The organism is Streptomyces marokkonensis (genome assembly GCF_008312835.1).
Classification (GTDB): Bacteria; Actinomycetota; Actinomycetes; order Streptomycetales; family Streptomycetaceae; genus Streptomyces; species Streptomyces marokkonensis_A.
Map to the genome: position 1 here is coordinate 112,841 of NZ_VSKS01000016.1, position 89,221 is coordinate 202,061.

Genomic DNA, 89,221 nt, shown 5'->3' on the forward strand with positions numbered 1-89,221 from the left:
TCCACCATGAACCGCATCGACCTCCCCCACCTGGTGTGGGCCCTGGAGTCCCTCGCCGAGGGCAACCTGGTCAACCGCATCGAGGTGGACAAGGAGACGGAGGCGTTCGCGAAGCTGGCGCTGGAGCGGATGCTGGCGCTGCCGTAGGGCAGGCACGTGAAGGGGCGCCCCGTGCGTGCACGGGGCGCCCCTTCGTCGTACGGGAAGGTCGTACGGACGGACGTCAGACCTGGGCCGGCTCGGGCTCCTGCGACGGCTGCGCGGACCCGCCCTTCTTCGCGGCGCGCTTCTTCGCGCGGCGCTCCTTGCGCAGCTCCAGCATCGCGTAGAGCGTCGGCACCAGCAGCAGGGTCAGCAGCGTCGACGTGATCAGACCGCCGATCACCACCACGGCCAGCGGCTGGGCGATGAAGCCGCCCTCGCCGGTGACGCCGAGCGCCATCGGCAGCAGGGCGAAGATCGTCGCCAGGGCCGTCATCAGGATCGGCCGCAGACGGTGGCGGCCGCCCTCCAGCACCGCCTCGACGACGCCGTGGCCCCGCGCGCGGTACTGGTTGATCAGGTCGATCAGCACGATCGCATTGGTGACCACGATGCCGATGAGCATCAGCATGCCGATCATCGCCGGGACGCCCATCGGGGTGCCGGTGACCAGCAGCAGGCCGATGGCGCCGGTCGCCGCGAACGGGATGGACACCAGCAGGATCAGCGGCTGGACGAGCGACCGGAAGGTGCCGACCAGCAGCATGAAGACGATCGCGATCGCGGCCAGCATGGCCAGGCCCAGGTTGAGGAACGCCTCGTCCTGGTCCTCGGAGACACCGCCGATCTCCGCCGTCGCGCCCGCCGGGAGCGTCAGCGAGTCGATCTTCGACTGGAGGTCCGCGCTCACCGCGCCCGTGTTGTCCCCGGTCGGCTTCGCGGTGATGGTGGCCGCGCGCTGACCGTCGATCCGGGTCATGGAGACGGGACCGTCCACCACCTCGACCGTGGCGACGTCACTCAGCTTCACCGGGCCCAGGCGCAGGTTCTTCAGCTCGTCCACCGTGGTGGCCGGCTTCGCCGAGCGGATGACGACGTCGCGCTCGGTGTCGTCGAGGACCGCCTTGGCGGCCGGGGTGCCGCGCACCGCCTGGGCGACGGCCGCGCCGAGGGTCTGGTCGTCGAACCCGGCCGCGGCGGCCTTGTCGCCCGCCTTCACGGAGATGCGGGGCACGCTCTGCGCCAGGTCGCTGCTGACGTCCGTGACGTCGTCCAGGGAGGCGACCGCGTCGCGCACCTGGTCCGCCGCCTTGCGCAGCACCTGCGCGTCGGCCGCCTTGACGACCACGCTCAGGTCCTGGCTGCCGAAGCCGTCACCGGCCGCGATCGTGGTGGTGCCGATGCCGTCGAGCTCCCCGAGGCCCTTCTCGATGCGGTCCTGCACGTCCTGCGAGGACGCGGAGTCCTCCAGCATCACCTGGTACGTGGCCTGGTTGGTGTCCGTACCGCCGCCGAAGGCCGCCATGAAGCCGGACGAGCCGACCGTCACCTGGTAGTCCTCGACGCCCTCGGTGTCGCCGAGCAGCTTCTCGACCTTCTCCGCCTGGGCGTCGGTCGCCGCCAGGCTGGCGCCGGGCTTCAGCTCCTGCCGGACGGTGAGGACCTGCTGCTCGCCCGGGTCGAAGAAGTTGGTCTTGAGCAGCGGCGCCATGGCGAAGGTGCCGATCAGGACGACGACCGCGATGGCCACACTGGTCAGCCTGCGCCGGGTGGCGAAGCGCAGCACCGGGACGTAGAGGCGCTGGAGGCGGCTCCTGGCCTCCTTCTCCTCCGCGATCCTGCGCGCCTCCTCGGCGTCCTCCGGGGTGCCCTTCGGGGGGCGCAGGAACCAGTACGACAGCACCGGGACGACCGTCAGCGACACCAGCAGGGACGCCAGCAGCGCCGCCGTGACGGTGAGGCTGAACGAGCCGAACAGCTCGCCCACCATGCCGCCGACCAGGCCGATCGGCAGGAACACGGCAACGGTGGTGAGCGTCGAGGACGTCACCGCGCCCGCCACCTCGCGCACCGCGTTCATGATCGCCGAGTGGCGCTCCTCGCCGTAGCCGAGGTGACGCTTGATGTTCTCCAGGACGACGATGGAGTCGTCCACGACCCGGCCGATGGCGATGGTCAGGGCGCCCAGCGTCAGCATGTTCAGCGACAGGTCGCGCGTCCACAGCACGATCAGGGCCAGGACCACGGACAGCGGGATGGACACGGCCGTGACCAGGGTGGAGCGGACCGACGCCAGGAAGACCAGGATCACCAGGACGGCGAAGAGCAGGCCGAGCGCGCCCTCGGTGGTCAGGCCGTCGATGGCCTTGGCCACGGCCGGGCCCTGGTCGCTGACGACGGTCAGCGTGGCGCCGTCACCCAGGTCCTCGCGCAGCTCGGGAAGCTTGTCCTGGACGGCGTCGGAGATGGCGACCGCGCTGCCGTCGTGGTCCATGGTCGCCATCACGGCGAGGCTGGGCCTGCCGTTGGTGCGGGTGAGGGAGTCGGACCTGGACTCCTCCTCCTTCACGGTGGCGACGTCACCGAGGCGGACCGGCTTGCCCTTGCCCGGCTCGCCGGTGACCATCAGGTCCTCGATCTGCTTCAGCGAGGTGAAACCGCCGCCCACCTGGACGGTGCGGTTGGCGCCGCCCTCGTCGAAGGAGCCGGCCGGCACGGTCGCGCCGCCCGCCTGGAGGGCCCCCGACAGCGACTGCGCGGTGAGACCCGCCTTCGCCAGCTTCGCGGTGTCCGGGGTGACGGTGACCTGGAGGTCGCGTACGCCGTCCACCATCACCTGGCCGACGCCGTCGATGTTCTCCAGCGCGGGCACCACGGTCCGGTCCAGCTCGTCGGCGAGCGCCTGCTGGTCCTTGCCCGAGGTGACCGCGAGCACCACGGTCGGGATGTCGTCGGTGGAGCCGGCGACGACCTGCGGGTCGACATCGTCCGGGAGGCGGGCGCCGGCCCGGTTGACGGCCTGCTGGACGTCGGCGACGAGCTGCTGGGTGTTGTTGCCGTAGTCGAAGGACGCCATGATCACGGCGTTGCCCTCGCTCGCCGTCGAGGTGACGCCCGAGATGCCGTCGACGGCCTCCAGGCTGTCCTCGATGGGTCCGACGACCTGCGACTCGACCACGTCCGGGGACGCGCCCTGGTACGGGGCGATCACGGACACCATGGGCAGTTCGATGGTCGGCAGCAGCTGCTGCTTGAGCTGGGGTATCGCGATCGCCCCGAAGACGAGCGCGATGATCGACATCAGTCCGATCAGCGCTCGTTGCGCGAGGCTGAATCTGGACAGCCAGGACATGGTCAGGATCTCTTTTCCGTGGAGCGGCAGAAGTCCGGGAGCCGGGCGCGCGCGAGTGGGCGCCCGCTCTACACCCTGGGCCATCGATGAGGGCCGATCCGTAGACCCGAGGTCCAATTCCTTATACGGCGCATACTCCCGCCGCAGTACGCCCCGTGCGGCTCACTCCACCCTCGGACGGACCAGCCCCGACTCGTAGGCGACGACCACCAGCTGGGCCCGGTCACGGGCGCCCAGCTTGGCCATGGCGCGGTTGACGTGGGTCTTCACGGTCAGCGGGCTGACTTCGAGGCGTTCGGCGATCTCGTCGTTGGAGTGCCCGCCCGCCACCTGGACCAGGACCTCGCGCTCGCGCACCGTGAGCGACTCGAGCCGTTCGGCTCGGGCCGGGTCCCGGTCGGCGTCGCCGCCCGGTCCCTCCTGGGCGAGGAAGCGGGCGATCAGGCCCTTGGTGGCCACCGGGGACAGCAGGGCCTCCCCCTCGGCGGCAATCCGGATGGCGTTCAGCATCTCCTCGGGCTCGGAGCCCTTGCCGAGGAAGCCGGACGCGCCGGCCCGCAGGGACTGCACGACGTAGTCGTCGACCTCGAAGGTCGTCAGTATCACCACCCGGACCCCGGCGAGTTCGGGGTCCGCACCGATCATGCGGGTGGCGGCGAGACCGTCGGTGCCGGGCATCCGGATGTCCATGAGGACGACGTCGGCGCGCTGCTCCCGGGCCAGCCGGACCGCCTCCGCGCCGTCGGACGCCTCCCCCACCACCTCCATGTCCGGCTCGGAGTCGACGAGCACCCGGAAGGCGCTGCGCAGCAGTGCCTGGTCGTCGGCGAGCAGGACACGGATCGTCATACGGGCTCCAGCGGCGCGGTGGTCACGGGTGGCCGTCCTCGGCTGCGGACGTGCGGGTCTTGACGGGAAGGATCGCATGGACGCGGAAACCGCCGCCGTAGCGGGGACCGGTGGTGAGGGTGCCGCGCAGGGCGGTGACGCGCTCGCGCATGCCGAGCAGTCCGTGCCCGCCGCCGGGGGCCTCCTCCTCGTGGTCCTCGCCGCTGCCGTCGTCCAGGACGGTGATCTCGATGTGCGGTCCCACGCGTACGACGCTGACCTCGGCCCGCGCCTCGGTGCCTGCGTGCTTCTGCACGTTGGTCAGGGCCTCCTGGACGATGCGGTAGGCGGCCAGGTCGACGGCGGCGGGGAGCTCGGTGTCCTGGTCGGTGCGGGCGACCTCGACGCGCAGTCCGGCGCTGCGGAACGTCCCGGCGAGCTCGTCGAGACGTTCCAGGCCGGGCGCGGGCTCGGTGGGCGCCTCGGGGTCGCCGGACTGGCGCAGCAGCCCGACGGTTGCGCGCAGCTCGCCCAGCGCGGAGCGGCTGGCCTCGCGGACGTGGGCGAGGGCCTCCTTGGCCTGGTCGGGCCGCCTGTCCATGACGTGGGCTGCGACTCCGGCCTGGACGTTGACCAGGGCGATGTGGTGCGCGACCACGTCGTGCAGGTCGCGGGCGATGCGCAGGCGTTCCTCGGCGACCCGGCGGCGGGCCTCCTCCTCACGGGTGCGCTCGGCCCGTTCGGCGCGCTCCCGGATCGCCTGGACGAAGGCGCGGCGGCTGCGGACGGCGTCCCCGGCGGTGGCGCCGATACCGGTCCAGGCGAAGATCGCCAGGTTCTCCTGGGCGTACCAGGGCAGGGGGCCGACCGCCATCGCGGTGCCGGTGAGGACGGTCATGGTGAGCAGGCCGATCCGCCAGGTGGTGGGGCGGTCCGTGGTGGAGGCGACGGTGTAGAGCGCGACGACGGCGCACATGACGACGGGGGCGCGGGGGTCGCCGGTGACGGACTCGGCCACGGAGGCGCCGCCGGCCAGCGCGAGCACCGTACGGGGGGCGCGGCGGCGGAAGACGAGCGCGGCGGCGCCGAGGGTCATGAGGACCAGGCTGAGCGGGTCGGGGGTACGCAGTTCCCAGTCGACGCCCTCGGGGCCGTGCGGTTCGACGAAGGAGCCGGCGACCATGCACACGAGGACGCCCGCGGCCAGGGCCGCGTCCAGCGCGAAGGGGTGCGCCCGGAGCCGGCACCGGGCGCGTTGCAGGGTGCTCACGGGGGTTCACGGTAGCCGGGGCGCCGGCCACTCGGGGCTGTGCCCCCAGACCCCCCTTCGGCCCTGAACGGTCCTCGCCCTCACACTCCCCCGGAGGGGATCCCCCCGGACGGGCTGTTCGTCCGGCCGGCACCGGTCAACTGCCCGGGATGAGGCCGTCGTCGGTCAGCAGCTCCTTGACCTCCTCCAGGGTGGCGTCCGGAGACGGCAGGATCAGGTCGGAGGGCTCCAGGGACTCGTCCGGCAGCGGCTCGCCGAGTTCGTGGACCTTGGCCAGCAGCGCCTGCAAGGTCGTACGGAAGCCCGGCCCGTCGCCGTTCTCCATCTCGGCGAGCAGTTCCTCGTCCAGCTCGTTCAGTTCGGCGAGCCGGCTCTCGGCCAGCGTCACCTGCCCCTCCCCCATGATCCGTACGATCATGTCGCCCTCCTCGGCGTGGGCTACTGCTTGTCGAAGCGCGGGGTGTCCTGCGGCTGCTGCCGGGGCTGCTGCGACGCGTCGCCGCCCTCGATGGCCTGGCGGTCACCGGTGCCGCCGCCGGCCAGCTCGGCCTTCATCCGCTGCAGTTCCAGCTCTACATCCGTACCACCGGAGAGCCGGTCCAGCTCGGCCTGGATGTCGTCCTTGTGCATTCCGGACTGGTCGTCCAGGGCCCCGGAGGCGAGCAGTTCGTCGATCGCGCCGGCCCGCGCCTGGAGCTGGGCGGTCTTGTCCTCGGCCCGCTGGATCGCCAGTCCGACGTCGCCCATCTCCTCGGAGATGCCGGAGAAGGCCTCGCCGATCCGGGTCTGTGCCTGGGCGGCGGTGTAGGTGGCCTTGATGGTCTCCTTCTTGGTGCGGAAGGCGTCCACCTTGGCCTGGAGGCGCTGGGCCGCGAGGGTGAGCTTCTCCTCCTCGCCCTGGAGCGTGGCGTGCTGCGTCTCCAGGTCCGTCACCTGCTGCTGGAGCGCGGCGCGGCGGGAGAGCGCCTCGCGCGCCAGGTCCTCGCGGCCGAGCGCGAGCGCCTTGCGGCCCTGGTCCTCCAGCTTGCCCGACTGGGACTGGAGCTGGTTGAGCTGGAGCTCCAGCCGCTTGCGGGAAGTCGCCACGTCGGCGACGCCGCGGCGGACCTTCTGGAGCAGCTCCAGCTGCTTCTGGTACGAGTAATCGAGGGTCTCGCGCGGGTCCTCGGCCCGGTCAAGGGCCTTGTTCGCCTTCGCGCGGAAGATCATCCCCATACGCTTCATGACACCGCTCATGGGCTTCGCGCGCCCCCTTCTGACCGACTCCAGCTCCAGCACCTGCGACAGAACCCACAGTACGGGCCCTGCATCCATTACCGCACTGTTCGGGGACGGATGCGCTCATCCCCAAGGACGACTGAGTCCCCTTCCGATCCGGCGTAGGGAGTAGGTGGTCCCCGGGGCCGGCCGGCCGGCCCACCCGGAGACCCGCACAACGTCCCCTCTGTCCTTTTGGAGACGTCCGGTGTTGCCGGATCGTTCCCCAAGGGGCTGGGGTCCAACCCCGGGCACCCCGTACCCTTGGGTTTTGTGTTCCGAAGCCGTGCCAAGGAAGAGAAGGCACCGGTCGCCGACAAGGCGATGGTGACCGACTCCAAGCAGACCCGTCACCCGGAGGCCCCCAAGGGCCGCCCCACACCCAAGCGCAGCGTGGCCCAGTCGCAGCGCCGCAGCGTGGCCAACACGTCGATGACGCGCAAGGAGGCCGCCAAGCGGCAGCGTGAGGAGCGCCGTGCCGCGCTGGAGCGCCAGCGCCAGGCGCTGGCCAGCGGCGACGAGCGCTATCTGCCCGCCCGTGACAAGGGGCCGGTGCGCCGGTTCGCGCGCGACTTCGTGGACTCGCGGTTCAACATCGCGGAGTACTTCCTGCCGATGGCCGTGGTCATCCTGGTCCTGAGCATGGTCCAGGTGCCCCAGCTGCAGAACGTCGCGCTGCTGCTGTGGCTGGTGGTCATCGTGATGATCGTGCTCGACTCGTTCGTGACCGGGTTCCGGCTGAAGAAGCGGCTGGCCGAGCGCTTCCCCGACGACAGCCGGCGCGGAGCGGTGGCCTACGCCCTGATGCGCTCGCTCCAGATGCGCCGGCTGCGCCTGCCCAAGCCCCAGGTCAAGCGCGGGGAGCGGCCCTGAGCACCACGCCGTTCGCCGACGGCGCGGCTCCGGACCTGCTGAGCGGGCTCGGCGGTCTGCGCGACGCCGTCCGGCAGGAGCTGGTGGCCCGCCAGCTGGAGGAGCAGATAGTCGGGCGCTTCCCCGTCGGACGGCGGCTTCGGGTGCTCGACGTGGGCATGGGCCGGGGTGCGCAGGCGCTCCGGCTGGCCCGGGCCGGTCACCACGTGACCGGCGTCGAACAGGACGCGGCGATGATCGCCACCGCGCGGGAGGCGCTGGCCGGGCAACCGGAGGGCATCCGGGAGCGGATGCGGATCATCGAGGGCCAGGCCGGGGACACCGGCGTGCACTTCCTGCCGGGCAGCTTCGACGTGGTGCTGTGTCATGGCGTGCTCATGGACGTCGAGGAGCCGGACGCGCTGCTGGCGGGCGTGGCCAGGATGCTGGCGCACGGCGGGCTGCTGTCCCTGCTGGTGCGCAACGACGACGCGCCGGCGATGCGGCCGGGTCTGTCCGGCGACTGGGCCGGGGCGCTGGCGGGCTTCCGCACGGCGGCGTACGGGCTGAAGCGGCTGACGTCGACCCTCGCGGGGATCGGGGCGCCGCTGCACACCTGGTACGGCGTGCGGGTCTTCACCGACACGGCGGCGGACGACGCGCCGCTCCCGCACGACCTGGACGCCCTGCTGGCGGTCGAGGAGCGCGCCGGCCGCACGGACCCCTACCGGGGGGTGGCGGCCCTGCTGCACCTGTGCGGGGTGCGGGGCTGAGACCCCGGCTCCGGACGGCGGGACTTCTTCCCGCCCCCGCCGTCCCTTCCCGTCCCTGAGGGCTCCGCCCCCAGACCCCTTCAGCGCGGTTCCCCGCGCCCCTGGAGGGGCACGGGGAACCGCGCGGGTGACCCCGGAGGGCTCACACCTCTTCCGCGTGGAGGCTCATCGGGCCGTAGATCTCCGTGGTGTCCTCCAGCAGTCGTACCTGGTCGGCGCCGCCCTCCGCGAGGGCCTTCCAGTTCTCCCCGATCCAGGACTCGGCGTCCCCCTGTGTGGGGAACTCCTCCGGCGGCACCGCGGGCTCGACCTGCGTCCCGTCGGCCTTCTCGAACCGCCACGTCCATGCCGCCATGTACGCCTCCCATGGGTATGACCACACTGCACGACAGAAGCCGGATCTCGGTCCGGCTCCTGACCAAGAGCGTAGTCGGACGGGCAGCGCCTGTGGGGGCGGGTGAGAATCGGGGCGTGGAACTGACTCTGCTCGGCACCGGTGCCCCCGCGGGACTCCCCCGCCCCGACTGTCCCTGCGCCGCGTGCGCGTCCGCGCTCGGTGCGGACGCGCGGGCGGCCACCTCGCTGCTCGTGGACGGGGCGCTGCTGCTCGACCTCACGCCGGGCGCGGCGTTCGCGGCCGCCCGTGCGGGGCGTTCGCTGGGCGGCGTGCGCCAGGTGCTGCTGTCGCACCCGCACGACGGCCCCGCGGTCGAGGTGCCGGCCGGGCTGCCGCAGCCGGGACGGGTGCCGGACAGACGGGAGTTGGCGCTGCTGACGGGCCATCGGGTGCGGGCGGTGGCGCTGGACGCGCCCGGCACCGGGTACGCGGTGACCGGTCCGGACGGGCAGCGGCTGCTGTACCTCCCGCCGGGCGGGGCGCCTGCCGGGCTGGAACGGCCGGCCGAGCCGTACGCCATGGTGCTGCTGGACGTCGTGGGGCGCCCGGACGCGCTGGCGAGGCTGCGGGAGGTGGGCGCGGCCGGCCCGACCACGGATGTCGTCGCCGTCCACCTGGACCACGACGTGCCGCCGGGCGCGGAGTCGCGGCGCCGGCTCGCGGCGGCGGGGGCGCGTGCCGTGCCGGACGGGACCACGCTGGAGGTGGGCGCCTACGAGGACGTGCCCGACGTGCCGCGGCGGACGCTGGTGCTGGGCGGGGCCCGTTCGGGCAAGTCGGTGGAGGCCGAGCGGCGGCTGGAGTCGTTCCCGGAGGTGCTGTACGTGGCGACCGGCGGGTCGCGCAACGGGGACACCGAGTGGGCGGCGCGGGTGTCGGCGCATCAGGAGCGGCGGCCGGGGTCGTGGCGGACCGTCGAGACGTGCGATCTGGTGCCGCTGCTGAAGGACGTCGGGCCGCCGCTGCTGGTGGACTGCCTGTCGTTGTGGCTGACGGACGCGATGGACTCCGTGGGCGCGTGGGACGACGCGGAGTGGGCGGACGGCGGGGAGCGGGCGCTGCGGGAGCGGGCGCGGGCGCTGACGGACGCGGTGCGCGAGACCCGGCGGACGGTGGTCGCGGTGTCCAACGAGGTGGGTTCGGGCATCGTGCCCGCCACCGCGTCCGGCCGCCGGTACCGGGACGAACTGGGGCGGCTGAACGCGGCGTTCGCGCAGGAGTGCGAGCAGGTGCTGCTGGTGGTGGCCGGGCAGGCCGTCGTCCTGCGGGGGTGACCGCGGCCCGGTCACGGCTTGCGCGCGATGATCCGGTAGGCGTTGGCGAACGGGCTGTGGCGCACCACGGGCGCCAGGGCCAGGTCGGTCACCGCCGCTGCGACCACCAGCGGGGTGCCCGCGCGGAGCAGCACCGTGCGCAGGTGCCGCTGGAACGCGGCCGGCGGGACGGCACGCCAGGGGGTGTCCGGGGCGGGCAGGGCGTGGGAGAGGGCGAGGGCGGCCAGTCCGGCCAGGTCGTGCGGTACGTGGGCGGCCCGGTGCCCGGCCGTGACGAGCGCGCAGCCGCGTTCCTCGAGCTCGGCGCGGAGGTTGCGCTGGGGCATCAGGTGCAGCCGGCGGGGCTGGTCGTAGGGCAGCCACCAGCGGCCGAACAGGGTGGCGAACGCGCAGCGCGGGTCCGGGGTCTCGATGAGCAGATGGCCGCCGGGGCGCAGGGCGTCGAGGGCCGCGTGGAGTTCCGCGCGGGGGTCCGTGGTGTGTTCCAGGTGGTGCAGCAGGCTGACCACGTCGTAGCGGCCGGCCAGCCGGGCCTTGACCCGCGGGTCGGTCAGCGGCCCGATGTGCGCCTCGTCGACGCGGCCGAGCGCACGGGCCTTCTCGACGCGCGCGGTGAGGTCGGTGCCGTCGAAGGCGGTGTAGGGGAAGAACTCCCGCGCGGTCCGCGGGAAGCGGGCGAGTCCGGTGCCGACGTCCAGCCAGCTCTCCGGTTCGCCGAAGGGAAGCATCGCGCGGGCTGCCGCGCGGCGGCGGTGCCGTGCGGCGTGCAGGGCGAGCACGCGTTCGGTGGCGGGATCACGGGGGGCGCCACGCACGGCCCGCCGGTGGAAGGCCAGGCCCTCGGCGGTGAGGCGGGGGTTCTGGAAGGTGTGTCCGCAGTCCCGGCACTCGTCGACGGTGAACAGGCCGGGCCGGTGCCGGCGCAGGTCACCGGTTCTCAGCCGGTTGCGCAGCCGCGCGGAGCCGCACCAGGGGCAGTCCGCGCGACGCGGCTCGTGCACCCGGGCGGAGCCGTGGGGGGCGGGGATCGCGGTGGCTGGGGTGGGCGCGGACATGGGCGGCTCCCGGCGTGAGGGCGTTCGGCGCGGAGGTGGTGCGCGGGCGGGCGCGGGGCAGGGCGGACCGTCGGACGATGTCCGGCAATCAGAGCAAAACGTTACGTAGGGGATGGCCTTCCGGTGTGGATCGGCGCCGGGGCGGCGTGGTGGGGGTGAGACCGTGTGCGCGGGGCTGACCGGTGCCGCGTGGGGTTCGATCAGTGCCGGTACTGTTCGGCGAATGAGCTCGCTTGATATCGACGACTTCACCGATCTGATCGAGCGTCCGGACGGCGGGGTGCGCCGCGACGCGGAGGCGCACCGGGAGCGCCGGGTCGTGCCGCCCGGATCGCTGGGCCGTCTCGACGACCTGGGTGAGTGGCTGGCGGCGGCGCAGTCCGCGGTGCCGGTGCGGCCGATCGAGCGGCCGCGGGTGGTGCTCTTCGCGGGCGATCACGGGATCGCCGAACTGGGCGTCTCCGCGCGGCCCGCGGGCAGCGCCGTGGAACTGGTGCGGGAGGTGCTGGCGGGCGGCCGTCCGGTGTCCGTGCTGGCGCGGCGGCTCGGCGTGCCGGTGCGGGTGGTCGACATGGCCCTGGACTGCGACCCCGGGGAGCTGCCCGAGGACGTCGTGCGGCACCGGGTGCGGCGGGGCAGCGGGCGCATCGACATCGAGGACGCGCTGAGCCCGGAGGAGGCCGAGGCGGCGTTCCGCGCGGGGATGGCCGTGGCCGACGAGGAGGCCGACTCGGGTACGGATCTGGTGGTGCTCGGCGACGTGAGCGTGGGCGGGACCACCGCGGCGGGTGTGCTGGTGGCCGCGCTGTGCGGGACGGACGCGTCGGTGGTGACCGGGCGCGGGGGGCTGGCGATCGACGACCTGGCGTGGATGCGCAAGTGCGCGGCGATCCGTGACGCGCTGCGGCGGGCGCGGCCGGTGCTGGGCGACCAGTTGCGGCTGCTGGCGACGGTGGGCGGGGCCGACCTGACCGCGATGACGGGGTTCCTGCTGCAGGCCGCGGTGCGGAAGACGCCGGTCGTGCTGGACGGGGTCGTGACGGCGGCGTGCGCGCTGGTGGCGCAGCGGGTGGCGTTCCGGTCGCCGGACTGGTGGCTGGCGGCGCACGCGAGCGGGGAGCCGGGGCAGGCGAAGGCGCTGGACCGGATGGCGCTGGAGCCGCTGCTGTCCCAGGGGGTCACCGTGGGCGAGGGCACGGGGGCGCTCCTGGCCCTTCCGCTGGTGCAGTCGGCGGCGGCGCTGGCGGCGGAGCTGCCGGAACGTCCGGCGGAGCCGGTGAAGTCCGCGTGACCGAGGGGCGGGGGGTGTGGGGTGGTTCCGGGTTTTCCTCGCCCCCGCCGCCCCTTGCCGTCCCGTCCTCCAGGGGCGCTGCCCCTTCGACCCCGACGTGCGGGTGGGTGGGGGTTGTTCGCGCGGTTCCCCGCGCCCCTGAGGGGCGCTGTCCCTGACCCCCACGTGCGGGTGAGCGGGGGGTGCTCGCGCCGTTCCCCGCGCCCCTGAGGGGCTCTGGGGCGGTTGGTCATCCTCGCTCCAGGGCACGCGGCGGGTCGGGTTTGCCGCCGATCCAGTCCTGGAAGGCCCGGCGGGGCCCGGACCACCGCCGGTCGTGGTGGTAGGCCCGCAGGATGGCCCTGGCCCGCGCCCGGGGCCGCCGCCGGTAGAAGCGCTTGGCCCAGGGAGATCCCGGCCGGGCCAGCCGCAGCGAGCCGACCAGCGCCACGGCCGGGATGATCACCCCGAAGACGGCGATCCGCGCCTTGCCCTTGCTCAGCGCGATCAGCGAGAAGAGGAAGTTCACGCCGACGCTCCCGGCGACGCCCGCGCGGTTCTGGAGTTCGTCCTCTGACAGGTCGTTGACGCCGAACGGCGTGAAGCCGGCCAGCAGCAGTCCGACCAGCGCGGCGGTGAGGACCACCATCTCCACGCTCTTGCGCCCGGCCTCGGTCCAGTAGACGTCGTCCAGGTGCAGGACGAGCGCGAACTCGTCCAGGACCAGTCCCGCGCCGATACCGAAGATCACCGCGCTGACCGCCGAGCCGAAGCCGTGCCGGCCGGCCGCCACCGCGCCGAAGCCGCCGATCACGATGAGGATGACCCCGGGCACCACGTGGTGGATGTGCACCGCGCCGGCCGTGACGTTGCCGAAGGGCCCTTTGCCGGCCCGGATCAGACGGGTGATGACCCGGGTGACCACGAAGGTGAGGACGAAGGAGGCCAGCGCGAGGAGCAGCGGCAGCTTGCCCGGCTCGATGATGTTCCGGTCCAGCCAATGTCCCATATGGGCACTTTATCCACAGCTGTCGCGGGCGCCTCGGCGACCGCACGGTGAGCCGGGTAATCTGCGCCGGTGCCCGCGCCCTCCTCCCCCGAGCCCTCCGCGTCCCCCGCCGACGGCCTCCGCTTCGCCTTCGGCACGCTCACCGTGCTCCCGGTCCGGATCACCCGCTGGGACCGGCCGGCCGCACGGGCCGGGATGCTGTGCGCGCCCCTGGCCGGGCTGGCGGTCGGCACCGCGGCCGCGGTCATGGGACTCCTGCTGCTGCTCCTCGGCGCGGGCGCGCTGCTCGCCGCCGTCGCCACGGTCGCCGTACCGGCCGTCCTGACCCGGGGGCTGCATCTCGACGGGCTCGCCGACACCGCGGACGGGCTCGGCAGCGCCAAGCCCGCCGGGGACGCGCTGCGGATCATGAAGCAGTCGGACATCGGCCCGTTCGGTGTGCTCACCCTGGTCCTCGTCCTGCTGGCGCAGGTGGCCGCGCTGGCGCAGGCGTACGGCCACGACTGGGCGCGGGGCGCGTGCGCCGCCGTCGTGGCGGCGGTCGCGGCACGGCTCGCGCTCACCCTGGCCGCCCGTACCGGTGTACCGCCCGCCCGGCCGGAGGGACTGGGCGCGGCGGTCGCGGGGACGGTGCCGGTGGCGGGCGCGGTGGCCGCCGTGCTCGCGGTCGCCGGGTTCGCGGCGGCCGGGAGCGCGTTCCTGGGGGCGTACGACGTCCTGCGTGCCGTGCTCGCGGTGGTGCTGGCCGTCGCCGCGGCCGAACTGCTGCTGCGGCACTGCGTCCGCCGTTTCGGCGGGGTGACCGGCGATGTGTTCGGCGGCCTCGCGGAGACCGCGGCGACGACCGCGCTCGTCGTGTCCTGCCTGGGCTGAGGACCGGCTCGGCAGCCGGTGCGTCAGGACCGGCTGAGGACGGCGGCGATCGCCGTGCCGGCGCCGCTCGCCACCGCCAGGAGCGCCAGGGCGACACAGCGCGCCCGTAGCCGCCGGTAGCGGGTCTCGTACTCGACGCGCAGCTCGGCCGCCCGTTCGCAGATCCGCTCCAGTGCGGCGCGGGAGGCGGCGATCCGGTCGGCCCGGTACACGCGTTCCACCTCCTCGCGCTGCGCGGTCGTCAGCCAGGGCAGCTCCCCGGTGAACCGGTCGGCCCGGCGCCGGGCCTCCTCCACCTCGGCCGCCCACAGGAGGTGGCCCTCGAGCCGGTTCAGGCCGAGGGCGCTGTCCTGACGGGGGTTCACACGCACCTCACGCTCCCGGGCCGTGTCCTCATCGCTGTTTGTCACCGGGGGCCACCGTCACGGAAGCCTGGGGGTGGTTCTCGAGGTCGTCCAGCGCGGCGATGTCCGGGTGGTGCAGGTCGAACGCCGGGGACTCGCTGCGGATCCGCGGCAGGGTGACGAAGTTGTGCCGCGGGGGCGGGCAGGAGGTCGCCCACTCCAGGGAGCGGCCGTAGCCCCACGGGTCGTCGACGCCGACCGGCTCGTGGTACCTGGCGGTCTTCCAGATGTTGTAGAAGAACGGCAGGAGCGACAGGCCGAGCAGGAACGAGGCGATCGTCGACACGGTGTTCAGCGCGGTGAAGCCGTCGGCCGCGAGGTAGTCCGCGTACCGGCGCGGCATGCCCTCGGCACCCAGCCAGTGCTGGACGAGGAAGGTGCCGTGGAAGCCCACGAACAGCGTCCAGAAGGTGATCTTGCCGAGCCGCTCGTCGAGCATCTTGCCGGTGAACTTCGGCCACCAGTAGTGGAAGCCGGCGAACATCGCGAAGACCACGGTGCCGAAGACGACGTAGTGGAAGTGCGCCACCACGAAGTACGAGTCCGTGACGTGGAAGTCCAGCGGCGGCGAGGCCAGCAGGACGCCGGTCAGACCACCGAAGAGGAAGGTGACCAGGAAGCCCAGCGTCCAGAGCATGGGCGTCTCGAAGGACAGCGAACTCTTCCACATGGTGCCGATCCAGTTGAAGAACTTCACACCGGTCGGGACCGCGATCAGGAAGGACATGAACGAGAAGAACGGCAGCATGACCGCGCCGGTGGCGAACATGTGGTGCGCCCACACGGTCACCGACAGGCCCGTGATCGCGATGGTCGCGCCGACCAGGCCCATGTAGCCGAAGATCGGCTTGCGGGCGAAGACCGGGATGATCTCGGAGACGATGCCGAAGAAGGGCAGCGCGATGATGTACACCTCGGGATGGCCGAAGAACCAGAACAGGTGCTGCCACAGCACCGGCCCGCCGTTGGCCGCGTTGTAGATCTGCGCGCCGAACCTGCGGTCGGCCTCCAGCGCGAACAGCGCCGCCGCCAGCACCGGGAAGGCGAGCAGGATCAGCACACCGGTCAGCAGCACGTTCCAGGTGAAGATCGGCATGCGGAACATCGTCATGCCCGGAGCGCGCATGCAGATGATCGTGGTGATGAAGTTGACCGCACCCAGGATGGTTCCGAAGCCGGAGAACGCCAGGCCCATGATCCACAGGTCGCCGCCGAGACCCGGCGAGTAGGTGTCGGTCGACAGCGGGGTGTAGGCGAACCAGCCGAAGCCGGCCGCCCCGTTGGGGGTGAGGAAGCCGCTGACCGCGACCAGCGAGCCGAACAGGTAGAGCCAGTAGGCGAACATGTTCAGCCGCGGGAACGCCACGTCGGGCGCGCCGATCTGCAGCGGCATGATCCAGTTCGCGAAACCGGCGAACAGCGGCGTCGCGAACATCAGCAGCATGATCACGCCGTGCATCGTGAACGACTGGTTGTACTGCTCGTTCGACACGATCTGCAGACCCGGCCGGGCCAGCTCGGCGCGCATGACCAGCGCCAGGATCCCGCCCAGGACGAAGAACCCGAACGACGTCACCAGATACAGCGTGCCGATCGTCTTGTGGTCCGTGGTCGTCAGCCACTTCACCACGACGTTGCCCGGACGTCTGCGCCGTACGGGCAGCTCGTCCTCGTAGGTCTCCTCGTCGAGTGAGCCCACTGTGCTCTTGTCCGCCACGGTCCACGTCCTCCTACGGGCTCGGGGGGAGTTCCCAAGGCAGCATGACGGGACGACGAGCCGCTGTGGCCGAAGCCGGGCGCCGTGGCGCGCTTTGCCACTCGGCATTCGGGTGACGCTCAGCAGGCCCGGCGCCAGGCGTCCAGTGCGTACCGCTTGAGCAGCGAACTCAGCTCCAGGCGCCGGGAGTCGGCGCAGAATCGGCCGGTGGGCAACTCGTACTCGACGTGGAAGACGGCCTTGCCCGCGTCGACGAACGGCGTCAACTCGTCGCATTCACCGTACTGGGCGCACTGCTCGTTGACGGCGAAGTCGAAGTCGTCGACCAGCTCCGGGATCTGGTCCAGGTCGTTCTTCAGCCCGACGGCCAGTCCCCGCTCGTGGGCGAGCCGGGCGACGAGGCGGTTGTAGCGGAGCTGGTCGCCGGCGGTGAGGGGGAATCCGGTGCGGTTGCGGTAGCCGTCCATGTTGTCCGGCTCCACCGCGTCGAAGCCCTTGTCGCGGCACATGTCGAGGCGCTCCGCCATGATCGGCTCCAGTACGTCGACGCGGCGGATGTCGAGCCAGCGCTCGCCCTCCCAGCCGTTGCCGCGGCCGATCACGGCCCTCGGGAAGTCGTCGGCGTCCGGGCGGAAGTCCTCCCAGGCGCCGGTGGACAGGTAGCAGATGACCTTGCGGCCGTCGCGGTGCAGCCGAGCGACCGTCTCCCCGGAGTGGTCGAAGCCGTCGATGTCGTAGACCGGCACGTCGACGGAGGTGTCGAGCCGCCCGCTGAGCTGCCACTGCCAGTCGGTGCCCGGCCGGGGCCGCCAGCGGTCGCCGGGCGGTGCCTTCGCGTCCGGCTCGGGCGCGGTGGCGCAGGCCGCCGGCAGCAGGGCGGCCAGGGCGAGCAGTGTGACAAGCAGGGAGGGTCGTCTCACCGGGCGTTCTCCAGGAGGACAGGCCGGCGGCGTGGCCGGCGCGCAGGGACTTCAAGGATGATCGTGGCGGCCCGGCGGTGCGGCAACGGGGTCCCGGACATGGCCACCACGTCACCGGAAGGTGAACCCCCGCAGGAATGAGCGGACGCACGTACGCGCGTAGTCTCGTCCCGAGTGTTCGCCGCACCGGGGAAGGCCCCGGCGGGACCGCACCCGCACAGCGCCATTAGGGTCGGCTGCCGGGCCCGGTCGACCCACACCTTTCGGCCACAGCAACTTCACATCGGAAGCGAGATTTCACCACCGTGACTGCTCTCACTCTCAGCACCGCCGCGGTCCCCGGCCTGCGGGCCGACGCGATCGTGATCGGTGTCGCCAAGGGCTCTGCCGCCAAGCCCGCAGGCCCCATCGTCGCGCCGGGCGCCGAGGCCGTGGACCAGGCGTACGACGGCAAGCTGGCCGGCGTCCTGGAGACTCTCGGCGCGTCCGGTGCCGAGGGCGAGGTGACGAAGCTCCCCGCGCCGGCCGGTTTCAAGGCGCCGCTCGTGGTGGCGGTGGGCCTCGGCGCCCAGCCCGGGAAGGACTCCGGCTACGACACCGAGGCGCTGCGCAAGGCGGCCGGTGCGGCCGCCCGCGCCCTCGCCGGTGCCAAGAAGGCCGCGTTCGCCCTGCCCCTGACCGAGGCCGCCGACGCCGGCGCGGTCGCCGAGGGCGTCGTGCTCGGCGCGTACTCCTTCGACGCCTACAAGGACAACGGCGGCTCCGCCAAGAACGGCAGGAACGGCAAGGCCCCGCTCGCCGAGGCCGCGCTGCTCGGCGGCAAGCCCCGCGACAAGGCGTACAAGGCCGCCGTCGAGCGCGCCACCGCCGTCGCCGAGGAGCTCAACCGCGCCCGCGACCTGATCAACATGCCGCCGAACGACCTCAACCCGGAGGCGTTCGCGGCCATCGCCCAGGCCGCGGCCAAGGAGCACGGCCTCAAGGTGCAGGTGCTCGACGAGAAGGCCCTCGCCAAGGGCGGATACGGCGGCATCCTCGGGGTCGGCGCCGGATCGGCGTCCGGCCCGCGCCTGGTGAAGCTGTCGTACACGTCGTCCAAGGCCAGGAAGCACCTCGCCCTGGTCGGCAAGGGCATCACCTACGACTCGGGCGGCATCTCGCTGAAGCCGGCCGGCCACAACGAGACGATGAAGTGCGACATGAGCGGTGCCGCCGCCGTGTTCGCCGCGGTCGTGGCCGCCGCCCGACTGGGCCTGGAGGTCAACGTCACCGGCTGGCTGGCGCTGGCCGAGAACATGCCGTCGGGTTCGGCGACGCGCCCCGGTGACGTGCTGCGCATGTTCAGCGGCAAGACGGTCGAGGTGCTCAACACCGACGCCGAGGGCCGCCTGGTCCTCGCGGACGCGCTGTGGGCCGCCTCGCAGGAGAAGCCGGACGCGATCGTGGACGTCGCGACCCTGACCGGCGCGATGGTGCTCGCGCTGGGCAACCGCACGTTCGGGATCATGGCGAACGACGACGCGTTCCGCTCCGCGGTGCACGAGGCCGCCGAGGAGGCCGGCGAGCCGGCCTGGCAGATGCCGCTGCCGGAGCACCTGCGCAAGGGGATGGACTCGCCCACCGCCGACATCGCCAACATGGGAGAGCGGATGGGCGGCGGGCTGGTCGCCGGCCTGTTCCTGCGCGAGTTCGTCGGCGAGGGCATCACCTGGGCCCACCTCGACATCGCGGGTCCGGCCTTCAATGACGGCGGCCCGTTCGGGTACACGCCCAAGGGCGGTACGGGCTCGGGGGTGCGCACGCTGGTCCGCCTGGCGGAGCGGGCCGCCGCCGGCGACCTGAGCTGACGATTCCTTCCGCCGACGGGGCCTCGCACGCGGGTAGGGCGACGCCCCGTCAGCGGAAGTGGGACGTCTCACACCACGGCCCCGCGTCTCGTACGGTCCCGACAAGTGCGAGGATAGGGCTCGGCAGGACAGGGCCCCACCTAAGGGCCGAGAACAATGAGCGGCCGGACACCAGCCGCCGACCGGTCACTGGAGACCGGCGTGGCGCACATGCATGGAGGACGTGACGTGGCGAACGACGCCAGCACCGTTTTCGACCTAGTGATCCTCGGCGGTGGCAGCGGTGGGTACGCCGCGGCCCTGCGCGGGGCTCAGCTGGGCCTGGACGTCGCCCTGATCGAGAAGGGCAAGGTCGGCGGTACCTGCCTGCACAACGGCTGCATCCCCACGAAGGCCCTGCTGCACGCGGGCGAGATCGCCGACCAGGCCCGCGAGAGCGAGCAGTTCGGTGTGAAGGCCACCTTCGAGGGCATCGACATGGCGGCCGTCCACAAGTACAAGGACGACGTGATCGCGGGCCTGTACAAGGGCCTGCAGGGGCTGATCGCCTCCCGCAAGGTCACCTACATCGAGGGCGAGGGCCGGCTGTCCTCGCCCACTTCCGTCGACGTGAACGGTCAGCGGGTCCAGGGCCGCCACATCCTGCTGGCGACCGGCTCCGTGCCGAAGTCGCTGCCGGGCCTGGAGATCGACGGCGACCGCATCATCTCCTCCGACCACGCCCTGGTCCTGGACCGCGTGCCGAAGTCCGCGATCGTCCTGGGCGGCGGCGTCATCGGTGTCGAGTTCGCGTCCGCGTGGAAGTCCTTCGGTGCCGACGTCACCGTCATCGAGGGTCTGAAGCACCTCGTCCCGGTCGAGGACGAGAACAGCTCGAAGCTGCTCGAGCGCGCGTTCCGCAAGCGCGGCATCAAGTTCAACCTGGGCACCTTCTTCCAGAAGGCCGAGTACACCCAGGACGGTGTGAAGGTCACCCTGGCGGACGGCAAGGAGTTCGAGGCGGAGGTCCTGCTCGTCGCCGTCGGCCGCGGCCCGGTCTCCCAGGGCCTGGGCTACGAGGAGGCCGGGGTCGCCATGGACCGCGGCTACGTCCTGGTCGACGAGTACATGCGCACCAACGTCCCGACCGTCTCCGCCGTGGGTGACCTCGTCCCGACGCTCCAGCTCGCGCACGTCGGCTTCGCCGAGGGCATCCTGGTGGCGGAGCGCCTGGCGGGTCTGAAGACCGTTCCGATCGACTACGACGGTGTCCCGCGGGTGACGTACTGCCACCCGGAGGTCGCCTCCGTCGGCATCACCGAGGCCAAGGCCAAGGAGATCTACGGCGCGGACAAGGTCGTCGCTCTGAAGTACAACCTGGCGGGCAACGGTAAGAGCAAGATCCTGAAGACCGCGGGCGAGATCAAGCTCGTCCAGGTCAAGGACGGTGCGGTGGTCGGCGTCCACATGGTCGGCGACCGCATGGGCGAGCAGGTCGGCGAGGCCCAGCTGATCTACAACTGGGAGGCGCTGCCGGCCGAGGTGGCCCAGCTCGTCCATGCCCACCCGACGCAGAACGAGGCGATGGGCGAGGCGCACCTGGCGCTGGCCGGAAAGCCCCTCCACTCCCACGACTGACGCCTCGGTCACCGGGCGCGACGACACAGACTTCCGCACTTCTAAGGAGCAACCGAAACCATGGCGGTTTCCGTAACCCTTCCGGCGCTCGGCGAGAGCGTCACCGAGGGCACTGTCACCCGCTGGCTGAAGGCCGAGGGCGAGCGCGTCGAGGCCGACGAGCCGCTGCTCGAGGTCTCCACCGACAAGGTCGACACCGAGATCCCTTCGCCGGCCTCCGGCGTGCTGTCCTCCATCAAGGTCGCCGAGGACGAGACGGTCGAGGTCGGCGCCGAGCTGGCCCTGATCGACGACGGCTCCGGCGCCCCCGCGGCCGCCCCGGCACCCGCCGCCGAGCAGGCTCCGGCCGCCGAGCAGGCCGCACCGCCGGCTCCCGAGCCGCAGCCGCAGGCCGAGCCGTCCACCGAGCAGCCCGCCCCGGCTCCGGCGCCCAGCGCCGAGGCCGCGGCCGGCGGCGGCTCCGCGCAGGGCACGGACGTGGTCCTGCCCGCGCTCGGCGAGTCCGTCACCGAGGGCACCGTCACCCGCTGGCTGAAGTCGGTCGGTGACACCGTCGAGGCCGACGAGCCGCTGCTGGAGGTGTCGACGGACAAGGTCGACACCGAGATCCCGGCACCCGCGTCCGGCACGCTGCTGGAGATCGTCGTCGCCGAGGACGAGACGGCCGAGGTCGGCGCCAAGCTCGCCGTGATCGGCGAGGCCGGGGCCGCTCCGGCCGCCGCCCCCGCCCCGGCCGCTCCCGAGGCCCCGGCGCAGCCCGCGCCCGCCCCGGCCCCGGCCGCCCCGGCTCCCGCTCCGGCACCGGCTCCCGCCCCGGCCCCGACTCCCGCCCCGGCTCCGGCTCCGGCTCCGGCTCCGGCTCCGCAGCAGGCCGCTCCGGCTCCGGCCGCCCCGGCTCCTGCCCCGCAGGCGCCCGCGGCTCCGGCCGCCGCTCCGGCCGCCGCCCAGGCCACGGACGAGGGCGCCTACGTCACCCCGCTGGTGCGCAAGCTCGCCGCCGAGAACGGCGTCGACCTGTCCGCCGTCAAGGGCACCGGCGTCGGCGGCCGCATCCGCAAGCAGGACGTCATCGCCGCCGCCGAGGCCGCGAAGGCCGCGGCTCCGGCCGCCGCCGCTGCCGCCGCGCCCGCCGCGAAGAAGGCCCCCGCCCTGGAGGCCTCCCCGCTGCGCGGTCAGACCGTGAAGATGCCGCGGATCCGCAAGGTCATCGGCGACAACATGGTCAAGGCCCTGCACGAGCAGGCCCAGCTGTCCTCGGTGGTCGAGGTCGACGTCACCCGCCTGATGAAGCTGCGCGCCCGCGCCAAGGACGCGTTCGCGGCACGTGAGGGCGTCAAGCTCTCCCCGATGCCGTTCTTCGTCAAGGCCGCGGCCCAGGCGCTGAAGGCCCACGCGCCGGTCAACGCCAAGATCAACGAGGCCGAGGGGACCATCACCTACTTCGACACCGAGAACATCGGTATCGCGGTGGACTCCGAGAAGGGCCTGATGACCCCGGTCATCAAGAACGCCGGCGACCTCAACCTCGCCGGTATCGCCAAGGCCACGGCCGAGCTGGCGGGCAAGGTCCGCGGCAACAAGATCACCCCGGACGAGCTGTCCGGCGCGACCTTCACCATCAGCAACACCGGTTCGCGCGGCGCGCTGTTCGACACGATCATCGTGCCTCCGGGCCAGGTCGCGATCCTCGGCATCGGCGCCACGGTCAAGCGCCCGGCCGTCATCGAGACCGAGGAGGGCACGGTCATCGGCGTCCGCGACATGACCTACCTGACCCTCTCGTACGACCACCGCCTGGTGGACGGTGCCGACGCCGCCCGCTACCTGACGGCGGTCAAGGCGATCCTGGAGGCAGGCGAGTTCGAGGTCGAGCTCGGTCTGTGACCGGCGTGAGCCGCGGCTGAGCCGCGGTCGTCGACACGGTCGTACGGTGCCCCCGTCCGGAAGTCCATCGCGGCTCTCCGGGCGGGGGCACCGGCGTATGGAGCGTGTAAGTCTCGTCTCACCTGGGCGAAAGCGCCCCTGTGCGCCCTTCCGGCGCGGGCTGACGGCCGTATTGTCTAAGCGTCAAAGCCCCCCGGGGGCCCGCGGGCCCCGCTAAGGAGCCCCTCATGACCGCGCCCGTCGTCCACTCGCTGCGCGAACAGATCCGCGAGCACATCCTGGAAGGGATCATCAGCGGACGCTGGAAGCCGGGCGAGCGGATCGTGGAGCGCCGGATCGCGACGGAGCTGGAGGTCAGCCAGACGCCCGTGCGGGAGGCGCTGCGGGAGCTGGAGTCGCTGCGGCTGATCGAGTCCGCGCCGAACAAGGGCGTGCGGGTGCGGAACCTGACGGCCGCCGACCTCGAGGAGAGCTACCCCGTCCGGGCCGGTCTGGAGGCGATCGCGGCGGAGCTGGCCGCGGACCGGCTGGCGGAGGACTGCTCGGCACTGGAGCCGCACGTCGCCGCGCTGTACGAGGCGGACCGGCTGGCGGACGGGACCGGGCAGGTGCGGCACACGGTGGCGTTCCACCGGGAGCTGGTGCGGGCCGCGGGCAACTCCGTGCTGCTGCACACGTGGGAGGGGCTGGGGATCGAGGTGTTCACCGCGCTGTCGATACGGTGGCTGGGGACGGTCCAGCAGTCCTATGCGGAGGAGCACGAGGAGCTGGTGGCCGCGTTCCGGCGGCGGGATCCGCGGATCGCGGAGCTGGTGAAGGCGCATGTGCTGGGGTGCGCGCCGCGGGCGTGATCGCGGAAGTCCCTCTCGCCCCCGGACCCCCTTCCCTCCCCCACTCTCGGCTTCGCTCGAGCGGGAGGTACCCCCATCGTCCCCGGACGCTTCGCCCCCGGACCCCCTTCGCGCTCACGCGGCGGAGCGGCATGCCGACACAGCCCCGCGCCCCTGAAGGGGCGCGGGGGACTGCGCGATCAGCCACGACGGGCCCGCACTCGCCACACGGCCCGCTACCCCGAGCTCATCCGCGCCCACCCCACCTCACCTGGGCAAACAGCTCGCTTGGGCAGTCACCCGGTGCCACCGCCGGAGGCACCCCGTGCCGACTTTCTCGAGATCGAGAGATTTTGCCGTCCACCCTTTGATCGATCATCGATCAGGGGGTTATTGTCGCCTGCGGGCTTCCACCCGAGCCCTCCGCCCTGTCCTGCCAAAGACACAAGGGCACCCCCCTTCGACTGAGGAAGGCGGCGACATGACCGACCCCAACGCCATCCAGCCGAGCGAGCTCGACCAGCTCCCGGACCGCGACCCCGAGGAGACCGCCGAGTGGCAGGCCTCCCTGGACGCCGTCACCAAGGCGGCCGGGCCGCACCGTGCCGCGTACCTGATGCGCCGCACGCTGGAGCGCGCCGAGGGCGCCGGCATCGCGCTGCCGAAGCTCCTCGAGACCGACTACGTCAACACCATCCCCACCGCCGCCGAGCCCGCCGTGGACGGCGACGAGGCGCTGGAGCAGCGGATCACCGCCTGGAACCGCTGGAACGCGGCCGCCATGGTGACCCGCGGCAGCAAGTACGGCGTCGGCGGCCACATCGCCACCTTCGCCTCCGCGGCCTGGCTGTACGAGACCGGCTTCAACCACTTCTTCCGCGGCAAGGAGGGCGACGGCTCGGGCGACCAGCTCTACATCCAGGGCCACGCCTCCCCCGGCATCTACGCCCGCGCCTTCCTCGACGGCCGGATCGGCGAGGAGCAGCTCGACAACTTCCGCCGTGAGGCGGGCGGCAACGGCCTGCCGTCCTACCCGCACCCGCGCCGGCTGCCCTGGCTGTGGGAGTTCCCCACCGTGTCGATGGGCCTCGGGCCGATCTCCGCGATCTACCAGGCGCGGTTCAACCGCTATCTGACCAGCCGCGGCATCAAGGACGTCTCCGACTCCCACGTGTGGGCGTTCCTCGGCGACGGCGAGATGGACGAGCCCGAGTCGACGACCGCGCTCACCCTCGCCTCCCGCGAGCAGCTGGACAACCTGACCTTCGTCATCAACTGCAACCTGCAGCGCCTCGACGGGCCGGTCCGCGCCAACTTCAAGATCGTGCAGGAGCTGGAGGCCCAGTTCCGCGGCGCCGGCTGGAACGTCGTCAAGACCCTGTGGGGCACCGCGTGGGACGAGCTGTTCCAGCTCGACACCACCGGCGCGCTGGTACGCCGGCTGCGCGAGGTACCGGACGCGCAGGTGCAGACGTACCAGACGCGCGACGCCGCCTACATCCGCGAGGACTTCTTCGGCAAGGACCCGGCGCTCGCCGAGATGGCGAAGCTGCTGAGCGACGACAAGATCCTCGAGTGCTTCCACCTCTCGCGCGGCGGCCACGAGTCCCGCAAGGTCTACGCCGCGTACAAGGCCGCGCTCGCCCACAAGGGCGCGCCGACCGTGATCCTGGCCCAGACGGTCAAGGGCCACACCCTCGGTGAGGGCTTCGCCTCCAAGAACGCCAACCACCAGATGAAGAAGCTGACGGTGGACGAGTTCAAGGCGATGCGCGACCGGCTGGAACTTCCGGTCTCCGACGCGCAGTTCGTCGACGGCGTGGTGCCCTACGTGCACCCGGGCGCCGACTCCCCCGAGGTCCGTTACCTCCAGGAGCGCCGCGCCGCCCTCGGCGGTCCCGCCCCGGCCCGCCGCGTGCACCCGGTCGCGCCGCTGCCGCAGCCCGCCGACAAGGTGTTCGCCGCCTTCGACAAGGGCTCCGGCTCGCAGAACGTGGCCACCACCATGGCGTTCGTCCGCCTGGTCAAGGACCTGGTCCGCGACAAGGAGACCGGTAGGCGCTGGGTGCCGATCGTCCCCGACGAGGCGCGCACCTTCGGCATGGAGAGCCTCTTCCCGTCCCTCGGCATCTACTCGCCGATGGGCCAGACGTACGAGCCGGTCGACCGCGACCAGCTGATGTACTACAAGGAAGCCAAGAACGGCCAGATCTTCAACGAGGGCATCACCGAGGCCGGCGCCATGGCCGAGTTCGTCGCCGCCTCGACGTCGTACTCGACGCACGGCGAGACGATGATCCCGTTCTACATCTACTACTCGATGTTCGGCTGGCAGCGCACCGGCGACCAGATGTGGCAGCTCGGCGACCAGATGGGCCGCGGTTTCCTGGTCGGCGCCACCGCGGGCCGGACGACGCTGACGGGCGAGGGCCTCCAGCACGCCGACGGCCATTCCCCGGTCATCGCGGCGACCAACCCGGCGGCGCTGACGTACGACCCGGCGTTCGCGTACGAGATCGGTGTCATCGTCAAGGAGGGTCTGCGCCGGATGTTCGGCGAGGGCAAGCCGGACGAGGACCAGGACGTCTTCTACTACCTGACGGTCTACAACGAGCCGCTGCCGCAGCCCGCCAAGCCGTCGGGGGCCGGCATCGACGAGGGCATCGTCAAGGGGCTGTACCGGTTCAACACGGCGGAGGACGCGGGCCTGTCCCCGGCGGCGAACGCCCCGCGCATCCAGCTGCTCGGCTCCGGTACGGCCATCCACTGGGCGCTGAAGGCGCAGACGCTGCTCGCCGAGGAGTGGGGCGTGGCCGCCGACGTCTGGTCCGCCACCTCCTGGACCGAGCTGCGCCGCGACGCGATGGAGGCCGACGAGGCCCTGCTGCGCGGCGAGGACCGGGTGCCGTTCGTCCGGCAGGCGCTGCAGGGCGCCGAGGGGCCGGTGCTGGCGGTCTCCGACTACATGCGCCAGGTCCCGGACCAGATCGCGCAGTGGGTCGAGCAGGACTACTCGTCGCTGGGCGCCGACGGCTTCGGTCTGTCGGACACCCGTGACGCGGCCCGCCGCCACTTCGGTGTCGACGCCGAGTCCATCGTCGTCGCGGCCCTGGCCCAGCTCGCCCGGCGCGGTGAGGTCCGGGCGACGTCCGTGAAGGAAGCACGCGAGAAGTACGGCCTGTAAGGCGATCGCGGCAAGAGGCCCCCGCCCCACCCGGCGGGGGCCTCTTGCATGATGGGGCGCATGCGTGCTGCCCGGTTGATCAAGATGGTGCTGCTGCTCCAGTCCCGCCCCTCCATGACCGCCGCCGAGCTGGCCCGGGAGCTGGAGGTGTCGGAGCGCACGGTCACCCGGGACGCTCAGGCGCTGTCGGAGGCCGGGGTGCCGGTGTACGCGGACCGGGGGCGGATCGGCGGCTACCGGCTGGTCGGCGGCTACCGGACGCGGCTGACGGGGCTGGCCCGCGGCGAGGCGGAGGCGCTGTTCCTGTCCGGGGTGCCGGGGGCGCTGCGCGAGATGGGTCTGGAGGACGCCGCCTCGGCGGCCCGGCTGAAGGTGTCGGCGGCCCTGCTGCCCTCCCTCCGGGACGCCTCGCGCACGGCGGCGCAGCGCTTCCACCTGGACGCCCCGAACTGGTTCCGCGAGCCGGCGACGCCCGAGCTGCTGCCGGCGGTCGCGGACGCGGTGTGGGACGACCGGCGGATCACCGCCCGCTACCGGCGCCACGACACCGATGTGGAGCGGGAGCTGGAGCCGTACGGGCTCGTGCTCAAGGCGGGCGTCTGGTACCTGTGCGCGCGGGTGGCCGGGGGCGGGCCCTTCCGGGTGTACCGGATCGACCGGTTCACGGCGGTGGAGACGGGTGGGGAGCGCTTCGAACGGGCGGAGGAGTTCGATCTGCCGGCGTTCTGGGAGGAGCGGGCGGAGCAGTTCGCCCGCTCGCTCCTGCGGGCGGAGGTGGTGGTGCGGCTGTCGGCGCGGGGGGTGCGCCGGCTTCCGCACGCCGTGGATCCGCTGTCCGCGCGGGAGGCGCTGGCCCGGGCGGGCGAGCCCGACGGGAGCGGCTGGGTGACGGTGACCCTGCCGGTGGAGTCCGAGGAGGTCGCCCATGCGCAGCTCACGGCGCTGGGCGCGGAGGTGGAGGTGCTGGGGCCGGCGTCGCTGCGGGAGCGGTTCGCGGCGGAGGCCGTGCGGCTGGCGGAGCTGTACGGGCGGTGAAGGGGGGTGTCCCTGCCGGACCCTGGGCTGTTCGCCCCCGCCGCCCTTTCCCTTCCCGTCCCCGGGGGCTGCGCCTCCTGACCCCCGTTCGCGCCCGCGCGGCGGAGCCGCACACCGGTACGGCCCCGCGCCCCTAGGGTGCGTCCGCGGGGTGCAGGGTCGATGCTTGACCTCGTGATGGACGAGACGGAGTTCTGGGAGCTGGTGGACACCACCCGGGAGGACGCCGAGGGCGACCCCGAGGAGCAGGCCGACCTGCTGGTGGAGCGGCTGGTACGGCTGGACCCGGAGGCCGTGCTGGACTTCGCCCGTCACTTCGAGTCCCGCTACCACCGCGCCTACCGCTGGGACCTGTGGGGCGCGGCCTGGCTGCTGCTGGGCGGGGCGAGCGACGATGCCTTCGACTACTTCCGGTGCTGGCTGATCGGCCAGGGCCGGGAGGTGTTCGAGGGCGCCCTGCACGATCCCGACGCGCTCGCCGACCTGCTGGACGACTTCGACGAGGAGATCGACGGCGACGGCGAGGACCTCGGCTATGCGGCGGACGAGGCGTACGAGCAGCTCACCGGGACGGTGGCACCCGGCCTCGGGCTGCCCCCGGCCCCGGAGGAGCCGGAGGGCACGCCGCTCGACCTCGAGAACGAGGCGCTGCTCGCCGATCGCTATCCGCGGCTCTGGGAGCGGTTCGGGGACTGAGCCGCGGACGGCGCCGCGCACCACGGGTTCACAGACGCCGGTGGGGGCTCGGCGTGTGACGCAGCGGGGCGGCGTTGGCCTGCATGAGGGCGGAGGCGGTGTGGCACGCCGGGCCCAGGACGACGGCCGCGGCGGCGCACAGCGCCGTCCAGGGGCGGCGTACGGCGTCCGCCCAGGTGGTACTTCGCTCAGGGGTGTCGCTCATGGGATCTGCTCTTCGTTCTGTGTGACGTGTCGCTTCAGGGCGTTCTGTGTGTCCTCGCGCGTGTCCTTCCGGGTGGCCTGCTGTGCGGTGTCGCGGCCCTGGATGCGGGCCGCGAGGGTCCTGATGTCCGGGAGGCGGGCCTGCAGGGCGGCGCCCGGGCAGCTGGTCATGTAGCCGTCGCTGTGTCCGGCGATCGCGTGCAGGGTGGCGGTGGTGCCGGCCGCGTAGCGGCTGCCGCCGTTGCTGGAGACCAGCCGCACGTCGGCGCGCGGGTCGGTGCCGGACGTGCCGAGCTTCCAGGCGGACAGCTCGGCGATCGCGTGCAGCATCCTGGGCGGTACGTGGGCCCCCTCGGTGAAGGTGCCGAGGGCGGCGATGCCGGTGGTGCGGTGGTTGAAGCCCTGGGTGTGGGCGCCGGTGACGGGCTGGTCGGTGCCGCCGGCGCGGCCCTCGTAGATCGTGCCGCAGCGGTCGACGACGAAGTTGTAGCCGAGGTCGTCCCAGTCGCGGCCGAGGGTCTGGCCCTCGTACAGGGCCCTGATGATGCCGGGCGCGTCCGCGCAGTCGTAGCCGTTGGGCGAGTCGGTGTGGTGGACGAAGACGGCGACGACCTCGTCGTCGTAGCGCGGGGGCGGCTGCTCGCGGGCGCCGTCGCCCAGCCACACCGAGCGGGGCACGATCGGGGGCCGGGGTGCCTGGAAGGCGGGCGCGTCGCGCGCGGCGGAGGCGGGGCCGGCGGACTCGGCGGCCCGCTCGACGCCGTAGGCGCAGAGCACCAGGGCGACCGCGGCGGCCAGGCCCGGCAGACAGCCCAGCGCGATCGTGGCGGCTCTGGGCAGGCGCGGGGAGCCGGGCCGGCCGGGTATCCGGGGGGAGCGGCGCCCGCGCGCTCCGCGCTGTCGTCTCGGGACACGCATGGTCTCACTGTGAGTCCGACCGGCGGGGTCCGCGATATGTGCTGTGCCACCCGGTGGAACCATCGTCCTGGTCCGTGACGTTTTCCCCAGTGAACGCGCGTGCGGCCGCTTCCCGGCGGCCGCTCGGCGCGTGGCTGATCACCGGGCCCCTCCGCCCCGTATTGATGGGTCGGTGGTCACGAGAGAAAGGCGGCGTGCGTGGACCTGCTCGACATCCTGCTGTTGCTGGTCGTCCTCGCCTACGCGGCGTCCGGTTACCGGCGCGGTCTGCTGGCCGGCTGTGTCTCGCTGGCCGGTTTCGTGGGCGGCGCGGTCGTCGGCGTGTGGATCCTGCCCTGGATCATGGACCTGGTGACGCCGGGGACCACGCGGGCGACGGTGACGGCCGTGTTCACGGTGCTGCTGCCGGCGGTGGTGGGCCACGAGCTGGCGGGGCGGCTGGCGCTCCGGCTGCGCCGGGAGCTGGACCGGGGCCCGCTGAGGGTGGCGGACGGGGTCGGCGGCGCGGCGGCCAACTCGGTGGCGGTGCTGATCGTGGCGTGGGTGGTGGCGAGCGTGCTGGGCGCCTCCTCCTCCCCGCTGGTGACGTCGGCGATCCGGGACTCCCGGCTGCTCGGCGCGGTGCAGGACGCGATGCCGGACACCACCCCGGGCTGGTTCTCGCGGGCCACCTCGGCGCTGACCGAGGCGGGTTTCCCACAGGTCTTCAACCCGTTCGAGAACGAGTCGACCGCGGAGGTCGCCGCCCCCACCGGCGACAGCGTCACCGCGGCCGCCACCCGCGCGGCGCAGCGCAGCACGGTGAAGGTGGAGGGCGTCGCGGGCACCCAGGGCCGCGAGGGCAGCGGATTCGTGTACGCGCGGGAGCGCGTGATGACCAACGCCCACGTGGTGGCGGGCATCGACGAGCCGACCGTGCGCGTGGGCGGGGTCGGGCGGACGTACGAGGCGCGGGTGGTGCTCTTCGACCCGCAGAAGGACGTGGCCGTGCTGTACGTGCCGGATCTGCGGGCGCCGGTACTGGAGTTCGACTCCGACGCCGGGCGCGGCGACTCGGCGGTCGTCGCGGGCTACCCGCAGGACGGCGACCTGAACCTCCAGGCGGCGACGGTCGCCGGCCGGGTGCAGGCCCGGGGGCAGAACATCTACAACGACGCGACGGTCACCCGCGAGATCTACTCGATCCGCTCGACGGTCCGTCCCGGGAACTCCGGCGGCCCGCTGCTGACCACCGACGGCCAGGTGTACGGCGTGGTGTTCGCACGCTCCACCTCGGACGCCGAGACGGGGTACGTGCTGACGGCGGCCGAGGTGGCGGAGGACGCCGAGCGCGCGGCGGACGCGTCGGCGCCGGTGGACACGGGGTCCCTGGTGACCTCGTAGAAGGTGCGGGGCCGGTCAGATCAGCGACTGCCCCATCAGGACGTCGTCGACGTAGGCGCCCCCGACGAAGAACTCCCCCGGCTGCACGCCCTCCACGACGAAGCCCTCGGACTCGTACAGCGTGCGGGCGGCGGTGTTGTGGCCGAGCACGCGCAGGGTGATCCGGCGGGCGCCGCGCTCCCGGGCCTCCGCGACGGCGGCCCGCACCAGGGCCCGGCCCGCACCGAGGCCGCGTGCCTCCTCCGCGACGGCGAGGCCGCGGATCTGCCGGACGTGCGCGTTGGAGGCGAGCTCGGTGGGGAAGCCGAGGCGGACATAGCCCACGAGGCGCCCCTCGTACTCGGCGACCCGGTGGTCCCCCGGGCCGGAACGCTCGCTGAAGAAGGAGTCGTACGGCGGCTGCGGCGGCGGGGTCACGGCGTGCAGGTGGGACCAGGTCTCACGGTCGAGGCGGGCCAGTTCGCCCTCGTCGCCGGGACGGGCGATGCGTATGTACGGCTCGGGCATGAGGGCTACTGTACGACCGGAACGCCGGAGTCCTCCCGTGATTTACGAGCGGTGAGGGGCAGGATGGACGCCATGGAACATGCGCGAATCGCGGTGGCCGGGGCGTCGGGACTCATCGGGGGCGCCCTGGCGCGGTCCCTCGCGGCGGACGGGCACACGGTCGTCCGGCTGGTGCGGCGTGCGCCCTCGGCCGCCGACGAGGTGCGGTGGGACCCGGAGCGGGGCTCCGTGGACGCGGCGGGGCTCGCGGGGTGCGACGCCGTGGTGAATCTGGCGGGAGCCGGCGTCGGCAACCGGCGCTGGACGGACGAGTACAAGGCACGCATCCGGTCCAGCCGGGTGGGGGGCACGGCCACGCTGGCCGAGGCCGTCGCGGGGCTGCCCGAGGACGTGCGGCCCCGGGTCTTCGTCAACGGCAGCGCGATCGGCTACTACGGCGAGACCGGTGAGCGGGAGGTGGACGAGAGCGCGCCGCCCGGCGAGGGTTTCCTGCCGCGGGTGTGTGTGGAGTGGGAGGGCGCCGCCGCGCCGGCGCGGGAGGCGGGCGTGCGGACGGTGTTCGCGCGGACCGGACTGGTGGTGGCCCGCGAGGGCGGGGCGTGGGGCAGGCTGTTCCCGCTGTTCCGGGCCGGCCTGGGCGGGCGGATGGGCGACGGGCGCCAGTACTGGTCGTTCATCGCGCTGCACGACGAGGTCGCGGCGCTGCGCCATCTCCTCGACGCCGAGGGGCTGTCCGGGCCGTTCAACCTGACGGCCCCGCAGCCGCTGACCAACCGTGAGATCACCGAGGCCATGGGCCGCGTGCTGCACCGGCCGACGGTGTTCCCCGTGCCGGCGCCGGTGCTGCGGACGGTGCTCGGCGAGATGGCGGGCGACGTGCTGGGCAGCGCCCGGGTGCTTCCGGCGCGGCTGCTGGAGTCGGGCTTCCGGTTCGCCTTCCCCGGGATCGAGGGGGCGATCAGGGCGGCGCTGTGAGCGCGACCGTGCACATGCCCCCGACATGCACGGAAATGAGCGCTCCCGACTCCCTGTGACCACACCATGCCCATCCGGTGTGCGTATGCGACCGTCGTGCGCCCGTGCACTGTCCATGCGCGACTGACCCGGTGACCGATCACGGCCCTACCCTCAAGCCGAACTCGGGTATCCCTGGGGCCTGTTGAGGGCATGACGTCTCCAGCGCCCGCGCAACCTCGAGGAGGGGCACGTGCTTGAGCCCACGTACCAGGCGGACGTCGTCGTCGTGGGAGCCGGGATCGCCGGACTCTCCGCGGCACGACGACTGACCAGCGCAGGAGTCACCACCGTCGTCCTGGAGGCAGCCCATGAGGTGGGCGGTCGCATGGCGACCGAGAAGGTCGACGGCTTCCGGCTCGACAGGATCGGGCGGTTGCTGTCCACGGCGCATCCGGAACTACGGCTGACGCCGGGTCTCGAAGAACTCGCGCTCCTGCCCTTCGACCCCGGCGTCCTGCTGCACAGCGACGGACGGCACCATCGCGCGGGCGTATCGCCGGGAGCGCGGGGCGCACGAGGGGCGCGCAGCGCGCGGGGCGCACTCCATGCGGTGCGCGCCCTTGCGAGCGCCCCCCGGCCGGGGTCCGGACCCAGGCGGCCGGTGGCCGTGCCCGGACGGCAGGTGTCGGTGCCGCGCGCCCGCAGCGGCGCTCCGCTGGGCACGGCGGTCGACCAGGCCCGGCTGGGGGCCGCGCTGACCAGGCTCGCGGGCACGCCCCTGGAACAGCTGCTGGCCCGGCCCGAACTGCCCGCCGCCGAGGCGCTGGTGGCACGGGGCCTGCCCGCCCGTACGGTCGACGGGTTCCTGCGCCCGCTGCTCGCCGCCCTGCTGTGCGACCCGGACCTCACCACGTCCAGCCGGTGCGCGGACCTGGCGCTGCACGCGTTCGCCGGCGGGCGGCTGTGTCTGCCGGAGGGCGGCGCGGAGGCGCTGCCCCAGCAGCTGGCACGGGCGCTGCCGCCGGGCACGGTGCACACGGGGGTGCGGGTCACCTCCGTGTCCACGACGTCGGTGACCACGGAGCACGGGGAGTTCCGGTGCGGCGCGGTGCTGATCGCGACCGGTGCGCGAGCCGCCGCCGACCTGCTGCCGGGGCTGCGGGTGCCGGACTTCCACCCGGTGACGGTGGTGCACCACACCACCGACGAGGCCCCGGCGACCGGTGCGTCGCTGGTGCTGGACGCCGACCGGGGCGGGCCGGTCTCGCACACGGCGGTCGTCAGCCGGGTCGACCCGTCCCGTGCGCCGGCCGGCCGCACGCTGGTGACGTCGACGGTGCTGGGTGCGCCGGGGCCGGGCGTGGACGCTGCCGTGCGCACGCACCTGGCGCGGCTGTACGGGGTGCCGACCGCGCGCTGGGAGACGCTGGCCGTACGGCACACCGGGGACGCGGTGCCCGCGATGCGGCCGCCGCTCGATCTGCGGCGGCCGGTGCGGTTGCTGGCGGGGCTGTACGTGTGCGGGGACCACCGGGACAGCGGGACGGTCCCGGGTGCCCTCCGCTCGGCGGAGCGGGCCGCGGCCGCGCTGCTCACCGACCTGGGCATGAACCGCCCGCTCCACACGGCGGACCCGGTCCCGACGGCACGGGCGGCGTAGGCCGACCGGCCGGCTGGTGCGGGTCACCCGGCGCGGGGTGCCCGGCGTCGGCGCGGGGTGCCCGGCGTCGGTGCGGGGTGCCCGGCGTTGGTGCGGGCCGGGGGGTGTTCGCGCAGCCCGGCGCCGACGGGGTGCCGTCGCGCCCACCCGTGCCGCCCCAGCGGCACGACTGCCCGCGGAAGCGGTGCGGCGACCCGCGGGAACGACGGGCGCGGCACGACTGCCCGCGGGAGCGACCAGAGCCGGCAGGCGCGTACGGCGCGGAGGGGGTGGGGCGGGGGTGTGCGCCCGCAGCGGCTGGTGCGAGTCGGCGCCCCGCACCTCCACCGGGCAACCCGGTCGCGCCAGTCCGAGGACGGACACCCCCGCCCCGCCCCCGACCCACCCACCGGCCGTAGGCGCCACGCGCACCGACGGCCGGTAGCCGGTGGCCGGTGGCCGCGGGTGTCAGGCGTACGTCGCGGTCCGGTCGCGGTAGGTGCGCACGGGGGCCGCGTCCCGGTAGGGCTCCAGTCTGCGTTCGAAGTCACGGACGTACTCCACCGCCCGGACGGAGCGCATCTCCGCCGCCTGGGCGGCCGCCTCCGCGGCCAGCTGGCAGGCCTGGTCGAGTTCGCCGAGCCCGAGGCGGGCGGTGGCCAGCACCACCCGGCAGAACAGCCGGCTCCGCGCGTACCCGGGCGCCCGCAGCTGCAGCGAGCGCTCCGCGTGCTGCGCTGCGGCCCGGAACTGCTGGAGATCCCGGTGACAGTGCCCGAACTCGTCCGCGAGCTGCGCCTCGTCGAAGGAACGCGCCCAGTACGGCACCTCGTCACCGTGCCGCGCGCCCTCCAGCGCGCGTTCCGCGCGCACCAGCGCCGCCGTGCAGGCCCGCACCTCCCCGAGCACCCCGTGCCCGCGCGCCTCGGCGGCGTGCAGCAGCGCCTGCACGGCGGGCGGCGCGGAGCCCCCCGCCCCCTGCTGGGCGACGCGGGCGAGCTGCACGGCCTCCCGCCCGTGGCCGAGGTAGACGGCCTGCCGGCTCATGGTGACCAGGACGTACGCCCCGTAGGGCCGGTCCCCCGCCGCCTGCGCGAGCCGCAGCGCCTGCACGAAGTAGCGCTGCGCGAGCCCGTGCGCGGCGATGTCGTACGACGTCCACCCCGCCAGCCGGGTCAGATCCGCGGCGGCGGCGAACAGCCGGCGCCCGGTCTGCTCGCCGTACGTGCCCCGCAGCATCGGCTCGCACTCGTGCTCCAGATAGCGCACGAGCGCCTGCCGGGCGTGCCCGCCCCCGTACGCGTCGTCGAGGGTGCGGAACAGCTCACCCACCGAGCGCAGCGCGGCGATGTCGCCGCCGGTGACCCGGTACCCGGGCCCGCGTTCGGCCGCGCCGCGCCGGCGGGCCGCGAGTTCGGACGGCACGGCGGGCCGGGCCGGCGGACGGCCCTGGGCGGGCACCCGCACCGGCGGATCCGCGCGGGCCACCTTGTCGTCGGGCCGTCCGATCAGCCAGTCCCGGCTCGGCACGACCAGCCCCGCCGAGGTGAAGGCGATCTTGCGCAGCTCGGCGTGGCTGCCGGAGTCCTTGCGCCACAGCCCGCCGACGATGTCGACGGCCTCTTCCGGTGTGGCCGCGAACTCCAGACCCGCGTAGACCGGCGCACAGGCGTCCAGGCCCAGGTCCTGCGCGGTCAGGCGGCGCCCGAGGCGCCGGGTGAAGACCTCGGCGATCAGCGCCGGCGTCGTCCCTCTCGGCTGCTGACCGCGCAGCCAGCGCGTCACGGATGTCTTGTCGTATCTAAGGTCGAGCCCGTGTTCGAGACCGAGCTGGTCCACGCGACGGGCGAGTCCCGCGTTGGAGAACCCCGCTTCTGCGATGAGCGCGGCGAGCTGTCGGTTGGGGGTGCGCTGCGCGGGTCGTTCCGTCATCTGCGGTGCGGTCTCCTGCCTTCCGGCTACTGAGGTGCCCGGATTGCCTGTGAGCAGCCCTTATGCCTCATGGACGGCGCGAATGTAGCGGAGAGTGAGCAACCGATCGCAGACTTCCCCCGCCATTCATCCGATCGTGTGAGGATTGGCCGGGAAGCTGACGAGCGGGCGACGCGCGGCTGCCGTTCCGGACGCCGATCCGGCCGCCGATTCAGGCGCCGGTCGAACGGTCGTACAGTGGCGTGGGCGCGTTTCGCGCCTGACGACCTTCTAGGGAGGCGCTTGCCGTGAGTGAGTTGCGGTTCGTCCGGATGGGCTTCGGGGCCGATGCCGTGGACTATCGGCTGGCCTGGGACGAGCAGCGCCGGGTGCACGCGGCACGGTTCGCCGACGAGGTGCCCGACACCGTCATCCTCCTGGAGCATCCCCCGGTCTACACGGCCGGCCGGCGCACCGAGGCGAGCGAGCGCCCCCTCGACGGCACCCCGGTCATCGACGTGGACCGCGGCGGCAAGATCACCTGGCACGGCCCCGGCCAGCTGGTGGGCTACCCGATCCAGAAGCTGCCCCGCCCGGTGGACGTGGTCGCGCACGTCCGGCGCCTGGAGGAGGCCCTGATCCGCACCTGCGCGGAGTTCGGCCTGGAGACCACCCGGGTCGAGGGCCGCAGCGGCGTCTGGGTCCTCGGCGACCCGGTCGAGCAGCGCCCCGCGCTCGGCGGACTCTCCCTCGACTTCGACCCCCGCCTGCACGACGACGAGTTCGACCCCCGCCTCAACGGCCCGGAGTACGCGCCCTCCAACGCGGGCCAGCGCCGCGAGGACCGCAAGATCGCGGCGATCGGCATCCGCGTGGCCAAGGGCGTCACGATGCACGGGTTCGCGCTGAACGTGAACCCGGACAACAAGTGGTTCGACAGGATCATCCCGTGCGGGATCCGCGACGCGGGCGTCGCCTCCCTGGCGAACGAGCTGGGCCGTGACATCACGATCGACGAGGTGCTCCCCGTCGTGGAACGCCACCTCGGGGACATCCTGCGGAACGCGGAGCTGAAGCCGCGGGAGATCGAGAGAACACCGGCATAGAAGCCGCCCGCCCGGCGTTGAACGTCACGGCCGTCCAGGTCGCAGCGAGGACCGGGGGCGGCTGCCCTCAGCAGGGCCGCACCCTCGCCGGGCATTCAAATCGACGGGCGTACGCTTGAGGACGCCGAAGAATCAATCGCTAGGGAGCCGGTCGTGTCCGCAGTCGCACCCGACGGACGCAAGATGCTGCGCCTGGAGGTCCGCAACAGCCAGACCCCCATCGAGCGCAAGCCCGAGTGGATCAAGACCCGGGCGAAAATGGGCCCCGAGTACTCCAAGATGCAGAACCTCGTGAAGAGCGAGGGCCTGCACACGGTCTGCCAGGAAGCCGGCTGTCCGAACATCTACGAGTGCTGGGAGGACCGCGAGGCGACCTTCCTCATCGGCGGCGACCAGTGCACCCGGCGCTGCGACTTCTGCCAGATCGACACGGGCAAGCCCGAGGCGCTGGACCGTGACGAACCGCGCCGCGTCGGCGAGTCGGTCGTCACCATGGACCTGAACTACGCCACCATCACCGGCGTCGCCCGCGACGACCTGGAGGACGGCGGCGCCTGGCTGTACGCCGAGACCGTGCGCCAGATCCACGCGCAGACCGCGAACCGCGAGGCGGGACGCACCAAGGTCGAGCTGCTGGCCCCCGACTTCAACGCGGTCCCCGAGCAGCTCGCGGAGGTCTTCTCCTCCCGCCCCGAGGTCTTCGCGCACAACGTCGAGACGGTGCCCCGGATCTTCAAGCGGATCCGCCCCGGCTTCCGCTACGACCGCTCCCTGAAGGTCATCACCGACGCCCGCGACTACGGCCTGGTCACCAAGTCCAACCTGATCCTCGGCATGGGTGAGACCCGCGAGGAGGTCAGCGAGGCGCTGAAGCAGCTGCACGACGCCGGCTGCGAACTGGTCACCATCACCCAGTACCTGCGGCCCTCCGTGCGCCACCACCCCGTGGAGCGCTGGGTGAAGCCGCACGAGTTCGTGGAGCTGAAGGAGGAGGCCGAGCAGATCGGCTTCTCCGGTGTGATGTCCGGCCCGCTGGTCCGCTCCTCGTACCGCGCCGGCCGCCTCTACCGGATGGCGATCGAGTCGCGTCAATCAGCTGCTCCGCAGCGCGGGGGCGCGTACGTGGCCTCCCAGGCGGTCTGACCTCGTCCGGAGCCCTCCGGCGGCACACCGCCGACAGCGTGTGAATTCACGCACAAGGCCCTACCGGCCGGTAACGGCCGAGAGCCCGCGGTCCCGACCGTCCTCGCAGATGAGGACACAGGTCGGGACCGCGTCGGCGTTCCGGGGCCTCCCATCGAGGCTTCATGCCTGTTTGACCGCCCGGTCACGCCCTGGTAACACCAGTCAGTGAGCCTGGAATCACAGCACGCACACCCCTACCCGTCGGCACCGAGGGAGACCTCCACCATGCAGGCCGCGCCTGTCCGCGCCACCGCCATCCCGTCCTTCACCACCGCGCTGCGCGCCGTCGAGTCACTGCTGATGAGCGGGGGTCAGCGCACCGCCCGCCGCAACGCGTGGACCTCGGTGCTGGAGGACCGCCGTCGCGCCAAGGACCGGATCGAGACCCAGCGCGTCCTCGACCGGACCGTGACCATCCGCCCCTGACCCCTCCCACCCCCGGCACTGCCGTCGAAGGCGCTCCGGGGGGCACGTAGACTTCATGCCATGGCGAGGAAGGAAACCGCAGCGGACGCTGCGAACCCCGGGCGACTGAAGCAGATCGCCCTGACCTACAAGATGACCCGCAGGGCCGACAAGAAGATCGGTCTTGTACTCGCGGCTGTCGGAATCGTCACCTTCGGTGTCTTCCTCGCGATCGGTTTCTTGATCGGGTACCCCATCTATCTCGGCATCCTGGGCCTTCTGCTCGCCTTCCTCGCGACGGCGATCGTGTTCGGGCGCCGGGCCGAGCGAGCGGCCTTCGGGCAGATGGAGGGACAGCCCGGCGCCGCCGCGGCCGTGCTCGACAACATCGGCCGGGGCTGGACGACGACCCCCGCGGTCGCGATGAACCGCAACCAGGACGTGGTGCACCGCGCGGTCGGCAAGGCCGGCATCGTCCTGATCGCCGAGGGCAACCCGAACCGGGTGAAGAACCTGCTGGCCGCCGAGAAGAAGCGGATGAACCGCATCGTCGCGGACGTCCCGGTGCACGACCTGATCGTGGGCACCGGCGAGGGCCAGGTCGAGCTGAAGAAGCTGCGCACGACCATGCTCAAGCTCCCTCGCGTGCTCACCGGCCCGCAGGTCACCGCGACCAACGACCGGCTGCGCGCCCTGGGCGACCTGATGAGCAACATGCCGCTCCCCAAGGGCCCGATGCCCAAGGGCATGAAGCTGCCGAAGGGCGGCGGACCGCGGGGCCGCTGAGCCCCACCCCTCCTCAACACGACGACGGGGCGCCGGAAGGGATTCCGGCGCCCCGTCGTCGTCTCCCGGCGGGAGCGGAGGTCAGGAGGGAAGGTCGGGAGCGGCGGTCAGATCCGCACCTCGACCGTGCGGGCGAGCCGGTCGTGCAGGCCGCGGCCGTCGCGGTCCCAGACGAGGGCGGGAACGGCGAGGCACAGCAGGGCCGAGCGCACCAGACCGCGCAGCGGCTGCACCCGGCCGGTGCCGAGGGCGACGACCCGCAGCCCGAACAGGCGCTTGCCCGGGGTGAAGCCGACGGTGCCGACGGTGAGGACGCTCAGCACGAAGAACACCAGCAGCGCCCAGTTACCGGTCGCCTGCCCGTCGTAGCCGTCGGTGACCAGACCGTATGCGATCAGCATGCACAGGCCCCAGTCCACGGCGAGGGCGCCGAGCCTGCGGCCGGGGCGCGCGATCGAGCCCGGTCCGCTCTCCGGCAGCCCCAGCTGCTCGCCGCGGTAACCGAACTCGGCACCGGCTTCCTCCAGGGCCGCGCGCGGCCCGGACAGCCATGATCCGATTGCTTGCCTGTTGTCCACCCGTCCACGGTACTGCGACCGGAAATGACCACAGGACGGCGGGGTGCATCGGGGCTACCGTGGGAGAGGGGGCGGTTAACTTGTGCGAAACAAATGGGTCACGCACGAGAAATGACCCGTCCCTAGGGTCGAGTGCAGCGTGTGCCACCCGCACTGGCCGCACGAACGATCTACCACCCCGGCGGGACGGTCGGGAGTAGGAGGAGCTGGATGTTCCAGAACGCCGACGAGGCCAAGAAGTTCATCGCGGACGAGGACGTCAAGTTCATCGACGTCCGGTTCTGCGACCTCCCGGGTGTGATGCAGCACGTCACCGTGCCGGCGGAGGCGTTCGACCCGGACGAGGAGCTGGCCTTCGACGGATCCTCGATCCGTGGTTTCCAGGCCATCCACGAGTCCGACATGTCGCTGCGCGCGGACCTGTCGACCGCCCGGGTCGACCCGTTCCGCCGCGACAAGACGCTGAACATCAACTTCTTCATCCACGACCCGATCACGGGTGAGCAGTACTCCCGTGACCCGCGCAACGTGGCCAAGAAGGCGGAGGCCTACCTCGCGTCGACCGGCATCGCGGACACCGCGTACTTCGGTCCCGAGGCCGAGTTCTACGTCTTCGACAGCGTGCGCTTCAAGACCTCCGAGAACGAGTCCTTCTACCACATCGACTCCGAGGCGGGCGCCTGGAACACCGGTGCGCTGGAGGACAACCGCGGTTACAAGGTCCGCTACAAGGGCGGCTACTTCCCGGTCCCGCCGGTCGACCACTTCGCCGACCTGCGCGCCGAGATCTCCCTGGAGCTGGCCAAGGCCGGCCTGAAGGTCGAGCGTCAGCACCACGAGGTGGGCACCGCCGGCCAGGCCGAGATCAACTACAAGTTCAACACCCTGCTCGCCGCCGCCGACGACCTGCAGCTCTTCAAGTACATCGTGAAGAACGTCGCCTGGCGCAACGGCAAGACCGCGACCTTCATGCCGAAGCCGATCTTCGGTGACAACGGTTCGGGCATGCACGTCCACCAGTCGCTGTGGGCGGGCGGCGAGCCGCTCTTCTACGACGAGCAGGGCTACGCCGGTCTGTCCGACACCGCCCGCTACTACATCGGCGGCATCCTCAAGCACGCCCCGTCGCTGCTGGCCTTCACCAACCCGACGGTGAACTCCTACCACCGCCTGGTGCCGGGCTTCGAGGCTCCGGTGAACCTCGTGTACTCGCAGCGCAACCGTTCCGCCGCGATGCGCATCCCGATCACCGGCTCCAACCCGAAGGCCAAGCGCGTGGAGTTCCGCGCCCCGGACGCCTCCGGCAACCCGTACCTGGCCTTCTCGGCGCTGCTGCTGGCCGGCCTGGACGGCATCAAGAACAAGATCGAGCCAGCCGAGCCGATCGACAAGGACCTCTACGAGCTGGCTCCCGAGGAGCACGCGGGCGTGGCCCAGGTCCCGACCTCCCTCGGCGCCGTCCTCGACCGCCTCGAGGCCGACCACGAGTTCCTCCTCCAGGGCGACGTCTTCACGCCGGACCTGATCGAGACGTGGATCGACTTCAAGCGCCAGAACGAGATCGCCCCGCTCCAGCTCCGTCCGCACCCGCACGAGTTCGAGCTCTACTTCGACGTGTGATCCCGCTGATGCGTATGTGACGCGTGAGCCCGTCCGTACGGCGCCCCCGTCCCGGTCCCCGGGGCGGGGGCGCCGACGTGTGCGGGCTGTCCGGAATCCTTCCCTCTCGGCGCCCCGCGAGGGATCCTTGTACTGACACTGCTGTTCGAGAGAAGGTCACGGGGATGTCCGAAAGGGACGACGAGGAGCGGGAGTTCGACATCAAGTGGGCGGACGGGGCCGAGCACAAGGAGCCGTCGGCCCGGGCCCGGATGCTCGCCGCCCGCTGGAAGGACAACCCGCCCGGACCGGTCCCGTTCCGCCCCGATCCGGCGCACAGGGGGTCGTCCGGCCGCTCGTCCTGGGTGTCGACGGCCGTCGTGCTCGGGTGTGTCGTCGCCGTGATCGTGCTGCTCGGGTACATCGACTTCCGGCCGTACTGACACACCCGGTGCCGGGCGCCGCACCGCTGGAGGGCGCCCGGCACGGTGCCGGTCTAGCGGTTGTAACGCATGAACGCGCGCACCATGTGGCACGTGATGTCCGACGGCGGGTGCACGCCGATCAGCTCCGCCGTGGTGCGGATCCTGTCGTTGCGGGCCTGGCCGGGCAGGTAGACGCCGGAGTCGAGCAGGGCGATGGCGAGCCGCATCGCCTTGAGCCGGCGGTTGTGCGTGACGTACCACTCGCGCGGACGGCCCGGCGGCAGCGGTCGCTTCTCCACCGGGGCGCAGGGCATGTCGAGCGGCACGGGACGCTTCGCGGTGGACTGGGTGGGCAGGGGCTTCGGCTTCAGTGCGGCAGCGGGCACAGGCATCCTCCTGTCGCGGTCAGGGCGGCCCGCCGAGGTCCACGACGACCTCGGCGACTCCCTCGAACACTGCTTACAGTCTACTGCCCGGCACTGACATTCAGCAGACCCGTACAGGCCAGCAAATGCGCTGGTGGACACGGCTTTTGTCGCTACGTCACAGCACTCCCGCCAGGCACGCGCGAGGCGCGTTGAATTCGAACACCGGGCGGCGGCGTACCGTGTGCGGCATGGAGATCTGGATCAATCCCGCCTGTTCCAAGTGCCGCAGCGCCATCAGCCTGCTCGACGCCGAGGGGGCGGAGTACACCGTCCGCCGGTACCTGGAGGAGGTGCCGGGCGAGGACGAGATCCGGGAGGTGCTGGAGCGGCTCGGGCTGGAGCCGTGGGACATCACCCGGACCCAGGAGGCCGTCGCGGCGGAACTGGGACTCGAGGAGTGGGAGCGGGACGCCGGCACGCGGGAGCGCTGGATCGCGGCCCTCGCCGCGCATCCCCGGCTGATCCAGCGGCCGATCATCACGGCGGACGACGGGACCGCGGTCGTGGCCCGCACGGAGGACGCCGTACGGGACGCCCTCTCCCGCTGACGGCGCTGTGACGCAGGCCACTGCGGCGACTTGGTCCGGCCGCTGAGCAACTCCGTTCGGTATCTCGTACATAGCGGCGTACGCCCCCCTACCTCTTCGAGGAGGCGCGCATGTCGCGCAGGAGAACTCTCGGTCCGAAGAAGAAGCTCGCGCTGCTGCTGAGCGCCGCCACGGTGGCGGGAGGCGGCGCCTTCGTCATGGCGGCCACGTCGAACGCCGGCCCGCCGCCGGCCACCACCAGGTCGGCGGCGGACTCCACCGTCTGCCAGGGGCTCGCCACCGCGCTCGGCAACAACGAGAAGTTCATCGAGGGCCAGCGCGCCGCCCCGGACGCGCAGTCCGAGGCGCGGATCGCCAACCGCGAGGCGGTCATCGCCCAGATCCAGCGTCAGCAGGAGGCGTCCGGGTGCACGGTTGGGGAGTCGGCTCAGGACTCCCAGACCGCGCAGCCGGAGCAGCCCGCACCCTCGCAGCCCGCAGCCTCGCAGCCCGCCGGGAACGACCAGGGCGAGCAGGCCGGCGGTGACGGTGCCGCGGCCTCCGGTGAGCAGGTGTGCAACGGGTCCACCGTCACCCTCTCCGGTGAGGGCGGCGCCCCGGCGGCGTCCAGCAACCAGTTCCCGGCCGGTACGAAGCTGAAGGTCACCAACCTGGACAACAACAAGTCCACGACGGTGGAGGTCACCTCGGTGTCCGGCAGCTGCGTGCTGCTCAACAACGCCGCCTTCGAGCAGGTCCGCGAGGCCGGCAAGTTCCTGATCCGCCGCGCGGTGATCGAGAAGGTGGGGTGAGGTCCGGATTCCCACGAGGGGCCCGCTGCTTCCGGCCGGGAGCGGCGGGCCTCTCGGCGTTCCATCGCATACACCGCGCCCGCCTCCCCCCGCGCGCTCACAGAGCGGGGCGGGGCGCACAGGGGTCCGGTAACACGGGGTTCACATGCGGGCAATGGCCGGGAAATCGCCTGTTGACAGGCTGCGTGGCATCGACGGCGTCGCCCCAGTGCCGCAGCGCCGCAGCACCCGCACCAGCGCCCAGCCCCACCCCGAAGGATGTGGACCGTGAGCTTCAAGGCCGAGTACATCTGGATCGACGGCACCGAGCCGACCGCCAAGCTGCGTTCCAAGACCAAGATCCTGGGCGACGACGCCAAGGGCGCGGACCTGCCGATCTGGGGCTTCGACGGGTCCTCCACCAACCAGGCCAAGGGGCACGCCTCCGACTGCGTCCTCAGCCCGGTCTTCGTCTGCCCGGACCCCATCCGCGGCGGTGAGGACGTCCTGGTCCTGTGCGAGGTGCTGAACACGGACATGACGCCGCACGAGTCCAACACGCGTGCCGCGCTGGCCGAGGTGGCCGGGAAGTTCGCCGCCCAGGAGCCGATCTTCGGCATCGAGCAGGAGTACACCTTCTTCCAGGACGGCCACCCCCTCGGCTTCCCCAAGGGCGGTTTCCCGGCCCCGCAGGGCGGCTACTACTGCGGTGTCGGCTCCGACGAGATCTTCGGCCGTGACGTCGTCGAGGCGCACCTGGACAACTGCCTGGAGGCGGGCCTGGGCATCTCCGGCATCAACGCCGAGGTCATGCCCGGCCAGTGGGAGTTCCAGGTCGGTCCGCTGGCCCCGCTGGAGGTCGCCGACCAGCTGTGGGTGGCCCGCTGGCTGCTCTACCGCACCGCCGAGGACTTCGGCGTCGCCGCCACCCTCGACCCGAAGCCGGTCAAGGGCGACTGGAACGGCGCGGGCGCGCACACCAACTTCTCCACCAAGGCCATGCGCGAGGGCTACGACGCGATCATCACCGCGTGCGAGTCGCTCGGTGAGGGCTCCAAGCCGCTCGACCACGTCAAGAACTACGGCGCCGGCATCGACGACCGCCTCACCGGTCTGCACGAGACCGCCCCGTGGAACGAGTACTCCTACGGCGTCTCCGACCGCGGCGCCTCGGTGCGCATCCCGTGGCAGGTCGAGAAGGACGGCAAGGGCTACATCGAGGACCGCCGTCCCAACGCCAACGTCGACCCGTACGTGGTGACCCGTCTGCTGGTCGACACGTGCTGCACCGCGCTGGAGAAGGCCGGCCAGGCCTGATCCGTACCTCAGTCGTCGCGAGGGGCGTCCACCGCCGGGGGTGGGCGCCCCTCGCGTTCCCACCTGCGTGCCGTTCACCGGGACGAGGTGGTGACCGTCGCGGATCTGCTGCCGCCCGGTGCCACCTGGCTGCCCGCACCGCCGGACGCCGTGCCCGTCCTGCCCGGGCTGCCCCCGATGGTCGGCTACCTGGTGCTGGTGCCCGCCGGCCACCGGCCGCCGTTCCCCGCAGCGCCGGACCCGGCCGGGCAGCCCGGGGACGACGCGCTCATCCGCGTCGACCCCGTGCAGCGCACCGCCGAGGTGGACGGGCGGCGACTCGACCTGACGTACCTGGAGTTCGAGCTGCTCGCGCATCTCGTGGCGCACCCGAACCGGGTGCACACCCGGGACCGGCTGGTCGGCACGGTGTGGGGCTACGGCCACGTCGGCGACGGCCGTACCGTCGACGTCCACATCGCCCGGCTGCGCCGCAAGCTGGGCGCCGGGTACCGGGACGCGATCCGTACGGTGCGCCGGGTCGGCTGCACGTACGTGCCGCCGGCCGGGCGCTGAGCGCGCACCGCCTGGTCTGCCGACAGCAGATTCCCGTTCCCACGCGCCCCACGGGCGGGCAGAGTCGCGGGTATGAGACTTCTGTTGCTGGGTGGTACGGAGTTCGTGGGCCGGGCCGTCGCCGAGGCGGCCGTCGGACGGGGCTGGGAGGTGACCGTCTTCCACCGGGGACGGCACGAGGCCCCGCCGGGCGTGCGGACACTGCTGGGCGACCGCACCGCGCTCGACGGTCTGGCCGCGCTCGACGAGGACCCCGGGGAGTGGGACGTCGTCGTCGACACCTGGTCGGGCGCCCCGCGCGCGGTGCGGGACGCGGCGCGGCTGCTGCGGGGCCGCGCCGGGCGGTACGTGTACGTGTCGAGCTGCTCGGTGTACGCGTGGGCGCCGCCCGCCGGGTACTCCGAGGATGCTCCCGTGGTGGAGGGCGCCTCCGCGGACGCGGATCTCACGGACTACGCGCGGGACAAGCGGGGCGGCGAGCTGGCCGCCGTGGACGCCTTCGGCGCGGACCGGTCGCTGCTGGTGCGGGCGGGGCTGCTCATCGGTCCGTACGAGAACGTGGGCCGGCTGCCCTGGTGGCTGAACCGGATGGCGCGCGGCGGCCCCGTCCTCGCCCCGGGCCCGCGTGACCTGCCCCTCCAGTACGTGGACGCCCGCGACCTCGCGGAGTGGATCCTCGGCGCCGCCGAGCGGGGGCTGAGCGGGCCCTGCAACCTCATCTCCCCCCAGGGCCACGCCACGATGGGCGAACTCCTCGACGCCTGCGTCCGGGTGACCGGCGGCCCGGCCGAACTGCGGTGGACCGCGCCTGAGGTGATCCTCGACGCGGGCATCGAACCGTGGACGCACCTGCCGGTGTGGGTGCCGCCGGGCACGGACCTGCACGACGCGCTGCACTCGGCGGACGTCTCCCGGGCGGTCGCGACGGGACTGCGCTGCCGCCCGGTCGCCGAGACCGTGGCCGACACCTGGCGCTGGCTCCAGGACCTCGGCGGCACCGCGCCGCAGCGCCCGGACCGGACGGCCAAGGGGCTCGATCCGGAGGTGGAGGCGAAGGTGCTGGCGGGCCCGGGGGTGTAGGCAGCACCACCACCCGGCCGGGGGGTTCGGCCCAGTGACCGCACCGGGCCGCTCGGCCAGACTGACGTCCATGAACACCGAAACGAAGAGCGACGGCACCGCCTCCAGGGCACGGGGCATGGTGCGTGCCGCCGGACGGGGGCTCGTCCTCGCGGTCGTCTCACTGCCGCTGGCCGTGCTCTGCTTCGTCCTGTCCGCCGTGTCGATCGCCCTCATCCCCCTCGGGGTCGGGCTCGTCACCACGCCCTGGGTGCTGACCGGTGTGCGCGCCTTCGCGGACTGGCGCAGGGTGCTGTCGGCCGAATGGGGCGGGGTGCGCATCCCCCCGGCCTACCGGCCGGTCCCCGGGGGCGCCAACCCCTGGACGCGCACCTTCGCCATGCTGCGGGACCCGGCGGTCCTGCGGGACCTGCGGTGGCTGCCGGTGGACATGACGGCGGGCTTCGTGACGGCGCTGCTCCCGGCGGTGCTGGTGCTCTACCCCCTGGAGGGCTTCGCGCTGGCTGCCGGGATGTGGCGGACCATGACCGGGGGCCCGTACGTCGAGTACGGGCCGTACTGGTACGGCTTCGTGCCGGTCAGCGACCAGACGTCCGCACTGGGCGCCGGAGCGCTGGGCGCCGTCCTTCTCGTCCTCGCCCACCGCTACGCCGTGCCGGCGTTCCAGGTCCACTTCCGTCTCACCCGGGCCGTCCTCGGCTCCCACCGGACCGAACTGGCCGAGCGGGTGCGGGTGCTGACCGAGACCCGGCGGGACGCCGTGGACACCTCCGCCGCCGAACTGCGGCGCATCGAGCGGGACCTGCACGACGGGGCGCAGGCGCGGCTGGTCGCCGTGGGCATGGACCTGGGGACGATCGAGACCCTGATCGAGAAGGACCCGGCGAAGGCGCGTGAACTGCTGGCGCACGCCCGGCGGTCCTCCGCCGAGGCGCTGACCGAACTGCGGGAGCTGGTGCGGGGCATCCACCCGCCGGTGCTGGCCGAGCGCGGTCTGGGAGACGCCGTGCGGGCGCTGGCGCTGCGGCTGCCGGTGGCCACCGAGGTGAACGTGGAGCTGCCGGGGCGGGCGGAGGCGCCCGTGGAGTCGGCCGCGTACTTCGCGGTGAGCGAGGTCCTCACCAACTCGGTCAAGCACTCCGGCGCGGACCGGATCTGGGCCGACCTGCACCACGCCGGGGGCCATCTGCGGGTGACGGTCACCGACAACGGCAAGGGCGGCGCGGTCATCGGGGCCGGCTCGGGACTGACCGGGGTGGAGCGGCGGCTGGGTACATTCGACGGCGTCCTGGCCGTCAGCAGTCCCGCGGGCGGCCCCACCATGGTCACCATGGAGATCCCTTGCGCGTTGTCCTAGCCGAAGACCTCTTCCTGCTGCGCGACGGCCTCGTCCGGCTGCTCGAGGCGCACGACTTCGAGATCGCGGCGGCCGTGGAGTCCGGACCCGAGCTGGCCCGGGCGCTCGCCGAGCAGGAACCCGACGTCGCCGTGGTCGACGTGCGCCTGCCGCCGACGCACACCGACGAGGGGCTGCAGTGCGCGCTGGCCGCCCGCCGCGAGCGCCCGGGTCTGCCGGTGCTGGTGCTCTCGCAGCACGTGGAGCAGCTGTACGCGCGGGAGTTGCTGGCCGACGGCAGCGGCGGGGTGGGCTATCTGCTGAAGGACCGGGTGTTCGACGCGGAGCAGTTCGTGGACGCCGTGCGCCGGGTCGCGGCGGGCGGTACGGCGATGGATCCCCAGGTGATCCAGCAGCTGCTGGCGCGGCAGTCGGGCGACGACCGGCTGCCGGCCCGGCTGACGCCCCGGGAGCTGGAGGTGCTGGAGCTGATGGCGCAGGGGCGGACCAACGCGGCGATCGCGGCCCGGCTGGTGGTGACGGAACGGGCGATCGCCAAGCACACCGCGAACATCTTCGCCAAACTGGGGCTCGAGGTCTCGGACGACGACAACCGGCGCGTGCTGGCCGTTCTCGCGTATCTCGACCACGGCCGGTGAAACCGGACACGCCCCTTCACCCCGGGTGGGTGATCCGCAACTCCTGGTGCCGCAGGGCCTGTTGAAACCCCTGTGGCCGTAATGACTTCTCACCGATTCCCGGGACGGGTGAACACCCGTGGGGCGGCTCCCGTACTCAAGGGAGCCGCTTCACTCCTGTCGGGCCGCTCGAAGCCCCGCAATGGGATGCCCCCGTAAGGAAGGTCAAGAGGAGTTCCATGGGACGCAACACAAGAAAACGTCGTACGCCGCTGGCCACCAAGGTGATTGCCGGGGCGGCGGCCCTGGCGCTCGGTGGGGGCGGGCTGGTCTGGGCGAACTTCTACGCCTCGGCACACGAGGAGAACGGAGGCGACAACCGGACCCGGTCGGGGGGCGCGCGGATCGCCACGATCAACTGCCCGGACGTCGGCCAGAAGCTGACGAGGGTGCCGCGCGACGCCCGCAGGGGCGTCGCGAAGGAACTGGCGCTGCTGGACCGGCAGATCACGGACGCCTACACGCGTCTCGCGGAGACGCGCCAGGCCCAGGCGGGTGACGAACGCTACGTCGACAACGCCATCCTCGGACCGCTGAAGTCCAAGCGGGTCGCCACCCTGGACCGGATCGGCATCAACATCAACCGGGCGGGCGGCAAGGCGCCGCGCGACCTCGGCCGGTTCGCCCCGTGCCAGGGCGTTCCCGTCGAACAGCCGGAGCCCGACGACGGCGGCGGCCAGGACCAGGGTGACGGCGGCCAGGACAACGGCGGCCAGGACCAGGGTGGCGGCGGCCAGAACGACGGCGGTCAGGACAACGGTCAGGGCCAGGGCAACGGCGGTCAGGCCGGCAACGGCCCCGTGGCGGACGACTTCGTCAACATCGAGGACGTCCAGCCGAACTCCCGCAACCTGCCCAACGGTCTGGCGGCCAACGGCGGCGGCGGCTCGACGGGCACCTTCACCACCGAGTGCGGCACCAACGAGAACAGTCTGCGCAACTCGGACAACGTGATCGTCGCTCCCGGTGTCAGCAACGGCGCCCAGCACCAGCACGACTACGTCGGCAACCAGGCCAACACCGCCTTCGCGAGCGACGAGGACCTGGCGAACGGCGACACGACGTGCCAGAACCAGGGCGACCGGTCGTCGTACTTCTGGCCGGTCCTGCGGATCCAGGACGGTACGCAGGACATCGACCAGGGTCAGCCCGGTGGCGGTCAGGACGGCAACGTCGGCAGGATCGTCGCGCCCGACGAGGTGGAACTGAAGTTCGTCGGCAACCGCACGAGCGACGTCGTCGCGATGCCGAGGGCCCTGCGCATCATCACCGGTGACGCCAAGGCCTTCACCAACGGCCTGAACAACGCCAACACCGCCTGGAGCTGCACCGGCTTCGAGGACCGGCAGGTGACGGACAAGTACCCGGTCTGCCCGGAGGGCAGCAGCGTGGTCCGGACGACCGCCTTCCAGAGCTGCTGGGACGGCCAGAACATCGACAGCGCCAACCACCGCACGCACGTCGACTTCGTCGAGGCGGACGGCACCTGCTCGAACGGCTTCCAGGCCATCCCGCAGCTCCAGGTCCGCCTGGTCTACGACATCCCGGCCCCGCAGATCGACAACGGGCAGCTCGTGAACCCGTTCGCGGTGGACACCTTCCCGGAGCAGCTGCACAAGCCGATCACCGACCACAACGACTTCATCAACTTCTTCGACGAGGACCTGATGAACGAGATGGTCGACTGCATCAACAGCGGCCAGGACTGCCAGTAGTCCCGCAGCGGAAGGGGCCGGCGGTGGGAGATCCCACCGCCGGCCCCTTCGTCCGTCCGCGGGGCCGGGTCAGCCGTGGTGGCCGCCCTGGTTGTGACTGCCACCGGGGTTCATGTGCTCGGACCCCTCCTCCATGGTGCCGCCGAGCGTGCTCCGCAGCGCCGCCACGGTCCTCTCCTCCCCGACGGCGACCCACTTGCGGCCGACGAGGTAGTAACCACCGTAGTCCTTGGCGGTGTTGAGCCACTCGCGCTGGCCGCGGTCGGTGGCGAAGGTGGCGAGGACGTACTTCTCGCCGCCCTTCTTGCACAGGGCCTGGCGGATGGTGTCGGCGTCGGTCTGCATGTTCGGCTCGCACTTCGCCTCGGCGGCCAGGTGCTCCAGACTGCCGGTGGCGGTGGGCGGCACCTCGTCCGCGCCGGCGCCGCCGGATCCGCAGCCCGCCAGCGCCAGGGCCGCCACCGCGCAGGTCAGCGCGAGCATCGGTCGGGTCACCCTCATGTGTTCCTCCGGTCCTTTACGGCGGCATCGTGACGGCGACACGCCGCACGGAGCCCCGGCTCGGGGCCCTCGCCCTTCGATACGGCCCCGAGGCCCGCAGCGCTCAATTCCCGGTGCGGCCGCGGGGGCGCGCGTGCGAGGGTGGCACGATGAACAGCGACTGGGAGGACCGCGTGGCCGCCGCCTGGGCCCGCTTCGACGACTACGCCGAGGAGGACGCGCCGGCCTTCCGGGCCGCGATCGACACGCTCGTCGCCGAACTTCCCGGGGGGAGCCCGCTCGGTCCCTTCGAGCAGGCCTGCGCCTGGGACTCCACCGGCCGCCCGGACCGGGCGGTACCGCTCTACCGGCAGGCGCTGGACGGCGGGCTGGCCCGCGTCAGCGGCTACAAGGCGCGCCGGGCGAGGATCCAGCTGGCCAGCTCGCTGCGGAACACCGGCCGGGCGGAGGAGGGCGTGCGGCTGCTGACACCCGAACTCGACGCGCCACCCGACGAGTTGGACGACGCGGTCCGGGCCACGCTCGCGCTGTGCCTGTCGAGTCTCGGGCGGGACCGTGAGGGACTGTCGCTGGTTCTCGGGGCCCTCGCCCCACATCTGCCGCGCTATCAGCGCTCGATGGCCGCCTACGCGCGTCTGCTCGTCGAGCCCGCCGACGGGTGACGCCCGGGGCCAGGTGACCATCCACCGATTCGCTCGTTCTGCTGAACGTGCAGTCACAGGATGTCGTCCCGCCCTCCGCGCGCTCCTCCTCCCCGGCCGGTCCGGGCGTGGACGTCGAGCAGGCGGAGGCCGCCCTCGTCGAGCACTATCCGCGGCTCGTCCGGCTCGCCTACCTGGTGCTGCCCTCCCGCGCCCGCCGGAGCAGGCGCGTGCTCACCGCGCACTCCCTGGTCCAGCGGGCGCTGCCGCGCGGCCGCACCCCCGCGGCGGTCGTCCCCGCACAGTCGGAGGGCCGTGCCGGGGACGCCGGCTATGCGCTGGTCCGGCTGCAGGTGGTGCGCACGGCGCTTCAGGCGGGCCGGCCGCTGGGGCGCGGTGCCTGGCCCAGGCGGTCGCAGTTGCCGCCGCTGCTCCCGCAGGTGTGGGGGCTGAAGCTGTTCCCCCGCCCGGGCGGCGCCGACGAACTCGCGCTGGACCAGCGGCTGTCCGCCCTGTCCGGACCGGCTCGCGCCGCCCACGCGCTGCGCGGCCTCGAGCGGCTCCCGGACGAGGACGTGCGCGAGGTGCTCATCTCCGCGGGCGTCACCGACGTGGACGCCGCGCTGGCCGAGGCGGACCGGATCCCCGACGCGTACCGGCTGCTCGACTCCCCCGAGTTCGACCCCTGTTCGCTCCAGGCCCGGCCGACGGACCTGCTGCGCCGCCGCCGGCATCTGAAGGCCGCGCTCGTCGGCGGGACCGCGCTGGTGGTGTGCGGGACCCTGCTCGGGCTGCCGGGCGACGGGTGGGGTCCCGACGGTGCCGCCGCTCCCCCGTACACGCGCAACCCGGCCGCGCAGGCCGCGCTGGACCCGGGGAAGCTGACCCGGGTCCCCCCCGCCGCGTGGAAGACCTCCGCGCGCACCGACTTCTCCGTGTGGCCGGCGCGCGGCGGTGTCACCGGCGACCGGGCGCTGCTGCGCCGCGCCCTCGCCGTCTGGGCGCGGCCCGGGAAGGGCGTCGAGGTGTCGGCGACCCCGGGCACCCCCACCGGCGGCCCCGCGGGACCGCCCCAGCTGCTGTACGCGGGGACGGTCGACACCGCGCGGGTGGTGATCCTCCACGACGGTCTGCGCGTCGTCCGGTACGCGGAGCCGGGGGACGGTGACCGGGGCGCCGCGCTGGACTTCGCCCGGGCCGACGGTGCCGGGCGGGCCGGGTCGAGCGCGGTGGTGCTGAGCCGTGCCGACGGCAACGTCCGCTACCTGGTGGCTCCCTGGGTGCGTGAGGCGGGCGAGCGGGACCTGCTCGAGCCGGGTGCCGGCGCGACGGCCCTGGACCTCGTCGACGGGGTGACCCCGCCGCTGGCCGGGCCCGCGCCGCGGCAGGGGTCCTGCACCTCCTGGAACGTGCTGGAGCTGACCGACGGCACCGGCACCCGGCTGGTGACCGACCTCGGCGAGCTGGTCCCGGCCCACCTGACCGCCGGGCGGCCCGGCGCGGTCACCGAGGCCTCCGGCGCGAAGGCGCTGCGCACCTGGGCGCCGTACGCCTGCTCGCTGGGCGCCGTGCGCTCGGCGGGGGTGCGGAGTGTGAACGCCTGGGTGTTCGCCGAGCAGCCGCTTCCCGGCGCGGGCGAAGCGGGCCGGGGGTCCTCCCGTCCGAAGGACGAGGGAGGGACGGCGGAGTGGGTGTGCACCCGCGCGGAGACCTGGCGGGGCGGCGGTGCACGGGTGCTGGCGCAGTTCCACACGCCCGGCGCGCGGTTCGGGGCGGTGGCGGCGAAGGCCGAGGACGTGCCGGCGTGCGGGGTGCGGGAGCCGGGGGTGCTCGCCGGGGTGCTGTGGAAGTCCGCGGCGGGCAGTTGGTACCTGCTGGCGGCCGGCAGCCGCGGCACGGTGTCGGTCGCGGCGACGGGCGGGGTCGAGGGGTCGGCCCGGGGGCGTCTGCTGACCCTCCGCGCGCGGCAGGGTGCCCGGGCGGACCTCGGGGGCAGACTGGAGAACGGGCGGTCGATCAGCGGGCTGCGATGACCGGATGAACACCGCTGGATGGTCTGGACCGTTCGAGGCCGGAATCGATCGGTAAGGTGTTCGTATGACTACCGGGGCACGTCGCAGAATGGGAGTCGAGGAGCGGCGGCAGCAGCTGATCGGCGTTGCCCTCGAACTGTTCAGCCGACGCTCCCCCGACGAGGTCTCCATCGACGAGATAGCGTCGCGGGCGGGCATCTCGCGCCCGCTCGTCTACCACTACTTCCCGGGCAAACTCAGCCTGTACGAGGCGGCGTTGAGGCGAGCCTCGGAGGATCTGGCGTCCCGGTTCGTCGAGCCGTACGAGGGCCCGCTGGGGTCGCGGCTGCGTCGGGTGATGGCCCGGTTCTTCGACTTCGTCGAGGAGCACGGCCCCGGTTTCGCCGCCCTGATGCGCGGCGGCCCGGCGGTCGGCTCGTCGACGACCAACGCGCTGGTCGACTCCGTACGGCAGGCCGCGTATGACCAGATGCTGTCGCACATGGGCGTGCTGGGCCCGGCACCGGCGCGGCTGGAACTGGTCGTGCGCTCCTGGATCTCGCTCGTCGAGTCGACGGCGCTGATCTGGCTGGACGGGCGGCGGGTGCCGCGCGACGAGCTGGAGACGCAGCTGGTGCAGGACTTCGCCGCGCTCGCCGCCGTCGCCGCGGCGCACGACGAGGAGCTGGCCACGCTGCTGCGCGGCCTGCTCGAGAAGGAGCCGGGCGACGGCCCGTTCACCGACCTGGCGGTCCGGCTGCTCTCGCTGGCGGGCCGGTGAGCTCCCGGCCGACGTGGGTTCTGGTCGTCGAGACGGCCCAGGGCATCGGGCAGCGCAAGCACGGGGTGGCCCGGGTTCTGGCACATGTCGCGGGGTCCCGCGAGGAGGCGCTCGCGGAGCTGGAGCGGCAGGCGCGCGGTTATGTTCCGGAGCACCCGTCGAGCCCCCGGCGCCGCCGGCTGCTGCGGACCGGTGACGGCTTCCTGCTCGTGGTCGAGGGGGCGTGGCAGACGTTCGCCAGCCGGTTCACCGTGGGGGAACTGCTGGCCGACTCCGACGCACCCCCCGCTCCGCGACCGCGGGACGGGGAGCCCGCTCAGGCCGAGCCTCCCGCCGAGCCGGACGAACCGGCGGAACCGGCGTCCGCCCCCGACGAGGTGGACGAGGACGGCGTGCCGGTACGGCCGGCCTGGCTGGGCCGCCGCGACCTGCCCTGAGCCCGCACCCCGGCCCGTACGGGCCTACTCGCCCTCGAACTTCCGGTACGACGCGTCCAGGTCCCGCACCTCGGCTGAGGCGTGCAGCGTCTGCCCGCCGGACGGCTTGACGTACTGCCGCACCAGCTCCAGCACGGCCTCGGTGAGCCGGGCCTTGGTCTCGTCCGTGCGGCCGGCCAGCAGGGCGATGTGGACGTGCACGAGGGCGTGACCGTCGGTGTCGGGGCCGACCACGATGTCCTCGGTCCGCCGGAACCGCGTCTTGCACGCCGGCGGCTTGGCGGCCGCGATCTCCACCACGGCGGTGTGCAGCTCCCGCGCGAACGCGGGCCGGTCGAAGCCGTCCGCGAGTCGCTCGGAGTAGTCGACGGTGATCTGCGGCATGAGCCCTCCTGTTCAAGGTCAGGAGGGCTCACACTAACCGCAGTGCCCTACGGGGTCAGCCGGCCGTGGTGAACACGGCGACCGTGCGGGCGGGAACGGTGAACGTGCCGGTGTCCCGCGCGTAGGACGAGGTCTTCACGACCGCGTCCCCGCCCGCCGCCTGCACCGGGTGCAGCCGGTGGCCGGTCCCGGCGAGCGCGGCGACGCGCTGTTCCTGCTGCCCGGGCGTGGCGTTGAAGACCACGACCAGGTCGCCGAGCCTCATGGTGATCACGCCGGGCGTCTCGTCCGTGCCGGACAGCGGGAAGGACAGCCGGGACTGCACCTGTCCGGCGGTGTCGAGGGAGAACGCCTTCTCCGTCGACCTGATCTTCAGCAGGTCCCGGTACGCGGCCGAGGTGCCCTGGATCTGGGGGCAGCCGACCCGCACCGCGCCGAGCAGGGGCCTCGCGTAGGGCCACTTGTCCTCGTTGTCGGCGGCCGGCGGCAGGCCCCGGCCGAAGCCGTTGCCGTCCGCGCAGTTCCAGTGGATGGCGTTGAACCAGTCGCCGCTGTCGTAGGAGTTGCGGTCCAGGGACTTGGAGCGCAGCAGGTCGGTGCCCGCCTGGGAGAGGGCCGGGCCCTGCGAGAGGGTGGCCGTCGCCATCGCGAGGACCTGCATGCGTGCCCGGTCCGCGGCCGGCGTGTCCTTCGGCAGCTTGAAGGCGAGCGCGTCGAACAGCGACTCGTTGTCGTGGGCGTCCGCGTAGGCGAGGGCGTCGCCGGGCGCGGCCGCGTATCCGGCGGGCGAGCCGTTGTAGTCGACCTGGGAGCCCTTGACCTCCTTGCCGCTGGTGTCGGTGAAGGTGTAGTCGGCGAGGTTGCCGCTCAGGCCCACCTTGATCAGGTCCTGGTAGTGCAGGAGGCGGGTCTTCTGCTCGGCCTCGGTGCCGTTGCTCTCCGAGGAGTTGGGGTCGGTGTAGAGACCGGAGGCGAAGCCCTGCACGCCGGGGTCCTCGTCGAAGGGTCCGCCGCCGCGCACGGCGTCACGGGCCCGGTCGGAGAAGGTGGCGATGCCGGTGCCGGCCATGTTCTTCTGCGTGGCCTGGACGAAGCGGGCGTCGTCGGCGATCTCGCCGAAGTTCCAGCCCTCGCCGTACAGGATGATCTTCTTGCCGTCGACGCCGTCCTTGGCGACGGTCAGCTCGTCGAGCGCCTTGCGGACCGCGAGCATGTTGGCCTTGGGGTGGTGGCCCATGAGGTCGAAGCGGAAGCCGTCGACCTTGTACTCCTTGGCCCAGGTGACCACCGAGTCGACGACCAGCTTGCCCATCATGGCGTTCTCGCTGGCGGTGTTGGCGCAGCAGGTGCTGTTGGCGACCGAGCCGTCGGCGAGGAGCCGCTGGTAGTAGCCGGGCACGACGCGGTCCAGGACGGAGGTCTTCGCCTGGCCGCTCGCGGCGGTGTGGTTGTAGACCACGTCCATGACCACCCGCAGGCCGTCCTCGTTGAGCGCCTTGACCATCTCGCGGAACTCGACCGTGCGGGCGGTGCCGTCCGGGTCGGTGGAGTAGGAGCCCTCGGGGACGGTGTAGTGGTACGGGTCGTAGCCCCAGTTGTAGGCGTCCTTGGCGGCGGCCTTCGCCACGCACTCCTGCTGCTTGCCGGAGTCGGCCGGGTGGGCGGCGAGGTCGCAGTCGACGGTCGCCTGGTCGGACTTCCTCTCGGGGATGGTGGCGATGTCGAACGCGGGCAGCAGGTGCACGTACGAGGTGCCGGCCCGCGCCAGCTCGCGCAGGTGCTTGCCGCCGTCGCTGTCCTTGTCGGTGAACGCCAGGTAGGTGCCCGGGTGGTCCGCGGTGCGGTCCGCCACGGAGAAGTCCCGGATGTGCAGTTCCTGGATCTGCGCGTCCTTGAGCGGCACCGCCTTCGGCTTGTCGAGGGACGACCAGCCCTCGGGGGCGAGGCTCCGGTCGCGGAGGTCGACGACGAGGCTGCGCTCGGAGTCCGTGGTCAGGGCCACTGAGTACGGATCGGTGACCTTGTTGGTGACGATCTCGCCGGCGGTGGGGGCCCACACCTTCACCGCGTACCGGTAGGGCTTGCCCTTCCAGGAGCGGGGGCCGGTGACGGACCAGACGCCGGTGTCGCCGTCGCGGCGCATCCGGACGGTGCGGTCGCCGATCTCCAGCGCGACGTTCCGCGCGGTCGGCGCCCACACGGAGAGGGTGGGCCGCCCGTGGCGGAACACCGGGCCGAGCTGCGCCTTCGTGGCGCGGCCGGCGTAGAGGTCGTCCAGGACGCCGGCGATCTGCACGCCGGTCGCCGCGAGCACGGCGCCGTTGGCCGCGCGCTGGGAGGCCACGACCTGGCCGCGCAGGGCCTCGCGCACCCGGTCCCGGTCACGCGGGTCGACGGTCCAGGCGGTGCCGTCCCTCAGGTGCGGGAACGCCGCCTTCTGGGCGTCGGTGAGGCTGCTCCCCGTCAGCCGCAGCCAGCGCGCGTCGTCACTCTTCAGCGTCCCGTCCCGCACCGTGACCGAGCCGGTCGGGGAGGCGAGGAGCTGGGTGGAGGCGGCGGCCTTGGAGCCGTTCCACACGACGGTGTCGCGGTCGATCCAGACCGCCTTGGAGGTGGCCAGGTCGAGGGCGGCCGCGGAGCCGGCGGGCTGCGGCAGCAGGTACTTCTCCTGGCCGTTCAACAGCCACACCTCGTGCCCGTCGGCCTTGAGGTCGAGCGACTGGTCGGACGGGAGGTCCTTCTCGTCGCCCTTGTGGATGATGTAGCTGAGGCTGGTGGCACCCTCGGTGAGCGGCACCTCGAAGACAGCGCCATAGGCATCAGTCTTCACCGGCTCCAGGGGGTTCGACCACTCGGTGGGGTTCGCGGCGCCGGTCCACACGTGCAGACCCCAGCCGTCGTAGTTCCCGTCGGCGCGGTGGTAGTGGAGCACCGCCTTGGTCCTGTCCTGCGCCGGGTACTCGGGCCGTTCGGTGGTGACGGTCTCCTCGCCCTGCTCGATCCAGATCTCGCCCGTCCTGGTGAGGTCGATCGTGCGGTCGGCGGAGACGTCCTTGTTGCCTTCCTTGTCGATGACGAGGAAGCCGAGGTCGGACGCGCCCGGCTTGAGCTTGACGTACGCGAAGGCGCCGTAGGCGTCGCGGCCGGTGAAGGGGTGGCTGTCCGGCCACTCGGTGGCCTCGCCGTCCGCCAGGTCGCCCCAGGCGTACAGGCCCCAGTCGTCGTAGTTCCCGTCGGCGCGCTTGTAGTGGACGACCGCGTAGTCGCGGGAGGACGCGGTCGGCGGCTCCTCGACGGGCGGGGTGCCGGTGGTGGAGGCGGCCTGGGCGCTCGCGGTGCGGCCGGCCGAGTCGATCACGACGGCCTTGTAGCGCAGGGCGGTTCCGGCGGGGACGTCCTCGCCGATGGTGTGGGTGACCTTGTGGGGGGCGTGGTCGGCGGAGCCGAGGGTGCGCCACGGGCCGTTCCCGGTCTGGGCGGCGAAGACGACCCGGTTGAGCTGTCCGCCGTCGGCGTCGGCGGTGAGCTCGACCGTGCCGGTGGCGCCGGCGTCGGGGGCCTTCAGCGTGATCGTGGGCTTGGCAGCGGGCTTCGCGAGCGGGCCGGCGGCCTTGAGGACGATCGCCGAGCCGGCCGGGACGGTGACGGTGATCTTCTTGTCGGCGTCGCTGGTGACGGTGGCGTCGGTGCCGTAGAGGCCCTTGAACGTCATCCGGGCGGAGCCGGTCGCGAAGGTGGCCTCCTTGGCCTCGCCGGCGTTGTTGAAGGCGACCACGTACTCGGTGGTGTCCTTGCCGGTGGCGGTGCGGGAGAAGGCGTAGACGCCCGCGCCGTCGGTCGCGTACCGCTCCTGCTGGATGCCGTCGGTGAGGGCCGGGTGGGCCCTGCGGAGCTCGGCGAGAGCACTGATCTGCCGGTAGAGCGGTGCTCGCGTGTCGTAGGTGTCCTCGGCGTGGGTGCGGTCGGAGCCGATCAGGTCGTCGTCGAGGTAGTCGGCCGTGCGGGACGCGAACAGGGTCTGGCGGGCGTCCTTGTCGCCGCCGGCGCCGGTGAAGCCCTGTTCGTCGCCGTAGTAGACGACGGGGTTGCCGCGGCTGAGGAACATCAGCTCGTTGGCGAGCATGTCCTTCTTCAGCAGCTCGGCGTCGGACGCCTTCGGGTTGTCCTGCTTCAGGAACGTGCCGATGCGGCCCATGTCGTGGTTGCCGAGGAAGGTGACCTGCTCGTAGGCGTTGGCCCGGTCGGTCGTGTACTTGTGGTCGGCGCCGAAGACCGAGGCCAGCTTTTGTGCGCTGCCGCCCTGGGAGGCGTAACTACGGGCCGCTTCCTGGAAGGGGAAGTCGAGCGTGGCGTCGAGGCGGCCCTCGGTGACGTACGGGGCGGTGATGTCCGTGTCGGCGGAGTAGACCTCGCCGAACATGAAGAAGTCGTCCCGGCCCCTCTTGGCCGCGTAGGAGTCCAGGGCGGTGGCCCACTGGGTCCAGAACTCCATGTTGACGTGCTTCACGGTGTCGATCCGGAAGCCGTCGATGTCGAAGTCCCTCACCCACCGCTGGTAGATCTTCTCCATGCCGCTGACGACCTCGGGACGCTCGGTCCACAGGTCGTCGAGGCCGGAGAAGTCGCCGTACTCGGCGGACTCGCCGGCGAACGTGGAGTCGCCCCGGTTGTGGTACATCTCCGGGTCGTTGAGCCAGGACGGGACCTTGACCCGCTTCTTCGCGGCGGGCACCACCGGGGTGCGAGGGAAGGAGCCGGTGTCCACGCGCGGGAACGGGCGCGAGCCGTCGGCGTAGTCGGCGTCGTCGAAGGGCACGCCGTCCTCGGTCAGGTACGGGAATGCGCCCTTGGAGAGGTAGCCGTAGGACTTCTCCTCGTAGTCCACGACGTCGGCGGTGTGGTTGGTGATGACGTCGAAGAAGACCTTCATGCCCTTGGCGTGGGCCTTGTCGATCAGGTTCTCGAGGTCCTGGTTGGTGCCGAAGTGCGGGTCGACCTGTGTGAAGTCGGTGATCCAGTAGCCGTGGTAGCCGGCCGAGGCGTCCTTGCCCGTGCCCTGCACGGGCTGGTTCTTGAAGATGGGCGCCATCCAGATGGCGGTGGTGCCGAGCCCCTTGATGTAGTCGAGCCTCTTCGTCAGGCCCTTGAGGTCGCCGCCCTGGTAGAACCCCTTGTCGGTGGGGTCGTACCCGGTGGACAGGCGCGAACCGGTCAGTCCGCCGCGGTCGTTCCTGGTGTCGCCGTTGGCGAAACGGTCCGGCAGGACGAAGTAGAACTGCTCGCGGGTCAGGTCGTGCCGCGCCGGCGCCTTGGCGAGCTTCGCGTCCGAGGGAGGCGCGGGTGGAGTGTCGGCGCGGGCGGCGAGCGGCTGCACGAGCGCTGCGGCGAGCGCGGCCACGGTGACGGCGGCGACGCGCCGGCCCCGTGCGGTGCGGCGCCCCGGGGGCGCGGGCCATCTGGGTATCAAGGCGTGAACTCCTTGCGCTTACGGCTCATTGGGTCCGACCCCACGCCACGGCGACGGCTTGTTCCGGCCACGCCACCGGGCTCCGGGCGTGACGCTATCGCCGTTGAAAGCTTTACAGCAAGGGTTGTGAAAGTAACGGTAAGGAATTGCATCCGTGACGCGTGCCGCGCCGCCGCCCCGTGAACGGCGGCGCGGCACGCGCGCGTTCAGCAGCCCGACTTGCCCGCGTACACCGCGAGGGCCGTGTTGCCGCCCAGCGTGGCGGTCAGCTGGCCCGAACCGTTGACCGTCACCGGCGTGTTGTTCTGCACGTTGCAGTACGTGCCCGCCGGGAGGGAGGTCTGGTAGGTGCGGGTCAGCGGGCCGGACTCGTGGTTGATGGCCACGAAGCCCTTGCTGCCCCGGCCGAAGGCGATCGCGTCGCCGCCGTTGTCCCACCAGTTGGTGACGGCCTGGCCCCGGGTCGCGTTGCGGAAGCCGACCATGGACTTGATCTCCGGCCAGGCGTGCTGGCACTTCCAGCCGCTCTGCCAGCAGGCGCCGACCTGACCGCCGTTCGGCGGGCCCGCGTCGTGGTCGGTGAACTCGTACCCGGAGTTGATGTCCGGGGCGCCGTAGGGCCAGGCCAGCATGAACACGTTGGCCAGCGTGTAGGTGGCGTTGTCCTTGTAGGACAGCGTGCTGCCGTTGCGCTCGGTGTCGTGGTTGTCGACGAAGACGCCGGAGACGGAGCTGTTCATGTAGCCCCAGCCCTCGCCGTAGTTCTTCAGGTAGGCGAGGTTCTCGTTGGTGAAGACCCGCTTGAGGTCGTAGGCGTAGCGGAACTCCTGGACGTCGCCGTTCCCGGTGTACTCGGTGGGCTGGACGGCCTCGCCGGCGCCGAAGATGACCTCCTGCTTCCAGTACGCGGAGGGGTTGCTCAGGCGGGACTTGATGTTGGCCAGGTCGGCGGCCGGCATGTGCTTGGCCGCGTCGATGCGGAAGCCGTCCACCCCCAGGGAGAGCAGGTCGTTCATGTACCCGGCGATCGCCTTGCGGACGTACTCCTCGCCGGTGTCGAGGTCGGCGAGGCCGACCAGTTCACAGTTCTGGACGTTCCCGCGGTCGCGGTAGTCGGTGATCTGCGCGGTGCAGTTGTCGAAGTCGTACGAGGAGTACAGGCCGGGGTAGTCGTACTTCGTGTACGACGATCCGCCGGTGCCGGTGCCGTTGCCCGCGGACATGTGGTTGATGACCGTGTCGGCGACGACCTTGACGCCGGCCGCGTGGCAGGTGTTCACCATGTTCCGGAACGCGGCGCGGTCGCCGAGGCGGCCGGCGATCCGGTAGCTCACCGGCTGGTAGGACGTCCACCACTGCGAGCCCTGTATGTGCTCGGCGGGCGGGGAGACCTGGACGTATCCGTATCCCGCGGGGCCGAGGGTGCTGGTGCACTCGCGGGCGACGGAGGCGAAGTTCCACTCGAAGAGGACGGCGGTCACGTCCCTGGTGCCGGGCGGGGAGGCCTCCGCACCAGTCGGGGCCATGACAATCGAGGCGGCCGCGAGGGCGACGGCCGCGGAGAGGGTTCTGCGTGCCATGTGTGGGGTTCCTTCTTCATCGAAGGGTGTGGGGATACCGCCGGAGTTGGTTGAAGTTTCTTGCAGAAAGCTTCAGCAACCTTGCGGCAACGCAGATGTTAGAGGCCCGCCACCCGAAAGGGCAGCGGGCCGTACCAACTTGAACGAAAAAAGTTGCGGGACGGACGTCAGCCCGCGGTCCACCAGACGGTGGTGTCCGCCGGGACCTTCGCCTCGCCGGCCGTCTCCTCCACCTCACCGCTGGCGATCAGCACCCGCCCGTACGCCGGGGTGGTCACCGACTCTCCCGTGGTGTTGGCGACGCACACGAACTCCCCGCGCCGGAAGGCGAGGACGCCCTCGGGCGCCCGCAGCCACTCCACCGCGTCGCCCGCGCCCAGGTCGGCCCGCTCCCGGCGCACGGCGAGCGCGGACCGGTACAGCTCCAGGGTCGAGCCGGGGTCGCCGGTCTGCGCCTCGATGCTCAGCTCGCCCCAGCCCTCCGGCTGCGGCAGCCAGCTGCCGCCGTCGCCGAAGCCGTACGACGAGCCCTCGCGGGTCCACGGGATCGGCACCCGGCAGCCGTCGCGGAAACCGTCCTGGCCCGCGCCCCGGAAGTACGCCGGGTCCTGGCGCACCTCGTCCGGCAGGTCCACGACGTCCGGCAGACCGAGCTCCTCGCCCTGGTAGACGTACGCCGAACCGGGCAGCGCCAGCATCAGCAGCGTCGCCGCACGGGCGCGCCGCAGCCCCAGCTCGCGGTCGCCGGCCAGACGGATCTGGGTGCCGAGGCCCGCCGGGTTGGCGAAGCGGGTGGCGTGCCGGGTGACGTCGTGGTTGGACAGCACCCAGGTGGCCGGGGCGCCGACCGGGCGCATGGCCTCCAGGGTGCGGTCGATGACCGTGCGCAGCTCCTCGGCGTCCCAGTGGGTGCCCAGGTACTGGAAGTTGAACGCCTGGTGCAGTTCGTCGGGGCGCACGTAGTTGGCGGTGCGCTCAACCGTCGGGGTCCACGCCTCGGCCACGAAAATCCGCTCGCCAGAATACTCGTCGAGGATGAGCCGCCACTGCCGGTAGATGTCATGCACGCCGTCCTGGTCGAAGAACGGCATGACATCGTTGCCCAGCAGCTTCAGCTGCTCATGGGATCCAAGGTCCGGCAGGCCCTCGGCCTTCACCATGCCGTGGGCGACGTCGATGCGGAAGCCGTCCACGCCCATGTCCAGCCAGAACCGCAGGATGGAGCGGAACTCGTCGCCGACCGCCGGGTGCTCCCAGTTGAAGTCCGGCTGCTCGGGCGCGAAGAGGTGCAGGTACCACTCGCCGGGCGTGCCGTCGGGCTCGGTGACCCGGGTCCAGGCGGGGCCGCCGAAGATCGACTCCCAGTCGTTGGGCGGCAGTTCGCCGTTCCCGCCCTTGCCGGGACGGAAGTGGTAGCGGTCCCGCAGCGGCGAGCCGGGGCCCTCGGCGATGGCCCGCTTGAACCACTCGTGCTGGTCGGAGGAGTGGTTGGGCACGAGGTCGACGATGATCCTGAGACCCAGTGCGTGGGCGTCGCGGATCAGCGCGTCCGCGTCGAGCAGGGTGCCGAACATCGGGTCGACGGCACGGTAGTCGGCGACGTCGTAGCCGGCGTCGGCCTGCGGCGAGGCGTAGAAGGGGCTGAGCCACACGGCGTCCACACCGAGGTCGCGCAGGTACGGCAGGCGGGAGCGGATGCCTTCCAGGTCGCCCATGCCGTCGCCGTTGCCGTCGGCGAAGCTGCGCGGGTACACCTGGTAGATCACCGCGTCCCGCCACCAGTCGCGGCGCCGGGCGACGGTGGCGACGGCCGCGTCGGTCGTGGGGGTCGGGGCCGGGGCGGCGGAGGGATGCTGGCTCATGTCGTCCTTGATACGAGTGCGGTCGGGAGACGAGTGGGGGTGGGCGGCGGGGAACGAGGCGGCCGCGGTGACAGCGGGGTCGGATGGGCACCGCGGCCGCCTGCCCGCGTGGTCAGGCACGCGGGAGTCGTCGGGCGAAGGGGTCAGCCCTTCGTGCCGCCGGCGGTGAGGCCGGTGACCAGGTTCTTCTGTACCAGGTAGAAGAACGCGGAGACCGGTATCGCGATCAGGACCGCGGTGGCGGCCATGAGGTTGCGCTGTGCGTCGTGCTCGCTGACGAAGCTCTGCAGACCGACGGCGAGCGTGTACTTCTCGTCGTCGAGCATGAACGTCGTGGCGAAGGCGACCTCGCCGAACGCGGTGATGAAGCTGTAGAACGCGGCGACCGCCAGTCCGGGCTTGGCGAGCGGCAGGATCAGCCGCGCGAACGTGCCGAAGGGGGTGAGCCCGTCGACGCGTCCCGCCTCGTCGATCTCGAACGGGATGGTGTCGAAGTAGCCCTTCATCAGCCAGGCACAGTACGGCACCGCCGTCGAGCAGTAGACCAGGACGAGCCCGAGGTAGCTGTCGATGAGCTGCAGGTCCGACAGGATCTGGTACATCGGCACCATCAGGACGGCGACCGGGAACATCTGGGTGACCAGCAGCACCCACATGAACTTCCTGTAGCCGGGGAAGCGCATGCGGGAGACGGCGTAGCCGGTGGTGGCGGCGACCAGGACGCCGATGACCGTGGTGCCGAGCGACACGATCAGCGAGCTCTTCAGCCAGTCGAAGAAGTTCGTGTTCTGCAGCACGAACGAGTAGTTGTCGAGCGTCATCTTGCCCCAGATGCCGCCGGGACGCAGATAGTCGTCCTTGTCGGGGCCGAGGGACAGGAAGACCAGCCAGGCGACCGGGAACAGCGCGATCAGGCTCGCCACGATCAGGATGCCGTGCGAGGTGAGGCGGGCCAGGGGGCTGCTCTCCCCGCGCCGGCGGGCCCCGCGGGGCGAGGCCTTCCGCTCGTCGGCAGGCCGGTCCGCCGGAGCAGGGGTGGTGACGGTGGAGGTGCTCATGGGGACTCCTGCCTCAGATCGCGAGCTGCTGCTCATTGCGGTTCAGCCAGCGGCGGTAGAAGGAGGTGAAGACGATCAGGATGGCCAGCAGCAGCATGCCGTAGGCCGCGGACTCGGCGAACTCGCGCGGCTGCTGTCCGAAGCCGAGCTGGTACGCCCAGGTGACGAGGATCTGCGCCTCGGGGGCGGTGTTGCCGAACAGCAGGAAGATGATCGCGAACTGGTTGAAGGTCCAGATGATGCCGAGCAGGATCACGGTGGAGCTGACCGAGCGCAGTCCGGGCAGGGTGACGTGCCGGAAGCGCTGCCAGGCACTGGCTCCGTCCATCTCGGCGGCCTCGTACAGGCTGGCGTCGATGGACTGCAGTCCGCCGAGCAGGGAGATCATCATGAACGGCACACCGCACCAGGTGTTGACCATGATGGCGGCGAAGCGCTGCCAGAAGGTGTCCTCCAGCCACGCCGGGGCCGGCAGGCCGAGGAAGTCCAGGCCGGAGTTGATGATGCCGGCGTCGGCGAGCATGAAGCGCCAGCCGAAGACGGTGACGAAGGTCGGCACGGCCCACGGCAGGATCAGGACCAGCCGGTAGAGGGTGCGGCCGCGCAGCTTCTGGTTGAGCAGGAGGGCCAGGCCCAGGCCGATGCCGTAGTGCAGGGCGACACAGGCCGCCGTCCACACGATCGTCCAGATGAACTTGGACCAGAAACGGTCGTAGGCCGTCTCGCCCCACAGGATGTCGGCGTAGTTGTCGATGCCGATGAACTTGTAGGTGGCCTCGATCTCGTTGACGCCGATGGTGCGGGCCGAGTTGAGGCTGTCGGCGTCGGTGAGCGTGAGGTAGAAGCCGTAGGCCAGCGGGTACAGCACGATGACGCCGAGCACGAGGGCCACCGGCGCGATCATGGCGTAGGCGTACCAGTGCTTCTGGTACCCGTGCTTCAGGCGCTGGCCCAGCCCGGGGCGGGGCGCGCGGTCACCGCGGCGCTTGCCGGTCGCGCGGTCGATGGCGACTGTCATGGTTCGGCACCTTCTGGATGATCAAGGAGTACGGCACACAGGCCGGCGGCCGCCGGACCCTCCCCCGCGGGAAGCGGATCCGGCGGCCGCTCGGGCATTACTTGCTGAAGTCCGGCACCAGCTTGGCGATCGCGGTCTCCGCGTCACCAAGACCCTTGTCCAGGGACTGCTTGCCGCCCGCGATCTGCGGCAGCTCGTCGTCCATCGGACCCCACAGCGAGCTGTACTCGGGCAGCGCCGGGCGCGGCTGGGCGGCCGAGAGGACCGTCTGGTAGCCGGCGATGCCCGGGTCGGCCTTGACCTCGTCGGTGTAGGCGTCGTCACGCGTGGGCAGCGTGGAGTTCTTCAGCGCGATGGTCTCCTGCGCCTTGGCCGAGGTCATGAAGTTCACGAACTTCAGCGCGGCCTCCTGCTTGTCCTTGGTGGAGCCGGCGTAGACCGAGAGGTTGTGGCCGCCGGTCGGGGCGCCCGCCTTGCCGGTGGAGCCGGCCGGGACCGTGGCGATGCCGAGGTTGTTCTTGTCCTTGAAGGCCGAGCCCTTGTAGAAGTTGGTGATCTCCCACGGGCCCTGGATGATCGAGGCGACCTTGCCGTTGACGAACGCGTCCTGGATGTGGGCGTAGGCGTCGGCGGTCACGTCGGCCTTGTGCAGGCCCTTGCCCTCGAAGAGGTCCAGCCAGGTGCCGTAGGCCTTCTCGGCCTCGGGCGACTTCACGGTGATCTTCTTGGCGTCGGCGTCGACCATGTCGGTGCCCTCGCCGTACAGGAACGGCTGGGCGTAGTAGCCGGCCGTGGAGCCCCAGTAGCCGTCGACGCCGGTCTTGTCCTTGACGGTGGCGGCGGCCTTCTTCAGGTCCTCCCAGGTCTTGGGGGCCTCGACGCCGGCCTTCTCGAACAGGGCCTTGTTGTAGACGAAGGCGAGGGTGTCCGTGGTGAAGGGGACGCCGTAGGTCTTGCCCTCGTACTTGGCCTGCTCGATCAGGTTGGACTTGAACTTGTCCTGCTCGGCGAGGGCCTCGGTGCCGTCCAGCGGCAGGAAGAAGCCCTTCTTGGCGAAGGCGGGGGTCCAGCCGACCTCGGAGCGCAGCACGTCGGGGGCACCCTTGGAACCGGCGGCGGTGTCGAACTTGTTCTGCGCCTGGTCGAAGGGGACGTTGACGTACTTGACCTTGATGTCCTTGTTGGCGGCCTCGAACTCCTTGACCAGGGCCTGGTACGTCGGCGCCTCGTTGGTCGCGTTGGAGGTGTCCCACCAGGTGATGGTGACCGGGCCGTCGGCCTTGTCGCCGCTGTCGCTGTCGCCGCCGCAGGCCGTCGCCGCGAGGGCGAGGGACGCCACCAGCGCGGTGGCCGCTATGCCACGCCGCATGAGGTTCTCCTTGAGGGTGAAAGCCCGTGTGGTGCAGGGTCGGCCCCGTCTGCCGTCCTGCTGACTTGCCGACCGCGCCGTTGCCGCCGCCGGGCGACGTGAACGTAACAGCGATGGAACCGTTTCGAAAGACCTTGCAGAAAAGTTTTGCAAGCGTCGTGGAGAGTTATGTCGCCGTGACCTGTTCTCGACCGTCGCGCGACCCGGGTTTCCGCCCGTACGGCAGGGGTTCGGACTGTTGTGCAAGACTCTGCAAGCACTTGCCATCCGTTGTCGCCGGGGGAATCATCCCTTGCGGACCGGACGCCGACCACGACTTGAGGGACCGCGATGACCCAGCAGCCCGCAGCGGGCCGTTCGACGGCGCGCACCAGGCGTCCGATCGGTGTGCAAGGGGAGAAACGGCAGATACAGTCCAGTCCTGTGACCACACGGCTTGCTGATATCGCTGCTCAGGCGGGGGTGAGCGAGGCGACCGTCAGCCGGGTCCTGAACGGGAAGCCGGGCGTCGCCGCCACCACCCGCCAGTCCGTGCTCGCCGCCCTCGACGTGCTGGGCTACGAGCGCCCGGTCCGGCTGCGGCAGCGCAGCGAGGGCCTGGTCGGGCTGATCACCCCCGAGCTGGAGAACCCGATCTTCCCCGCGCTGGCCCAGGTGATCGGGCAGGCGCTGACCCGCCAGGGCTACACCCCGGTGCTCGCCACCCAGACCCCGGGCGGGTCGACGGAGGACGAGCTGACGGAGATGCTCGTGGACCGCGGGGTGGCCGGCATCATCTACGTCTCAGGACTGCACGCCGACACCAACGCCGACATGCAGCGCTACGAGCGGCTGCGGGCGCAGGGCGTGCCGTTCGTGCTCGTCGACGGCTTCTCGCCGAAGGTGCAGGCGCCGTTCATCTCCCCCGACGACCGGGCCGCCATGGCGCTCGCGGTCACCCACCTCGCGTCCCTCGGCCACACCCGGATCGGGCTGGCGCTCGGGCCGAAGCGGTTCGTGCCGGTGCAGCGCAAGATAGAGGGCTTCGTCCGTGCCGTGCAGGAGCAGCTGGGTCTGAGCGCCGAGACGGCCGAGACGGAGCTGATCCAGCACTCGCTGTACACGCTGGAGGGCGGGCAGGCCGCCGCCACCGCGCTGATGGACCGCGGCTGCACGGCGGTGGTGTGCGCGAGCGACATGATGGCGCTGGGCGCGATACGGGCGGCCAGGCAGCGCGGTCTGGACGTGCCGAAGGACATCTCGGTGGTCGGCTTCGACGACTCCCCGCTGATCGCCTTCACCGACCCGCCCCTGACCACGGTCCGCAAGCCGGTCCCCGCGATGGGCCAGGCGGCGGTGCGCACCCTGCTCGAGGAGATCGGCGGAACGCCCGCACCCCACAGCGAGTTCGTGTTCATGCCGGAACTGGTGGTGCGCGGTTCGACCGCCTCGGCCCCTGGGGACCGGAATCGTCCCTAGGGCGGAGAAGACCGCCTCCGGCGCACTGCCGCGGGAGGAGGGCGTCCGCCTGTTCCCGGGGGAGGGGATGCGGGTCCGTCCCGACCGGGGGATGATTCGAGGGGGACGTCTTTTCTGGCAGACTCTGTGTCCATGGGTGACCCGACCGTGACCACGCTGGACGGCCAGGTGGAGGCCGCAGCGCAGCCCGTCGCGGACAAGACGACGGGACGGCGGCCCCTGCCCCGTCCGCGCACTCCGCGCCGGCCCCGGTTGTGGTTCGAGATCCTGCTGATCGCGGTGAGTTACTGGACCTACTCGCTCGTCCGCAACGCCGTTCCCGAACAGCGGTCCGAGGCCCTGCGCAACGCCGACTGGATCTGGCGGCTCGAAGAGCGACTCGGGCTGGCCTTCGAGGAGTCCGTCAACCAGGCCGTGAACTCGGTGACCTGGCTCATCGTCGGTATGAACTACTACTACGCCACCCTCCACTTCGTGGTGACGCTGGGTGTCCTGGTGTGGCTCTACCGTAGTCATCCCGGCCGGTACGCGGCGACCAGACTGGTCCTGTTCACCACCACCGGCATCGCCCTGGTCGGCTACTACCTGTATCCGCTCGCCCCGCCCCGGCTGATGAACGGCCAGGACTTCATCGACACCGTGATGGTCCACCAGACCTGGGGGTCGATGGCCTCCGGCGACCTGAAGAACATGTCCAACCAGTACGCCGCGATGCCCTCGATGCACATCGGCTGGTCGGTGTGGTGCGGTCTGACGATCTTCGCGCTGGCCACGGTGCCGTGGGCGCGGGTGCTGGGGCTGGTGTACCCGGCGGCCACGCTGGTGGTCATCGTCGCCACCGCCAACCACTTCTGGCTGGACGCGGTGGGCGGCGTCGTCTGCCTGGCCGTCGGCTACGGCATCGCGCTGGCCTGGTACGGCCGGCAGCCGTACGCCCTGCCGAGGCGGGTGCCGGAGCCGCGGGAACCGGCCCGGGAGCCGGAGGAACGGGCCCGGGAGCCCATCCCCCTGCCCAAGCAGGGCTAGGGAGCGGGCCTCTCTCACGACCCCCCGTAGAACAGCTCCTCCACCACGCCCCGCGCCCGTCGTGCCGTACGCCGGTACGCGTCGAGCATGTCGCCCGCGTGGCCGGGACCGTAGCCCAGGTAGCGGCCTACGGCGCCCAGTTCGCGGGGCACCGTGGGGAAGGTGTCCGCCGCGCGGCCGCGGACCAGCATCACCGCGTTGCGCACGCGGGTGGCCAGTACCCAGGCCTCGTCGAGGATGCCGGCGTCCTCCTCGGAGATCAGTCCGGCCGCGCGGGCGGCGGCCAGCGCCGCACGCGTGCGGGTCGTGCGCAGGCCCGGCTCCCGGGCGCCGTGCCGCAGCTGGAGCAGCTGCACGGTCCACTCCACGTCGGACAGCCCGCCCGGGCCGAGTTTGGCGTGCAGCTTGGGGTCGGCGCCGCGCGGCAGCCGTTCGGACTCCATGCGGGCCTTCAGCCGGCGGATCTCCCGCGCGGCCTCCTCGCCGAGCCCGTCGGCCGGGTAGCGCAGCGGGTCGATCAGCTCGGTGAAGCGGCGCCCGAGGTCCTCGTCCCCGGCGACGTGCTCGGCGCGCAGCAGCGCGTGCCGCTCCCACACCAGCGACCAGCGGCGGTAGTACGCCTCGTACGACTTCAGTGTGCGCACCAGCGGGCCCGACTTGCCCTCCGGGCGCAGGTCTGCGTCGATCAGCAGCGGCGGGTCGGCGCTGGGGATCTGGAGCAGCCGGCGCATCTCCGAGACGACCTTGTTCGCCGCCTGCGACGCCTCCCGTTCGTCCACGCCCTCACGCGGCTCGTGCACGAACAGCACGTCCGCGTCGGAGCCGTAGCCCAGCTCGTGCCCGCCGAAGCGGCCCATGCCGATGATCGCGAAGCGGGTGGGGAGCGTGTCCCCCCAGCCCTCCCGGACCACCGCGCGGAGTGTGCCGGCGAGGGTGGCGGCGGTCAGGTCGGACACCGCGCCGCCGACCAGGTCCACCAGGGCGCCCTGGTCGGCCTCGGCGGGCTGGGACTCGGTGCCGTAGGACCCGACGATGTCGGCGGCACAGGTGCGGAACAGCTCGCGGCGCCGCACGCCGCGGGCGGCCGTGACGCCCTGGGCGGCGTTGTCGGCACGGCGGACGGCGGCGAGGACCTCCTGCTCCAGGGAGACGCGGGAACGGGGGGTGAGTCCCCCGCCGTCGCCGTCGCCGAGCAGCGCCACCGCCTCGGGGGCGCGCATCAGCAGGTCGGGGGCGAGCCGCCCGGCGGACAGCACCCGGGCCAGGTTCTCGGCGGCGGCGCCCTCGTCGCGCAGCAGCCGCAGGTACCAGGGGGTCTTGCCGAGCGCGTCGGAGACCTTGCGGAAGGTGAGCAGGCCGGCGTCCGGGTCGGCGGAGTCCGCGAACCAGCCGAGCAGCACGGGCAGCAGGGTGCGCTGGATGGCGGCCTTCCGGGTGACGCCGGAGGCCAGCGCCTCCAGGTGGCGCAGCGCGGCGGCCGGGTCGGCGTAGCCGAGGGCCACCATGCGCTCCCGCGCCGCCTCGGCGCTGAGCCGGGCCTCGCCGGGGGCCAGCGCGGCGACGGCGTCGAGCAGCGGCCGGTAGAACAGCTTCTCGTGCAGCCGCCGTACGACGGAGGCGTGCCGCTTCCACTCGCGGGTCAGGGTGGTGACCGGTTCGGTGCGCAGGCCGAGCGAACGGCCCAGGCGGCGCAGATCGTTCTCGTCCTCGGGGACGAGGTGGGTGCGGCGCAGCCGGTAGAGCTGGAGGCGGTGCTCCATGGAGCGCAGGAAGCGGTAGGCGTCGTCGAGCTGGGCGGCGTCCGCGCGGCCGACGTAGCCGCCGGCGGCGAGGGCCTTCAGCGCGTCGAGGGTGGTGCCGCTGCGCAGGGAGGCGTCGGCGCGGCCGTGCACCAGCTGGAGCAACTGCACGGCGAACTCGACGTCCCGCAGGCCGCCCGGGCCGAGCTTGAGCTGGCGGTCGATCTCCGCGGCGGGGATGTTCTCCACCACCCGGCGGCGCATCTTCTGCACGTCGGCGACGAAGTTCTCCCGCTCGGCGGCCTGCCACACCAGCGGCTGGAGGGCGGTGACGTACTCCTCGCCGAGGGCGAGGTCACCGGCGACGGGGCGGGCCTTGAGCAGCGCCTGGAACTCCCAGGTCTTGGCCCAGCGCTGGTAGTAGGCGAGGTGGGAGGCGAGGGTGCGCACCAGCGGCCCGTTGCGTCCCTCCGGGCGCAGATTGGCGTCGACGGGCCAGATGGAGCCCTCGACGGTGGTCTCGGAGCAGATCCGCATCAGGTGCGAGGCGAGCCGGGTCGCGGCGCGCAGCGCCTTGTCCTCGTCGGCCCCGCCGGCCGCCTCGCCGACGAAGATGACGTCGACGTCGGAGACGTAGTTCAGCTCGTGGCCCCCGCACTTGCCCATCGCGATCACCGCGAGCCGGCACAGCGCCGCGTCCTCGGGGGCGGCGGCCCCGGCGAGGGCGAGGGCGGCGCGCAGGGTGGCGGTGGCGAGGTCGGCGAGTTCGGCGGCGGTCTCGGCGACCTCGATCGTGCCGCAGACGTCACGGGCGGCGATGGACAGCAGACAGCGCCGGTAGGCCACGCGCAGCGAGACCGGATCGGTGGCGCCGGCGAGACCGCGCTCGAACTCCTCGACGCCGCGGTGCAGATCGCGCGGTTCGTAGGTGACGAGGGCCTGCCAGTCCTTCGGGTGGCGGGCGAGGTGTTCGGCGAGCGCGGCGGACGCGCCGAGCACCCCGAGGAGCCGGTCCCGCAGCGGCTTGGCCGCTATCAGGGTGTCCAGCAGTTCCTGGCGGGCGGTGGCACCGTCCTGCGCCTCCAGCAGCCGGACGAGCCCGAGCAGCGCGAGGTCGGGGTCGGCGGCCTGGCCGAGGGCGTCCAGCAGGACGGGGTCGTTGCGCACGGGCGCCAGCCCGGCGCTGTCCAGCAGCCGCTCGGCGGCGGACGGATCGGTGAAGCCGTGCCGCAGCAGCCGCGTGAAGATACTGCTCCTGCGCCCCGGCGCCGACGTCATCCCCGGTCTCCCTCGTGCCTCGGATCTGGGTCGTTCGGCCCCGAGCCTATCCGCAGCGGGGACGCACGGCTCCGGGGAAATGGTCCGCGATGAGTTCCGGGGGCGGACGGGGTCTGATGCGGGAGCGCACACACGGCCCACCCGCGAGGGAGTTCTCATGAGCCAAACCCCCGAGACCCGTCTCGACCCCCGCTACAGCGACCCGGAGGCCGGCCCGCCGCCCTGGTCAGAGGTGCGGCGGCTGATCAGCGAGGCGGAACTGTTCTGGATCTCCACGGTCCGCCCCGACGGCCGCCCTCACGTCACCCCGCTCCCGGCCGTGTGGTCGGCGGACACGCTGCACTTCTGCACCGGGCCGGACGAGCGCAAGGCCCGCAACCTGGCGGAGAACCCGCACGTCGTGCTGACCACCGGCACCAACACCTGGAACAAGGGCTACGACGTGGTGGTGGAGGGCGAGGCCGTACGGGTCGCCGACGACGCGCGGCTGCGCGAGCTGGCGGCGGCGTGGGAGGCGAAGTACGGCAGTTTCTGGCACTTCGAGGTCGGCGACGGGCACTTCCACCACGGGCCGGGACGCGCCGTGGTGTTTTCGGTGGCGCCGCGCACCGTTTTCGGATTCGGTAAGGGAGAGCCGTTCAGCCAGACCAGGTGGCGGTTCGTCTGACGCCGGGCCGGCACACCGACGAAGTAGTCCTCATCCCCTTGAGCCAAGGAGTCCTCATCTCATGTTCATGACCCTAGAAGTGATCCCGCTGCCGGTGAGCGACATCGACCGGGCCAGGGACTTCTACCGGGACAAGGCCGGCTTCCACGTCGACATCGACGAGGAGGTGATGCCGGGCATGCGCATCGTCCAGCTCACCCCGCCGGGTTCCGGCTGCTCGATCGCGCTCGGCGACAGCCTCTGGGAATCGACCCCCGGGCCCACTCCGGCCCCCGGCTCCTACCAGGGGCTCCAGCTCGTCGTCGCCGACATCAAGGCGGCCCACGCCGACCTGGTCGAACGGGGCCTGGACGTCTCCGAGCCGGTCCAGTACGCCGAGGCCGACGGCGCCACCTTCATGTACTTCACGGACCCGGACGGCAACGGCTGGGCGGTGCAGGAGTACCGGAAGCGGGCGACGGAGCCGCTGCACAGGCTGCTGTCGGAGCAGGCGGAGGGGTAGCGGAAGCCTCCGGTCCCGGCCTCCTCCGCCACCCTCCACTCATCTCGTCACATACGTTCCTCTCCTTGCGTGTCAAACCATGACAAATGGCCACCCGGGTCGGGACGGACGGCCACGTGTGCGGCCGGGAGCGCGAGCTCCGGCCCACAACGGGTCACCGGGCACGGGCCGTACGCACACATCCGATGAGGGGAAGTCGCCGATGAGTGAGTCCGTACGTACCGGATCCGGGAGCACCGGGGAGAAGGTCAAGGCAGAGACCTCCGCGACGGCCGGTCAGGCCAGGCAGGCCGCCGGTCAGGTCGCGGGGACCGCGGCGGAACAGGCCCGGACCGTCGTGGGCGAGGCCCGGCAGCAGGCCGGCACGGTCATCGACGACCTGCGCAGCCGCGCGATCGAGGAGGCGGACGGTCAGACCAGGCGGGCGGCCGGCACGCTGCGGCAGTGGGCGGACGATTTCTCCGGCCTGGCCGCACACGCCGAGAACGACTCGCCCGCCCGGAGCCTGGCGGCCAGGGCGGGCGACAGGGGACAGCGGGCCGCCGACTATCTGGAGCGGCAGGGCGTCGAGGGCCTCGTCGCCGACCTGCAGGGCTTCGCCCGGCGCCGCCCCGGCGCGTTCCTCGGCGGCGCGCTGCTGGCCGGACTGGCCGTCGGACGCCTGGCGAAGGTGACGCAGTCGGCGTCCCGGGCCGACGGGGACGGACAGCGGCAGGCCACCGCGGCGCCGGTCGCCGAGCCCCTGCCTGCCGCTCCCCCGCCAGGGACGGCGCCGCCCGCGCCGTCCGCACCGCCGAGCCTCGGCACGTCGGGCCGCCCGTTCCCGGAGGCGTGAGATGGCCACGATGTCACCACTGTCCCGGGCCCGCTCACCCGAGCCGCAGGAGCAGGAGAGGTCCGCCGGTGAGCTGCTCTCCCGGGTGACCTCGGACCTCCAGGTCCTCTTCCGTCAGGAGGTGGAACTGGCCAAGGCCGAGATCAAGGAGGAGGGCGTCAAGGCGGGCAAGGCCGCCGCGATGTTCGGCGGTGCCGGGTTCGCCGGCTACATGGTCCTGCTGTTCCTGTCGCTGGCGGCCGTGTTCGGCCTGTCGAGTGTGATGGACGACGGCTGGGCCGCGCTGATCGTCGCCGCGCTGTGGGCCGTCGCCGCGGCCGTGCTGTACGTGAAGGGCCGCGCGAAGATGCGCACCGTCTCCCCGAAGCCCGAGCACACCGTTCAGACCCTGAAGGAGGACGCGGAATGGGCACGTCACCCGACCAAATGAGGGCCGAGATCGCGGACACTCGCAGCCGGCTGTCCGCGGACGTGGAGAGGCTCGCCGACCGGGCCAGCCCGCGCCGTATGGCCCGCCGCCGCAAGGCGAGGATGCGCCGCACGGTGTCGGGCGTCCGTGACCGCGTCATGGGCACCGCTTCGCACACGGCGCACGGCGTGGCCGGAAGCGCCCGGTCGGCGGCCGACTCGGCGCAGTCGGCGGCGGGCTCCGTGCAGGAGGGAACCGGACGTGCGGCGGACACGGCACGCGAGGCCGTCGGTCAGGCGGGGCAGACCGTCCAGCAGACGCCCGAGATGGCCCGCCGCCAGACCGAGGGCAACCCGATCGCCGCCGGCCTGGTCGCCTTCGGGGTCGGCCTGCTGGCCGCCTCGATGCTGCCCGCCTCCGAGAAGGAGCAGCAGAAGGCGTCCGAGCTGATGGAACGCGGCGCCGAGGCGCTGGAGCCCGTGAAGCAGGCCGCCACCGAGTCCGCGCAGCACCTGAAGGAAGACGCCAAGGAGGCCGCGCAGAGCGCGGCCGCCGAGGTGAAGGACACCGCGCAGCAGGCGGCCCGCACCACCCAGGACGAGGCCCGCGGCCAGGCGGGCCAGGTCACCGACCAGGCCCGCGACTCCGGACGCGGCCTCAAGGACGAGGCCCGGAACCGCTCCGGTCCCTCGTGAGACGGACGCGGTCGCCGAGGGCGTCGGCCGGCTCGACCGGAAAGGAGCCCTGCTTCGGGCCTGTGCGGCCGGGAGCAGGGCTCCTTTCCGTGCCGCCCGGAGACCCCGGAACCGACATCACCGGGCCGGGGGCCGCCGCCAGGACGGCCCCCGGGTGTGTCAGCTCGCGTACGTCTCGAACTCGGCGACCCTCGGGGTGCCGGACGAACCGGTGATCTCGAAGGTGATCTTCTTCAGCGAGGTCGGGGCGAAGCTGATGACACCCGCTCCGCTGCCGGAGGTCAGGACCGCGCCGGTGTCGTGGTTGATGACGCGGTAGGAGCCGATCGCGCCCGCGGCGCCCGACGCCTCACGGATGTTGATCTTGGAGACCGTGGTGGCCGTGCCCCACTTGACCGAGACGGAGCCCGTCGAGCCGGACGGCGACCAGTACGTGCTCATGCTGCCGTCGCGGACGTTTCCGTAGCTCGTGCCGTCGGCCTTGGAGGAACCGTCCGCGCCCGCGCCGAGGCTGAGGTTGGTGCCGGTGGGCGGGTCGGTCGGGTCCGGGTCGGTGGGGTCGGGGTCCGGGTCCGTCGGGCCGGGGTCGGTCGGGTCGGGGTTCTGCGGGGTGCAGCTGCCGTCGGAGACCTTCAGGCCCTTGTTGGCGCCGGCCGTCTGACTCACCACGCCCGGAACGCAGTTGGCCGCGTCGAGGGTGTACGCGTACGGGATGCTCACCGACGTGTTCGACGTCGGGTTCGGACCGGCCGGGTTGTGGTCGCCGCTGCGCGAGGACCAGGTCACGTTGTCGAAGATGTTGCCGCTGACCTGCCAGTAGCCGGCCGCGTCGGTGTAGAAGGTGCCGAGGACGTCCTTGGAGTCCTCGAAGTAGTTGTTGTCCACCTTCGCGCGGGCGCCGGCCCGGGAGTTGATGCCGGACTCGTTCAGGTTCTTGTAGTGGTTGTTGTAGATGTGCGAGACGCCGCCGCGCAGCAGGGGCGTACGGGAGTCGATGTTCTCGTACAGGTTGTGGTGGAACGTGACGTACCCGTTCGAGGTGTCGCTCTCGCTGGAGCCGATCAGGCCGCCGCGGCCCGAGTTGCGCAGGGTGCTGTAGGACAGGGTCACGTACTGGGTGTTGTCCTTCATGTCGAAGAGGCCGTCGAAGCCCTCCGACTCCCCGCCGGACGCCTCCAGCGTGGCGTGGTCGACCCAGACGTTGCGGACATCGCTCTCCATGCCGATGGCGTCTCCGCCGTTCGACGTGGGCGAGCCGGACTTCTTGACGTTCCGGACGGTCACGTTCTGGATGATGATGTTCCTGGACTCCCGGATGTGGATGCCCAGCTGGTCGAAGACGGCGCCGCTGCCGACGCCGACGATCGTGACGTTGCTGATCTGCTTGAGCTCGATCACGCCGGCCGCGGTGTTGCAGCTGCTGCCGGACACCTTGGCGGTGTTGCCGTGATTGATGGTGCCCTCGACCTGGATGGTGATCGGGGTGGAGCTGCTGGCGCGGCCGCACAGGGCCTGGTGGATCGCGGTGCCGGTGGTGGCACGGACCGTCTGGCCGCCCGCGCCGCCGGTGGTCCCGCCGTTCTGGGTCGCGTAGCCGGTGACGCCGCCGGTGGCCGCGGACGCGGTGGAGGTGGACAGGGCCACGCCGGTGGCGGCCGCGAGGGCGCCCGTGGCCAGTAAAGCGGAGAGTCGCACGGCGACTGATCGTCTCATTCTCGTTTGGCCTTTCATGCTCCGAGTTGCACGGGAACCGTCTGTCATGGGCATGACAGTCCGACCGATGAGAGGGGGCGGGGTGGGCCGGGCCCATCGGCGGGAAAGCGCTTTCTTTTGGTCTGCCGTCGACAGTAGGGGCACGCCCGAGCGACTGGCAAGGTTCCGTGCAGTTACGGAAGGCAGCCTTCCACTTCAGTGCGGTCCGCCGCCTCCGCGCGCTCTAGGACAGGATCTGTCCTCAATGGCTTCTAGCGTGGTCATCGACCGAGGGAAGAACCACGGAAGGCGGAGACCATGACTGTCGACGAGCGGACCACCCAGGAAGCGGCCGGAGCCCCGGCCCTCACCGGCGAGCGCGCCGACCTGCTGGAGGTGCTGGCCAAGCACCGGCACTTCCTGCGCCTCACCACCCGCGACCTCACGGACGAGCAGGCCGGCCTGCGGACCACCGCCAGTGAGCTCTGCCTGGGCGGTCTGATCAAGCACGTCACCTCGACCGAGCGGAACTGGGTGGACTTCATCCTGCGCGGCCCCTCGGCCATGGGGGACTTCACCGCCATGACCGAGGCCGACTGGGCCCGGCGGGCCGACGAGTTCCGGATGCTCCCCGGTGACACGCTGGCCGGTGTGCTGGCCGAGTACGCGGACGTGGCCCGCCGGACCGACGACCTGGTCGCCACCCTGCCCGACCTGGATGCCGCGTGGCCGCTGCCGAAGGCCCCGTGGTTCGAGGCCGAGGTGCAGTGGTCGGCCCGCAGGGTGCTGATGCACATCGCCCTCGAGACCGCCCAGCACGCAGGCCACGCCGACATCATCCGTGAGTCGCTGGACGGCGCGAAGAGCATGGGCTGACAGCCGGGGGCGGACCGAGCGGGGGCGTCCGCGGACCGGGGCGAGGTCCACGGCCATCGGCCCCGTCCGGCCGGACGCTTCTTGTCCGGAGCTACAGCACCGGCAGGTTCTTGCGGAGCTCGAAGGCCGTGACCTCGGAGCGGTACTCCTCCCACTCCTGCTTCTTGTTGCGCAGGAAGAAGTCGAAGACGTGCTCGCCGAGGGTCTCGGCGGCCAGGTCGCTGCGCTGCATCAGGGCCAGGGCCTCGCCCAGGTTCTGCGGCAGGGGCTCGATGCCGAGCGCGCGGCGCTCGGCGTCGGAGAGGGCCCAGACGTCGTCCTCGGCGCCCGGCGGGAGCTCGTAGCCCTCCTCGATTCCCTTCAGGCCGGCGGCCAGGAGCAGGGCGTAGGCGAGGTAGGGGTTGGCGCCGGAGTCGAGGGAGCGGACCTCCACGCGGGCCGAGCCGGTCTTGCCGGGCTTGTACATCGGCACCCGCACCAGGGCCGAGCGGTTGTTGTGGCCCCAGCAGATGTACGACGGGGCCTCGCCGCCGGCGCCGGCCGTGCGCTCCGTGCCGCCCCAGATGCGCTTGTAGGAGTTGACCCACTGGTTGGTGACCGCGGAGATCTCCGCCGCGTGCCGCAGCAGGCCCGCGATGAAGGAGCGGCCGACCTTGGAGAGCTGGTACTCGGAGCCGGACTCGTAGAAGGCGTTGCGGTCGCCCTCGAAGAGGGAGAGGTGGGTGTGCATGCCGGAGCCCGGATACTCGGAGAAGGGCTTGGGCATGAAGGTCGCCTGTACGCCCTGCTCCAGCGCCACCTGCTTCATGACCAGGCGGAACGTCATGATGTTGTCCGCCGTGGAGAGCGCGTCCGCGTAACGGAGGTCGATCTCCTGCTGGCCGGGGGCGCCCTCGTGGTGGGAGAACTCCACCGAGATGCCCATCGACTCCAGCATGGTGATCGCCTGGCGGCGGAAGTCCATGCCGACGTTCTGCGGGGTGTGGTCGAAGTAGCCGGAGTTGTCCGCGGGGGTCGGGCGGCTGCCGTCGAGCGGCTTGTCCTTCAGCAGGAAGAACTCGATCTCCGGATGGGTGTAGAAGGTGAAGCCCAGGTCGGAGGTGCGGGCCAGGGCGCGCTTGAGGACGTAGCGCGGGTCCGCGAAGGACGGGGAGCCGTCCGGCATGAGGATGTCGCAGAACATGCGGGCCGTGCCGGGGGCCTCGGCGCGCCAGGGGAGGATCTGGAACGTCGACGGGTCCGGCTTGGCGATCATGTCGGACTCGTGCACCCGGGCGAAGCCCTCGATGGCCGAGCCGTCGAAACCGATCCCCTCATCGAACGCCTGCTCGAGTTCGGCGGGGGCGACGGCCACGGACTTGAGGAAGCCCAGCACGTCGGTGAACCACAGGCGCACGAACCGGATGTCGCGCTCCTCCAACGTCCGGAGCACGAACTCCTGCTGCTTGTCCATCTTCCGCTTCCCCATTCTTGCCGGTCAGGCCGCCTGTCCGCGCCCGCGCCCCGGAAAGCGGGCGGGCTACCGAGCGGGCACACGGGCATCCCACCACACCAGCGTTTCATACGCGTTGCCGGCCTTGATCGGCCGACTGGCCGTGGCTTGAACGCCCCGCTCACGACAGGTGTACCGCTCTGGTGCCCATCTTGCCTGTTCGGACCCGCCCGCGTAACGGGCGGCCCCGCGTCCGTCACGGCCGGCTCATAGCCGCGGGGAGATGCCCAGCAGGAGGGAGCCGGTCGGGTCGACGACGATGTCCGCCACCGTGATCGGGTCCAGCGTGGCGTAGAACGCCTCCTGGGCCCGGCGCAGGGCGCCGCGCAGCCGGCAGGCGGAGCTCAGCGGGCAGGGGGCCGAGGTGGCCGTGCCCTCGCAGTCGACGACGTCCCCCTCACCCTCGAAGGCCCGGACGAGGGCGCCCACCGAGGCGGTGCGACCCTCCTCCGTGAGCGCCAGGCCGCCTCCCCTGCCGCGCCGGGCCGTGAGCAGGCCCATGTGCTGGAGTTCGGCGACGACCTTCGCGGCGTGGGTGTACGGCACGTCCATGGCCGTCGAGATGTCCCGCGTCGTCGGGTTGGAGTCGCCGGTCACGGCGAGGCGCATGAGGACCCGGAGAGCCAGGTCGGTGGAGCGCAGGAGCCGCATACCAGGCAGCGTAGGTAATCGGCATTCCCGGTTCAAATTATTCGGGGTGGAGGATGTGTGGGGGTGGTGTGCGCGGCGGCGTTCCGGGCCGGTTCGCTTCCGGTCGGATGTCCGCGCCCTCTACGACCCGTCGCGCCTTCACCCTTACGATCAGCTCACCCGATCGTCCCACTCCCCCGAAGGACACTCCCATGGGCTCCGCCAAGAAGAGCAGCTCGGCACGCACGGCACGCATAGAGGAGATGCGGCGCGCCGAGCAGGCCCGCGAGCGCCGCGTACGGATCCTCACGATCGCCGCCAGTGTGGTGGTCGTCGCCGGGCTCGTCGTCGGCGGTGTGGTGCTCGTCCAGTCGCAGTCGGACGACGACGGCGGCAGCGCGGCAGGTGACGCGAAGAACGCGGGCAAGTTCGTCACCGGCAAGGACGGCGTGCGGACGTGGGAGGGCACGCTGGGGCGCAACCACGTGACCAAGACCGTGGACTACCCCGTCACACCCCCCGTGGGCGGTGACCACAACCCCGCCTGGATGAACTGCAACGGCGACGTCTACACCGACGAGATCAACAACACCAACGCCGTGCACTCGCTGGAGCACGGGGCCGTGTGGGTGACGTACAACGCCGCCGCCGGCAAGGCCGACGTCGACGCGCTCGCCGCGAAGGTGAAGAAGACGCCGTACACGCTGATGAGCCCGGTCGACGGGCAGAAGGAGCCGATCCTGCTGACCGCCTGGGGGCACCAGCGGACGGTGACGGGCGCGGAGGATCCGAACGTGGACGCGTTCCTCGAGAAGTTCGTCCAGGGCCGGCAGACGCCCGAGCCGGGGGCCGCCTGCACCAACGGGTTGTCCGAGTGAGGCAGCTGGGGCTGATCGCGGGAGCCGCGGCGACCGTCCTCGTCGCGGCCGGGGCGATCACGTACGCGGTGGCCGGGGACGAGGGGCCGTCGGACGCCGTGCCGTCCGCGGACTCCGCGGACGCCGGGTTCGCCCGGGACATGGCCGTGCATCATCAGCAGGCCGTCGAGATGTCGTACATCGTGCGGGACCGGACGGACGACGAGGAGGTCCGGCGGCTCGCCTACGACATCGCCCAGACGCAGGCCAACCAGCGGGGCATGCTGCTGGGCTGGCTCGATCTGTGGGAGCTGCCCAAGGTGTCCGCGGATCCGCCCATGACCTGGATGGGGATGGGCGACGCGGCCTCCGGCAAGGACGGGGCGCTGATGCCGGGGATGGCGACGAACGGCGAGATGAAGCGGCTGGGGTCGCTGGACGGGAAGCAGGCCGAGGTGTTCTACCTGCAGCTCATGACCGACCACCACAAGGGTGGGGTGCACATGGCGCAGGGGTGTGTGCGTGCGTGCGAGGTGGGCGTCGAGAAGCGGCTCGCGCGGGGGATGGTGGAGGCGCAGGAGTCGGAGATCGAGCTGATGGCGGGGATGCTGAAGGAGCGGGGGGCGGCGGGGCGGGAGTAGGGCCGGGCGGGAGTGGGGGCGGGGGCGGGGCCCGTCGTCCAGGGCTCCGGGACATCGTGTCGTTTTGACGATTACACTGGGCCGCGTGCCTCAACTACGTCTCGCCCTGAACCAGATCGACTCGCGCGTCGGCGACCTCGCCGGCAACGCCGAAACGATTGTCCGCTGGACCCGGCACTCCGCCGAACAGGGAGCGCACCTCGTCGCGTTCCCGGAGATGGTGCTGACCGGGTACCCCGTCGAGGACCTCGCCCTGCGGTCGTCCTTCGTGGAGGCGTCGCGGGCCGCGCTGCGCTCGCTGGCCGCGCGGCTCGCCGAGGAGGGGTTCGGGGACCTTCCGGTGGTCGTCGGGTACCTCGACCGCAGCGCCGCCGCCCAGCCGAAGTACGGGCAGCCGGCCGGTGCGCCGCGGAACGCGGGCGCCGTGCTGTACGGGGGTGAGGTGGTGCTGAGCTACGCCAAGCACCACCTGCCGAACTACGGCGTCTTCGACGAGTTCCGGTACTTCGTGCCCGGCGACACCATGCCGGTGGTGCGGGTGCGGGGTGTGGACGTCGCCCTCGCCATCTGCGAGGACCTGTGGCAGGACGGGGGTCGGGTACCGGCGGCGCGGTCGGCGCGGGCCGGGCTGCTCCTGTCGATCAACGCCTCGCCGTACGAGCGGGACAAGGACGACACCCGGCTGGAGCTCGTGCGCAAGCGGGCGCAGGAGGCCGGGTGCACGACCGCGTACCTCGCGACGACGGGCGGGCAGGACGAGCTGGTCTTCGACGGGGACTCGATCGTCGTGGACCGTGACGGTGCGGTGGTGGCGCGGGCGCCGCAGTTCGCCGAGGCGTGTGTGGTGGTCGATCTCGAGCTGCCTGCCGCGGCGGCCGACGCGCCGGTGGGGGTGGTGGACGACGGGCTGCGGATCGACCGGGTGGTGCTGTCGGAGGAGCCGGTGCCCGCGTACGACGCCGAGCCCGCCGGGGGGTACGCCGAGCGGCTCGACGACGACGAGGAGGTGTACTCCGCGCTGGTGGTCGGGCTGCGGGCGTACGTCGAGAAGAACGGGTTCCGGTCCGTGCTGATCGGCCTGTCCGGGGGGATCGACTCGGCGCTGGTCGCCGCGATCGCCTGTGACGCGGTGGGCGCGGAGAACGTGTACGGCGTCTCCATGCCGTCGAAGTACTCGTCGGAGCACTCGAAGGACGACGCGGCGGAGCTCGCGCGGCGGACCGGGCTGAACTACCGGACCGTCGCCATCGAGCCGATGTTCGACGCGTACATGGGGGCGCTGGGGCTGACGGGGCTGGCGGAGGAGAATCTGCAGTCGCGGCTGCGGGGGACGCTGCTGATGGCGATCTCCAACCAGGAGGGGCACATCGTGCTGGCGCCGGGCAACAAGTCGGAGCTGGCGGTGGGGTACTCCACGCTGTACGGGGACTCGGTCGGGGCGTACGGGCCGATCAAGGACGTGTACAAGACCGTGGTGTTCCGGCTGGCCCGGTGGCGCAACCGGGCCGCGGTGGAGCGGGGGCAGACGCCGCCGATTCCGGAGAACTCGATCGCGAAGCCGCCGAGCGCGGAGTTGCGGCCGGGGCAGGTGGACACGGACTCGCTGCCGGACTATCCGGTGCTGGACGCGATCCTGGCGCTGTACGTGGACCGGGACCTGGGGGCCGACGAGATCGTCGCGGCTGGGTTCGACGCGGAGCTGGTGACGAGGACGCTGCGGATGGTGGACCGGGCGGAGTACAAGCGGCGGCAGTATCCGCCGGGCACGAAGATCTCGCCGAAGGGCTTCGGCAAGGACCGGCGACTGCCGATCACCAACGGCTGGCGCGAGGGAGCGGACGTCTGACGCCTGCGGCGCAGCGGGCTGTGCGGTGGGGGTGCGCGGAGCGGCTGCGGCCGGTGGGTGGGTCGGGGTCGGGTCGGGGGTATCCGTCCTCGGACTGGCGCGACCGGGTCGCCCGGTGGAGGTGCGGGGTGCTTGTTCGCACCAGCCGCTGCGGGCGCACACCCCCGCCCCGCCCCCTCCGCGCCGTAGGCCCCCGCCGGCCACTCCGCCACCCCGCGCGGCTGTCCCACGCCCACCGCGCCCCGCGCCTCGCGCCGTACGCCGCTGCCCCACACCCACCGCGGCCCGGCCCGTGCGTGAGGGCCGGTTTCAGTCGGTCTGTGGGGTGATCTTCACCCGGGCTGCGATGGGGAGGTGGTCGCTTGCTGTGGGGGGGAGGGTCCAGGACGCTTCCGGTTCGGCGCCCTTGACCAGGATCTGGTCGATCCGTGCCATCGGGAACGACGCCGGCCAGCTGAAGCCGAACCCGCTGCCCGCGGCGCCCTGGGTGGAGCGCATCTGCGAGGTGACCGCGTTCAGGGCGCGGTCGTTCATCGTGCCGTTCAGGTCGCCGAGCAGCACGACGTTCGGCAGCCGCTCGCCGGCGATGGCCTCGCCCAGGGCGTCGGCGCTCTTGTCGCGCTGACGGGCCGTGAACCCGGCCTCCAGTTTGACGCGGACCGAGGGCAGGTGGGCGACGTAGACCGCGACCCGGCCGGCGGGTGCGGTCACCGTGGCGCGCATCGCGCGCTTCCAGCCCAGGCGGATGTCCACCGCCCTCACGTCGCTCAGCGGGTGCTTGCTCCACAGGCCGACGGTTCCCACGACCGAGTGGTACTTGTACGTCGGGGCCAGCGCCGACTCGTAGACCGGGACCTGTGACGCCTTCAGTTCCTCGAGGGCCAGGACGTCCGCACCCGAGGCGGCCACGTCACGGGCCGTGCGGGACGGGTCCGGGTTGTCGGCGTTGACGTTGTGGGTGGCCACCGTCAGATCGCCGCCGGTGGCGTTCTTGTCGGTGAGCAGGCCGCCGAAGAGGTTCAGCCAGACGGCCGCGGGCAGGACCGTCGCGATCAGTGCCGTCGCCGACTTGCGGACCAGGGCGAGGACGAGCAGCACCGGGATGATCAGGCCCAGCCAGGGCAGGAACGTCTCGACCAGGCTGCCCAGGTTGCCGATCGCGTTGGGGATCTGCGCGTGGGCCAGCATGACCAGGGCCAGCAGGCCCGCGCACGCCGCCAGGAACAGTCCCCGGCGCCAGATGCGGCGGTCACCGCGCCAGCCTCTGCTGACGCGGTGCCACAGGCGCCGAAGCCGGGAAGCCGGCAGCTCGGGCCCCGAGCCTCCGTTGTCCGTCTCCGTCATGTACGCCTGCTGCGCCATACCGTCGCCTCACAACCTGCCGTGCACACCGTCGCCCCCGTGTCCGTAAGACCCTAGGGGATGATCGGTTTCCGTTCCTGCCGCCCCTCGGCGGCCGTACGAGGGCGATGACGCCCGGCGGCGCCCGGGGAGTTCCGGGTGGGGAGGGTGAAAGTGCCGTGTGTGACGAAACGCGCACGGCGGGGCTCGGCGCCCTCCCCACCGCACCGCCTAGAACGGAACCTTGAGGACGGAACCCGAGCCGACACCGAGGGAGGCCGTGCCGGTGCCGATGGCGTTCCACACCTCGACCCGGACCGTTCCCCCGGACATGTCGCCGAGGGTCCCGGTGGCGGAGTGCAGCCCGGCGCGTGAGCCCCGGTACTCCTCGTACCCCGGGACCGGGTCGGTGGCGAAGTAGCGGAAGGTCTCCACCCGTTCGAACGTGCCGTCGCCGGTCAGGTCGTACGACACCCGGGCCTGCTGGCCGAGTCCGACGTGCGTCCCGGCGTCCGTGCGGAAGCCGAAGTCCGTCGCGCGCGTGGGGTCGTGGTCACCGACCACGTCGTGCGCCTCGTAGACGAGCGGCTCGTACGGCTGTCCGTCGTGGTTGGTCCCGTCGGCGGAGGGGATGGTGTCAGCACTCGCTTCGGCCGCCGCCCGGGTGCTCAACTCGCCACCGGAGTGGAGGAAGAAGGTGTCGCCGGTGGGAGGGAGTGTCGGTGTCACGGTCGGGGTCGGCTCCCCGGTTCCGGGATCGCTCGGGGACGGCGACGGCCCGTCGGTGGGGGTGGGTGTCGGGGTCGGGCCGGAGCCGCCCGACAGCGGGTCGAGGGTCACGTAGGCGTGCCGCGGGTCGCCGTCGTGGACCAGCGACTCGTGGGCGCCGACGTCGTCGAAGGCGAAGGCGTACGCCTTGCCGTCGGCCATGCGCTCGTGGATCTCGCGCGCGTAGTGGTTGGTGACCGCGTCCCGGTAGAAGTCGGCGGACGAGGAGTCCGGCTGCTGGGAGTTGGACAGCAGGGTCGAACGGTTCAGAGCCGCGCACAGCGTGCGGGAGAGCGGGCCGCGCACCATGTCGTTGGGCGCGTCCAGGAGCTTGTAGCAGCCGTAGACGCTGTCGGAGTCCGGCTTGGCGAAGGACGTGGCGAGCGCACCGGACCCGTCGGTGAAGTTCATCCTGTCGCCCGAGACCCGGCCGTGGTACTTGATGTCGGGGCGGTAGGAGAACGGTGTCACCGTCAGTGTCTCGGTGCTGTACTTCTGCCAGACGCGGTCGATGTAGTCCTTCAGGGAGTCCTGCAGCGGGGCGCCCGCCTCGATGCCGTGGCTGGGGGCGAGGGCGCGCAGGACGGTGCCGTCGGCCCGCCGGTGGATCAGCTTCTCCCAGCCGCCGCCGCGTTCCTCCAGCGCGTCGAAGAAGTCCTGGTAACCGCCCGGCTTCAGGTGGCCGGTGGTGGCGACCGATCCGTCGGGGCGCTTCACGCCCACGGCGTACGGGGCGGAGAACATGTCGACCTGTGTGCTGTTCAGCCACAGCCCCGAGTCGTTCAGCGTGTACTCGGACCAGTTGAAGAGGATGTCGCGGTTGGGGTCGGCCGGGTTCTGCACGGCGGGCTGCACCAGGCCGCCGGTGGCCAGCCTGAAGTCCAGCTTCTCACCGTAGGAGAAGTAGAGCCGGCCGGAGAACTTGGGCAGCCTGATCGTCATGGACTCGCCGTCGGCGGGGCCGGCGAAGGACGCGTCCGGCGCCGGGACGGGCGGGACGCTGCCGCCCGGCCAGGGATGGAAGGTGCCGTCCGCGTCGGCCCAGCCCTGGCGCCCCGTGGACAGTTCGGTGCCGAGGTTGTACAGGTGGATCTGCTCGCCGGTGCCGGAGTTGTTGGTCAGGGTCAGCGGAATGGTGTCCGGCACCGCCGCCTCGGCACGGGACACCGCGCCGGTGCCGACGACGCCGGCGGTCGCCAGTACCGCCGCCGCGGCCGCCAGGGCGAGGACCCGGGGGCCGGGACGGAACCGGCCCGTTCTTGTCCTGGACATGCGCGTCCTCCTGAGAGACACGTGGGGAGGCACCGGGGGTGCCGTTGGCTGCGCCGGCCCGGCCGGTGGGACGGACCCACCGGCCGGGCCGGGTGTCCCGTCAGGCGAACGGGATGGTGAGGACGGAGCCCGCGCCCACCTGGAGGGTGGAGGGGCCGTTACCCAGGGCGCTCCAGACCTCGACGCGGACGGTGCCGCCGTCCAGGTCGCCCAGGGTGCCCGAGGCGGAGTGCAGACCCTGCCGTGCCGAGGAGTACTCCTCCCAGCCGGGTACCGGGTCGGTGGCGAAGTAGCGGAACGTCTCGACGCGGTCGAACGTGCCGTCGCCGGTCAGGTCGTACGAGACCCGGGCCTGCTGGGCGTGGCCGACGGAGGTGCCCGCGTCCACCTTGAACGTGAAGGCGGTTGAGGAGCCCGCCTTCACGGTGCCGTTGACGTTCTCGACCTCGTAGACGAGCGGGTTCTTCGGGGTTCCGTCGTTGTTGGTGCCTCCGGCGGAGGGGATGGTGTCGGAGGCACCGGTCGCGGCCGCCTCGGTGGCGAGTCCACCGCCCGGCTGCGGGTAGAAGGTGTCGCCCGTGACCGGCGGGTCGCCGGCCGTGGTCACCTTCAGCGTGCCGCTCGCCGGGCCGGCCTGGCCGGCCGTGTCGCGGGCCTTGACGCTGTAGGAGTACTCGGTGCCGGCCGTCAGTCCGGTGTCGGTGTGCGTGGTGCCGGTGACGGTGGCGACCTTGGTGGTGCCGCGGAAGACGTCGTAGTCCTTGACGCCCTTGTCGTCGGTCGCCGCCTCCCAGGTCAGCTCGACGGAGGTGCTGGTGACCTCGCCGGCGACCGGGGTGCCGGGCGCGCCGGGCGGCTGGTCACGCGTGCCGGTGGTGGTGACGGTCACGGTGCCGCTGGGCGGGCCGACCTGGCTGGAGGTGTCACGGGCCCGGACCTTGTAGGTGTACTCGGTTCCCGAGGCCAGCCCGGTGTCCGTGTAGGTGGTGCCGGTGACGGTGGCGACCTTGTCGTCGCCGCGGTAGACGTCGTAGTCCTTGATGCCGAGGTCGTCGGTCGCCGCCTCCCAGGTCAGCTCGACGGAGTCGTCGGTGATGTCGCCGGCGACCGGGGTGCCGGGCGCGCTGGGCCTGTCGTCACCGGGGGCGCCGCACAGCGTGTCGAGCTCGGTGTCGTCGCCCGCTCCGGACGCGGTGGACTTCGCCGGGACGTTCAGCACTCCGCCGTCGGAGAAGATCACCGAGCACTCCTCGGCGCCGTAGTTGTGCGCGGCGTAGGTCCTGGTGCCGTTCTTGTCGAAGGCGGTGGCCGTCGGGGTGTTGGCCGTGACGGTCATGTCCGGGGCGCCGATGGAGTTCATCGTGGCGACCCAGTGGTAGGTGTGGGCCTTGGTCTCGCCGGCCTCGGGGACGTACCCGCCGTTGTACTGGTTCCAGTACTGCATGGCCTTGGCCGGGTCGTAGAGGGCCTGGACCTGCCAGAAGATGTCCTTCCACTCGACGGCCGGTCCGCCGTTCTCCTTCTCCATCTCGGTCACGCTGCGGCGCAGCATCTCCTTCTCGCGCGCCAGGTGCAGCGAACCACCGGTCATAGGGAGGAAGTTGATGCCGTGGATCTCCTCGGGGTTGGCGGTCCACCAGGTGGCGTAGGCGCCGCCGCTGCTCCACACCATGCCCACGACGTCGTGGGTGAAGTCCTCGGGGTAGACCTG

At 72.0% G+C, this 89,221-nt stretch carries 76 protein-coding genes and 1 pseudogene (1 of these 77 only partly in view); 45 read left to right on the plus strand and 32 right to left on the minus strand.

Going from position 1 to position 89,221, the window contains the following annotated elements; translation table 11 throughout:
• Positions 1-147: the 3' end of a quinolinate synthase NadA gene (gene nadA / locus F1615_RS25150; protein WP_149551352.1), read on the plus strand. It extends 1,038 nt beyond the left edge of the window; the window shows 147 of its 1,185 coding nt (coding positions 1,039-1,185); its start codon lies beyond the left edge, outside the window; the stop codon is at positions 145-147.
• Between the two features lie 76 nt (positions 148-223).
• On the opposite strand, the gene F1615_RS25155 is transcribed toward nadA, so the two are convergent.
• The 5 genes from F1615_RS25155 to F1615_RS25175 form a co-directional block, all read right to left on the minus strand.
• Positions 224-3,334: an efflux RND transporter permease subunit gene (locus F1615_RS25155; RefSeq protein WP_149551353.1), complete on the minus strand. Its 3,111-nt coding sequence runs from the start codon at positions 3,332-3,334 to the stop codon at positions 224-226.
• A gap of 162 nt (positions 3,335-3,496) precedes the next feature.
• Complete coding sequence (locus F1615_RS25160) at positions 3,497-4,183, minus strand: response regulator (RefSeq protein WP_149551354.1); 687 nt, start codon at positions 4,181-4,183, stop codon at positions 3,497-3,499.
• Between the two features lie 22 nt (positions 4,184-4,205).
• Positions 4,206-5,432, minus strand: coding sequence for a sensor histidine kinase (locus F1615_RS25165; RefSeq protein ID WP_149551355.1), 1,227 nt, complete (start codon positions 5,430-5,432; stop codon positions 4,206-4,208).
• A 136-nt stretch (positions 5,433-5,568) separates the two neighbouring features.
• Positions 5,569-5,850 (minus strand): PspA-associated protein PspAA, encoded by a 282-nt coding sequence (pspAA, locus tag F1615_RS25170; RefSeq protein WP_149551356.1) that lies wholly within the window; start codon positions 5,848-5,850, stop codon positions 5,569-5,571.
• 20 nt (positions 5,851-5,870) lie between these two features.
• A complete protein-coding gene (locus F1615_RS25175; protein ID WP_280118907.1) occupies positions 5,871-6,656 on the minus strand; it encodes a PspA/IM30 family protein in 786 nt (261 codons plus the stop codon).
• Positions 6,657-6,884: 228 nt separating this feature from the next.
• Between F1615_RS25175 and F1615_RS25185 the strand changes: the two genes are divergently transcribed.
• Positions 6,885-7,562 carry a DUF3043 domain-containing protein gene (locus F1615_RS25185; RefSeq protein ID WP_149551358.1) on the plus strand — a complete coding sequence of 226 codons (678 nt, stop codon included), beginning with the start codon at positions 6,885-6,887 and terminating at the stop codon, positions 7,560-7,562.
• Between the two features lie 83 nt (positions 7,563-7,645).
• The gene (locus tag F1615_RS25190; RefSeq protein WP_149551359.1) at positions 7,646-8,314 is read left to right on the plus strand and encodes a methyltransferase domain-containing protein; all 669 of its coding nucleotides are present in this window, start codon (positions 7,646-7,648) and stop codon (positions 8,312-8,314) included.
• A gap of 142 nt (positions 8,315-8,456) precedes the next feature.
• On the opposite strand, the gene F1615_RS25195 is transcribed toward F1615_RS25190, so the two are convergent.
• Positions 8,457-8,669 (minus strand): hypothetical protein, encoded by a 213-nt coding sequence (locus tag F1615_RS25195; protein WP_149551360.1) that lies wholly within the window; start codon positions 8,667-8,669, stop codon positions 8,457-8,459.
• Between the two features lie 116 nt (positions 8,670-8,785).
• Between F1615_RS25195 and F1615_RS25200 the strand changes: the two genes are divergently transcribed.
• Entirely contained in the window at positions 8,786-9,985 is a 1,200-nt protein-coding gene (locus tag F1615_RS25200; protein ID WP_149551361.1) for a bifunctional adenosylcobinamide kinase/adenosylcobinamide-phosphate guanylyltransferase, read from the plus strand.
• A gap of 11 nt (positions 9,986-9,996) precedes the next feature.
• Here the strand turns inward: F1615_RS25200 and F1615_RS25205 are convergent, their stop codons facing one another.
• The gene (locus F1615_RS25205) at positions 9,997-11,040 is read right to left on the minus strand and encodes a class I SAM-dependent methyltransferase (protein WP_149551362.1); all 1,044 of its coding nucleotides are present in this window, start codon (positions 11,038-11,040) and stop codon (positions 9,997-9,999) included.
• A 223-nt stretch (positions 11,041-11,263) separates the two neighbouring features.
• Here F1615_RS25205 and cobT point away from each other — a divergent pair, with 223 nt between their 5' ends.
• A complete protein-coding gene (gene cobT / locus F1615_RS25210) occupies positions 11,264-12,331 on the plus strand; it encodes a nicotinate-nucleotide--dimethylbenzimidazole phosphoribosyltransferase (protein WP_149551363.1) in 1,068 nt (355 codons plus the stop codon).
• A gap of 229 nt (positions 12,332-12,560) precedes the next feature.
• Here cobT and F1615_RS25215 read toward each other — a convergent pair whose 3' ends face one another.
• On the minus strand, positions 12,561-13,319 hold the full coding sequence (locus tag F1615_RS25215) for a hypothetical protein (RefSeq protein ID WP_149551364.1): 759 nt from the start codon (positions 13,317-13,319) through the stop codon (positions 12,561-12,563).
• Between the two features lie 69 nt (positions 13,320-13,388).
• Here F1615_RS25215 and F1615_RS25220 point away from each other — a divergent pair, with 69 nt between their 5' ends.
• Positions 13,389-14,192, plus strand: coding sequence for an adenosylcobinamide-GDP ribazoletransferase (locus F1615_RS25220; protein ID WP_149551365.1), 804 nt, complete (start codon positions 13,389-13,391; stop codon positions 14,190-14,192).
• A 23-nt stretch (positions 14,193-14,215) separates the two neighbouring features.
• Here the strand turns inward: F1615_RS25220 and F1615_RS25225 are convergent, their stop codons facing one another.
• From F1615_RS25225 to F1615_RS25235, 3 genes are all read right to left on the minus strand, one after another.
• Positions 14,216-14,557: a hypothetical protein gene (locus F1615_RS25225; protein WP_149551429.1), complete on the minus strand. Its 342-nt coding sequence runs from the start codon at positions 14,555-14,557 to the stop codon at positions 14,216-14,218.
• Between the two features lie 28 nt (positions 14,558-14,585).
• Positions 14,586-16,313: a cytochrome c oxidase subunit I gene (ctaD, locus tag F1615_RS25230; protein ID WP_244328833.1), complete on the minus strand. Its 1,728-nt coding sequence runs from the start codon at positions 16,311-16,313 to the stop codon at positions 14,586-14,588.
• A 119-nt stretch (positions 16,314-16,432) separates the two neighbouring features.
• Positions 16,433-17,233, minus strand: a complete 801-nt coding sequence (locus F1615_RS25235; RefSeq protein ID WP_149551367.1) for an endo alpha-1,4 polygalactosaminidase — start codon at positions 17,231-17,233, stop codon at positions 16,433-16,435.
• Positions 17,234-17,538: 305 nt separating this feature from the next.
• Here F1615_RS25235 and F1615_RS25240 point away from each other — a divergent pair, with 305 nt between their 5' ends.
• The 7 genes from F1615_RS25240 (at position 17,539) to F1615_RS25270 (ending at position 28,326) form a co-directional block, all read left to right on the plus strand.
• Entirely contained in the window at positions 17,539-19,080 is a 1,542-nt protein-coding gene (locus F1615_RS25240) for a leucyl aminopeptidase (protein WP_149551368.1), read from the plus strand.
• Between the two features lie 228 nt (positions 19,081-19,308).
• The gene (gene lpdA, locus F1615_RS25245) at positions 19,309-20,697 is read left to right on the plus strand and encodes a dihydrolipoyl dehydrogenase (RefSeq protein WP_167533850.1); all 1,389 of its coding nucleotides are present in this window, start codon (positions 19,309-19,311) and stop codon (positions 20,695-20,697) included.
• Between the two features lie 60 nt (positions 20,698-20,757).
• Positions 20,758-22,581: a 2-oxoglutarate dehydrogenase, E2 component, dihydrolipoamide succinyltransferase gene (sucB, locus tag F1615_RS25250; RefSeq protein WP_149551369.1), complete on the plus strand. Its 1,824-nt coding sequence runs from the start codon at positions 20,758-20,760 to the stop codon at positions 22,579-22,581.
• Positions 22,582-22,808: 227 nt separating this feature from the next.
• Positions 22,809-23,432, plus strand: a complete 624-nt coding sequence (locus tag F1615_RS25255) for a GntR family transcriptional regulator (RefSeq protein ID WP_037931281.1) — start codon at positions 22,809-22,811, stop codon at positions 23,430-23,432.
• Positions 23,433-23,892: 460 nt separating this feature from the next.
• Positions 23,893-26,595, plus strand: coding sequence for a pyruvate dehydrogenase (acetyl-transferring), homodimeric type (aceE, locus tag F1615_RS25260; protein ID WP_149551370.1), 2,703 nt, complete (start codon positions 23,893-23,895; stop codon positions 26,593-26,595).
• A gap of 60 nt (positions 26,596-26,655) precedes the next feature.
• On the plus strand, positions 26,656-27,630 hold the full coding sequence (locus F1615_RS25265) for a helix-turn-helix transcriptional regulator (RefSeq protein ID WP_149551371.1): 975 nt from the start codon (positions 26,656-26,658) through the stop codon (positions 27,628-27,630).
• 177 nt (positions 27,631-27,807) lie between these two features.
• Complete coding sequence (locus F1615_RS25270) at positions 27,808-28,326, plus strand: DUF4240 domain-containing protein (RefSeq protein WP_149551431.1); 519 nt, start codon at positions 27,808-27,810, stop codon at positions 28,324-28,326.
• A gap of 28 nt (positions 28,327-28,354) precedes the next feature.
• Here the strand turns inward: F1615_RS25270 and F1615_RS35705 are convergent, their stop codons facing one another.
• Both F1615_RS35705 and F1615_RS25275 read right to left on the minus strand, forming a co-directional pair.
• Complete coding sequence (locus F1615_RS35705; RefSeq protein ID WP_167343510.1) at positions 28,355-28,531, minus strand: hypothetical protein; 177 nt, start codon at positions 28,529-28,531, stop codon at positions 28,355-28,357.
• The gene (locus F1615_RS25275) at positions 28,528-29,352 is read right to left on the minus strand and encodes a peptidoglycan recognition protein family protein (protein WP_244328835.1); all 825 of its coding nucleotides are present in this window, start codon (positions 29,350-29,352) and stop codon (positions 28,528-28,530) included. The genes F1615_RS35705 and F1615_RS25275 overlap by 4 nt, the downstream gene beginning before the upstream one ends.
• Before the next feature lie 294 nt (positions 29,353-29,646).
• Between F1615_RS25275 and F1615_RS25280 the strand changes: the two genes are divergently transcribed.
• Positions 29,647-30,831, plus strand: a complete 1,185-nt coding sequence (locus tag F1615_RS25280; RefSeq protein ID WP_149551373.1) for a MarP family serine protease — start codon at positions 29,647-29,649, stop codon at positions 30,829-30,831.
• Between the two features lie 15 nt (positions 30,832-30,846).
• Here the strand turns inward: F1615_RS25280 and F1615_RS25285 are convergent, their stop codons facing one another.
• A complete protein-coding gene (locus tag F1615_RS25285; protein WP_149551374.1) occupies positions 30,847-31,338 on the minus strand; it encodes a GNAT family N-acetyltransferase in 492 nt (163 codons plus the stop codon).
• Between the two features lie 72 nt (positions 31,339-31,410).
• Here F1615_RS25285 and F1615_RS25290 point away from each other — a divergent pair, with 72 nt between their 5' ends.
• Positions 31,411-32,313: a TIGR01777 family oxidoreductase gene (locus F1615_RS25290; RefSeq protein WP_149551375.1), complete on the plus strand. Its 903-nt coding sequence runs from the start codon at positions 31,411-31,413 to the stop codon at positions 32,311-32,313.
• A gap of 232 nt (positions 32,314-32,545) precedes the next feature.
• Positions 32,546-33,955, plus strand: coding sequence for an NAD(P)/FAD-dependent oxidoreductase (locus tag F1615_RS25295; protein WP_149551376.1), 1,410 nt, complete (start codon positions 32,546-32,548; stop codon positions 33,953-33,955).
• A gap of 447 nt (positions 33,956-34,402) precedes the next feature.
• Here F1615_RS25295 and F1615_RS25300 read toward each other — a convergent pair whose 3' ends face one another.
• The gene (locus F1615_RS25300) at positions 34,403-35,866 is read right to left on the minus strand and encodes a regulator (RefSeq protein ID WP_149551377.1); all 1,464 of its coding nucleotides are present in this window, start codon (positions 35,864-35,866) and stop codon (positions 34,403-34,405) included.
• A gap of 287 nt (positions 35,867-36,153) precedes the next feature.
• Between F1615_RS25300 and lipB the strand changes: the two genes are divergently transcribed.
• From lipB to F1615_RS25320, 4 genes are all read left to right on the plus strand, one after another.
• Positions 36,154-36,951 carry a lipoyl(octanoyl) transferase LipB gene (gene lipB, locus F1615_RS25305; protein ID WP_149551378.1) on the plus strand — a complete coding sequence of 266 codons (798 nt, stop codon included), beginning with the start codon at positions 36,154-36,156 and terminating at the stop codon, positions 36,949-36,951.
• Positions 36,952-37,104: 153 nt separating this feature from the next.
• Entirely contained in the window at positions 37,105-38,094 is a 990-nt protein-coding gene (gene lipA, locus F1615_RS25310; protein WP_149551379.1) for a lipoyl synthase, read from the plus strand.
• A gap of 267 nt (positions 38,095-38,361) precedes the next feature.
• Positions 38,362-38,562: a hypothetical protein gene (locus F1615_RS25315; RefSeq protein WP_149551380.1), complete on the plus strand. Its 201-nt coding sequence runs from the start codon at positions 38,362-38,364 to the stop codon at positions 38,560-38,562.
• A gap of 60 nt (positions 38,563-38,622) precedes the next feature.
• Positions 38,623-39,327, plus strand: coding sequence for a DUF4191 domain-containing protein (locus F1615_RS25320; RefSeq protein WP_149551381.1), 705 nt, complete (start codon positions 38,623-38,625; stop codon positions 39,325-39,327).
• A gap of 107 nt (positions 39,328-39,434) precedes the next feature.
• On the opposite strand, the gene F1615_RS25325 is transcribed toward F1615_RS25320, so the two are convergent.
• A complete protein-coding gene (locus F1615_RS25325; RefSeq protein ID WP_149551382.1) occupies positions 39,435-39,905 on the minus strand; it encodes an RDD family protein in 471 nt (156 codons plus the stop codon).
• A 210-nt stretch (positions 39,906-40,115) separates the two neighbouring features.
• On the opposite strand from F1615_RS25325, the gene glnA reads away from it, so the two are divergent.
• Both glnA and F1615_RS25335 read left to right on the plus strand, forming a co-directional pair.
• Positions 40,116-41,525: a type I glutamate--ammonia ligase gene (glnA, locus tag F1615_RS25330; protein ID WP_149551383.1), complete on the plus strand. Its 1,410-nt coding sequence runs from the start codon at positions 40,116-40,118 to the stop codon at positions 41,523-41,525.
• Positions 41,526-41,689: 164 nt separating this feature from the next.
• Positions 41,690-41,947: a hypothetical protein gene (locus tag F1615_RS25335; protein WP_149551384.1), complete on the plus strand. Its 258-nt coding sequence runs from the start codon at positions 41,690-41,692 to the stop codon at positions 41,945-41,947.
• Between the two features lie 53 nt (positions 41,948-42,000).
• Here F1615_RS25335 and F1615_RS25340 read toward each other — a convergent pair whose 3' ends face one another.
• Complete coding sequence (locus tag F1615_RS25340; RefSeq protein ID WP_149551385.1) at positions 42,001-42,315, minus strand: hypothetical protein; 315 nt, start codon at positions 42,313-42,315, stop codon at positions 42,001-42,003.
• A gap of 230 nt (positions 42,316-42,545) precedes the next feature.
• Between F1615_RS25340 and F1615_RS25345 the strand changes: the two genes are divergently transcribed.
• The 8 genes from F1615_RS25345 to F1615_RS25380 all read left to right on the plus strand — a co-directional run bounded on the left by F1615_RS25345 (position 42,546) and on the right by F1615_RS25380 (position 50,376).
• Positions 42,546-42,905, plus strand: coding sequence for an ArsC/Spx/MgsR family protein (locus tag F1615_RS25345; protein ID WP_149551386.1), 360 nt, complete (start codon positions 42,546-42,548; stop codon positions 42,903-42,905).
• Between the two features lie 110 nt (positions 42,906-43,015).
• Positions 43,016-43,696 carry a hypothetical protein gene (locus tag F1615_RS25350; RefSeq protein WP_149551387.1) on the plus strand — a complete coding sequence of 227 codons (681 nt, stop codon included), beginning with the start codon at positions 43,016-43,018 and terminating at the stop codon, positions 43,694-43,696.
• A gap of 267 nt (positions 43,697-43,963) precedes the next feature.
• Positions 43,964-44,992 carry a glutamine synthetase gene (glnII, locus tag F1615_RS25355; RefSeq protein ID WP_149551388.1) on the plus strand — a complete coding sequence of 343 codons (1,029 nt, stop codon included), beginning with the start codon at positions 43,964-43,966 and terminating at the stop codon, positions 44,990-44,992.
• Positions 44,993-45,055: 63 nt separating this feature from the next.
• A complete protein-coding gene (locus tag F1615_RS25360) occupies positions 45,056-45,547 on the plus strand; it encodes a winged helix-turn-helix domain-containing protein (RefSeq protein WP_149551389.1) in 492 nt (163 codons plus the stop codon).
• A gap of 72 nt (positions 45,548-45,619) precedes the next feature.
• Positions 45,620-46,627, plus strand: a complete 1,008-nt coding sequence (locus tag F1615_RS25365) for an NAD-dependent epimerase/dehydratase family protein (protein WP_149551390.1) — start codon at positions 45,620-45,622, stop codon at positions 46,625-46,627.
• A gap of 70 nt (positions 46,628-46,697) precedes the next feature.
• Positions 46,698-47,984, plus strand: coding sequence for a sensor histidine kinase (locus tag F1615_RS25370; protein ID WP_149551391.1), 1,287 nt, complete (start codon positions 46,698-46,700; stop codon positions 47,982-47,984).
• The gene (locus F1615_RS25375) at positions 47,969-48,622 is read left to right on the plus strand and encodes a LuxR C-terminal-related transcriptional regulator (protein WP_149551392.1); all 654 of its coding nucleotides are present in this window, start codon (positions 47,969-47,971) and stop codon (positions 48,620-48,622) included. Before F1615_RS25370 ends, F1615_RS25375 begins: the two co-directional genes overlap by 16 nt.
• A 218-nt stretch (positions 48,623-48,840) precedes the next feature.
• Positions 48,841-50,376, plus strand: coding sequence for a DUF1996 domain-containing protein (locus tag F1615_RS25380; RefSeq protein ID WP_149551393.1), 1,536 nt, complete (start codon positions 48,841-48,843; stop codon positions 50,374-50,376).
• A gap of 69 nt (positions 50,377-50,445) precedes the next feature.
• Here F1615_RS25380 and F1615_RS25385 read toward each other — a convergent pair whose 3' ends face one another.
• Positions 50,446-50,877 (minus strand): hypothetical protein, encoded by a 432-nt coding sequence (locus tag F1615_RS25385; RefSeq protein ID WP_149551394.1) that lies wholly within the window; start codon positions 50,875-50,877, stop codon positions 50,446-50,448.
• Between the two features lie 149 nt (positions 50,878-51,026).
• On the opposite strand from F1615_RS25385, the gene F1615_RS25390 reads away from it, so the two are divergent.
• The 4 genes from F1615_RS25390 (at position 51,027) to F1615_RS25405 (ending at position 54,748) form a co-directional block, all read left to right on the plus strand.
• Entirely contained in the window at positions 51,027-51,539 is a 513-nt protein-coding gene (locus F1615_RS25390; protein ID WP_149551395.1) for a tetratricopeptide repeat protein, read from the plus strand.
• Between the two features lie 47 nt (positions 51,540-51,586).
• Positions 51,587-53,551, plus strand: coding sequence for a hypothetical protein (locus F1615_RS25395; protein ID WP_149551396.1), 1,965 nt, complete (start codon positions 51,587-51,589; stop codon positions 53,549-53,551).
• A 64-nt stretch (positions 53,552-53,615) separates the two neighbouring features.
• Positions 53,616-54,311: a TetR/AcrR family transcriptional regulator gene (locus F1615_RS25400; RefSeq protein ID WP_149551397.1), complete on the plus strand. Its 696-nt coding sequence runs from the start codon at positions 53,616-53,618 to the stop codon at positions 54,309-54,311.
• Entirely contained in the window at positions 54,308-54,748 is a 441-nt protein-coding gene (locus F1615_RS25405) for a hypothetical protein (RefSeq protein ID WP_149551398.1), read from the plus strand. Before F1615_RS25400 ends, F1615_RS25405 begins: the two co-directional genes overlap by 4 nt.
• A 24-nt stretch (positions 54,749-54,772) precedes the next feature.
• Here the strand turns inward: F1615_RS25405 and F1615_RS25410 are convergent, their stop codons facing one another.
• The 7 genes from F1615_RS25410 to F1615_RS25440 form a co-directional block, all read right to left on the minus strand.
• Complete coding sequence (locus tag F1615_RS25410; RefSeq protein ID WP_149551399.1) at positions 54,773-55,132, minus strand: 5-carboxymethyl-2-hydroxymuconate Delta-isomerase; 360 nt, start codon at positions 55,130-55,132, stop codon at positions 54,773-54,775.
• Positions 55,133-55,187: 55 nt separating this feature from the next.
• Entirely contained in the window at positions 55,188-60,599 is a 5,412-nt protein-coding gene (gene pulA, locus F1615_RS25415) for a pullulanase-type alpha-1,6-glucosidase (protein WP_149551400.1), read from the minus strand.
• Between the two features lie 206 nt (positions 60,600-60,805).
• Positions 60,806-62,179, minus strand: a complete 1,374-nt coding sequence (locus tag F1615_RS25420) for an alpha-amylase (protein ID WP_149551401.1) — start codon at positions 62,177-62,179, stop codon at positions 60,806-60,808.
• Between the two features lie 167 nt (positions 62,180-62,346).
• A complete protein-coding gene (locus tag F1615_RS25425; RefSeq protein WP_149551402.1) occupies positions 62,347-64,041 on the minus strand; it encodes a glycoside hydrolase family 13 protein in 1,695 nt (564 codons plus the stop codon).
• Between the two features lie 143 nt (positions 64,042-64,184).
• Complete coding sequence (locus F1615_RS25430; protein WP_149551403.1) at positions 64,185-65,099, minus strand: sugar ABC transporter permease; 915 nt, start codon at positions 65,097-65,099, stop codon at positions 64,185-64,187.
• 13 nt (positions 65,100-65,112) lie between these two features.
• Positions 65,113-66,117 carry a carbohydrate ABC transporter permease gene (locus tag F1615_RS25435; RefSeq protein ID WP_149551404.1) on the minus strand — a complete coding sequence of 335 codons (1,005 nt, stop codon included), beginning with the start codon at positions 66,115-66,117 and terminating at the stop codon, positions 65,113-65,115.
• 97 nt (positions 66,118-66,214) lie between these two features.
• Positions 66,215-67,486, minus strand: a complete 1,272-nt coding sequence (locus F1615_RS25440) for an extracellular solute-binding protein (protein WP_149551405.1) — start codon at positions 67,484-67,486, stop codon at positions 66,215-66,217.
• A 423-nt stretch (positions 67,487-67,909) separates the two neighbouring features.
• Here F1615_RS25440 and F1615_RS25445 point away from each other — a divergent pair, with 423 nt between their 5' ends.
• Positions 67,910-68,944 (plus strand): LacI family DNA-binding transcriptional regulator, encoded by a 1,035-nt coding sequence (locus F1615_RS25445; protein WP_149551406.1) that lies wholly within the window; start codon positions 67,910-67,912, stop codon positions 68,942-68,944.
• Between the two features lie 132 nt (positions 68,945-69,076).
• The gene (locus F1615_RS25450) at positions 69,077-69,970 is read left to right on the plus strand and encodes a phosphatase PAP2 family protein (RefSeq protein ID WP_149551407.1); all 894 of its coding nucleotides are present in this window, start codon (positions 69,077-69,079) and stop codon (positions 69,968-69,970) included.
• Between the two features lie 14 nt (positions 69,971-69,984).
• Here F1615_RS25450 and F1615_RS25455 read toward each other — a convergent pair whose 3' ends face one another.
• Positions 69,985-72,987, minus strand: a complete 3,003-nt coding sequence (locus F1615_RS25455; protein ID WP_149551408.1) for a bifunctional [glutamine synthetase] adenylyltransferase/[glutamine synthetase]-adenylyl-L-tyrosine phosphorylase — start codon at positions 72,985-72,987, stop codon at positions 69,985-69,987.
• 157 nt (positions 72,988-73,144) lie between these two features.
• On the opposite strand from F1615_RS25455, the gene F1615_RS25460 reads away from it, so the two are divergent.
• The 5 genes from F1615_RS25460 (at position 73,145) to F1615_RS25480 (ending at position 76,095) form a co-directional block, all read left to right on the plus strand.
• Positions 73,145-73,654 (plus strand): pyridoxamine 5'-phosphate oxidase family protein, encoded by a 510-nt coding sequence (locus tag F1615_RS25460; protein WP_149551409.1) that lies wholly within the window; start codon positions 73,145-73,147, stop codon positions 73,652-73,654.
• A 61-nt stretch (positions 73,655-73,715) separates the two neighbouring features.
• On the plus strand, positions 73,716-74,156 hold the full coding sequence (locus F1615_RS25465; protein WP_149551410.1) for a VOC family protein: 441 nt from the start codon (positions 73,716-73,718) through the stop codon (positions 74,154-74,156).
• 202 nt (positions 74,157-74,358) lie between these two features.
• Positions 74,359-74,991 carry a hypothetical protein gene (locus F1615_RS25470; protein ID WP_149551411.1) on the plus strand — a complete coding sequence of 211 codons (633 nt, stop codon included), beginning with the start codon at positions 74,359-74,361 and terminating at the stop codon, positions 74,989-74,991.
• A 10-nt stretch (positions 74,992-75,001) separates the two neighbouring features.
• Positions 75,002-75,421 (plus strand): phage holin family protein, encoded by a 420-nt coding sequence (locus tag F1615_RS25475; RefSeq protein WP_244328834.1) that lies wholly within the window; start codon positions 75,002-75,004, stop codon positions 75,419-75,421.
• A complete protein-coding gene (locus F1615_RS25480) occupies positions 75,397-76,095 on the plus strand; it encodes a DUF3618 domain-containing protein (RefSeq protein WP_149551413.1) in 699 nt (232 codons plus the stop codon). Before F1615_RS25475 ends, F1615_RS25480 begins: the two co-directional genes overlap by 25 nt.
• 159 nt (positions 76,096-76,254) lie before the next feature.
• Here the strand turns inward: F1615_RS25480 and F1615_RS25485 are convergent, their stop codons facing one another.
• Entirely contained in the window at positions 76,255-77,808 is a 1,554-nt protein-coding gene (locus tag F1615_RS25485; protein ID WP_149551414.1) for a pectate lyase family protein, read from the minus strand.
• A gap of 297 nt (positions 77,809-78,105) precedes the next feature.
• On the opposite strand from F1615_RS25485, the gene F1615_RS25490 reads away from it, so the two are divergent.
• Positions 78,106-78,663, plus strand: a complete 558-nt coding sequence (locus F1615_RS25490; protein ID WP_149551415.1) for a DinB family protein — start codon at positions 78,106-78,108, stop codon at positions 78,661-78,663.
• A 91-nt stretch (positions 78,664-78,754) separates the two neighbouring features.
• Here the strand turns inward: F1615_RS25490 and F1615_RS25495 are convergent, their stop codons facing one another.
• Together F1615_RS25495 and F1615_RS25500 are read right to left on the minus strand one after the other, a co-directional pair.
• The gene (locus F1615_RS25495) at positions 78,755-80,116 is read right to left on the minus strand and encodes a glutamine synthetase family protein (RefSeq protein ID WP_149551416.1); all 1,362 of its coding nucleotides are present in this window, start codon (positions 80,114-80,116) and stop codon (positions 78,755-78,757) included.
• A 246-nt stretch (positions 80,117-80,362) separates the two neighbouring features.
• A complete protein-coding gene (locus F1615_RS25500; RefSeq protein WP_149551417.1) occupies positions 80,363-80,806 on the minus strand; it encodes an RrF2 family transcriptional regulator in 444 nt (147 codons plus the stop codon).
• Between the two features lie 191 nt (positions 80,807-80,997).
• On the opposite strand from F1615_RS25500, the gene F1615_RS25505 reads away from it, so the two are divergent.
• From F1615_RS25505 to F1615_RS25515, 3 genes are all read left to right on the plus strand, one after another.
• A complete protein-coding gene (locus F1615_RS25505; protein ID WP_149551418.1) occupies positions 80,998-81,663 on the plus strand; it encodes a DUF3105 domain-containing protein in 666 nt (221 codons plus the stop codon).
• The gene (locus F1615_RS25510; protein WP_149551419.1) at positions 81,660-82,283 is read left to right on the plus strand and encodes a DUF305 domain-containing protein; all 624 of its coding nucleotides are present in this window, start codon (positions 81,660-81,662) and stop codon (positions 82,281-82,283) included. Before F1615_RS25505 ends, F1615_RS25510 begins: the two co-directional genes overlap by 4 nt.
• Positions 82,284-82,368: 85 nt before the next feature.
• On the plus strand, positions 82,369-84,129 hold the full coding sequence (locus F1615_RS25515) for an NAD+ synthase (RefSeq protein ID WP_149551420.1): 1,761 nt from the start codon (positions 82,369-82,371) through the stop codon (positions 84,127-84,129).
• Between the two features lie 309 nt (positions 84,130-84,438).
• On the opposite strand, the gene F1615_RS25525 is transcribed toward F1615_RS25515, so the two are convergent.
• From F1615_RS25525 to F1615_RS25535, 3 genes and pseudogenes are all read right to left on the minus strand, one after another.
• A complete protein-coding gene (locus tag F1615_RS25525) occupies positions 84,439-85,491 on the minus strand; it encodes an endonuclease/exonuclease/phosphatase family protein (protein WP_149551421.1) in 1,053 nt (350 codons plus the stop codon).
• A 798-nt stretch (positions 85,492-86,289) separates the two neighbouring features.
• Positions 86,290-87,510 (minus strand): annotated as a pseudogene (locus tag F1615_RS25530) (glycoside hydrolase family 64 protein); the annotation flags it as partial.
• A 100-nt stretch (positions 87,511-87,610) separates the two neighbouring features.
• The coding region (locus F1615_RS25535; protein WP_208818401.1) for a fibronectin type III domain-containing protein at positions 87,611-89,221 on the minus strand (1,611 nt) is incomplete at its 5' end.

Excerpts from the sequence above, each read along its gene's own strand:
- F1615_RS25155 (WP_149551353.1), bottom strand. The coding sequence starts at position 3,334 with ATGTCCTGGCTGTCCAGATTCAGCCTCGCGCAACGAGCGCTGATCGGA.
- F1615_RS25160 (WP_149551354.1), bottom strand. The coding sequence starts at position 4,183 with ATGACGATCCGTGTCCTGCTCGCCGACGACCAGGCACTGCTGCGCAGC.
- pspAA (WP_149551356.1), bottom strand. The coding sequence starts at position 5,850 with ATGATCGTACGGATCATGGGGGAGGGGCAGGTGACGCTGGCCGAGAGC.
- F1615_RS25175 (WP_280118907.1), bottom strand. The coding sequence starts at position 6,656 with ATGAAGCGTATGGGGATGATCTTCCGCGCGAAGGCGAACAAGGCCCTT.
- F1615_RS25195 (WP_149551360.1), bottom strand. The coding sequence starts at position 8,669 with ATGGCGGCATGGACGTGGCGGTTCGAGAAGGCCGACGGGACGCAGGTC.
- F1615_RS25205 (WP_149551362.1), bottom strand. The coding sequence starts at position 11,040 with ATGTCCGCGCCCACCCCAGCCACCGCGATCCCCGCCCCCCACGGCTCC.
- cobT (WP_149551363.1), top strand. The coding sequence starts at position 11,264 with ATGAGCTCGCTTGATATCGACGACTTCACCGATCTGATCGAGCGTCCG.
- F1615_RS25215 (WP_149551364.1), bottom strand. The coding sequence starts at position 13,319 with ATGGGACATTGGCTGGACCGGAACATCATCGAGCCGGGCAAGCTGCCG.
- sucB (WP_149551369.1), top strand. The coding sequence starts at position 20,758 with ATGGCGGTTTCCGTAACCCTTCCGGCGCTCGGCGAGAGCGTCACCGAG.
- F1615_RS25255 (WP_037931281.1), top strand. The coding sequence starts at position 22,809 with ATGACCGCGCCCGTCGTCCACTCGCTGCGCGAACAGATCCGCGAGCAC.
- aceE (WP_149551370.1), top strand. The coding sequence starts at position 23,893 with ATGACCGACCCCAACGCCATCCAGCCGAGCGAGCTCGACCAGCTCCCG.
- F1615_RS25265 (WP_149551371.1), top strand. The coding sequence starts at position 26,656 with ATGCGTGCTGCCCGGTTGATCAAGATGGTGCTGCTGCTCCAGTCCCGC.
- F1615_RS25270 (WP_149551431.1), top strand. The coding sequence starts at position 27,808 with ATGGACGAGACGGAGTTCTGGGAGCTGGTGGACACCACCCGGGAGGAC.
- F1615_RS35705 (WP_167343510.1), bottom strand. The coding sequence starts at position 28,531 with ATGAGCGACACCCCTGAGCGAAGTACCACCTGGGCGGACGCCGTACGC.
- F1615_RS25285 (WP_149551374.1), bottom strand. The coding sequence starts at position 31,338 with ATGCCCGAGCCGTACATACGCATCGCCCGTCCCGGCGACGAGGGCGAA.
- F1615_RS25290 (WP_149551375.1), top strand. The coding sequence starts at position 31,411 with ATGGAACATGCGCGAATCGCGGTGGCCGGGGCGTCGGGACTCATCGGG.
- F1615_RS25300 (WP_149551377.1), bottom strand. The coding sequence starts at position 35,866 with ATGACGGAACGACCCGCGCAGCGCACCCCCAACCGACAGCTCGCCGCG.
- F1615_RS25315 (WP_149551380.1), top strand. The coding sequence starts at position 38,362 with ATGCAGGCCGCGCCTGTCCGCGCCACCGCCATCCCGTCCTTCACCACC.
- F1615_RS25320 (WP_149551381.1), top strand. The coding sequence starts at position 38,623 with ATGGCGAGGAAGGAAACCGCAGCGGACGCTGCGAACCCCGGGCGACTG.
- glnA (WP_149551383.1), top strand. The coding sequence starts at position 40,116 with ATGTTCCAGAACGCCGACGAGGCCAAGAAGTTCATCGCGGACGAGGAC.
- F1615_RS25335 (WP_149551384.1), top strand. The coding sequence starts at position 41,690 with ATGTCCGAAAGGGACGACGAGGAGCGGGAGTTCGACATCAAGTGGGCG.
- F1615_RS25345 (WP_149551386.1), top strand. The coding sequence starts at position 42,546 with ATGGAGATCTGGATCAATCCCGCCTGTTCCAAGTGCCGCAGCGCCATC.
- F1615_RS25350 (WP_149551387.1), top strand. The coding sequence starts at position 43,016 with ATGTCGCGCAGGAGAACTCTCGGTCCGAAGAAGAAGCTCGCGCTGCTG.
- F1615_RS25365 (WP_149551390.1), top strand. The coding sequence starts at position 45,620 with ATGAGACTTCTGTTGCTGGGTGGTACGGAGTTCGTGGGCCGGGCCGTC.
- F1615_RS25370 (WP_149551391.1), top strand. The coding sequence starts at position 46,698 with ATGAACACCGAAACGAAGAGCGACGGCACCGCCTCCAGGGCACGGGGC.
- F1615_RS25380 (WP_149551393.1), top strand. The coding sequence starts at position 48,841 with ATGGGACGCAACACAAGAAAACGTCGTACGCCGCTGGCCACCAAGGTG.
- F1615_RS25385 (WP_149551394.1), bottom strand. The coding sequence starts at position 50,877 with ATGAGGGTGACCCGACCGATGCTCGCGCTGACCTGCGCGGTGGCGGCC.
- F1615_RS25390 (WP_149551395.1), top strand. The coding sequence starts at position 51,027 with ATGAACAGCGACTGGGAGGACCGCGTGGCCGCCGCCTGGGCCCGCTTC.
- F1615_RS25400 (WP_149551397.1), top strand. The coding sequence starts at position 53,616 with ATGACTACCGGGGCACGTCGCAGAATGGGAGTCGAGGAGCGGCGGCAG.
- F1615_RS25410 (WP_149551399.1), bottom strand. The coding sequence starts at position 55,132 with ATGCCGCAGATCACCGTCGACTACTCCGAGCGACTCGCGGACGGCTTC.
- F1615_RS25420 (WP_149551401.1), bottom strand. The coding sequence starts at position 62,179 with ATGGCACGCAGAACCCTCTCCGCGGCCGTCGCCCTCGCGGCCGCCTCG.
- F1615_RS25425 (WP_149551402.1), bottom strand. The coding sequence starts at position 64,041 with ATGAGCCAGCATCCCTCCGCCGCCCCGGCCCCGACCCCCACGACCGAC.
- F1615_RS25430 (WP_149551403.1), bottom strand. The coding sequence starts at position 65,099 with ATGAGCACCTCCACCGTCACCACCCCTGCTCCGGCGGACCGGCCTGCC.
- F1615_RS25435 (WP_149551404.1), bottom strand. The coding sequence starts at position 66,117 with ATGACAGTCGCCATCGACCGCGCGACCGGCAAGCGCCGCGGTGACCGC.
- F1615_RS25440 (WP_149551405.1), bottom strand. The coding sequence starts at position 67,486 with ATGCGGCGTGGCATAGCGGCCACCGCGCTGGTGGCGTCCCTCGCCCTC.
- F1615_RS25450 (WP_149551407.1), top strand. The coding sequence starts at position 69,077 with ATGGGTGACCCGACCGTGACCACGCTGGACGGCCAGGTGGAGGCCGCA.
- F1615_RS25455 (WP_149551408.1), bottom strand. The coding sequence starts at position 72,987 with ATGACGTCGGCGCCGGGGCGCAGGAGCAGTATCTTCACGCGGCTGCTG.
- F1615_RS25460 (WP_149551409.1), top strand. The coding sequence starts at position 73,145 with ATGAGCCAAACCCCCGAGACCCGTCTCGACCCCCGCTACAGCGACCCG.
- F1615_RS25465 (WP_149551410.1), top strand. The coding sequence starts at position 73,716 with ATGTTCATGACCCTAGAAGTGATCCCGCTGCCGGTGAGCGACATCGAC.
- F1615_RS25470 (WP_149551411.1), top strand. The coding sequence starts at position 74,359 with ATGAGTGAGTCCGTACGTACCGGATCCGGGAGCACCGGGGAGAAGGTC.
- F1615_RS25475 (WP_244328834.1), top strand. The coding sequence starts at position 75,002 with ATGTCACCACTGTCCCGGGCCCGCTCACCCGAGCCGCAGGAGCAGGAG.
- F1615_RS25480 (WP_149551413.1), top strand. The coding sequence starts at position 75,397 with ATGGGCACGTCACCCGACCAAATGAGGGCCGAGATCGCGGACACTCGC.
- F1615_RS25485 (WP_149551414.1), bottom strand. The coding sequence starts at position 77,808 with ATGAGACGATCAGTCGCCGTGCGACTCTCCGCTTTACTGGCCACGGGC.
- F1615_RS25490 (WP_149551415.1), top strand. The coding sequence starts at position 78,106 with ATGACTGTCGACGAGCGGACCACCCAGGAAGCGGCCGGAGCCCCGGCC.
- F1615_RS25495 (WP_149551416.1), bottom strand. The coding sequence starts at position 80,116 with ATGGACAAGCAGCAGGAGTTCGTGCTCCGGACGTTGGAGGAGCGCGAC.
- F1615_RS25500 (WP_149551417.1), bottom strand. The coding sequence starts at position 80,806 with ATGCGGCTCCTGCGCTCCACCGACCTGGCTCTCCGGGTCCTCATGCGC.
- F1615_RS25505 (WP_149551418.1), top strand. The coding sequence starts at position 80,998 with ATGGGCTCCGCCAAGAAGAGCAGCTCGGCACGCACGGCACGCATAGAG.
- F1615_RS25525 (WP_149551421.1), bottom strand. The coding sequence starts at position 85,491 with ATGGCGCAGCAGGCGTACATGACGGAGACGGACAACGGAGGCTCGGGG.